This window comes from Kitasatospora sp. CB01950 (assembly GCF_001905465.1).
Classification (GTDB): domain Bacteria; phylum Actinomycetota; class Actinomycetes; order Streptomycetales; family Streptomycetaceae; genus Kitasatospora.
Window position 1 is genome coordinate 10,334 of the sequence record NZ_LISX01000018.1, and the last position, 105,270, is coordinate 115,603.

At 73.3% G+C, this 105,270-nt stretch carries 97 protein-coding genes and 5 pseudogenes; 54 read left to right on the top strand and 48 right to left on the bottom strand.

Annotated elements, in window-relative coordinates:
• Positions 1-207: alpha/beta fold hydrolase (locus tag AMK19_RS36230; protein WP_198953501.1), on the top strand; the 207-nt coding region annotated here is incomplete at its 5' end.
• A 1,238-nt stretch (positions 208-1,445) separates the two neighbouring features.
• On the opposite strand, the gene AMK19_RS30720 is transcribed toward AMK19_RS36230, so the two are convergent.
• Complete coding sequence (locus AMK19_RS30720) at positions 1,446-2,147, bottom strand: DUF899 domain-containing protein (RefSeq protein WP_073818105.1); 702 nt, start codon at positions 2,145-2,147, stop codon at positions 1,446-1,448.
• Positions 2,148-2,431: 284 nt separating this feature from the next.
• Here AMK19_RS30720 and AMK19_RS30725 point away from each other — a divergent pair, with 284 nt between their 5' ends.
• Positions 2,432-3,613, top strand: coding sequence for an acyl-CoA dehydrogenase family protein (locus tag AMK19_RS30725; RefSeq protein WP_073818109.1), 1,182 nt, complete (start codon positions 2,432-2,434; stop codon positions 3,611-3,613).
• A gap of 1,115 nt (positions 3,614-4,728) precedes the next feature.
• Here AMK19_RS30725 and AMK19_RS30730 read toward each other — a convergent pair.
• The 3 genes from AMK19_RS30730 to AMK19_RS30740 form a co-directional block, all read right to left on the bottom strand.
• Positions 4,729-5,529, bottom strand: a complete 801-nt coding sequence (locus AMK19_RS30730; RefSeq protein WP_073818111.1) for an SDR family NAD(P)-dependent oxidoreductase — start codon at positions 5,527-5,529, stop codon at positions 4,729-4,731.
• A gap of 545 nt (positions 5,530-6,074) precedes the next feature.
• Entirely contained in the window at positions 6,075-6,983 is a 909-nt protein-coding gene (locus AMK19_RS30735; protein WP_073818114.1) for a hypothetical protein, read from the bottom strand.
• Between the two features lie 310 nt (positions 6,984-7,293).
• Complete coding sequence (locus tag AMK19_RS30740; protein WP_073818117.1) at positions 7,294-8,805, bottom strand: alpha/beta hydrolase family protein; 1,512 nt, start codon at positions 8,803-8,805, stop codon at positions 7,294-7,296.
• A 245-nt stretch (positions 8,806-9,050) separates the two neighbouring features.
• Between AMK19_RS30740 and AMK19_RS30745 the strand changes: the two genes are divergently transcribed.
• Together AMK19_RS30745 and AMK19_RS30750 are read left to right on the top strand one after the other, a co-directional pair.
• Positions 9,051-10,481, top strand: a complete 1,431-nt coding sequence (locus AMK19_RS30745; RefSeq protein WP_443135057.1) for a sensor histidine kinase — start codon at positions 9,051-9,053, stop codon at positions 10,479-10,481.
• Positions 10,478-11,149, top strand: a complete 672-nt coding sequence (locus tag AMK19_RS30750; RefSeq protein WP_073818120.1) for a response regulator transcription factor — start codon at positions 10,478-10,480, stop codon at positions 11,147-11,149. Before AMK19_RS30745 ends, AMK19_RS30750 begins: the two co-directional genes overlap by 4 nt.
• 987 nt (positions 11,150-12,136) lie before the next feature.
• On the opposite strand, the pseudogene AMK19_RS30755 reads toward AMK19_RS30750, so the two are convergent.
• Together AMK19_RS30755 and AMK19_RS30760 are read right to left on the bottom strand one after the other, a co-directional pair.
• Positions 12,137-12,447: pseudogene (locus AMK19_RS30755) on the bottom strand (hypothetical protein); the annotation flags it as partial.
• A gap of 128 nt (positions 12,448-12,575) precedes the next feature.
• Positions 12,576-13,172 (bottom strand): TetR/AcrR family transcriptional regulator, encoded by a 597-nt coding sequence (locus AMK19_RS30760; protein ID WP_073818122.1) that lies wholly within the window; start codon positions 13,170-13,172, stop codon positions 12,576-12,578.
• Positions 13,173-13,236: 64 nt separating this feature from the next.
• On the opposite strand from AMK19_RS30760, the gene AMK19_RS30765 reads away from it, so the two are divergent.
• The gene (locus AMK19_RS30765) at positions 13,237-14,121 is read left to right on the top strand and encodes an NAD(P)H-binding protein (protein ID WP_073818125.1); all 885 of its coding nucleotides are present in this window, start codon (positions 13,237-13,239) and stop codon (positions 14,119-14,121) included.
• 333 nt (positions 14,122-14,454) lie between these two features.
• Here AMK19_RS30765 and AMK19_RS30770 read toward each other — a convergent pair whose 3' ends face one another.
• A complete protein-coding gene (locus tag AMK19_RS30770; protein ID WP_073818127.1) occupies positions 14,455-15,183 on the bottom strand; it encodes a class I SAM-dependent methyltransferase in 729 nt (242 codons plus the stop codon).
• A gap of 202 nt (positions 15,184-15,385) precedes the next feature.
• On the opposite strand from AMK19_RS30770, the gene AMK19_RS30775 reads away from it, so the two are divergent.
• Positions 15,386-15,880 carry a cupin domain-containing protein gene (locus AMK19_RS30775; protein ID WP_241844661.1) on the top strand — a complete coding sequence of 165 codons (495 nt, stop codon included), beginning with the start codon at positions 15,386-15,388 and terminating at the stop codon, positions 15,878-15,880.
• A gap of 434 nt (positions 15,881-16,314) precedes the next feature.
• Here the strand turns inward: AMK19_RS30775 and AMK19_RS30780 are convergent, their stop codons facing one another.
• A complete protein-coding gene (locus tag AMK19_RS30780; protein ID WP_073818132.1) occupies positions 16,315-16,839 on the bottom strand; it encodes a hypothetical protein in 525 nt (174 codons plus the stop codon).
• Positions 16,840-17,309: 470 nt separating this feature from the next.
• The gene (locus tag AMK19_RS30785; RefSeq protein ID WP_073818135.1) at positions 17,310-17,708 is read right to left on the bottom strand and encodes a VOC family protein; all 399 of its coding nucleotides are present in this window, start codon (positions 17,706-17,708) and stop codon (positions 17,310-17,312) included.
• A 94-nt stretch (positions 17,709-17,802) separates the two neighbouring features.
• Between AMK19_RS30785 and AMK19_RS30790 the strand changes: the two genes are divergently transcribed.
• Positions 17,803-18,792, top strand: coding sequence for a helix-turn-helix transcriptional regulator (locus AMK19_RS30790; protein WP_073818138.1), 990 nt, complete (start codon positions 17,803-17,805; stop codon positions 18,790-18,792).
• A gap of 104 nt (positions 18,793-18,896) precedes the next feature.
• Here AMK19_RS30790 and AMK19_RS30795 read toward each other — a convergent pair whose 3' ends face one another.
• Positions 18,897-19,586: a TetR/AcrR family transcriptional regulator gene (locus tag AMK19_RS30795; RefSeq protein WP_083647503.1), complete on the bottom strand. Its 690-nt coding sequence runs from the start codon at positions 19,584-19,586 to the stop codon at positions 18,897-18,899.
• A gap of 129 nt (positions 19,587-19,715) precedes the next feature.
• Here AMK19_RS30795 and AMK19_RS30800 point away from each other — a divergent pair, with 129 nt between their 5' ends.
• A complete protein-coding gene (locus AMK19_RS30800; RefSeq protein WP_073818140.1) occupies positions 19,716-20,543 on the top strand; it encodes an SDR family oxidoreductase in 828 nt (275 codons plus the stop codon).
• A 170-nt stretch (positions 20,544-20,713) separates the two neighbouring features.
• Here the strand turns inward: AMK19_RS30800 and AMK19_RS30805 are convergent, their stop codons facing one another.
• On the bottom strand, positions 20,714-21,352 hold the full coding sequence (locus AMK19_RS30805) for a helix-turn-helix domain-containing protein (RefSeq protein ID WP_073818143.1): 639 nt from the start codon (positions 21,350-21,352) through the stop codon (positions 20,714-20,716).
• Positions 21,353-21,494: 142 nt separating this feature from the next.
• On the opposite strand from AMK19_RS30805, the gene AMK19_RS30810 reads away from it, so the two are divergent.
• Positions 21,495-22,484 (top strand): alpha/beta fold hydrolase, encoded by a 990-nt coding sequence (locus AMK19_RS30810; protein ID WP_073818146.1) that lies wholly within the window; start codon positions 21,495-21,497, stop codon positions 22,482-22,484.
• A gap of 640 nt (positions 22,485-23,124) precedes the next feature.
• Positions 23,125-24,162 (top strand): C45 family autoproteolytic acyltransferase/hydolase, encoded by a 1,038-nt coding sequence (locus tag AMK19_RS30815; RefSeq protein WP_083647513.1) that lies wholly within the window; start codon positions 23,125-23,127, stop codon positions 24,160-24,162.
• Positions 24,163-24,224: 62 nt separating this feature from the next.
• Here AMK19_RS30815 and AMK19_RS38730 read toward each other — a convergent pair.
• Positions 24,225-24,404, bottom strand: a pseudogene (locus AMK19_RS38730) (YegP family protein); the annotation flags it as partial.
• 317 nt (positions 24,405-24,721) lie between these two features.
• Between AMK19_RS38730 and AMK19_RS30825 the strand changes: the two are divergent.
• The 3 genes and pseudogenes from AMK19_RS30825 to AMK19_RS38735 form a co-directional block, all read left to right on the top strand.
• Complete coding sequence (locus tag AMK19_RS30825; RefSeq protein WP_073818148.1) at positions 24,722-25,228, top strand: MarR family winged helix-turn-helix transcriptional regulator; 507 nt, start codon at positions 24,722-24,724, stop codon at positions 25,226-25,228.
• Positions 25,229-25,852: 624 nt separating this feature from the next.
• A complete protein-coding gene (locus AMK19_RS30830) occupies positions 25,853-26,410 on the top strand; it encodes a hypothetical protein (RefSeq protein ID WP_073818151.1) in 558 nt (185 codons plus the stop codon).
• Positions 26,411-26,616: 206 nt separating this feature from the next.
• A pseudogene (locus AMK19_RS38735) lies at positions 26,617-26,964 on the top strand (hypothetical protein); the annotation flags it as partial.
• Positions 26,965-27,066: 102 nt separating this feature from the next.
• On the opposite strand, the gene AMK19_RS30840 reads toward AMK19_RS38735, so the two are convergent.
• The gene (locus AMK19_RS30840) at positions 27,067-27,630 is read right to left on the bottom strand and encodes a TlpA family protein disulfide reductase (protein WP_241844662.1); all 564 of its coding nucleotides are present in this window, start codon (positions 27,628-27,630) and stop codon (positions 27,067-27,069) included.
• 413 nt (positions 27,631-28,043) lie between these two features.
• Positions 28,044-28,451: a hypothetical protein gene (locus AMK19_RS30845; RefSeq protein ID WP_073818154.1), complete on the bottom strand. Its 408-nt coding sequence runs from the start codon at positions 28,449-28,451 to the stop codon at positions 28,044-28,046.
• Positions 28,452-29,499: 1,048 nt separating this feature from the next.
• Between AMK19_RS30845 and AMK19_RS30850 the strand changes: the two genes are divergently transcribed.
• On the top strand, positions 29,500-29,691 hold the full coding sequence (locus AMK19_RS30850; protein WP_073818157.1) for a hypothetical protein: 192 nt from the start codon (positions 29,500-29,502) through the stop codon (positions 29,689-29,691).
• 473 nt (positions 29,692-30,164) lie between these two features.
• On the opposite strand, the gene AMK19_RS30855 is transcribed toward AMK19_RS30850, so the two are convergent.
• From AMK19_RS30855 to AMK19_RS30870, 4 genes are all read right to left on the bottom strand, one after another.
• Positions 30,165-30,446, bottom strand: coding sequence for a hypothetical protein (locus AMK19_RS30855; protein ID WP_073818160.1), 282 nt, complete (start codon positions 30,444-30,446; stop codon positions 30,165-30,167).
• A gap of 899 nt (positions 30,447-31,345) precedes the next feature.
• On the bottom strand, positions 31,346-31,930 hold the full coding sequence (locus AMK19_RS30860; protein ID WP_073818163.1) for an AMIN-like domain-containing (lipo)protein: 585 nt from the start codon (positions 31,928-31,930) through the stop codon (positions 31,346-31,348).
• 289 nt (positions 31,931-32,219) lie between these two features.
• Positions 32,220-32,453 carry a helix-turn-helix domain-containing protein gene (locus AMK19_RS30865; protein ID WP_073818166.1) on the bottom strand — a complete coding sequence of 78 codons (234 nt, stop codon included), beginning with the start codon at positions 32,451-32,453 and terminating at the stop codon, positions 32,220-32,222.
• Positions 32,453-33,034, bottom strand: coding sequence for a DUF2975 domain-containing protein (locus AMK19_RS30870; protein ID WP_073818169.1), 582 nt, complete (start codon positions 33,032-33,034; stop codon positions 32,453-32,455). The genes AMK19_RS30865 and AMK19_RS30870 overlap by 1 nt, the downstream gene beginning before the upstream one ends.
• A 300-nt stretch (positions 33,035-33,334) precedes the next feature.
• Here AMK19_RS30870 and AMK19_RS30875 point away from each other — a divergent pair, with 300 nt between their 5' ends.
• Complete coding sequence (locus AMK19_RS30875; RefSeq protein WP_073818172.1) at positions 33,335-33,682, top strand: hypothetical protein; 348 nt, start codon at positions 33,335-33,337, stop codon at positions 33,680-33,682.
• 720 nt (positions 33,683-34,402) lie between these two features.
• Positions 34,403-34,873, top strand: a complete 471-nt coding sequence (locus AMK19_RS30880) for a hypothetical protein (RefSeq protein ID WP_073818175.1) — start codon at positions 34,403-34,405, stop codon at positions 34,871-34,873.
• 204 nt (positions 34,874-35,077) lie between these two features.
• Here the strand turns inward: AMK19_RS30880 and AMK19_RS30885 are convergent, their stop codons facing one another.
• The 4 genes from AMK19_RS30885 to AMK19_RS30900 all read right to left on the bottom strand — a co-directional run bounded on the left by AMK19_RS30885 (position 35,078) and on the right by AMK19_RS30900 (position 39,364).
• The gene (locus AMK19_RS30885; RefSeq protein ID WP_073818178.1) at positions 35,078-35,872 is read right to left on the bottom strand and encodes a hypothetical protein; all 795 of its coding nucleotides are present in this window, start codon (positions 35,870-35,872) and stop codon (positions 35,078-35,080) included.
• Positions 35,873-36,137: 265 nt separating this feature from the next.
• A complete protein-coding gene (locus AMK19_RS30890; protein WP_073818180.1) occupies positions 36,138-37,334 on the bottom strand; it encodes a hypothetical protein in 1,197 nt (398 codons plus the stop codon).
• Positions 37,335-37,484: 150 nt separating this feature from the next.
• On the bottom strand, positions 37,485-38,132 hold the full coding sequence (locus AMK19_RS30895; protein ID WP_073818183.1) for a response regulator transcription factor: 648 nt from the start codon (positions 38,130-38,132) through the stop codon (positions 37,485-37,487).
• The gene (locus AMK19_RS30900) at positions 38,120-39,364 is read right to left on the bottom strand and encodes a sensor histidine kinase (RefSeq protein ID WP_073818186.1); all 1,245 of its coding nucleotides are present in this window, start codon (positions 39,362-39,364) and stop codon (positions 38,120-38,122) included. The genes AMK19_RS30895 and AMK19_RS30900 overlap by 13 nt, the downstream gene beginning before the upstream one ends.
• A 448-nt stretch (positions 39,365-39,812) precedes the next feature.
• Between AMK19_RS30900 and AMK19_RS30905 the strand changes: the two genes are divergently transcribed.
• The 4 genes from AMK19_RS30905 (at position 39,813) to AMK19_RS30915 (ending at position 44,565) form a co-directional block, all read left to right on the top strand.
• Complete coding sequence (locus AMK19_RS30905) at positions 39,813-40,301, top strand: hypothetical protein (protein ID WP_073818188.1); 489 nt, start codon at positions 39,813-39,815, stop codon at positions 40,299-40,301.
• Positions 40,262-42,409 (top strand): MXAN_6230/SCO0854 family RING domain-containing protein, encoded by a 2,148-nt coding sequence (locus tag AMK19_RS30910; protein ID WP_338015826.1) that lies wholly within the window; start codon positions 40,262-40,264, stop codon positions 42,407-42,409. The genes AMK19_RS30905 and AMK19_RS30910 overlap by 40 nt, the downstream gene beginning before the upstream one ends.
• Before the next feature lie 471 nt (positions 42,410-42,880).
• Positions 42,881-43,042 (top strand): hypothetical protein, encoded by a 162-nt coding sequence (locus tag AMK19_RS36235; protein WP_158071964.1) that lies wholly within the window; start codon positions 42,881-42,883, stop codon positions 43,040-43,042.
• A 257-nt stretch (positions 43,043-43,299) separates the two neighbouring features.
• Positions 43,300-44,565, top strand: a complete 1,266-nt coding sequence (locus tag AMK19_RS30915; RefSeq protein ID WP_073818194.1) for a S8 family peptidase — start codon at positions 43,300-43,302, stop codon at positions 44,563-44,565.
• Between the two features lie 686 nt (positions 44,566-45,251).
• Here AMK19_RS30915 and AMK19_RS30920 read toward each other — a convergent pair.
• From AMK19_RS30920 to AMK19_RS30930, 3 genes are all read right to left on the bottom strand, one after another.
• The gene (locus tag AMK19_RS30920; protein WP_073818197.1) at positions 45,252-45,695 is read right to left on the bottom strand and encodes a hypothetical protein; all 444 of its coding nucleotides are present in this window, start codon (positions 45,693-45,695) and stop codon (positions 45,252-45,254) included.
• 259 nt (positions 45,696-45,954) lie between these two features.
• The gene (locus AMK19_RS30925; RefSeq protein ID WP_073818199.1) at positions 45,955-46,380 is read right to left on the bottom strand and encodes a hypothetical protein; all 426 of its coding nucleotides are present in this window, start codon (positions 46,378-46,380) and stop codon (positions 45,955-45,957) included.
• A 359-nt stretch (positions 46,381-46,739) separates the two neighbouring features.
• Positions 46,740-48,023 carry a metal-dependent hydrolase family protein gene (locus tag AMK19_RS30930; protein ID WP_073818201.1) on the bottom strand — a complete coding sequence of 428 codons (1,284 nt, stop codon included), beginning with the start codon at positions 48,021-48,023 and terminating at the stop codon, positions 46,740-46,742.
• A 540-nt stretch (positions 48,024-48,563) separates the two neighbouring features.
• On the opposite strand from AMK19_RS30930, the gene AMK19_RS35605 reads away from it, so the two are divergent.
• A complete protein-coding gene (locus AMK19_RS35605; protein ID WP_073818204.1) occupies positions 48,564-49,019 on the top strand; it encodes a helix-turn-helix domain-containing protein in 456 nt (151 codons plus the stop codon).
• A gap of 46 nt (positions 49,020-49,065) precedes the next feature.
• Here AMK19_RS35605 and AMK19_RS30940 read toward each other — a convergent pair whose 3' ends face one another.
• Both AMK19_RS30940 and AMK19_RS30945 read right to left on the bottom strand, forming a co-directional pair.
• Positions 49,066-49,485, bottom strand: a complete 420-nt coding sequence (locus AMK19_RS30940) for a RidA family protein (RefSeq protein WP_073818207.1) — start codon at positions 49,483-49,485, stop codon at positions 49,066-49,068.
• A gap of 44 nt (positions 49,486-49,529) precedes the next feature.
• Entirely contained in the window at positions 49,530-50,036 is a 507-nt protein-coding gene (locus AMK19_RS30945; RefSeq protein ID WP_073818209.1) for a cupin domain-containing protein, read from the bottom strand.
• 83 nt (positions 50,037-50,119) lie between these two features.
• On the opposite strand from AMK19_RS30945, the gene AMK19_RS30950 reads away from it, so the two are divergent.
• Positions 50,120-50,623 carry a MarR family winged helix-turn-helix transcriptional regulator gene (locus AMK19_RS30950; RefSeq protein ID WP_073818212.1) on the top strand — a complete coding sequence of 168 codons (504 nt, stop codon included), beginning with the start codon at positions 50,120-50,122 and terminating at the stop codon, positions 50,621-50,623.
• A 290-nt stretch (positions 50,624-50,913) separates the two neighbouring features.
• On the opposite strand, the gene AMK19_RS30955 is transcribed toward AMK19_RS30950, so the two are convergent.
• On the bottom strand, positions 50,914-51,393 hold the full coding sequence (locus tag AMK19_RS30955) for a hypothetical protein (RefSeq protein WP_073818215.1): 480 nt from the start codon (positions 51,391-51,393) through the stop codon (positions 50,914-50,916).
• Entirely contained in the window at positions 51,390-51,680 is a 291-nt protein-coding gene (locus AMK19_RS30960; protein ID WP_073818218.1) for a hypothetical protein, read from the bottom strand. Before AMK19_RS30960 ends, AMK19_RS30955 begins: the two co-directional genes overlap by 4 nt.
• A gap of 1,453 nt (positions 51,681-53,133) precedes the next feature.
• Here AMK19_RS30960 and AMK19_RS34705 point away from each other — a divergent pair.
• From AMK19_RS34705 to AMK19_RS30980, 3 genes are all read left to right on the top strand, one after another.
• Positions 53,134-53,595 (top strand): hypothetical protein, encoded by a 462-nt coding sequence (locus AMK19_RS34705; RefSeq protein ID WP_083647506.1) that lies wholly within the window; start codon positions 53,134-53,136, stop codon positions 53,593-53,595.
• Positions 53,592-53,957 (top strand): hypothetical protein, encoded by a 366-nt coding sequence (locus tag AMK19_RS30975; protein WP_073818223.1) that lies wholly within the window; start codon positions 53,592-53,594, stop codon positions 53,955-53,957. The genes AMK19_RS34705 and AMK19_RS30975 overlap by 4 nt, the downstream gene beginning before the upstream one ends.
• Positions 53,958-54,502: 545 nt before the next feature.
• Complete coding sequence (locus tag AMK19_RS30980) at positions 54,503-54,949, top strand: hypothetical protein (RefSeq protein WP_073818225.1); 447 nt, start codon at positions 54,503-54,505, stop codon at positions 54,947-54,949.
• 324 nt (positions 54,950-55,273) lie between these two features.
• Here AMK19_RS30980 and AMK19_RS30985 read toward each other — a convergent pair whose 3' ends face one another.
• Together AMK19_RS30985 and istB are read right to left on the bottom strand one after the other, a co-directional pair.
• Positions 55,274-55,525: a hypothetical protein gene (locus AMK19_RS30985; protein ID WP_143200495.1), complete on the bottom strand. Its 252-nt coding sequence runs from the start codon at positions 55,523-55,525 to the stop codon at positions 55,274-55,276.
• 44 nt (positions 55,526-55,569) lie between these two features.
• Complete coding sequence (istB, locus tag AMK19_RS30990; protein WP_073818335.1) at positions 55,570-56,295, bottom strand: IS21-like element helper ATPase IstB; 726 nt, start codon at positions 56,293-56,295, stop codon at positions 55,570-55,572.
• Between the two features lie 106 nt (positions 56,296-56,401).
• On the opposite strand from istB, the gene AMK19_RS30995 reads away from it, so the two are divergent.
• Positions 56,402-56,683: a hypothetical protein gene (locus AMK19_RS30995; protein WP_241844673.1), complete on the top strand. Its 282-nt coding sequence runs from the start codon at positions 56,402-56,404 to the stop codon at positions 56,681-56,683.
• 6 nt (positions 56,684-56,689) lie between these two features.
• Here AMK19_RS30995 and istA read toward each other — a convergent pair whose 3' ends face one another.
• Positions 56,690-58,198 carry an IS21 family transposase gene (gene istA, locus AMK19_RS31000; protein WP_073818233.1) on the bottom strand — a complete coding sequence of 503 codons (1,509 nt, stop codon included), beginning with the start codon at positions 58,196-58,198 and terminating at the stop codon, positions 56,690-56,692.
• A gap of 875 nt (positions 58,199-59,073) precedes the next feature.
• Between istA and ltrA the strand changes: the two genes are divergently transcribed.
• Positions 59,074-60,339, top strand: coding sequence for a group II intron reverse transcriptase/maturase (gene ltrA / locus AMK19_RS31005; protein ID WP_073818236.1), 1,266 nt, complete (start codon positions 59,074-59,076; stop codon positions 60,337-60,339).
• A gap of 207 nt (positions 60,340-60,546) precedes the next feature.
• Here ltrA and AMK19_RS31010 read toward each other — a convergent pair whose 3' ends face one another.
• Complete coding sequence (locus AMK19_RS31010) at positions 60,547-60,747, bottom strand: hypothetical protein (protein WP_073818239.1); 201 nt, start codon at positions 60,745-60,747, stop codon at positions 60,547-60,549.
• 683 nt (positions 60,748-61,430) lie between these two features.
• On the opposite strand from AMK19_RS31010, the gene AMK19_RS36240 reads away from it, so the two are divergent.
• The gene (locus AMK19_RS36240; protein ID WP_158071965.1) at positions 61,431-61,580 is read left to right on the top strand and encodes a hypothetical protein; all 150 of its coding nucleotides are present in this window, start codon (positions 61,431-61,433) and stop codon (positions 61,578-61,580) included.
• 83 nt (positions 61,581-61,663) lie between these two features.
• Here the strand turns inward: AMK19_RS36240 and AMK19_RS31015 are convergent, their stop codons facing one another.
• Positions 61,664-61,954, bottom strand: a complete 291-nt coding sequence (locus AMK19_RS31015) for a hypothetical protein (protein ID WP_083647507.1) — start codon at positions 61,952-61,954, stop codon at positions 61,664-61,666.
• A gap of 62 nt (positions 61,955-62,016) precedes the next feature.
• Positions 62,017-62,562 (bottom strand): annotated as a pseudogene (locus AMK19_RS31020) (transposase); the annotation flags it as partial.
• Positions 62,563-62,866: 304 nt separating this feature from the next.
• On the opposite strand from AMK19_RS31020, the gene AMK19_RS31025 reads away from it, so the two are divergent.
• The 6 genes from AMK19_RS31025 to AMK19_RS31050 all read left to right on the top strand — a co-directional run bounded on the left by AMK19_RS31025 (position 62,867) and on the right by AMK19_RS31050 (position 69,516).
• A complete protein-coding gene (locus tag AMK19_RS31025; protein WP_241844663.1) occupies positions 62,867-63,454 on the top strand; it encodes a DNA-binding protein in 588 nt (195 codons plus the stop codon).
• On the top strand, positions 63,454-65,613 hold the full coding sequence (locus AMK19_RS31030; protein WP_073818245.1) for a hypothetical protein: 2,160 nt from the start codon (positions 63,454-63,456) through the stop codon (positions 65,611-65,613). Before AMK19_RS31025 ends, AMK19_RS31030 begins: the two co-directional genes overlap by 1 nt.
• Positions 65,610-66,308, top strand: a complete 699-nt coding sequence (locus tag AMK19_RS31035; protein ID WP_073818248.1) for a hypothetical protein — start codon at positions 65,610-65,612, stop codon at positions 66,306-66,308. Before AMK19_RS31030 ends, AMK19_RS31035 begins: the two co-directional genes overlap by 4 nt.
• Before the next feature lie 120 nt (positions 66,309-66,428).
• The gene (locus AMK19_RS31040; protein WP_073818250.1) at positions 66,429-68,789 is read left to right on the top strand and encodes a DEAD/DEAH box helicase; all 2,361 of its coding nucleotides are present in this window, start codon (positions 66,429-66,431) and stop codon (positions 68,787-68,789) included.
• Positions 68,790-68,855: 66 nt separating this feature from the next.
• The gene (locus AMK19_RS31045; RefSeq protein WP_073818253.1) at positions 68,856-69,107 is read left to right on the top strand and encodes a hypothetical protein; all 252 of its coding nucleotides are present in this window, start codon (positions 68,856-68,858) and stop codon (positions 69,105-69,107) included.
• Between the two features lie 46 nt (positions 69,108-69,153).
• Entirely contained in the window at positions 69,154-69,516 is a 363-nt protein-coding gene (locus AMK19_RS31050; RefSeq protein ID WP_073818255.1) for a hypothetical protein, read from the top strand.
• A 445-nt stretch (positions 69,517-69,961) separates the two neighbouring features.
• On the opposite strand, the gene AMK19_RS31055 is transcribed toward AMK19_RS31050, so the two are convergent.
• Positions 69,962-70,531, bottom strand: a complete 570-nt coding sequence (locus AMK19_RS31055) for a hypothetical protein (RefSeq protein WP_083647508.1) — start codon at positions 70,529-70,531, stop codon at positions 69,962-69,964.
• Between the two features lie 225 nt (positions 70,532-70,756).
• Here AMK19_RS31055 and AMK19_RS31060 point away from each other — a divergent pair, with 225 nt between their 5' ends.
• Entirely contained in the window at positions 70,757-72,349 is a 1,593-nt protein-coding gene (locus AMK19_RS31060; RefSeq protein WP_073818258.1) for an ISL3 family transposase, read from the top strand.
• 23 nt (positions 72,350-72,372) lie between these two features.
• A complete protein-coding gene (locus tag AMK19_RS31065) occupies positions 72,373-72,843 on the top strand; it encodes a DUF4259 domain-containing protein (protein ID WP_241844664.1) in 471 nt (156 codons plus the stop codon).
• 187 nt (positions 72,844-73,030) lie between these two features.
• Here the strand turns inward: AMK19_RS31065 and AMK19_RS35610 are convergent, their stop codons facing one another.
• From AMK19_RS35610 to AMK19_RS31080, 3 genes are all read right to left on the bottom strand, one after another.
• Positions 73,031-74,584: a CHAP domain-containing protein gene (locus AMK19_RS35610; RefSeq protein ID WP_073818263.1), complete on the bottom strand. Its 1,554-nt coding sequence runs from the start codon at positions 74,582-74,584 to the stop codon at positions 73,031-73,033.
• 119 nt (positions 74,585-74,703) lie between these two features.
• Complete coding sequence (locus tag AMK19_RS31075; RefSeq protein ID WP_073818266.1) at positions 74,704-75,030, bottom strand: hypothetical protein; 327 nt, start codon at positions 75,028-75,030, stop codon at positions 74,704-74,706.
• 6 nt (positions 75,031-75,036) lie between these two features.
• On the bottom strand, positions 75,037-75,225 hold the full coding sequence (locus tag AMK19_RS31080) for a hypothetical protein (RefSeq protein ID WP_073818268.1): 189 nt from the start codon (positions 75,223-75,225) through the stop codon (positions 75,037-75,039).
• A gap of 400 nt (positions 75,226-75,625) precedes the next feature.
• Here AMK19_RS31080 and AMK19_RS31085 point away from each other — a divergent pair, with 400 nt between their 5' ends.
• Positions 75,626-76,597: a LuxR C-terminal-related transcriptional regulator gene (locus AMK19_RS31085; RefSeq protein WP_073818270.1), complete on the top strand. Its 972-nt coding sequence runs from the start codon at positions 75,626-75,628 to the stop codon at positions 76,595-76,597.
• A 92-nt stretch (positions 76,598-76,689) separates the two neighbouring features.
• On the opposite strand, the gene AMK19_RS37695 is transcribed toward AMK19_RS31085, so the two are convergent.
• Positions 76,690-76,953, bottom strand: coding sequence for a hypothetical protein (locus AMK19_RS37695; protein WP_241844665.1), 264 nt, complete (start codon positions 76,951-76,953; stop codon positions 76,690-76,692).
• 29 nt (positions 76,954-76,982) lie between these two features.
• Between AMK19_RS37695 and AMK19_RS31095 the strand changes: the two genes are divergently transcribed.
• The 9 genes from AMK19_RS31095 to AMK19_RS31135 all read left to right on the top strand — a co-directional run bounded on the left by AMK19_RS31095 (position 76,983) and on the right by AMK19_RS31135 (position 86,759).
• Positions 76,983-78,428 carry a replication-relaxation family protein gene (locus AMK19_RS31095; protein ID WP_073818273.1) on the top strand — a complete coding sequence of 482 codons (1,446 nt, stop codon included), beginning with the start codon at positions 76,983-76,985 and terminating at the stop codon, positions 78,426-78,428.
• A gap of 480 nt (positions 78,429-78,908) precedes the next feature.
• Positions 78,909-80,492, top strand: coding sequence for a transposase (locus AMK19_RS31100; RefSeq protein ID WP_241844666.1), 1,584 nt, complete (start codon positions 78,909-78,911; stop codon positions 80,490-80,492).
• Complete coding sequence (locus AMK19_RS31105; RefSeq protein WP_073818276.1) at positions 80,489-81,256, top strand: ATP-binding protein; 768 nt, start codon at positions 80,489-80,491, stop codon at positions 81,254-81,256. The genes AMK19_RS31100 and AMK19_RS31105 overlap by 4 nt, the downstream gene beginning before the upstream one ends.
• The gene (locus AMK19_RS31110) at positions 81,250-82,077 is read left to right on the top strand and encodes an ATP-binding protein (protein WP_073818279.1); all 828 of its coding nucleotides are present in this window, start codon (positions 81,250-81,252) and stop codon (positions 82,075-82,077) included. Before AMK19_RS31105 ends, AMK19_RS31110 begins: the two co-directional genes overlap by 7 nt.
• Positions 82,078-82,151: 74 nt before the next feature.
• A complete protein-coding gene (locus AMK19_RS31115) occupies positions 82,152-83,531 on the top strand; it encodes a hypothetical protein (RefSeq protein WP_241844667.1) in 1,380 nt (459 codons plus the stop codon).
• Positions 83,528-84,397, top strand: a complete 870-nt coding sequence (locus AMK19_RS31120; protein ID WP_073818283.1) for a hypothetical protein — start codon at positions 83,528-83,530, stop codon at positions 84,395-84,397. Before AMK19_RS31115 ends, AMK19_RS31120 begins: the two co-directional genes overlap by 4 nt.
• A gap of 98 nt (positions 84,398-84,495) precedes the next feature.
• Positions 84,496-85,497, top strand: coding sequence for a hypothetical protein (locus AMK19_RS31125; protein ID WP_143200496.1), 1,002 nt, complete (start codon positions 84,496-84,498; stop codon positions 85,495-85,497).
• A 51-nt stretch (positions 85,498-85,548) separates the two neighbouring features.
• Positions 85,549-86,046 carry a hypothetical protein gene (locus tag AMK19_RS31130; RefSeq protein ID WP_073818289.1) on the top strand — a complete coding sequence of 166 codons (498 nt, stop codon included), beginning with the start codon at positions 85,549-85,551 and terminating at the stop codon, positions 86,044-86,046.
• Between the two features lie 185 nt (positions 86,047-86,231).
• Entirely contained in the window at positions 86,232-86,759 is a 528-nt protein-coding gene (locus AMK19_RS31135; RefSeq protein ID WP_073818291.1) for a hypothetical protein, read from the top strand.
• On the opposite strand, the gene AMK19_RS31140 is transcribed toward AMK19_RS31135, so the two are convergent.
• Positions 86,716-87,384: an IS5 family transposase gene (locus AMK19_RS31140; RefSeq protein WP_443135058.1), complete on the bottom strand. Its 669-nt coding sequence runs from the start codon at positions 87,382-87,384 to the stop codon at positions 86,716-86,718. The genes AMK19_RS31135 and AMK19_RS31140 overlap by 44 nt on opposite strands.
• A gap of 13 nt (positions 87,385-87,397) precedes the next feature.
• A pseudogene (locus AMK19_RS38740) lies at positions 87,398-87,508 on the bottom strand (IS5 family transposase); the annotation flags it as partial.
• 812 nt (positions 87,509-88,320) lie between these two features.
• On the opposite strand from AMK19_RS38740, the gene AMK19_RS31150 reads away from it, so the two are divergent.
• Together AMK19_RS31150 and AMK19_RS37700 are read left to right on the top strand one after the other, a co-directional pair.
• Positions 88,321-91,548, top strand: coding sequence for a DEAD/DEAH box helicase (locus tag AMK19_RS31150; protein ID WP_241844669.1), 3,228 nt, complete (start codon positions 88,321-88,323; stop codon positions 91,546-91,548).
• Positions 91,549-91,986: 438 nt separating this feature from the next.
• Positions 91,987-92,427, top strand: a complete 441-nt coding sequence (locus AMK19_RS37700; protein WP_241844670.1) for a hypothetical protein — start codon at positions 91,987-91,989, stop codon at positions 92,425-92,427.
• Here AMK19_RS37700 and AMK19_RS36245 read toward each other — a convergent pair.
• Positions 92,424-92,906, bottom strand: a complete 483-nt coding sequence (locus tag AMK19_RS36245; protein ID WP_073818294.1) for a hypothetical protein — start codon at positions 92,904-92,906, stop codon at positions 92,424-92,426. The two genes, AMK19_RS37700 and AMK19_RS36245, sit on opposite strands and share 4 nt — an antisense overlap.
• Positions 92,907-92,983: 77 nt before the next feature.
• Positions 92,984-94,030, bottom strand: a complete 1,047-nt coding sequence (locus AMK19_RS31165; RefSeq protein WP_073818296.1) for a hypothetical protein — start codon at positions 94,028-94,030, stop codon at positions 92,984-92,986.
• A 425-nt stretch (positions 94,031-94,455) separates the two neighbouring features.
• Between AMK19_RS31165 and AMK19_RS31170 the strand changes: the two genes are divergently transcribed.
• From AMK19_RS31170 to AMK19_RS31185, 4 genes are all read left to right on the top strand, one after another.
• A complete protein-coding gene (locus tag AMK19_RS31170; RefSeq protein WP_143200498.1) occupies positions 94,456-94,707 on the top strand; it encodes a hypothetical protein in 252 nt (83 codons plus the stop codon).
• Between the two features lie 213 nt (positions 94,708-94,920).
• A complete protein-coding gene (locus tag AMK19_RS31175) occupies positions 94,921-95,556 on the top strand; it encodes a hypothetical protein (protein WP_073818302.1) in 636 nt (211 codons plus the stop codon).
• Between the two features lie 14 nt (positions 95,557-95,570).
• Complete coding sequence (locus AMK19_RS35620; protein ID WP_073818304.1) at positions 95,571-98,099, top strand: helix-turn-helix domain-containing protein; 2,529 nt, start codon at positions 95,571-95,573, stop codon at positions 98,097-98,099.
• Positions 98,099-98,650, top strand: coding sequence for a hypothetical protein (locus tag AMK19_RS31185; RefSeq protein WP_073818307.1), 552 nt, complete (start codon positions 98,099-98,101; stop codon positions 98,648-98,650). The genes AMK19_RS35620 and AMK19_RS31185 overlap by 1 nt, the downstream gene beginning before the upstream one ends.
• Positions 98,651-98,834: 184 nt before the next feature.
• Here the strand turns inward: AMK19_RS31185 and AMK19_RS31190 are convergent, their stop codons facing one another.
• Positions 98,835-99,746 (bottom strand): hypothetical protein, encoded by a 912-nt coding sequence (locus AMK19_RS31190; RefSeq protein WP_143200499.1) that lies wholly within the window; start codon positions 99,744-99,746, stop codon positions 98,835-98,837.
• A gap of 426 nt (positions 99,747-100,172) precedes the next feature.
• Here AMK19_RS31190 and AMK19_RS31195 point away from each other — a divergent pair, with 426 nt between their 5' ends.
• Positions 100,173-100,352, top strand: a complete 180-nt coding sequence (locus tag AMK19_RS31195) for a hypothetical protein (RefSeq protein WP_073818312.1) — start codon at positions 100,173-100,175, stop codon at positions 100,350-100,352.
• Between the two features lie 96 nt (positions 100,353-100,448).
• Entirely contained in the window at positions 100,449-100,769 is a 321-nt protein-coding gene (locus AMK19_RS31200; protein WP_073818315.1) for a hypothetical protein, read from the top strand.
• Between the two features lie 102 nt (positions 100,770-100,871).
• On the opposite strand, the gene AMK19_RS31205 is transcribed toward AMK19_RS31200, so the two are convergent.
• From AMK19_RS31205 to AMK19_RS36250, 3 genes are all read right to left on the bottom strand, one after another.
• The gene (locus tag AMK19_RS31205) at positions 100,872-101,816 is read right to left on the bottom strand and encodes a PIN domain-containing protein (protein ID WP_073818318.1); all 945 of its coding nucleotides are present in this window, start codon (positions 101,814-101,816) and stop codon (positions 100,872-100,874) included.
• An 87-nt stretch (positions 101,817-101,903) separates the two neighbouring features.
• A complete protein-coding gene (locus AMK19_RS31210; protein ID WP_073818321.1) occupies positions 101,904-104,366 on the bottom strand; it encodes a DEAD/DEAH box helicase in 2,463 nt (820 codons plus the stop codon).
• Between the two features lie 220 nt (positions 104,367-104,586).
• On the bottom strand, positions 104,587-104,739 hold the full coding sequence (locus AMK19_RS36250) for a hypothetical protein (RefSeq protein WP_158071966.1): 153 nt from the start codon (positions 104,737-104,739) through the stop codon (positions 104,587-104,589).
• Positions 104,740-105,270: the final 531 nt, after the last annotated feature.

Below are 105,270 nucleotides of genomic sequence, written 5' to 3' on the forward strand. Positions count from 1 at the left end.
GCCCCGCCGGGCGCGCCGGTGCTCAACCTGTTCGGGTCCGAGGACCCCAGCTTCGTGATCACCGACGAGGCGCTGGCGGCCATCGTCGAGGCCCTGCCCGCGGGTTCGCACGCCGAGGTGGTGCAGGGGGCGGGCCACATCGGGCTCGTCGAGAAGCCCGACGAGGTCAACGGCCTCATCCTGCGCTTCCTGGCCGGAGAGCTCTGAGCACCGCAGCGGGCGGAGCGGCCCGCCCGGGGAGCTCCGCCCGCGTCGCCCGCCCGCGTCGCCCGCGCGGGGCGGGTGCCCGGCGGCGTGTGACGGGCGGCGTGTGACGGGCGGCCGCCGGGCGCCGGGCGGGAGTCCGCTCCCGCGTGGGCGGTGAGCGGTGGGCGGGGCGGTCGGCCGGCGGTGTGGGGGCGGCCGATTTCCCTTGCGGGAGGTCAACAGCCTTCGCGCGGACGGGTGTTCGTCATTGCGAGGCCGGTCGTCGGCGGTCGGTGTGCGGGCGGTCGTACGTCCACGCGTCGGCGGTCGGCGGCGGTCGTTGCGAGGCCGGTCGGTCGTGGCCGGCGTGGGCGGGTGTTCCGTTCCCGCGGGGGCGGTGGTCGGCCGGGGTGGTGTCGCGCACCCTCGCGCGGGCGGTCGATCTTCCGGGTGGGCGGTCGACGGTCTTTGCGTGGGCGGGTGTTCGCTCCCGCGTGGGCAGTGGGCAGTGGGCAGTGGCGGTGGGCGGTCGGTCGTGCATCCTCACACGGGGGGTCGATTTCCCTTGTGGGAGGTCAACGGCCTTCGCGTGGACGGGTGTTCGTCGTTGCGAGGTCGGAGGTCGGAGGTCGTTGCGAGGCCGACTGGCCGTGGTCGGCGTGGGCGGGTGTTCCGTTCCCGCGGGGGCGGCGGGTGGTCGGTCGGTCGGCGGTGGGCGGGCGGTCGCGTGTCCTCGCATGGGGGGTCGATTGCTTGCGTGGGCGGTCGACGGCCTTTGCTCGGGCGGGCGGTCTCCCGTGTGGGGCGGGTGTCCGGCGTCGCGTGTCCGGTCGGCGGTCGCTGTGCGGAGTCGTGGTCCTCGGCTGTGGTGCGGGTGGCCGATTCCCTTTGTGCGTGCGGGAGTTCGCCGTCGATCGGCGGTCGGCGGCGATTGTCCGTGCGGGCGTCCGGTTCGGTGCGGTGCGGCCGGTGGTTTCCGCGGGTGCGGTCGACGGCCATTGCCGTGGGCGGTTGTTCGTTGTTTCGTGAGCGGTCGACCGTGTTCGCGCGGACTGTCGTTCGCCGTCGAATGGAGGCAGGCGGCCTTTGCGCGGGCGGATGTTCGTTCTTGTACGGGAAAGCGGCCGGCCGGCCTTGCGCGGTCGGCCGTGCGTCGCCGTGCCGCCGGCGGTCGCGTGCCGCGCGGGTGCTCGACCGCCGGCGCGGGGACGGGGACGGGCCGTCCGCGCACCGGCGGGCGGCCCGGCGGACCCGCGGCGTCAGGAAGCGAACTTGTCCTGGCCGTTCCACCAGTTCTCGCCCGGGCCCTTGGCGGTGGTGTCGTCGTAGCGGTCGTGGTGGCGCCACCACGACCAGGGGTGGGCCAGGCCCTCCTCCTGCCGGCCCAGGAGCGTCATCTCCAGGTAGTTGTAGGTGTTGAGGGTGACCTCGCTGCCCCGGTCGAAGATCGAGTTGGTGTGGTACACCGCGTCGCCCTCGCGCAGGAAGCTGCTGACGCCGGGGAGTTCGCCCTTGTCGGTGGTGACGTGGAAGTCGCGGTTGAAGTCGCTGTCGTGGGAGGAGACGAACGGCAGGTCCCAGCCCATCCGGGCACGGAACGCCTCGATCTTCGCGATCGGCGCGCGGGCGACCATCACGAACGAGGTGTCGCGGTTGTGGAGGTGGGCGAGAGTGCCCACCGAGTCGGCCTGCATCGAGCAGCCCGGGCAGCCCTCCTCCCACGCCGGGTCGAACATGAAGTGCCGCACGACGAGCTGCCGCCGCCCCTGGAACAGCTCCAGCAGCGTCGGCGACGCGCCCGGCGCCCGGAACACGTACTCCTTCTCCACCCGGACCCGCGGCAGCGCCCGCCGCGACGCGGAGACCGCGTCGCGCATCCGGGTGAGCTCCTTCTCCTGCTCCAGCAGTTCCTTCCGGGCGGTGAGCCACTCGTCCCTGGTCACGATGGGCGACAGATCCACGCTGGCCTCCTGGCTGCGACGCCGCCGGGAAACGGCGGTCGGGAAACGGTCCGGGCCCCAGGCTGCCACGCGTGAAATCCCTTTTACTTCCTCGTGATTGCCCCGTGCCCGCCGCCCGCACCCCGCCCGCACCCCCGGACAAACCCCCGGCCCCGGACAAACACCGGACCGGGCAATTCTGAAGAGGCCCCGCCCGCACACCCGGTGGAATCGTTCCTCGGTGACCGCGTGAATGGCGGCCGCGGCCCGGCGGCCCATTCGACCGAACCGTCCAGGAGGAAAAGATGACGACCACGGGAATACCCACCCGGGAAGAAATCGTCGAACGCGTCGCCGCACTGGTGCCGGCCCTTCGGGAGCAGGCCGCCTGGTCGGAGGACAACCGCCGCCTCAGCGAGGAGACCGTCGCCGCCCTCGCCGACGCCGGCGTCTTCCGCCTCCGCACCCCGGTGCGCCACGGCGGCTACGAGTGCGACACCGCCACCCTGGTGGAGGTCGCCATGGAACTCGGCCGCGCCGACGGCGCGATCGCCTGGACGTCCTCGGTGTTCTGGATCCCGACCTGGATCGCCGGCCTGTTCCCCGACGCCGCCCAGGACGAGGTCTTCACCTCCCCCGCCCCCCGCGTCTGCGGGACCAACAGCCCCTCCGCCACCGCCGTGCCCGCCGACGGCGGCATCGTCGTCAACGGCGCCTGGAAGTTCGTCAGCGGCGCCTGGCACGCCGGCTGGCAGGAGATCGCCGCGATCCTGCTGCGCCCCGACGCCGAGCCCGAGCCCGTCATGGCGCTCGTCCCCATGGACGAGCTGAAGATCGTCGACGACTGGCACACCAGCTCCCTGCGCGGCACCGGCAGCGTCACCACCGTCGCCGAGGACCTCTTCGTCCCCGAGCACCGCATCATCCCGATGAGCGCCTCCATCCGCCCCCAGGGCCTGTCCCGGGCCAACGCCCACTCGCCGGTCTGGCGCACCCCCGCCGCCCTCGTCGCCGCCGCCTCCGGCGCCGGCGTGGCCGTCGGCCTCGCCAAGGCCGCCCGCGAGGCGTTCTTCGAACGGCTGCCCGGACGGAAGATCACCTACACCGACTACGAGGCCCAGAACGAGGCCCCGATCACCCACCTGCGCGTGGCCGCGGCCGTCAACAGCATCGACCAGGCCGAGTTCCACGCCCGCCGCGCCGCCGCCACCGTCGACGCCAAGGCCGCCAGTGGCGAGGAGTGGAAGAACGAGGAACGCGCCCGCGTCCGCAACGACCAGGGCGAGGCGACCCGCCTGGCCAAGCACGCCGTCGACACCCTGGTGAGCATCAGCGGCGGCACGTCGATCTTCCTCGACGTCCCCCTGCAGCGCATCGCCCGCGACATCCACGCCGTCGCCCTGCACGCCCTGATCAACCCCGACACCAACGCCGAGCTCTACGGCCGGACCCTGTGCGGGCTGGAGCCCAACACGCTGTACATCTGAGCGACCCCCCGCGGCAGCGGGCCGGACCGGACCGGGCAGGGCCGGGCCGGGCCGGGTCCGCTGCCGCGGCCGTTGCGACGGCTGCCGCCGCCGATCCCGGTGGTCCCGTGCCGAGCGCCGGTGCGGGACCGCCGGGGGCGGGGGCGGACCTGTGGAGGGGGCCGGCACGGCCTGCGCAGGGCCGGGCCGGGCCGTCGCCCCGGGACACTGTCCCGCGCCGCAGGCACGGGTCGGCCGTGGGCACCGCCTTCGACGCCCGCCGCCACCGGGCGGGGCCGTCCCGGGCCGGGGCGGATCGCAGGCGGGGCCTTCCGCCGCTTCCCGCCGGGGCACGGGCGGTTCGGCGTCCCCCGGCGGCCGGCGGCCGGCGCCCGCCCGGTGCGGGCCTGCCGAGGTGCTGGGTCTGCCAGGGCTGTCTTCTGCCGGTGGTCCCGACCGCAGCCGTGCCCGCCGGTCCGGGCCGGGCAGGGGCCGTCGTGTCGGGCCGGCTGCCGTCTCCACCTGCGGGCCGGCCCGCCGGCAGGTGCTGGGACCGCTCGCTCCCCGGCTGATGGGGGATCCCCGGATCTCCCCGCTCCGCGCCCGGGTGCTCCTCGGACCTGCTCACGCGATTCCCCGCCCTGCGGCGCGCCGACCCGCGGACGGACGCCGCCCGACAGCCGGACGGGTTCGGGGGCGGGACAGGCCGTTCGGGGCGGCCGCAGGCCGGCGCGCAGCGCCGCAGCAGGCGCCTTCGACCGGCCGGTGCGGCCCGCGGCACCGCATGAGCGGGCGGCGGCTCCGGCACGCGCACGACGCTCACGGTGCTCGCTAGATCTCTCCACGCACGTCCGCCTTCGACCGGCCGGTGCGGCCCGCGGCACCGCATGAGCGGGCGGCGGCTCCGGCACGCGCACGACGCTCACGGTGCTCGCCGGACCTCCCACCCACGTCCGCCCTCGACCGAGCGGGGAGCCGTGGGAAGGCCCGGCCGTTGTCCGGGATCCTCGTCACGGCCGGGGCCGGGGCTCGCTGCTCCGACCGCCGGACCGGGCCCGCCGAACCCCGTCGCGGGGCCGGGCCCGCCCGCTCCTTACGACGGGCGGGCGGGTGCCCGCGGAGGCGGGCGGGGCGGGTCAGCGGCAGGTCATGCCGCCGGTGAGGTCGGCCGTCGTGCCCGTGGACGCGGCGGCGAGGTCGGAGGCCATGAACGCCGCCATGTTGCCGACGTCCGCCAGCGAGGGCCCGCGGCCCAGCAGGTTGTGGACCGCGGAGCGCTCCTGCCAGATCTGCTGCCGGGCCGGCAGCTCGGGAAGGTCGGCTGCCATCGTGCTCTCGATGCTGTGCCGGGCGTCGGGGGAGCCGGCGGAGTGCAGGCACAGCACCCGCACGCCCCGGGGGCCGAGTTCGGCGGCGAGGGTGCGGGCGAAGGCCTCCACCGCGGCCCAGGCGGGGCCGAAGCCGGCGGTGTAGGGGAAGGGGACGCGCGCGGGCGCGGCGGTCATCATCATGATCACGCCCCGCCGGCGGGGCGTCATGCGCGCGGCGGCGGCGTTGGCGGTGGTGAACTGGGCGCGGGTGAAGTCGACGATCGGCAGGGAGAAGTCCTCGAAGGACAGCTCGCCCAGGGCCGCGCCCTGACGGCCTCCCGGCCGGCGGGTGGACGTCGCGCAGAACGACACGTCGAGGCGGCCGGTCTCCTCGACGACGGTGTCCAGGAAGCCCTCGACCGCGTCCCGGTCGAACGCGTCGATTCGGGCGGTGGACAGCGAGCCGCCGTCCTCCTCCACGTCGTGGGCCAGCTGCTTGAGCGCGCCCTCGCCGCGGCCGGCCACGAACACCCGGGCGCCCTCCCGCACGAAGGCCTTGGCCACCGCGCTCCCGACCGACCCGGCGCCGTAGACGACCGCCGTCCGCTCCGCCAGCAGACTCTCCATCGAAGAACTCCACCCTTCCCCGCGCGGACCGGACAGCCCGGGCCCGCCGGGACCTCGGCGCGCCGCCACGGCGGCGGGCGCATCCGCTCCACGCTAGGCAGACCCCCGCGGCCCCCCGCCCGCACCGCACCCCCGCAGGCCCCGGATCCGCACGACGCCGCAGGCCGCGGCGGCCCCGCGGCCCGCACGCCCCGGGGCGTGCCCGCCGGGCCGGAAGCTGACGAACGGGCGTTCGGACGGTTCGCACGAACGCTTCGCCGCCGACCGCCGACCGCCGACCGCCGACCGCCCCGGGTCGTGACGTGTCGCCCCGCTCCGGGCCCGCGCTGTGACGTGCCGACCCGCCCAGGGCCCGCGCCGTCCCGCCGTCCTGCCGTCCCGCCGTCCTGCCGTCCCGCCGTCCTGCCGTCCCGCCGACCGGCTGTCCCGCCCCGGGTCGTGACGTGTCGCCCCGCTCCGGGCCCGCGCCGTGACGTGTCGCCCCGCTCCGGGCCCGCGCCGTGACGTGCCGACCCCGCCCCGGGGCCCCGGGCCGTGGCGGTCCGTCAGTCCGTTTCGCGTCCGGCGCGCAGCAGGCCGCGGATCGAGGCCGCCAGCGCCGCGACGAACGCCTCCCGCCGCTCGGGCGGAGCGACGTCCAGCGACAGGTACGGGTTGAGGTCCTCCAGTTCCACCAGCAGCAGTTCCCCGCGCACGGTGCGGCAGGCGTCCACCCGCTGGATGCCGTAGGCGAGGGTGTTCCAGTCGACGAACCGCTGCGCGAACGCCAGGTCGGCGGCGGTGGCCGGGTAGGGCGTCAGTTCCCAGCGCCGGGACGGGTCGGGCGCGTACAGGGCGTACTGGAAGACGCCGTCGACGAAGTAGAACGACACCTCGTAGCGGAAGTCGACGAGCGGCTGGACGAGCACCTCCCCGGACCGGGCGCCGCCGGGCTCCGGGGCCGCCGTCCCGGCCGGCCCGGCCCCTTCTGCGGGTCCGGCCGCCCCGGCCGCTCCGGCGAGTTCCGCCCGGTCCACGACGGACAGGCCGATCGAATCCGCTCCCGCGCGCGGCTTGACCACGTACCGCTCGGAGCGCGGCAGCAGCGCGACGTCGGCCGGCCGGCCGACGGTCGGTATCACCGGGTACCCGGCCGCGGTCAGCTCCAGCAGGTAGCCCTTGCCGGCCATGTCGCCCCGTCCCGTCAGCGGGTTGTGGACGAGCGTGCCCCGCACGCGGGCCGCCCGGCGGAACGCGTCGAACTCCTCCCGGTAGTGCAGCACCGGCCCGCTGTTGCGGACGACGACCGCCTCGAAGCCGTCCATCAGCGCGACCGCGTCCCGCGGGTGGCACAGCGCCAGATCGAACTCCCCGCGCAGCCGCGAGGTCAGGAAGACGTCCTCGTCGCCGTACCGGCGGCCCTGCGCCGGATACGCGAGATCGGTGACGAACAGGACCCGGGAACGCTCGCGCACAGTGCCGTCCTCTCCCCGCGGGCGAGCGGCCACTCTACGCGCCGCCCCGCCCCGTCCCGCCCGGCCCCCGCCTCGTGACGACCCCGCCCAGCCCCTTCCCGCTGACGACCCGCCGGCCGCCGTCACGCCCGTCACGCCCGCCCGTCCGGCCGCCGCCCACCGCCCTGGCCCCCCGTCCGGCCGCCCACTGCCCCCGTCACGCCCGTCACGCCCGCCCGTCCGGCCGCCGCCCACCGCCCCGGCCGCCCGCCCGTCCGGCCGCCGCCCACCGCCCTGGCCCCCGCCCGGCCGGCCGTCGGCCGTGTCCGGCTCAGCCCCCGCCGCCCGCCCGGTCGACCTCCAGCTCGCCGTAGGCGGACAGCACCCCTTCCAGGTCCCCGGGCGCGCCCCGCAGCGCGGCGTCCAGGAACGCCAGCGTGGTCGCCGCGACCATCCGCACACTCCCCTCCCGCCCCAGCGAGCCGACGACCGACGGCACCGGCGGCAGGTACAACGGCCCGTCCATGAACGAGAGATGGGCGGCCCCGCGCACCGTGAGCCGGTAACTCGTCGCGCTGTCGCCCGCGAGCGCCTCCCGCAGGCGCGGCAGGTACCGCGGATCGGTGTTCGGCCCGACGGCCTGGGTGAGCGCCAGCACCGGCCGGCGCAGCGCGGGGGAGAGCGGCCCGTGGGGGTAGCCGTCCAGGTCGACGACCGCGCCGATGCGGCCGTCCTCCCGGGCGGCCTGCAGCGCGGCCGCGCCGCCCATCGAATGTCCCGCCGCCGCGACCCGCCCCGTGTCCAGGCGGCCCGTCAGCGGATCGGCCGTCTCGCCGCGCCCCACCCGCTCCAACTGCGTCAGCACGAAACGCAGATCGGCGGCCCGGATCGCCGTCCACTGCTCCGCGAGCCTCTCGTCGGCGTCCCGGTCGCCCGTGGACAGGGTCCGCGAACGCACCACCCGCCCGTCGTCGAGGACGACCGCCGCGCTGTCGTACGGATGGTCCAGCGCCGCCACCACGTAGCCGTGGCTGGCGAGCTCCTCCGCCCACGCGGTGTTCTGCGTCCGCACCCCGCCCGCCCCGGGGGAGAACAGCACCACCGGCCACCGTTCCCCGCCCGCGGCGACCTCGGCGCCGAACACCGCACTGCTGCGGGCCCGCGGAACGCCGTCGACCAGGAACCCGGGCAGGTGCACGCCGCCGGCCAGGGCGCCGGCGACGACGCGCGCCTCCTCCCGCGTCCGCCCCAGGTACTGCGCCCGCGCCGCGCCCGCCGCACCCGCCCGCGCGGGGTACCAGAGCTGGACGACGACGGTGCGCCGGTCGTCGGGATCGGCGGTGAACGTCTCCGGGCGCTGCGCATCCGTCCACTGCACCACCCGCGTGCCGACCGCGAACGGGCCCGACGGGCGGGGGAGGACGGGCACCGGGAACGCCCACGCGGCCACCGGCCCCGCGGCGACCAGAGCCGCGCACGCCGCGGAGCCGGGCAGCGCCAGCCACCACCGGGCCCGCCGCGGCGCACGCGCCGGACGGCCCCGCACCCGCCCCAGCCACCGCCCGACCACCGGGGCCGGCGCGAACGGCAGCGCCGCCGCCGCGCCCGCCAGCACCGGCAGCATCTGCCACCGCACCCCCCGCACGCCCATCACCGCCGCGCACAGCGCCACCGTCGCCGCGGCGCCCGCCGCCGCACGCGGCCGGACGGCGGGGGGAAGCCAGCGCGCCGCCACCAGCACGACGGCGCCCAGCACGGCAAGAAACTCCACAGGGGACAAGGACAGTCCCGCGATGATCTCGGTCACCCGGCCATCCTCGGCGCGCCGCGCCCGCCGCCGCATCGGCCGCCGGTCGCCCCCGCACCGCCACCGCGGTCGCAGGCCCCCGCCCCGCCCGCGGCCCGCACTGCGACCCCGGGAGGTACCCGCCCTCCTCCTCGGGTCGTACCCGGGCGCCGCGCCCTCCGACGGCGGACGCATGCGCCCGCCCGCACCCGCCGCCTAGCGTGAGCAGCGCCGCGGCCGACGAACAGGGGCCGCGCCCCCGGCCCGCCCGGGACCGCCACGACACCGCACCGGGAGACAGGGTGACCACCGCAGGGCCCACCCACCACCACGACCCCGCCCCTGACGCGGCGGCAGACCCCGGCCCTGCCTCAACAGCCGCCCGTGCTGCCGCACTTCACTCGGCCCCGGACACTGTCCCCGCACCCGCCCCGGGTGCTGTCCCCGCGCCCGCCCGTGACGCGACGCTCGTTCCCGGCCTCGCATCAACACCCGCCCCCGCAACGGCACTTGGCCCGCCCCCCGCGCCGGCCCCGGCCGCCCCCCGCCGCCGCTTCCCCCGCCTCCCGCCCGCCGTCCGCGACCTCCTGCCCTGCGCGCTGCTCCTGCTCCACGTCGCCGCCACCCGCGCCCCGCGCGAACTGCCGCTCGCCGCCGCCCTCACCGCCGCCCTCGCCCTGCCCCTGGCCTGGCGCCGCCGGGCCCCGCGCGCGGTGTTCGCCGTGATCGCCGCCGCCGCCCTCGTCCAGTGGCTCGCGAACGTCCAACTCCCCGCCGACGCCGCCCTGCTGATCGCCCTCTACACGCTGGCCGCACACGCCGGCCCGCGCGCCACCCTCCTCGCCGCCGCCGTCCTGGAGACGGGCGCCGTGCTGGCCGGCGGGCGCTGGACCACCGACGGCGCCCCCCTGACCCTCCTCGCCGCGCTGAGCGCCGCCGTCGTCGCCGCGGCCGCCCTCGGCGCCACCGCCCGCACCACCCGCGCCCACCTCGCCGCACTGCAGGACCGCGCCGCCCGCCTGGAACAGCAGCACGACCAGCAGGCCCGCCTCGCCGTCGCCGAGGAACGCGCCCGCATCGCCCGCGAGATGCACGACATCGTCACCCACAACCTGTCCGTCATGGTCGCCCTCACCGACGCCGCCGTGGCCGCCCAGCACCGCGCGCCCGACCGGGCCGCCATCGCCATGCTCAAGACCGCCGAGACCGGACGGCAGGCCCTGACGGACATGCGCCGCTCCCTGGGCCTGCTGCGCACCGACGAACCCGACGCCCGGCGCCACCCCCTGCCCGGCATCGCCGAAATCCGAGACCTCGCCGAGAGGATGCGCGCCGCGGGCCTGCCCACCCGCCTCGACCTCGAGGGCGACCACGCCGCCCTGCCCGCCACCGCCCAGCTCACCGCCCACCGCCTGGTCCAGGAGGCCCTCACCAACACCCTCAAGCACACCCCCGCCGGCACCCGCGCCCACGTCCGCGTCCACTGCACGCCCCGCACCGTCACCGTCTCCGTCACCGACAACGGCCCCGCCACCGCCACCGCCCCGCGCCCGCGCAACGCCACCGCCACCGCGACCGCCCGCCCCGGCCACGGCATCCCCGGCATGCGCGAACGCGCCGCCGCCTACGGGGCGACCCTGCACGCCGCGCCCCTGCCGGGCGGCGGCTGGCACGTCCACGCCCGACTCGACCTCGACCTGAACCTCGACACCCGCGAAACGACGCCCGCATGAGCATCCGCATCCTGATCGCCGACGACGAAGCCCTCCTGCGCCTGGCCTTCACCACCGTCCTGGAGGCCCAGGACGACATGACCCCCGTCGGCGAGGCCGCCGACGGCGCCGAGGCCGTCCGCCTCGCCCGCCGCCTGCGCCCGGACGTCGTCCTCATGGACGTCCGCATGCCCGGCGCCGACGGCATCGAGGCCACCCGGCAGATCACCCGGCACTGCCCGCACAGCAAGGTCCTGATCCTCACCACCTTCGACCTCGACGAGTACGCCTTCGCGGCCCTCGCCGCCGGCGCCTCCGGCTTCCTGCTGAAGAACACCAGGCCCGGCGAACTCCTCACCGCCGTCCGCGACATCGCCGCCGGCGACGCCGCCCTCTCCCCCCGCATCACCCGCCGCCTCCTCGACACCCTCCACCACGCCCCCGCCCCGCCCCCCGACCCCGAGAACGCCGAACGCCTCGGCCGCCTGGAGCGCCTCAGCCCCCGCGAACGCGAAGTCCTCCTCCACGTCGGCGCAGGCCGCTCCAACACCGAGATCGCCGCCGCGCTCCACCTCGCCGAAGCCACCGTCAAGTCCCACCTCGGCCGCGTCCTGCACAAACTCGACCTCCGCGACCGCATCCACGCCGTCGTCTTCGCCCACCGCACCCACCTCGTCCCCCCGCCCTGACCCCGCGCGGTCACCGGCCCCCAAGACCCCGAACCCGCACCCCGCCACGCCAATTCGGCGATGCGGGGGCGACACGGACACCCGCACCCCCGCGCATCCCCGCCGCCCGCCCCAACGGACCGGACGTCGACTCCCTGCGCCGGCCAACCCGTTGAGGCCCGCGACGGCCCGACCGCCGCCTCCCCGCGCTGCCCGACCGTTGTGTCCCCACTCCGTCGACCGCTGCGCCCGCCCGAGGCGTCCCCGCGCTGCTGCGCCCGGTCAGCGGTCCAGCGGCAGGAACGACGGAGGGACGACGTCCCCCACCGCGAACGGCTCGACGCCCCCGCCGGGGCGGACCACTTCGAGGACGAACTCCGGCACGCTCATGTCGAACCTGTGCCAGCCGGCCGAGTCCTCCTCCAGCGCGAGGATCGGCCACGACTCCGGGTCGCCGGAATCGGGCAGCCAGAAGAACGTGTCGGCCCGACACGTGCCGCCCCACGCCACCAGCCCGCCCTCCGCGGGACGCGGCGGGTACGGGCGCACGAGGTCGGCGACGGCGGGTTCGGACCACAGGGCCGCCTGGCGTGCGAGGGAGTCGCCCACGGACTCGTCCCCCGGGCCCGTGACGAACAGCCACTGGCTGAACTCGCCGGGGCCGAACACCTCCGCGAACTCCTTGAACGAGCCGGGAACCCGCAGGCCCAGGCACTCCTCGGCCGGCGCCCAGTCGACGCCCGGCCGCGCGACCCGCTCCCACCCCACCAGCCCCGCGATCTCCCGCACCGACGACGACCCCACACCCGGCTCCTTCCCCGCGCGCCGCCGCTCCCGGCCGCCACGCTGTCCGTCCCGACTCCCGTACGCCGCAGCGCCGTTCACGGGACACCGCCGCCGCCGTGGGACGGCCGAAGGCGCAGCGCCCCGGACGGCCGGTCGGCGCGCCGGCCGGGCCGCCGCCGTGGTGTCGCCCGCGAGGCTTGCGTCCTGTGCATCCTGCGCGCCGGCGGCGTCGCTGGGCCCGAGCCGCAGGTGCTCGGTGTGGTGGACGGCCTGGTCGAGGAGTTCGGCGACGTGGTTGTCGTGCAGGGGGTGGACCGCCGAGCGGCCCTTGCGGGTGCCGACGACCGGTCCGAGGTTGCGCAGCCGCAGCCGCAGCCGCCGGTGGGAGCAGGCGGACTGCTCCATGCCGACGGCGTGGGCGAGTCCGGGCCGCGCAGGGGCCTTCGTGCAGGCGGGCGAGGATCAGCAGGCGGGAGGGGGTGGCCAGGGGCTTGCGGCGTGGTCGCGGCCCGGGCGGCGTTGCCCGCGTCCACGCGCGCACGCCTGGACGCGGCGTCGTCGGCGTCCGGGCGTGCGCGCGGGACGGCGTCGTTCGCGGGGGAGTCGTCCGGCCGTGCGTTCTCCGCCTTCCGCGCGGCCGCCGGGCCGGGAGCGTCGGCTGTCACCGCAGGCGGTCGAAGGCCAGGTCGGCGTCGGCCACGGCCTCGGGGTGGACGTCGCGGGCGGTCCGGCCGTCGGCGATCTTCTGCCAGTTGGCCCGGGCGAGCACCCGCTGGACCGCGAGCACCTGGGCGGCCCGCAGGCGTGCCTGGATGCCCTCGCCGAGGGCGTCCGCCAGCGCCTGCTCGTCCTCGATCCGGTACTGCGCGAGTCGTCCCGCCAGGCTCGGCGTGGCGAACACCAGCCGGTGGAAGGCCACCACCTGTGGATGGTCGTTGAGGCCGGTGACGGGGTCGTGGCGGTCGAGGGCGGCCCTGAAGTGGCGGTGCAGCGCCGTCAGCGGCCCGGTGCCGGGCGGGCGCTCGCGCGCGACGCGGGCCGCCTCGCCCTGGTGGTCCGCGAAGCGGTGCAGGACCAGGTCCTCCTTGGTGGGGAAGTACCGGAAGAGGGTCGGCTTGGAGACCTCGGCGGCCGCGGCGATGTCGTTGACCGGGACGTCGTCGAAGCCGTGCTCCAGGAACAGCGACACGGCCGCGTCGGCGATGGCGTCGCGGGTCCGCTCCTTCTTGCGGGCCCGCAGGCCCGTCGACTCGCTCATGCGGCCACCGTAACACGAACGCAACCGGGTTGCTTTTTTAACCGAGTAACGTTTTTATGGCGGCATGAGCCAGAACCGGACAGACACCCCTCCCGTGCTCGTGACCGGGGCGACGGGCCGCGTCGGCCGCGCCGTCGTCGACCGACTCCTCGACGCGGGCGTACCGGTCCGCGCCCTCGTCCGCCGCCCGGAGGCGGCCGCGACGCTGCCCGCCGGGGCCGAGGTCTTCACCGGCGACCTCACCGTGCCCGACTCGCTCGACCCGGCGCTGAACGGCGCCGGCGCGGTCCTCCTCGTCTGGACCGCCCCGCCCCGGACCGCCGCCGACGTCGTGGCGCGGCTGGCGGCCCACGCACGGCGGGTCGTCCTCCTCTCCTCCCCGCACCGGACGCCCCACCCCCTCTTCCAGCAGCCCAACCCCGTGGCGGCGCTGCACGCCGGCATCGAGCGGCTCATCGCGGCGACCGGACTCGAGTCCACCGTCGTCCGGCCGGGGATGTTCGCATCGAACGCGCTGGCCTGGTGGGCCCCCGCGATCCGCGCGGGCGACGCCGTCCGGTGGCCCTACGCCGACGCCCCGACGGCGCCGGTCGACGACCGCGACGTCGCGGCCGTCGTGGCACGGACGCTCCACCAGGACGGACACGCCGGAGGGGACTACGTCCTGACGGGCCCCGAATCGCTGACCCAGGCCGCGCAGACGGACGTCATCGGCGACGTCCTGGGACGCCCGATCGCATACGAGGAGGTGACACCGGAGGAGTTTCGACGCCTCTCGCAGGGCACGGCGCCCAGCCAGGCCGTCGACATGCTGCTCGCCGCCTGGAGCGCGGCAGTCGGACAACCCGCCCACGTCACCACCGCGGTGCAGGACATCCTCGGCACGCCGCCGCGAACGTTCCGCCAGTGGGCCGCCGACCACGCCGACGCGTTCACGCATCACCCCTGACCCCGCCGGCGCGACCCGCGACCCGCGACCCCGGCCCCGCCTCCGCCTCCGCGATCGGCCGGGCACACGGACACGAAAGGGTCGTACCCGACAGGGCGCCGCTCGCACCGGGAGCCCCGGACGCGGCGCCACAGCCCGCGACAGGGCCTCCCGGCGCGCCGCCCGAACCGGCCGCCGACGGGCGACCGACCGCCGTCCGGTCGACCGGCCGCCCGGCCCGGAGACAACCCGCGCCGCGCCCGGAGGACCTGCGGCCGCGGGTGGGCCGTGCCCGGCGGCGGCCGTACGGCCACCGGCCACCGGGAGCTGCCGGGAGCTTCGGCCGGCCGGCGGTCAGGCCCGCCGCATCCGGTAGACGCAGGTCCGGTAGGGCATCTCCACGCTGTCGCGGCCGGCCAGCGCCGGGTCGGTGGCGGCCAGCTCGCCGATCTCCCGGTCCAGGCGGGCCCGCTCGGCGGCGTCGGCGGTCAGGTAGGAGGAGCGGGAGCGCACCAGGTCGACCAGCCGGCCGGTCGGGACGGTCACGGCGTGCTCGGTCAGGCCGCGCTCGGGCTCGGTGAACCACGGCGCCACCGGCCCGTACGGCCAGGCGTCCTCCAGGCCGTACCCCTCGTCGCCGACGATGCCGGAGAGCGCGGCCACCCACGGGGTCCGGTCGTCGCGGATGTTCCACAGCGCGGCCAGGACGCCGTCCTCGCGCAGCACCCGGTGGATCTGCGGCAGCGCCTCCCGCGGGGTGAACCAGTGGTAGGCCTGCCCGACCACGACGGCGTCGACGGACCCGTCCGGCAGCGGGATGTCCTCGGCGCTGCCGGCGAGCACCCGGACGTCCGGGTGGCGCTCGGCGGCCACGGCGCGCATCTGCCCGTCGGGCTCGACCGCGACCACCTCGTGGCCGGCGGCGCGCAGCACACCGGTCAGCAGCCCGGTGCCGGCCCCCAGGTCCAGAACCCGCACCGGCGCGGCCCCGAGGGCCAGGGCGACCGCCCGCGCCGGATAGGCGGGCCGGACCGCGTCGTACAGGCGGGCAGCGGAACCGAAGGACAGCGCAGAGGTCGACATGCCCGCACACCTACCCGCGTCCGCGCCGGCGATGCGGACGCGGACGCGGACGCGGCGACAGCCCGTACGCCGGCCCGCCGCACGCCCCCGCACCGCACGCCCCCGCACCGGGCCCGCCCTGCCGACCCCGCCGAATTGACCCATGATCCCCGGAGCGAATTGACCTGCCCGACGGGTCACTAGGCGTCCTAGGCTCATGATCATGACGAACGCGAACCTGCCCGCGACGCTGACCCGCCGCGCCGACGCCGAGACCTGCGCCGACCCCAGCAGCGTGATGACCCTGCTCGGCGAGTCCGACGCCGCGCCCGGCGGCTTCACCGCCTACCGCTCCCGCTTCGCCCCCGGCGCGCCCGGCGCGCCGGCCCACTTCCACACGAAGGCGACGGAGCTGTTCTTCGTCCTCGGCGGCTCGCTGCGGGTCCTGGTGGGCGACCAGGTCACCACCCTGCACGAGGGCGACTTCCTCGCGGTGCCGCCGCACACCCCGCACGCCTTCGCCGCCGCCCCCGGCACGGAGGCCGACGTCCTGTTCGTCTTCACCCCGGGCCTGGGACGGTTCGACTACCTGCGCCTGCTCGGCCGCGTGATGCGCGCGGAAGCCGACCCGAAGGAGATCGCCGACTCCGCGGAACGCTTCGACAACCACTACGTGGACAGCCCCGCCTGGCGCGCCGCCCTGGAAACCCCCGCCTGAGCGACCGCCGGACCGCACCGCCACCCGACCCCGACCCCGCGGCAACCGGCCGACAAGCCGCCCGGCGCAGGAGCACAAGCGGCCGGCCGCCCGCCGCGCCCGCCGCTCGGAACCGCGGCGCACCCCCGCCGCCGACGCCACCGCGCCCCTGCACCCCCGCCCGCGACGAGGACGCCCCCCGCCCCCGATCGCCGACTCCACCGGCTCCCCGCCGCCGTCGACACCGACCGCATCACCGCCCCGGCGCTGCTCCGCCCCGGCGCTGCTCCGCCCCGGCGCTGCTCCGCCCCGGCGCTGCTCCGCCCCGGCGCTGCTCCGCCCCGGCGCTGCTCCGCCCCGGCGCTGCTCCGCCCCGGCGCTGCTCCGCCCCGGCGCCGCTCCGGCCCGGCGCCGCTCCGGCCCGGCGGCCGGGCACGGCCCCGCGGCGGGCGGCGTCAGCGCAGCACCTTGCACCACAGGCCGTTGGCCTCCACGGCGTCCTCGTAGCCGTAGGAGCCGTGGAGGTTGCCTCCGGCGGGTTCGAGGGCCCGGATCGCGTTGCCCCGTCCGTCCTTCTTGCGGTAGGTCACCACGAAGGAGGCGATCATCGGGTAGTCCTTCAGGAACTGCCTGATGAGCGCCCGGCAGGAGTGGCAGGGGCCCTTGTCGGAGTAGAGCGCGACGCTGCCCCCGGTGACCTGCGCCAGGATCTCGGCCAGGTAGTGGTCGTCGTCGCAGCCGAGCCGTTCGAGGATCGCGTTGGCCAGGAGGTTGACGGTCTGCTTCTCCGGGTCGTTGGTGTGCCGGTACTGGCCCGCGAAGACGCTGCCCTTGGGCTCGGGCAGCCCGTGGTAGTAGGAACTGTCGGCCGTGTCGGAGCCCGACAGCCGGTCGAGCGTCCCGTCGAGGTCGGGTCCGACGGCGAAGGAGATCCGGTACGTCAGGATCGCCCGGTTGTCGGAAGGCACTGCCGTGGTCACGTGTACTCCGTCCGCAGGTGGGGCTCCGAGGCCGGGGACACCGTGACACGCGCCGATACATGTGCGATAAACGGAAGCCGACGGCCCGCGCACCACCGGGCAGCCGGCCGGACGCACCCGCGCGCCGCCGCCCACCGCGGGCGAGCGGGCCGCCGCACTCCGCAGGGCCGCCCCCACCGCCGCCACCCGACGCGGCAGCGCCGTCCCGCACACGCCCACCCCCCGGCGACGCGCTCCTCGCCGGCCGGGGGAGCCGCACCCGCCCGGCCCGGGCCGCACCCGCCCGGCCCGGCCCGCGGCACGCGGGGACCCGCCGCGCCGCCCGCCACCCGCGCCGGTCCGCCGCCCGCCGCCCGCGCCGCGGACCTCGCGCCCGCACCGCCTCTCCGGCGCCCGCTCCCGTACCGGCTCGCCACCGCACCCACGCGCGCGAGCCCCGCGGGCTCCCGCGCGAGCGGCTGCGCACGACGTCAGCGCGCGAACTTCTCGACGGCCTCCGGGGTGACGGGAGTGAAGAAGTTGACGAGGTTGCCGTCCGGGTCGCGCAGCAGCAGCGACCGGTTGCCCCAGGGCATCGTGGTGGGCCCGCCGACGAAATCGTCGACGAAACCCGCCAGGTCCCGGTGGACACGGTCCACGTCGTCGACGAGGAATTCGGCGATCACACTGCGGTTGTCCGCCGGCCGGGCGGAGCCCGGAGCGAACAGCGCAACGGTGCGGACACCGGCGATCGCGAGGGTCGCGCCCGCGGTCGCGAGTTCGGCGAAGTCCTCGGTGACCCGCACCGCCCGCACCCCCGTGGCCCGCTCGTAGAAGCCGACGAGCCGCGCGACGTCGCCGGTGATGATGCGGATCGAGACGAAGTTCATGAGAAACCTCCCTGGCCGTGCCGAGACTGTGCACGTCGCAGGCTTGGAGGAATAGCGGACAGAACCGGTCCGGTATCCGCACTAGGCTGCGGACGTGCCCAGACCCACCGCCCGCGTGCTGACACTCCTGGAACTGCTGCAGTCCGGCGGCACCCGCACAGCGGCCGAACTCGCCGACCGCCTCGGCGTCGAAGAACGCACCGTGAGGCGGTACGTGGACCGGCTGATCGACCTGGACGTGCCCGTGGAATCGGTGCGCGGCCGCTACGGCGGATACCGGCTGGCGCCCGGCCACCGCCTGCCTCCGCTCATGCTCGGCGACGACGAGGCGCTGGCCGTGCTGCTCGGCCTGGCCGCCGGCCGCCGGGCGGGACTCACCACGGCGCAGCGCACGGCGAGCGAGACGGCGTCCGCGAAGATCCGGCGGGTGCTGCCCAAGCACACCGCCCGCCGGCTCGACGCACTGCTGGAAGCCCTCGCCTTCACGGAACGGCCCGACGAGCCGGACCGCCCGGACGCCGGCGTCCTGCTCACCGTCGCCGACGCGGCGCGCCACCGCCGGCCCCTCCTCGTCCACTACACCGACCGCGACGGCCGGCACAGCGAACGCACCCTGCACGCGTACGGGATCGTCTCCCACTCCGGCCGCTGGTACGCGACGGGCCACGACCCCCGGATCGGCGAGGACCGCACCCTGCGCCTGGACCGCATCACGGCCGCCAGGACCCTGCCCGGCTCGTTCGAAGCACCGGCGGACCCGGATCCGGCACAGCGCCTGCTGTCGGGATTCGCCACGGCCGAGTACCGGCACGAGGTGACCCTGCGCATCCACGGGACGGCCGAGCAGATCCGCGCACACCTCCCCGCCGCCGTCGCGACCCTGACCGACCACGAACCCGCCACCGCCCAGGACCCGGCCGCCGAACGCTGGCAGCGCGTCGACATCCGCGCACAGCGACTCGACTGGCTGCCGCCGACACTCGCCTCGCTCGACCGGCCGTTCGTCATCGAGCGCCCCGACGAACTGCGCGACCTCGTCATCGCGTTCGCCGACCGCCTCGCCTCCCACGCCCGCCGAACCTGACGGCGGGACGCCGAACGCCGCCCGCCGGCGGCCCGCCCCGTCCGGGCCCGGCGCCGATCCGCGTCGAGGAGACCCGCGCCGCATCCGGTCCGGGCCGTCAGCCGTCAGCCGTCAGCCGTCAGCCGGCGTCCGGCGTCCGGCCGGGGGGCCGTCAGGCCGGCGGTCAGGAAGGCGACCACGGTGGACAGTTCGGGGAACGGCGGGGCGGGTACGGAGGCCGCGTCGGCGGTGAGCGGGCGTCCGTAGGCCTCCAGGAGGGTCGTGAAGGCGAGCCGCCAGCGGTCGGTGATCTCGTGAACGGTCAGCTCGGGCATGGCCCGGCCGAGGACGACCTCGAACGGGGCGGTGCCCGCCCAGGGGGAGCTGCTGAGCGGCCGGTCGGCGGCCAGCATGGTCTGGGCGAGCAGGCGGCAGAGCATGCGGCCGCGGTCGGTGCGCACCAGCTCGTCGAACGGTTCGGCGACGGCCGCCACCAGCGTCCGCACCTGCGCCGGGCCGGTGGCGGCAAGGCGGCGGGTGGCTGCCTCCAGCCGGTCGTGCCACAGCGGCAGCAGCTCGCGTCCGAGGAGCGCCGTGACCAGGCCGTCCCGGGAGCCGAAGTGGTAGTGCACCGCCCCGGGGTTGAGCCCGGCCTCCGCGTTGATCGCCCGCACCGAGACCTGGCCGACCCCGCGCCGGAGGAAAAGCCGCTCGGCGGCCGCGAGCAGCCGGTCCCGGGTCGTGGCGGGGTCCTGGTCCGGGTCCCGGGTCGGGGTCGGGGTCGGGGTCGGGTCCTGGGCTGGTTCGTCCGGCATGCCGCCATTGCATCACGGGAGCCCGGGTTACCATCCAATCAGTGATTGACACCCGATTGGCAGGCGTGCGCGAGAGCGCCCCGGCCAGCCCCGTGCGCCCCCGCGCACAGTGATCGAGAGGCTCGCACCATGGGTACCTACGCCGTCACCGGCTCCGCCTCGGGAATGGGCGCCGCCAGCACCGCCGTCCTCCGGGAGAACGGGCACACCGTCATCGGCGTCGACCTCCACGACGCCGACATCACCGCCGACCTCGGCACCGCACAGGGCCGCCGCTCCGCCGTACAGGAGATCCTGGACGCCTCCGGCGGCGTCCTGGACGGCGTGGCCGCGGTGGCCGGCGTCGGCCCCGCCATGAAGGACGCCGCCGCGGTCGCCTCCATCAACTATTTCGGCCCCGTCGCCCTGCTCGAAGGCCTGCGCCCGGCCCTCGCCCGCTCCGCGGCCGGCCGCGCCGTCGTGATCGGCTCCAACTCCGCGACCACCGTCCCGATGATCGACGAGGAACTCGTCGACCTGCTGCTCGCCGGCGACGAAGCCGCGGCCCGCGAACACGCCCGCACGGCCCGGGCGGCGCTCCCCGCCGAACTCGGTCGGACGGCACCGAGCATCTCCGCCTACGCGAGCTCCAAGTTCGCGCTGGCCCGCTGGGTGCGCCGGACGGCGGTCACACCGCCGTGGGCCCGCGAAGGCGTGCTGCTCAACGCGATCGCCCCGGGCGCGGTGATCACCCCGCTGATGCTCGGCTCCACCGACACGGGCGAGGAACCGGACGCCGACGACTTCCCCACCCCCATGCCGCTGGGCGTCTTCGGCCGACCCGATGACATCGCCTTCTGGGTGCACCAGTTCCTGCGCCCGGAGGCCCGCTTCATCACCGGAGCCACCCTGTTCGTCGACGGCGGCACCGACGCCGCGATGCGCCCCGACGCCCAGCCCACCGCACTGACCCTCTGAACGAACGCCCCGCCCCGCAGGCCCTCCTCGGGCCGGGCGCGTCCGGCCCGAGGAGCGCCTCCCGACGGGCGGCCCGCAGGCCCGTGACCGTCGCACTGCCGCCGCGCAGCCCCGGCCAGGACGTGAAGCCGCAAGGCCCCGTCGCCGGGGCCCGGGCGCCGCGCCGCGTACTACCGGGCCCGGCGGCCGGGGGCGGGGGTGCGCGTTCGCAGGCGCTCACCCTGCGGCCCGAACAGGATCAGGTACTCGACCGGTCCGCCGGGTCCGGCGTTGGCGACGCCGTGGGGGGTGCGGGTGTCGAACTCGGCCACGTCCCCGGCGCCCAGCACGAGGTCCTGCTCGCCGAGCGCCAGCCACAGCCGCCCGTACAGGACGCACAGCCACTCGTACCCGTCGTGGGAGGCCTGCCGCGGCCGCGCCGGCGGTGCGTCGACGGCGGGCAGGACATGCTTGTGGGCGTGCAGGCCGCCGACGTAGCGGGTCAGCGGCAGCACCGCCTTGCCGTCGCCGGAACGCTGCGGCGCCGGGGCACGCGGCCCGGCCGCCACGGGTCCGGCGGGCACCGGTGCGGGCGCGGCGGGTGCGGCGCCGGCCAGTTCGTCCAAGGAGGCGCCGTACGCCTTCGCGAGCCGCAGCAGCACCTCCAGCGTCGGTCTGCGCCGGCCGGTCTCGATCCGTGACAGCGTGCTCGGCGAGATGCCGGTCGCGCGGCCGACGCCGGTGAGCGTGGCGCCGCGCCGCTCGCGCGCGGCCCGCAGCCGGGGGCCCATGTCCGCCGGCACGCCGGCCGTTTCGTCGCCCGCCGCCATCGCCCCGCTCCCTCCGACCGACGCCGCCTCCACCACCCCTGTCCTGCCAGTTTGCCAGAATGGCAAGGGTGTTCGCGCCACGCGGGCACCGCGCCGCATGATCGGCGGGTACCGGCAGCCGCCCGTGAACCGAGGAGAAGCGATGCACCGGCCCGCGCCGCCCGCCGCCCCGCGCCACCGCACCGTCCAGGGCCCCGCCGGGCGCCTGCACCTGGTCGAGCAGGGCGCCGGACCGCTGGTCCTGCTCATCCACGGCTTCCCCGAGTCCTGGTACTCCTGGCGCCGCCAACTCCCGGCCCTCGCCGCGGCGGGATACCGGGCCGTGGCGCCCGACGTGCGCGGCTACGGCCGCTCCTCCAGGCCGGCCCCGGCGGACGCCTACCGGATGCTCGACCTGGTGGAGGACAACGTCGCCCTGGTGCACGCCCTGGGCGAGGAACAGGCGGTGGTCGTCGGCCACGACTGGGGCTCCGGCATCGCCGCGGCCTCCGCCCTGCTGCGCCCCGAGGTCTTCCGCGCCGTCGGACTGCTGAGCGTCCCCTACACGCCGCCCGGCGGACCCCGCCCCACCGACGTCTTCGCGCGGATGGGCGGCGACCAGGAGTTCTACGTCTCCTACTTCCAGGAGCCCGGCCGGGCCGAAGCGGAGATGGAACCCGACATCCGGGGCTGGCTCGCGGGCTTCTACGCGGCCATGTCCGCCGACACCATGCCCGCCCGCGACGAGCCCGACCCGCACTTCGTGGCCCGCACCGGCGGCCGGCTGCGCGACCGCTTCCCCGCCGGCAAGCTGCCCGCCTGGCTGACCGAGGACGACCTCGACGCGTACGCCGGGGAGTTCGAGCGCACCGGCATGACCGGCGCCCTCAACCGCTACCGCGCCATGGACCGCGACTGGGAGGACCTCGCCCCGTACGAGGGAGCGCCGATCGAGCAGCCGTCCCTGTTCATCGGCGGCGCCCTGGACGCCTCCACGGCCTGGATGGCCGACGCGATCGACGCCCACCCCGCCACCCTCCCCGGCCTGACCTCCGCCCACATCCTGGACGGCTGCGGACACTGGACCCAGCAGGAACGCCCCGAGGAGGTCAACCGCCTCCTGACCGCCTGGCTCGCCTCCCTCCACGACTGAACCGACAGGCGCGGACACCGGGCCGCGCGCGGGAGACGCCGGCGGGCGGGCATCACGGCGGGACGCCGGATCAACCGTGGGGCGACGTCAATGACTTCTCCGCTCCCGACCCGACGGGCGCCCCGATCGCGGACCGGCAGGCGGCGTTCGACCCGATCGGGTCGGGGGGACGGACGCGGGAGCGCCCGGCAGGCGGCGCCGCAGGGCCGCTGCCCTGCGCTGCGGAGGCGCTGTCGCGCCCTGCCGATGCGGAGACGGCCGATCCGCGGGTCCGGCCGGCCCCGGCGGCCCTCCGTCCGACGTCCGCCGACGAGATCGACGCCGACGACCTTCGCGCCGGGGCGAGCGCCGTCCTGGTCGTCGCCCAGACAGCCGTCAGGCCCGCAGGTGCAGGCGGGCGCCGTCCGCGTCCTCACGCCGAGCGGGCCCGGACAGCCCGCCCGTGACCAGGTCCTCCACCGACTCCTCAGTTGCGCCGCCGAGACCACCGCCGCCGAGACCACCGCCTTCGGGAGATCCGCCTTCGGGAGATCCGCGACGATGCCCGCGCAGCCTTCCCCGCCCCCGCACGTGCGCTCATCTGCCGGCGGTGCCTGTGGGCATTGAAAACAGGGTCGAAATGAGGGTTGAGTCCTACGTCATGAGCCGACACGTCAAGACGTTCCACGCCATCGAGATCGGTGACGGCGGCGACGGGCGCTGGGCCGAGCACGTCCGGCCGACCATGGCGGGTGCGAAGGACCGGCTGACCGAGGAGGGCCGGACGCCCGGGGGCGCGGCCCGTTCCCGGCGACTGTTCGAGGAGCACATGCCCGAGCTGGTCCCGACACTCGACCGCCTCGCCGGCCAACTGGCTTCACCCCGGGCCAGGACGCTTCTCACCATGGCATCGGTGCGGCCGTTCTTCTCCGGCTGCACCCAGATCGGCCGCCCGGGCACTCTGCTCAGAAACTACGACTTCGCTCCCGAGCACTGCGAAGGCGCCATCGTCTCCTCCCACTTCCTCCGCCCTGTGATCGGCATACAGGAAGCAGGGTGGGGACTGCTGGACGGCATGAACAACGCCGGCCTCGCGGTGTCGCTGACCTTCGGCGGGCGGTTCGTCCACGGGCCGGGCTTCGCCGTTCCCCTGGTGCTGCGCTACCTCCTGGAGACCTGCCGGACCGTCGACGAGGCGGTCGGCAGACTGCGGACCGTACCCGTCGCGATCCCGCAGAACGTCACCCTCGTCGACCCGAACCGGGCCGTGACGGTCTACGTGGGACCCGACATCCCGCTGACCGGGACGCCGGACTCCTGCGCCGCCAACCACCAGCACCTCCCGGTGCCGGACGAGCAGGAGCGATCCACCCGGACACAAGCCCGGCTGAACGCCGTGCGAGCGGCGGGAGTCGATGTCGCAGCGATGCTACGACCGCCGCTGTACCAGTACGCGTACGACGAATGGCTGGGGACGGTGTACACGGCCCAGTACCGTCCCGCGGAGGGGCGCGTGACGTACCACTGGCCCGGGGAGAGCTGGGAGCAGTCGTTCGTCGCCTTCTCACCGGGATCGCGCACCGTCGCCCTGGGACTTCCGGACGGGAGCGACGACCGCCGACACACGCCCGGGGGAGCAGGGGGCGCTGTGCGGCGTGTTCGACGAAGGCGACGGGCGCGGCCGCCGCGTTCGTCCTGACCGACGCGATGCCCTTCTCGCACGCGGCCTTGGCTGTTGTACGCCTCGCCGACCGCGATGATCTCCCCGTTGCCGGCTTTCAGCCGGAACCGGAACTTGCCCGCCTTGTCGGTGCAGATCTCGAACTTCCCGGACACCGCTGCCTCCTCGGTCTCGGTACGGCCGGGTCGGTGGTGGGGCGGCCCCGGGCAGGCGCCGGCCCCACCGGGAGGGCGCACGTCGCACACCGATCCCGCGAGCACTGCAGGCCCCGGCGGGGCGCAGCCGCCGACGGGATTGATGCCCGCCCGCGCGGGACAGCCGGGACCACGTCCCGACCCCGCCCCGCCCAGGCGGATGCCGGCGCGCCGGCGCCCTTGCCCCCTCGTCCACGGAGCGGGCCCCGGCCGACCGGCGCCCGGCGGCGGGTCGTCGGCGGGTCGGCGGCGGTCGACCGCGACGCGTCGGTGGGGGCGTCGCCGCTCGGAGCGGCCCGTCCCTCGGAGCGGCCCGTTCCTCGGAGCGGCCCGTTCCTCGGAGGGGGGTGTGCGAGCGGTGGGGGATGTGTAGCGTTGCGGTCATGGGACCGCCGACCGACATCGCCACCGACCAGGCGCCGGCCGATCCGGCCGCCACCGACGACATGCTGGCCACCCAGCCCATCGGCTACTGGAGCGGCCTCGCCCACGCGGCCGTCACCCGGCACCTGCGTGACGCCATGGCCAGGATCGACGTCACGCAGCCGCAGTACTGGGTGCTCAACGGGGTGAACGGCAGCCCCGAGGCGCCCAGTCGCGAGGAGGCCGTCGCCCGGCTGACGCCCCTCGCGGACGGGCCGCACGAGATCTCTCGCGTCATCGACCAGCTGGTCCACCGCGGCTGGCTCCGGATCGACGCCGGGCAGCGCCTGCAGCTCACCGATGCCGGCGAGGCCGCCAGGGTGCGGCTGCGCGAGCTGGCGACCGAACTGCGCGCCGTGGTCCACGAGGGCATCGCCGACGAAGAGTACGTGGCCGCGCTCAAGGTGCTGCGCAGGATGGTCGCCAACGTCGAGGAGTCCGGGGACATCGCCGCTCCTCCCCGGTGAGAGACCCGAGGGCACGACGTGGCAGGGACCGGCCGAGTTCCTCACCGCCCACGCCGCCCACGCCGCCCACGCCGCCTACGACACCGGCGGCGACCCGGTCCGCGCCGACGCCCTCACCCCGGCCGCCCTGTACAAGAACATCTACAAGGGCGGCATCGGCAAGTGGTCCGACTCCGCCCGCCACCTCGACGACGACACCTGGCTGGAGAAGGTCGCCACGTCCTGGACCTACCGCCCCGAGATCCGCTTCCACATCGTCGCCGCCGCCCGCACCGCCGCCCACCGCCGCCCGCGCAAGACCTACCTCCTGACCGGCCGCGCCGCCTTCGCCGTCAACGTCGACTCCTACCTCTACGCCACCGACAACCCCACCCCGCTCGAACTCCTGCCCGCCAAGGACGACGACACCCCGGTACCGGGCGCGCTGCGCCCGGGCATCGCGCCGGGAAGCCACAAGCACGAGGCCTCCGTCCCCCCGGACGCGGTGCTCGAGGCGATGGGCCGCCGCGAGCACCCCTCCAAGCTGACCCGCTCCTACGCCACCGACGGCACCTGCACCGGCCCCGAGCGGGCCGCCGAGGCCACCGGCGCCGAGAGCACCGACGAGCAGAAGGAAGGCGAGGCGTGACGGCCGGCGGACTCAGGGGCCTGTTCGGGAAGGTCCGCGAGGCGCTCTTCCCCTCCCGCAAGGCCCCCGCGCAGACCGCCACCCAGGCCGGGCACGTCCGGACGCGCAAGTACGGCGGCAGCACCAAGGCCCCGGCCGCCGCCTACGGCGTCTCCGCCCGCACCGTGCAGCGCCGGGTCGACGGCACCCGCCACCCGGCCGGCCGCCACCGCGAGAAGCTGCGCCTGGACGCCGTCGAGGTGCAGACCACCGAACGCGGCCGCGAGCGCAAGGCCAGGCAGCCGGCCGAACTCGGCCCGCACTCCGGGATCACCGCCCGGGTCGGGCGCACCCGCACCTTCGAGATCCAGGGCTCGGACGCCGTCCGGGCCCGCGACATCCACCTCGCCCTCACCGGCGGCCAGGCCGCCGCCCTCGCCCTCGCCCAGGACGAGGGCGAGATGCGCGAGATCATCGGGCAGGCCCTGGCCGACCACTTCAACGGCGGCGGCGGATACGGCGGCTTCAGCGCCGACGACTTCGACTGCGACGCCGACGACTTCGACCTGAGCTGAACCGGCCGACCACCCGCCCGGGGGCGCACCACCCGGGCCGCTCCTTTCGCCGCAGCAGGAGGAGGCCCGGCCGCCCCCCGCACCAGTTTGTCGAGGCAGGACCCGACGTCACGCTCAATCTTCGGCGGGTGGAGGATTCGGCCGCCGTCCGGGGCGGTCGCGCCCGGTTCACCGAGTCCGACGGGTTCGGCCAGGAAGCGCCCACCGTGGCCCTGGCCGACGGAGGGGCCGGCCGTGACGCCGTCGAGTCCCGGGCGGGGACACCGCTCACTGCCGCGCTGTTCGCCGCGGCCACCGATCCCGCGCCCGCCCGGCCGCTGCGGGTGGCCGGTCGGGCGGGTGCCGGGACGAACCACATCGACGTGGTCGCCGCCCGCCACGGCATCCGGGTCACCCACACCCCGGGCTCCAACGCCGCCGCCGACGCCGAGTCCACCCTCGGTCGGATCCTCGCCCTGACCCGCAACCCGGTCCCGCGCAACCCGGTCCCGCGCAACCCGGCCCGGCACATCGCCGCGCTGCTGGCGGGCCGTCCCGAGGGAGTGCCGGTCGTCTCGCCGAACTCCCGGTCCGGCCAAGGAACTCGGCGTCGGCGACGTCCTGGCCGGAACAGGGCACGTGCGGACGCTGGGTCGGCGAGGTCGTGTGACGAGCTCTCAGGATGTCCCGGATGCCTGCTCTGCGAGCACCGGCCGGATCATGGAGTCGATGTCGTCGGAGGTCCTGGCGCCGAAGACGCGGGCGGCCATCCTGCCGTCCCGGTCGATCACCATGGTGGTGGGGATCGTCTGCGGGTTGAGGTTGCCCTTGGGGAACCTGAGGATCTGGGTGCCGTCAGGGTCGTAGATGCTGGGGAAGGTCACGCCCTTGTTCTTCTCGAAGGCGACGGCGTTGGCCGGGTCGTTGTCCCTGGTGTTGATCCCGAGAAACTGCACGCCGTGGTCCTGGTACTTCTCCCACAGCTCCTGCAGGCCTGGTGCCTCGGTGCGGCAGGCGCTGCACCAGGAGCCCCAGAGGTTCAGGACGACTACCTTGCCCCGGTAGTCGGACAGCTTGACCTGCCCGCCCTCCAGCGTGGTACCGGAGATGTCCGGCGCCTCCTCCCGGTGGCCCGGGGCGGCGGTGGCGAGCCCGCCCTTGACGCTGACCAGGCCGGCGCCGTCGCCGGTCGAGGAGCCGGACGAACAGCCGGTCAGGGTCAGCACGAGGAGGGCGGCCATTGCCGCAAGCAGGGCGTGAGAACGCTTTGTGCCAGACATGGTAAGAGCATCGCATGGGGGTAGGGGACGGGTTTGAAGGAGGGCGCGGAACAGAGGATTCCGGTCGGTTGCTGAAGGCAGGTCGGCGGAACCGAAGCTCCTCGGCTCGACAGGCCGGTCGCCCGTAGGTCGTTTTTGGTCGGGAATGCGGTCGGGACGGTGCGCAGGCGCGGCCTTCCGCTGCGGCGGCCACGGGAATGTGCTTTCCATGATCGCTCGAAAGGCCGCGCCCGCCCCTGCCCGGACCCGGTCGGCAGAATAAGAATCCGCACCGACGGGCCGAGCCGGAGCCAAGGAATTCCGGAGGAAGATGCCGGCCTCGGCTGTCACTCATTCATCCGCGTCGGAGGTGTTCCGCTCTCCTTGCCGGCAGGCTAGTTGTACTCGTTGGGGCTGATGATCTCGGCGGTGTAGTTCCCGTTCACAACGGCGTAGATCCCGGTGAAGTAGGTGCCGCCTCCGGAGACGGGGCCGCCGTTGATGTGGCCGGAGGTGCAGCTGCCCGTGCGCGTGCTGACGACGCTGCCGTTCTTGATCAGGTCCACGTAGATGGTGCAGTTGCTCGCGCTTCCCGAGATGTAGCCGTCCGGGAAGACGGTGCCGCTGCTGGCGGAGATGCAGGAGTTGATCGACAGGCCGTACCCGACGGAGGTGTAGCCGGTGCAGCCGCCCCCGCTGGACATGACGCCGGCGGAGGCCGAGCTCATCCCGAAGCCGCCGGCCAGCGCGGCCGCCGCACCCACGATGGCCACGCGACGGGCAGTGCGCGATTTGATGATCATGAAGATTCCCTCCCGATTACCGATTCGTGGCGCCCGTAAAGAGCGCCGCCCTGGCTTCATGAGCATGTCATTGGTAATTGCCTTCATTTGACTGGAGTCCGCCAAAAGTGATGCATGCCACATGGCAAAGCGCAGGAAATCGTCCACCTTCCGTGAAGTGCCTTAAATAAAGCAAATGCCCCAAGGCGGCCCAAATTCGATAAACTCGCAAAGTGGAAATTTGCAGTCAAAGGGGCTGGGGATTTTTGGCCGGTTGGAACCGGTCCCTGGCCGTGTCTGTGCAACTGGCGAATGTCTGCCGGTCAATGCAAATGGTGCCGAAATGGGCGAGATGTGAACGAGATGCGGGGAGTGGTGGTCGTGAAACCACCGGCTCAAACGATCGAATATGAGCCACCGTCATCGACGGTCTGCACGCCGTCCGCACTCCGAACGAAATATTGCCTGCGCCACGTCGGTCGCACCCGCCCCGTCCACGCGGCCTGCGCCGGCAAGCCCTCTCCCGTCCCGGCCTCCGTCCGCAACCCCGTCACCTGCACCGCTCCGCCCACGACACCAAGAACTGCGCCTGCGCCTGCGGCTGCGGCGAGACCGCCACCGACGAGTGGTTCGTCCCCGACCGCGACCGGAAGTCCCTCCGCGAACGCGTCGCCCGGATCGGCGCGGTCTACGAGTTCGGCCAGTGGTTCGACCGCACCCGCCCCCGGCACTCCGGCCGGCCGCCCCGGCCGGACAGCCGCACCCCCGGGTGCGCGTCCATGGATTCGGCGGCCACCGACGAGGCGCGCCTCTACCGCCCGATCGGCTTCCGGACCTCCGCCCGACCGCCGAAGCCGAAGCCGCGGCCTGAAAGGGGGCGTCGGCCGGCCGAGGGCGGTGTCGCGCCGACCGGCGGGCCGTCGGATCGAGTCGTGGCCGCGAGCCATCCACGCGCCTGCGATGCTCCCGAGCTGCGCCAGGACCCGGCCCGCCGGGCGGACGAGAACGTGCTTCGTGACGATCGCGGCACAGGGGCCGTGCTGATGCGCGGGTTCACCGACCCCGCTCGGTGCAGCCGGCCGTCCGCGGCGCCGAGCTGTACTTCGTCAACGACGACATGACCCGGCCGGCCCGCACCGTGGGCGAGGGCCTGCCGGTCTGCGCCTTCGACGCGGACGACCTGCCGGACCCGATCGGCCTCCTGCTGTGGTCCGACGGCCCGAGCGCACACCGCCACCCTCGGCCGCCCCCGGGGCGGTGACGCGGTCCCGGATCGCGACGACCTTGCGAGTGCTGGTCCTGGACGACGCCGGCCCCTGCCGGCAGGCACCGGAGGAAGCGGGCCGGCAGGTCCACCCGGCCTGGGCCCGCCACGTGACCGGCACGCTCGCGGGGGACCTGGCCGTCCCCTTCGGCGCGATCATCCCGCTCGGCGTCGAGACCGACCGGGACCGGGACCGGGTCCGGGTCCGGCACGCCCGGTCCCCGGACGCCGACGGCGACCCGGCCCCGGACCGCTACGGCCCGGGCGACAAGGGGATCACCGCCATCACCGACGACCGGCTGCGCGTGCTGCGAACCCTGTTCGGCACCCTGCTGCTGATCCGCCGGCCCGCCGACGAGCGCCGCACCCTGCGGCAGGCCGAGGCCGTCCGGCCCGACCCGGCCGCCCGCAAGCGCCTGCGCCGAGCAGGCACCGAGCGCCCGGACACGGCGGTGCGGTACATCAGGCGCCTACCCCCGGTGTCCGCCCGCCGGGGCGGGCAGTCCGGCAGCCGCTGCCGCGGCGGACCGGCCGCTCCTGCGGCGCCCGGTCAGCGCGGCGTTGGCCCTCAGCAGCGCGGGCACCAGTCCGTAGACGGCGGCGGGAACCAGGATCCCGGTCAGGACCAGGGTCCGGAGATAGACGGGCAGCGGCGCGAGCACCGGCCCGAGCAGGACGGACAGCACGGTGATGCCGGGATAGATCGCCAACCAGGTGATCAAGGCCCGCCGGTGCACGGACGGGGGATTCATGGCCGCTCCTCGAAGACCGGGGAAGCCCGGGCGGGCTTTCGGACCCCTGTGCCAGCGACGATGCGGCAGACCGGCCCCGACAGGCAAAGTCCGTTGCTGCTTCGGCAAAACGGGAATCACGGACGGCGCCGCCGGCCGCCCCGGACTCCATGGCCCCCCCGGCCGCGGGAACCGCGCCGACGGCACAGTGCGACCCCCGCCGCCGTCGCCGAGGCCGCGGCAACTCACCCGGCACCCTCTCCCGCCCGGAGTCCGGCGAACGGCGTCCCACTCCGGGCATGCCGCCGTCGCCGGCGCACGGCCGGCCCCGTCGGGGGGAAACGGAAACCGCAGGCATCCCGGCGGGCCCGGGCCGGGCGGGGAAACCCCGCCCGCCTCATCGCCCTGGAGCGCGCCGGCCTCCCCACCCTCACCGACGACGACCACCGGGCCGCCCGCGACCTCACCCGCACTCTCGACCCGCCACGCTGCGCCGGGTCGCGGCCCGGCTGGAGCGCACCCGCACCGGCCGCCCTCGCCCTGCGCCCCGCCGGAGCCGGGCGGACCCGTCCGGCCGGTCGTGCGCCGCGGGTTCCGACTGCGGCGCCCCGGTGCCCCGGTGCCCCGGGGTGACGGTCGCCGTGATGGTGGCCGACGCCTTCTGCTTCCGTGGTCCGATGCTGTCCGGGCCGGCCGGGGTGTGGTCCTGCGCGCCTGTCCGGGGCACCGGCCGGCGTCCCGTCCGGGTCCGCCCCTGCGCCGGCCTGCGGCCCGCGGCCTGCTCCTGCGCCGGTCCTGGGCGTCGAAGCTCCGGTCGGACACGTCGCCTTGTTCTTCCGGGGCTTCGGGCTGCCGCCGGGTGCCCGTGCGGTCGGGCGGCGCGCTCGCACGGGTCACCGGATGCTGCGGCACCGCGGGGGTCAGCCGGCGGTGCTCCAGCTGTGGGCGACGTCGATGACGAGCCGGTCGTCGAGTTGGAAGACCTCGAACGGCAGGCGTGCCCGGACGCCGAGGCCGAACCGGGTCTCGCCCTCCATGCTGCCGGCGAAGCGGGCGTCCACGAAGGTGCGGTGGCCGGCGAGGTCGACGCCCGGGAGCGGGTCGCCCGAGCGGGCCGGGTAGACCACCTGCCAGGTGGCGGGGTCGTAGGAGCTCGCGCCGACGACGATCTCCAGGACGGCGCCGCCGCCCACCGGGATCGGCCTGCCGGAACCGGCCTGGTAGACGGTGTTGCCGCTCGTGTAGTGCACCCGGTAGGCGAGCGGGTTGGCCGGCGAGGTGCCCGGGACGTCGATCACCAGGCGGTCGAAGCACTCGTGGGCGCCGGTGCGGACGTTCGTCAGCGCCTGCGGCTGGTACGGGACGGTCCGGTCCTGCCGGTCGAGGCTGCCCCACACGGTCGAGCAGTCGGTGGTGGCGGTGACGGCCGAGGCCGTCGGGACCGCGGTCGCCGCCACCCCCGCGGCGAGCGTCACGGCAGCCAGCGCGGTGGTCCACCGTCGCATGTCGTTCCCCCTTCCGTGCCGGCCCCCATGGCCGGCCCGCAGTAACCCACGCGCCGGCGCGCGGAAAGGTCTCGGGCATGCGGGAACTGATCCTTTCCTCGCCGCCGGGCGGGCGCCCGGCGCCGAGCCGCGCGTGCGGGCCGCGCCGCCCGCCCGGCCGCCCCGGATCTTCCCCGGCGGCCGCGTCGGGCGGGGGTGCGGGGGCGGCCCGGCCCGCGGACCCGCATGCCGCCGGTGGGCGCAAGCGCCGGCTGCCGGTGTTCCCCCCGGCGCATCGAGGGGACGCGTGTCAGGAGGGCCCGGCGGGGTCGTGGCTGATCAGGTCTCCCGGCTGGCACTGGAGGGCGTCGCAGATCTTCGACAGGGTCGAGAAGCGGATGGCCTTGGCCCGTCCGTTCTTGAGCACGGACAGGTTGACGACGGTAATGCCCACCTGCGCCGCCAGCTCGGTGAGCGTCATGCCGCGCTCGGCGAGGAGCCGGTCGAGATGGATCCGGATCGCGTGGGGCTCCTCCTCGGGCATCAGATGGTCCCTTCGAGGTCCTCTCGCATGCGCACGCCCTCGCGCATGATGCTTCCCATGACCACGGCGGCGAGGCCGGCCAGGACCAGCCCCAGCGGCCCGGACACCGTCGGCCCGGAACCCGCGAGCGGCGCCATGCTCCCGACGAGCCAGGACTGCGACCAGCCGGCGACGAGACCGGTCAGCGGCGTGCCCAGGGCGACGAACCAGCCGAGGACGCGCAGCCGCCGCGCGGCCGCGTCGGTGAACGGCCCCAGCAGCAGGACGGCCTTGAGCAACCGGGAGAAGAGCAACAGCGCGAGGGAGCCGAACAGCAGCCAGGGGAGGCCGGCCCCGAGGTCGGCGGCACGCTGGCCCGCGGAGGGGGCGGCCTGGCACAGGCGCGCGGTACTGCTGGACGCCTCCACGCCCCCGCCGAGCGGCAGGCCGTCCAGTGAGGCGTTGGCCCAGAAGCCCGTCCTCACGCACACCGCGCCGTCGTCGAGCAGGTGTGTGACCGCCGTGCCGACGAAGGCGAGCCCGCCCAGCACCGCCAGCACGAAGGTCGCCGAGGCCAGGGTCCTCGTGAGTCGTGTGTCCACTGCATCCCCCTATCGTTTTTCGATATGCCTCAGGGTAGGGGGCATATCGATATTCGACAAGTCCGAGGGCGAGGCCGCCCGACGCCCCGCCGACACGGGAACCCGCCCGCCTGCCACGGCTCCGCCCGCCCCGCCGCCCCGGCCGGTCCACGTCCGACCCCGGCGGGCCCGCACTCGAAACGGGCCGCGAACCGCCGCCGGACGGCTGCGCTTCGCCTTCGTCGGCGCCGACCACCGCGAGGACCGCTTCCTCTGGGAGTGTTCATAGCTCGTGGACCTGTGGAAACGGGAGGAACCGGCGTGAGCATCGATGAATCCGCACGCCTGGAGGGCCTCCTCGGCGATCCCGGGCGAGTACCCGGCCGTATCCCCTGGGAGGAGTCGGCCGGGAGGATCGGCCTGGAGCTCCCGGCGGACTACCGACGCCTGGTCGACGTCTACGGGTCGATCCAGTTCGGGGGCGACCTCTCGATCTGGGTTCCCTCGGGCCGAACCGCCCACCCGGGCTACCCGAACGGGTTCGAGGGCTTCGTCCACGACACCGCGGAGGTCGCCGAGGAGCTGGAACTCGCCTACGAGGACGACCCGGACGAGATCCCCCACCCCGTCCACCCGAGTGATCGACGGCGAGTACGCGATGGCCGGTGAACTGCTCGCCGCCCCGGCGGCCCTGCCCTGGACCCCGCACCCGGATCGTCCCTGGGCGGAGTGACCCCGCGGGCCGCGGGCCGACGAACGCCGGAGGGCCGGTACGGCGTTCCGTACCGGCCCGCCGGGCTGTTCAGGGGCGGGTCAGGTCGGTCGAAGGGGATCCGCAGGACGCAGACGCTGCCCCGGGGCTGGGAGGCGCCGGCGGAGTCGGGCCGGATCCCACTCCTCCGCGCGGAGGTCATCGGGCCGTCCGCGACACCGTCCCGATACCTCCGCGCGGAGAATCGAGGGCCGTCGCGCCCGCCCCAGGTCCGGAGCCGGACCCGCTCGACCTGGTTCCGAGCGACCGTCGGGGCCCGGACCCACTGCCTACTCCGGCGCGCTGGCGGAGGTCGGCCCGGGCCGGGAGATCCGCGGCCGGTCCGCCCGGGACGGCCCGTGCCCGGTCGCCCGCGACGACCGGCTCGCCGGCCGGACCGAGGAGAACCGCGGCGGCGGCCGGCTCGCCTCCGTCGACCTCGGCGCACCGCCCGTCCGCCTGGTCGATGCCCAGGACCGCCCTCGCCGGCCGCGACACGGCGGGGCGGCAGCTGGCCTCTCCGTGTGGAGGGGCGTGCGTTTCGGAGCGTGTCCCGCGAGAGGCGAGCCGTTGCTCGCCAGGATCGGGACAACCGGGCGCCGGCACTCCGTCGGTGTCGAGATTGTCGAGGAGGTCACATGTCCTACCGCACGAAGGTGCGCGGCGCGGTGGTCGGAGCGTGCGCTGTGGCACTGCTGGCCGTCCCGGGCCTGCTGTCCGTTCCCGTGCAGGCCGAGGTCCGGGCAGTGCCCGGCGCCGTCGCCGAGACGCGGGTGGGGGCGGTGGAGAAGGTGACGGCGTTCTACGACCAGTACGTGGACGCGGTGAACGGCACGAATCCGAACATGGACCCGACCGAGGTCCGCAACGAGTTCCTCACCCCGGAACTCAACGCCCGGCTCGACGCGTGGGCGGAGGCGAACGACGCGGACCCGGTGTTCCGCGCGCAGAACGTCCCCCGGAGCCGGGACGTGCGCTACAAGGGCAGTGACGCGGAGAACGCCACGGTGATCGTGACCGAGCACTTCGGCGATTCGGCCATCGACGTCTGGTACCAGGCCCCGCTCGACGGCGGCCGGATCACCGACCTGACGGACGCACCGCAGTAGGCCCCGCATGTTCTCCGACGGGTCGTCCCCGACCGCTCCTCGGCGGGGACGACCCGCTTCATCGCGTGCCGGGCCCGGCCGGGTCGCCGTCGAGGGCGAGCCGCGCCGGGCGGTCGCGGCGTCCAGCGGGGCGCCCGGGTCGGCCCTCGCCGGTCGCCCGCTCCTGGCGGCGACGCGGGACGGTCCGGTCGGCGCGGCGGTGGGTCAGCGCCAGCTGTTGGCCGGCAGCTGCTCCAGGCGCCAGTCCGGGAAGAGCACGAACACCGAGATCAGGCGCGGCCTCAGCTCGGGGTTGAGCTCCTGCGCGATCTTCGCGGTGAGGCTCGCGCAGAGGTTGGCGCGGTTGAAGTTGACCACCGCGCCGTTGTAGAGACACGGGTTGTCGCAGGCGTCCAGGAACACGGAGACGTGCTTCGTCGGGTAGGCGCCCAGCTTGCCGGTGATGCCGGAGTAGAGGCTGTTCACCAGGTCGGCGGTGGTCTTCGTGCCACCGACCTTGAGGGTGTCGGCGACCTCGGTGCACAGGTCGTAGAACGCCCCGGCGTCCGCGCCCGGAACGGCCGGACACCTGCCCCGGATCGCGAAGTCCGGCTTGAGCGCGATCCCGTCGAACGGCCAGGGCAGGAACTCGGTGTGGCCGTTCTGCCAGAGGGCCTTGGCGGCGATGAACTCCAGGGCGGCGGTGTAGCTCGGCAGCGGGAAGGCGCTCGGCAGCCGGAAACCGCCGTTCTGCAGGGTCGGCGCCGGCACGCCGGCGATCTTCATCGGGTCGACCAGCGCGTTGTTCATCGCGATCAGGAGGGTCTTGGCGTCGTCGACCGCGTCGTTCGGGTCCAGCAGGCTGGTCACGAACGAGTCGGCCATCCCGACCAGCGGCGGGTGACTCGCGAGGGCGCCCTTGAACAGGGAGTTGGTCGGCCCCAGCGCGCTGTTGCCGTTGCGGATCGACGCGATCTCGTGCTGCCACTCACCGGGCCACTGCGGGACGGCGGTCGTCATGTGCACCAGCTCATCTCTGCTGTCGACGGGTACGGGCGCACCACGTCGGCACCCCCGCCGCGAGCCTCCCTCGCAAGCTGACGGTCCGTCAATCACTCGTTGTGCGTAGCTGTTCGGCGCTTCTCCCAGGTGTGGCGCGGCGGCAGCCCCGGGCGCGGTGGGCGGCTCGGGCGGCGGCGGCCTCCGGGCGGGAGCCGAGCACGATCCGTTCGCCTGCGGACCCCCGGATGCTCTCCCGCCCGGCGCCCCGCGGGAACCGGACGGCTCAGCCGGCGCGCGCGGTCCACCGCGGCGGCGTCCACAACCGGGCACGGGCGCCGCCGACCTCGATCAGCGTTCCGGTGTGCCGATCCTGACGCGCCGGGCGGAACCCGTCGATCGCGAACACCCGCCGTCCGCCGGTGACGTCGACGCCCCGCAGACCGGCCTCGTCGGCGATCAGCAGATGCTCACCGTCGGTGAAGAAGCCGAGATCGCCGACCGGCCAGGGGAACGTCGCGACCGCCTCGATCCACCGGACGCCCGGCGCGCGCAGTTCGACCGAGGCGGGGTCGAGGATGTGGACGGTACCGCGGCCGGCGCCGTCCCGGTCGTACACCGCGATCCGCCCGTCGTCGATCCACACCGCCGGCCCGTTCCACTCCGAGACCCCGGGATACACCGCACGGCTCGGCCCGTCCTCGGACTCGTGCGGGTTGCCGTCCAGCCAGGCCGCCACGCTCCACACCGCCGGCATCCCCCACGGCTGCCACACCCAGCCGCCGTCGTAGACCCGACTCCCGTCAGGACTCAGCGCCAGCCCGCCGTGGAAGTAGTCGACGTCGTACTCCGCACCTTCCCCGTCCCCGTCCGGGCCGCCCCGCGCCGTGAGCACCTCGCCGGACACGAGATCGGTGACATCCAACCGGTTCCAGTCGGCGCGATGGACGACGACCGGCCGGCCGCCGTGCTCGGCGAACGCCAACGCGAACGGGACGCTCTCACAGCAGTAGTCCCCGCCGTCCAACTCCAACGCCGGCGAACCGGTGGCGAGATCGACGACGGCGCCGTACCGGCCGCAGTCCTGAACCACCGCCGCCCAACGACCGCACCGCGACACATGAAGCCGCAGCCGAACGCCGCCACCGTCCTCGGACGCCGGCCTCTCCTCCCGATACCGGGCCACGTCCCGCACCTCGCCGGTCGCCGGCGTCCACCGCGCCAGCCGCCCGTCCCCGGACAGCACCAGCCACGCCGACCCCGCCCCACCGGGGGCCGCCGGCAACGCCGCCACATCCACGACCGGCCGCAGCGCGCCGGGAACCGCCACGTCCACCACGATCGCCGCCATGCTCATCCCCCCGGTGCGCCCGTGCGACCCCCCGCGGCAGCGTGAACGGCAGGCGGCACGGCGCCGTGTCGGCAACTCGGCGAGCGCCGCGACGCCGGTCACGGCGGTGAGGCCGGCACGGATCTGGTCCATGCCGGGCTCATTCTCGCGCAGGTCCGCCCCGGCGCCGTCCGGCGAGCAGCCCCGGGGGAGCCCGGCCCGTTCGGCGCCCGGCCCGTTCGGCGCCCGGCCCGTTCGGCGGCCGGGTGCTCCGGCCGTGGATCGTGATCGCGGACGGGAAGGTCAGGCCCTGGGCGCGCCCAGGAAGCGCAGCACGGCGAGCACCCGGCGGTGGTCCGCGTCGGCCACCGGCAGGTCGAGTTTGGCGAGGATGTTGTTGATGTGCTTGGCCACTGCGCTCTCACCGACCGTCAGCGCCTCGGCGATGCCGGCGTTGGACCGGCCCTCCGCCATCAGGGCCAGCACCTCCCGCTCGCGCGGGGTCAGGGCGGCCAGGGGGTCGCCGCGGCGGAGCAGGAGTTGGGCGACGACCTGGGGGTCCAGCGCCGTTCCCCCCTCGGCCACCCGCCGTACCGCTGCCGCGAAGTCCTGGACGTCGGCCACGCGTTGCTTGAGCAGGTAGCCCACTCCGCTCGTGTTGGTCGCCAACAGGTCGGCGGCGTACCGCTCCTCCACGTACTGCGAGAGCAGGACCACCGCCGTGCGCGGCCGGTCGCGGCGGATCGCCGCGGCCGCCCGCACGCCCTCGTCGGTGAAGGTGGGCGGCATCCGGACGTCCACCAGGGCGAGTTCGGGCCGGTGCTCCTCGACGGCGGCCAACAGCGCTTCCGCGTCGCCGACTTCCGCGACGACCTGGAAGCCGCTCATCTCCAGCACCTTGACCAGGCCGACCCGCAGCAGCACCGAGTCCTCGGCGATCACCGCGCGCACGGCAGCTCCACCGTCACGGTCGTCGGCCCCCCGACGGGGCTGCTGAGCCGGAAGGCGCCGTCGACGGAGCCCACCCGCTTGGCCAGCCCGCTCAACCCCGTGCCGTCGGCAGGGTCGGCGCCGCCCAGCCCGTCGTCGGTGACGTTCACCCGCAGGACCGTCCCGACCCGTCGGACCGTCACCTCGACCCGCGAGGCGTCGGCGTGCTTGGTCACGTTCGCCAGCGCCTCGGAGATCACGAAGTACGCGACCGACTCCACGGCGGGCGCCGCCCGGTCCGGCAGCTCGACCCGCAGGCGCACCGGCAGCGGAACCCGGGCGGCCAGTCCGGACAACGCCGCGTCCAGGCCCCGGTCCTCGAGCACTGCCGGGTGCAACCCGCGTACCAGATCGGCGAGTTCGGCGATCGCCGCCTTCGCTTCCAGGTGCGCTTCCGCCAGCACCTCACGGGCCTCGCCCGGCAGGTCGGGGCGGGTGGCCATGGCCAGTCCCAGGTTGACCGCCAGCGAGACCAGCCGCTGCTGGGTGCCGTCGTGCAGGTCGCGCTCGATCCGGCGGCGCTCGGCATCGACCGCCTCGATCAGGCCGGTGCGGCTGCCCGCCAGGTACGCGACCCGCTCCTGGAGCCGATCGGCCCGGCTGGGCCCGAGCAGCGCCGCGGCGGAGCGCGACTCCGCCCGGGCCGCCACCCCGGCGAGCCGGGGCAGGAGGGACAGCAGAACGAGGCCGAGCACGGTCCAGCACGGCATCAGCGTCGCCCAGCCGAACCAGTCGCGCCGCACCCCGGCCGGCAGCGCCCACATCCAGCCGTACCCGGTGGCGCCCGCCAGACCCGCCACCGCCGCCATCAGCACCAGCAGCTCCGACAGGGCCGCCGGCGGGCCCAGCACCAGGTGGTACCCGACCTGGCGCCAGGCGCGCGGCGAGAAGAGCCACCGCAGGGCCGTGGCCGGCGACCGGCGCTGCGGCACGGGCGCCGAGCGACGGATGTCCACCCCGAGCAGCGCCCGGTGCCGGTACCGCTGAACCGCCGTCAGCACCGGGACGCCGCCCAGGACCAGGGCGGCGGACACCGGGAGCGTGAGCGCCCAGTTCCCCGTCCTGGCCGTGGTCGTCGCGCCCCAGGCCCACACGGGCACCAGCGCCAGGTGCACCGGGACGCCCGTGGCCAGGAAGCCGGTGTCCCGCCGCGCTCGCCGTGCCAGGCGCCCCAACCGGGGTGGAATCGTCATGGCTCGACGTTAGAGCACCTCGACACGGGCCTGCCATGGACCTTGTATCCGCATCCATGGTGAACCCAGTGCCACCACGCCGGGGCCGGGCCCCGGAGGACGTCGGGTCCCGTTCCGACGGTCCGGTGCCGTTCGACCGCGGGGCCGGCTGCGGTCCCTGGGGGTCTGCCGGATTCCGGGCGGGGTGCCGCAGCCGCCGTGGGTGACACGCGTGTCCGAGCGACCCGACACGCCGTCCGGACCAGGGCCGTGCCCGGTTCCGCCGGAGCGGCGAACCGTTCGACGACCGAGCGCCGGAAAACCGGTTGGCCGCCGCGGACGGCCCGGATACGGTGAGCCCGCGGGCGGCTCCGCGACGTGCTTCCTTCTCTCTTTCCTCCGCAAACCTGCAGCGCGTCCCCTCTCCGCCCGTGTTCTTTTCTTCCGCCTCCGTGGGGGATCTCTCCGCATGCCCCGAGCCATCACGGCTCCTTTCGACGTCTCCGTCGATCTCGATCTCGGTTCCTTCCTCCTCCGCCGGCGCGGCGCCGTCTGTGCGGCCCCCGGCGAGCTGCTGCCCACCGCCGACCCGTGGAGCACGCGGGGCCTGGTGGCCCTGGACGCCGACCTGGCCCGACGCGGCTACCTGCTCACCACTCAACTGCGGGCCGCCCTGGCCAGGTCGGCTCCCGCCCGGCTGGCCGAACTGGGCGACGGACTGCTCACCCGGATCGACCACCTCCTCGGCGCGGACCGCGAACACCTGCCGCTGTTCCGCCGCTTCCCCGACGCCGTGCCCGACCACGCGCACGTCCTCTACACCCGTCAGATCCGGGCGTTCCTGCTCAACCAGCCCCGCCAGCCGTGCGCGCACTGCGGCCGCCGCGGCGCCGAGGCCGGCATCGGGGCGCTCGCGCCGTGCGCCCACCTGCTCTGCCCGGCTGCCACAGCGCACTGACGGCCGACGGCAGGGGCGGTCAATGCCCGTTGTGCGGCACACCGTTGAGCGCCGGCGCCTACCTCGGCGCGGACAGCCCGGTCGGACGCAGGGCCGCGGAGGACTTCGGCGGCGAGCAGGCCCTGCGCCCGCTGCGGCTGATCACCGCCGACCCGGTCACCGCCGCGATGACCGAGCTCCACCGCCTGCTGGCCCGCCGCACCCCGCTCTCCCCGCAGGACCGCGACGACCTCGCCGCCCTGCTCGCCCACGCGCCGGACGACCTCCCGCAGCGGATACCCGCGCAGATCCCGCTGCGGGAGTCCAAGGCGACCGTGCTCGCCGCCCTGCTGCGGCGCGACGGCGCGGCCGCGCTGCCCGTGCTGGCCGAACGCATCGACACCGCCACCGACGTCCTGCGACTGCTGTGGGCGTGGTCCGGGGCCGAGCCCGACCTGCTGCCCGCCACCGCCCGGCGGCTGCGACTGCGCAACCTCCCCAGGCCGCTCCGGCGCGGCCTGCTGGAGATCCTGGAGAGGCTGGCGCCGACCGCCCTCGCCGAGGACCTGCGCCGGCACCGCTCGGCCTGGCTCCGCGGCGGCGAACTGCTGCACCCGTACGAGCACCGGCGACGCTTCCCCCACGTCACGGCGGCGTTCGTGCTGCTCCGGGAGACGGACCTGCGCGCGCACGAGGTGGGCCGGGAGTTCGCGCAGCCGCCCGCCCCGATGCGCGCGGTGACCACCGGGGAGCGCACCCGGCTGGGCTTCACCGGGTTCGCCGGGCGGGTCGAGGGCCTGCTCGCCACGGGGGACACCGCCGGAGCGGCACGGGTGCTGGCGACCCGGCCCGGGGAACTGGTGCGCCGACTGCACCACGTCCTGCGGGTGCACGCCGCCACCGCGCCCGGCACGCCGCTGCCCGAGGGGCTGCTCGCCACGGTCGCCGGTGCGCTTCAGCGGGTCGCACCCGGGCCGCTGCTCGGCGCGTACGGGCGGCTGCGCGGAACGCGCACGGCGGGCGAGCGGCGGCTCTACTTCCCGCGCGGGACGGTCTCGCTGGCCCACGCCCGACAGGACCACGGCACCGTCGTGCCCGCCGAGCTCGGCGAACCCGTCTGCGCGGTGATCGAGGCCGAACTGCTGCGACGCGGCGGCGCCGCGCAGCGGCACGACGTCGCACTGCTCGACGAGGGCCTGGCCGACCTGGTCGCGCCGTTCGCCGAGCGGGCCGCCGCCCGGACCCTGGTGAGCGTGCCGCGCGGCAGCCGCCAGCGCCTCCCGGACGGCGAGCGGCTGCGGCTGTTCCTCCACTGGATGCAGCCGGAACACCTCCGGGTCGACCTCGACCTGTCGGTGGCGCTGTACGACGCGCAGTGGCGGTTCACCGGGATGTGCGACTACACCAGCCTGGTGCACGGCGACCGCGCCGCGGTCCACTCGGGCGACTACGTGTCGGCGCCGCCGCCCGACGGGGCGACGGAGTTCGTCGACCTGGACCTCGCCCGGCTGGCAGCGAGCGGATCGCGGTACGCCGTGATGATCGTCTTCAGCTACAACGACGTCGCGTTCGAGCAGCTGACCGATGCGTTCACCGGATTCATGGACCTCGGCGCGACGCCCCCGGGCGCCCGCCACTTCCACCCCCGGGCCGTCCGGCAACGGCTGGACCTGGCCGGCGACGCCAAGGTGTGCGTGCCGATGATCGTCGACCTGGCGCAACGGCGGTACACCTGGACCGACCTCAACACCGGCGCCGACGGCGGCTTCCACAGCGTCCACCGGCACCACGCCGAGGTCGGCGCGCTCAGCCGCGACGTACTCGCCCACTTCGCCCCCGAGAACCGGGCCACGCTCTGGGACGTCGCCTGCGCCCGCGCGGCAGCGGGAACGGACCAGGTCGTCGTACGCGGACGCGACGGCGGACGCGCGCGGAGGTGGCTGCGGCACGCGGACGAGAGCGTCGGAGCGTTCGCGGCCTGGCCGCCCTCACGCAACTGCTGGCCGGGCAATGCGCGTTCATCGCCCTGGTCGACGGCGACATACCCGCGCCCGAGCAGATCTCCGGAACGCTGTACCGGCTCTACCCGGGACCGATCGACGCCGCGCCGCCAGACCTGGAACGCCTGACAGCAGGCGACCTGGTCGCCGACCTGGCCCCTCGCCCTGCGCGCTGAGGCTCCCGAACGCGGGCCTGGCCGGCACCGGTGAGTCCGGCGCCGGCCGAACCCGCCGGCCGCGACACGGCGGGAGCTGCAACCCGCCTCCGATCGGCCTCCGGCCCGGACCTGCGGGCCGTCACGGCCGCACCGTCCGCGCGCGGTCGCGGGCCGCTTCCCCGGCGTCGTCGAGCCGGGCGCCGAACGGGCCGGGTCGGCCGGTTCCGCAGCCGCGTACTGGACTGCGGCCCCGTACCGTCCTGCCGTCGCCGGTGCGGCGCGTCACCGACGGCGACGGGCCGGCCGTTCGTCAGGGCCGTCCAGGTCTGCCGCCTGCACTCGTTCGGAGGACCCCGGTGGCGGCTTGCCCCCTCCTGTGCCCGCCCGACACGCAAGATCGTGCACTGACCACACGGAGCTCCACCGGATCAAGGAGGACGCCATGAGCCCCCTCGCCATCAACAGCGCGGGTGAGGACGACAACAGCGACGACGACAGTGCCGGCTCGACGGCGGAACTGCGGGACCTGGCCCGCGATGTCGCCCGGCGGGACGACGTTCCCCAGGACCTGAGGCAGCGCGCCCAGGCGCTCACCGAGAAGTAGCGGACCGGGCCGGGCCCGGCCCGGCGCCTCCGCCGGTGTCACGCGCGGTCCTGGCGCCCCACGGACCCAGGGCCGCCCCCCCTTTTTCAGGACATCCCGCTCCCCGGTGCTCGCGGCACGGGGCTCCGGCGCACGCCGCCCCGCGGGCCGCCGTGCCCGTGCCCGAGCGCACGCGCCCCGCAGCCCCGGCCCCGCTCGTTCGCCCTTCGGGCCCTTCGGCCCGCCGCCGGTTCCCCCTTTCCTGTGATGGAGCACGCATGCGTGTCACCGCCCTCCGGACAGCCGCCGTCCTCCTGCTGACCGTGCCGTTGACCGGCGGCGCCGGCCACGCGGGCGCCGCCACCGGGCCCGGCCGGCCCCCGGTCGCGGTGACGCGCTCCCCGGCGGCGGTGCCGGGGGAGTACATCGTCAGGGTGAAGCCCGCCTTCGCCCCCGAGACGGTCCTGCGGCAACTCGGCGTCCGGCCCCTGTTCACCTACGGCACCGCGCTGCGCGGCTTCGCCGCCCCGCTCACCCCGCTCCAGCTGCGGACGGCGCAGGGCCTGCCCGCCGTCGAGGCGATCGAGGAGAACGCCCGGATCAGCGTCGGCCCCCCTCCCGAACCGGACCGGCCCGCGCGGCCCGCCCGGACCTCGCAGCCCGCCCGGGATGGGCAGGCGCCGTCCACTACGGGAAGCGCCGCGCCCCGGGTGACCGTCGAGGCGGCGAGCTGGGGCCTGGACCGGATCGACCAGCGCTCGCTCCCGCTCGACGGGCTCTTCACGGTCGAGGGAACCGGCAAGGGCGTCACGGCGTACATCCTCGACACCGGCATCGAGACCGGGCACGAGGAGTTCGAAGGCCGCGCCACCGCAGAATTCGACGCCGTCGGCGACGGCCGCAACGGCCAGGACTGCCACTCGCACGGGACGCACGTGGCCGGGACCGTCGGCGGCCGGACCTACGGCGTGGCCCGCGCGGTGTCCCTGGCCGCCGTCCGGGTGCTCGACTGCCAGGGGGAGGGCTCCACGGCCGCCTCCCTCGCGGGCCTGGACTGGGTCGCCGCCCACGCCCGGCGGCCGGCGGTGCTGAACGCCTCCCTCGGCGGACCGCCCTCCGAGGCGCTCGACGCGGCCGTGGACGCGCTGGCGGACCGGGGCGTGCTGCCCGTGGTCTCGGCCGGCAACGACGCCCAGGACGCCTGCGGCTTCTCTCCCGCCCGCACGCCCAAGGCCCTCGCCGTCGGCGCGGTCAACAGACAGGACCGGCAGGCGAGTTTCAGCAACTACGGCCCCTGCCTGGCGCTGTACGCGCCGGGCGTCGCCATCGTCTCCGCCGGGCTCGGCGGCGGATCCAGCACCCTCAACGGCACGTCCATGGCCGCACCCCACGTCACCGGAGCCGTCGCCCTCGTCGAGCAGCAGACCCCGCAGGCCACCCCCCAGGACATCCGCGCCCGACTCCTCACCGACTCCACCACCGACGTCCTCACCCGACTCGGCCCCGACTCACCCAACCGCCTCCTCTACACAGGCGGCCTGTGAACCGCCCCGACGCCGTCCGGACCCGGCGCCCCGACGCCCCGGCGAGGAGCGAACGAAGCGCTTCCACGCCGCCACGGGCGGCCCGCCCCCCCGGGCCACGGGGATGCGGCCCGCACTCAACGGGCTCGCACCACCCCATGACGCGGGAGTCCCGGGCCGGTGCGAGCGGCGACGCGGCGCGGTTCGGCAAAGGGCGTGGCGACATGGCAGACGCCACGGGCACGACAGTCCCGCCCGGATCCTGCGCGCCGCCCGCCTCGCCGCCGGCTGCACCACCGACCCGGCCGAAGACCTCGCCGCCACCGTCTGCCGCTACGGCGACGGCGCGCAGATCCTCAGCACGCCCACCGGCCACGAGTTCGTCGACCTGACGCACCGTCCGGCAAGCGGTCTCAAGGACCCGGCCGGCGCAATCGGGACGGGTCCGGCGGCCCGGCGGCGTCGCGATTCCTCGGCTACGACTGGACCGGCGACCGGGCCGTGTGTTGCTCGGCCGTCCGGTCGGGATCCGGCGGGTCGGGGCGCTGTTGCGGCGGCCGGCTCCTGTGCTCGGGCTGCGCGGCATCGGCCGGTTCGTGCTGGTGGGATGCGGGTGCCGGTGGACCTGCTGCCGCTGGAAGGTTGCTGCGGAGGGGTGGTGGCGGGGTGTGCCCCGGGGGCCGGGGCACACCTGCGGGAGTCCGGCGTCAGCAGGCCACCACGGTGGAGACGGTGGCGGTCGAGGTGGGCCAGCCGGGCTGGGCCACCGAGAAGGTGGTGCTGACGGTGGCGCCGCACGGGGCGCTGGAGAAGACGCTGCCGACCTGGTTCGAGCCGGCCTGGACGATGACGGCCGGGTGGACGGGGGCGAGGGGGGCGCTGCCGACGACCGTGCCGGAGACGGTGAAGCCGAGGGGCCGGGGCTCCCAGGACGGGTCGCCGGGCGTGGCCACCCCGTAGAAGCGGACCTGGTTGCCGGTCACCTCGACGCAGGCCCGGGTCAGCAGCGGACCGGGCGCGCCAGGGGTGCCGCAGGTCACGACGGCGCCGACCGGTCCGGCCGGGCCGACCGGCGCGGCGGCGGCCCCCTGGACGGTGGCCAGGGTGGTTATGGCCGCGGCGGTGGCGACGGCGATGACGGTGGTCTTCATGGGTGTCTCTCCTCGGGGTGCAGGGATGGGACGATGGGCGGAATGTGAAATGTCACATTCCGCTGGCGTCAGCATGGCAGTCCCCCGCACCCCGGGGTGCGGCATCCGGGAAGAAAGCGGTCCTTCGCGGGTATCGGCCACCGAATGACCGGAATGGCCTGTCGGTGATCGCACAAACCCCTGGCCCGGCCCGCCCGGGCGGCCGAACTCCCCACCGGGAAAGCAGGGTTCGGCGCCGACGGGTGCGGGGTGCGTCCGCCTACAGGCTGGGCCGTGAGAGGACAGCGCTGTACAGGTCGGTGCCCCACTGCAGCAAGCCGTCGAGTTGGCGAACGGTCGTCCCGGCCAGGCACGTCGGCCTGAGGAAGAACGTCTGATTGTTGGGGAGGCCGACCCTCACGGCCCCCGAACCCCCTTCGGCCAGGGTGCTCGAGACAACTGTGAATGTGCCACTTGCGAGGTCGGTCACGACCGACCCGTCGCCGTTGAAGGTGACTTCCGCCGGAATCGACTGGGTGTCACTCGAAGATGTGGCAACCGTGAATTTGGCGCCGGTGTAGTCGGCGCCGTTGTTACCGCAGCCGGCTGTTGCGGCCTGTGCAGGTGCAGCGGTTGCAAGCAGTCCGGCGGTAGCCGCGGCGGCCACGAGAAGGCCGACCGGGCGGGCCTTGGGGCGAAGGGACATCTGATACTTCCTTGCCTCTTGTCAGCAACTCCTTGTTGCCTTCTGCGGCCATGAGAGCAGTCGGGTTCCCGGGTCTCATGTCGAGCGGCGCGGACGGAGGACAGGGGGCATTCCGGAGGGCGTCGGAGAGAGGGGCCGTTCCGCGAGCGCGCCGCCCAGCAGGGCAGGAACGCCGACGAGGTCATCGCCCACCTGACGCGAAACCGCCCGGGGACCTGGGGCGATGGACGGTCGCAGCGAGCGGAGCTGCCCGGCCACGGCCCTCTCCCCTTTGCGGCGGTCGCCCGGGGCGGGTCCGGATGTGGAGGGGGTGCGGTTCGAGTGATCCGCGGCCCTGGTGGACGGCGGTGCTGTTCGGGTCAGGCGAGGGTGTTCTTGTAGATGCGGCCGTCCTTGATGATCACGACGAGGTTCTTGTCCGGGTTGGCGAGCACGGTGAGGTTCTGGACGGGGTCGCCTTCGACGAGGAGGACGTCGGCCCAGGCGCCCTCGGTGATCCGGCCGAGAGGGGCCGCCTTGTAGGGGTCGCGCTCGCCGGCGAGCCGGAAGAGTTCGGCGTTTCCGGATGTGGCGATCCTCAGCGCCTCGACGGGCTTGAAGCCGAAGTGGGTGGACAGCCGGGTGAGCATCTCGTTCTGCAGTCCGGACTTCTCCGGTTCGAGCAGCAGGTCGGTGCCGAAGGCGATGTTCGCGCCCTGCTCCCGCGCCCACGCGAAGGAGTTCGCGACGCCCTCGCAGACCTGCTTGTTCTTCTCGGTGTTCTCCGGGTTGGGGTACTCGTGGTCGTTTTCGAGGAAGGGCTGGGTGCTCAGCCACACCCCGCTGTCGGCCATCAGCTTGACGGTCTCGGGACCGGCGATCAGGTGGCCGTGCTCGATCGACTTGATCCCGGCGGCGATCGCGCGGCGGACGCCCTCGTCGTTGTAGACGTGCGCGGCCACGTAGGTGCCCCAGTCCGTGGCGGCCTCGACCGCGGCCCTGAGTTCGTCCGGCGTGTACTGCAGCACGTCCAGCGGGTCGTAGGCGGAGGCGACCCCGCCGCCCGCCATGACCTTGATCTGGGAGGCCCCCTTCTTCAGCTGCTCGCGCACGGCCGCGAGCACCTGGTCGCGGCCGTCGGCGACGCGCAGGAAGCCGATCTGCTCGGCGCGGGCGTGCGCGCCGCAGGAGAAGGTGTTCGCGTTCTCGTAGACGTCGGAGAAGTCGCCGTGCCCGGAGGTCTGGGAGATCGCGGCCTGGCTGGGGTAGATGCGCGGGCCGGGGAACGTTCCCGCGTCCAGGACCTGCCGCAGCGGGGCGACGTCGCCGGCCATGTCCCGGACGGTGGTGAAGCCGCGCATGAGCATCTGTTCGGCCGCGGCGAGCGCGGTGTAGTAGCCCGTGCCGGTGGCGCCGGTGGTCAGGCCCGCGAGGGAGGTCCCGGTCGCGAAGAGGTGGACGTGCGCGTCGGTCAGGCCGGGGATGAGCATCCGCTCGCCGCCCTCGATGACGACGGTCCCCTCCGGCGGGTTCCGGGTGCCGATCGCGGCGATCCTTCGGTCCTGGATGAGTACCGACGTCGGCGGGGTCGGCCCGGAGCGTACGGCGTCGAAGACACGTACGTTGTTGATCAGGATCGGCGCAGGGGGCTGCTGGAGGGTCACGGTCTTCCTCTCGTGGCGGGACGGTACGAGCCGACGGGACTCACCGGGGGGACCCCTGCCCTGCCCTCCCGAGAGCGGGCAGGGGGTCCGGAGCCGGCACGTACCGCTCCTCTCGGCCCGGTTGCGCGGGGAAGCGCCGGCGAGGTCCGGCGTAGAACACCCAAGGCCTGATCAGCGGCCATGACGTCCTCCCGCAGGACCGGTCGCCGACACCGTGGCCCGCTCGACTGCACACGCTAGCTTCGAAGTCGTCGGCACCTGAGGCAGGCGAGGTGGATCCCCGGCACAGGATCACCCGATGTTGTGAACCTTGCCTAGCCGCCCCGCCACTGCGGGAGCGGCTGCGCGCCCGTGCGCAGGCCGCGGCAGTCGCGTCACCGTCATCGTCCGGCGCGGTAGAGGGGCCGCCCGTTCCGGTGTCGCGCCGAGGCCGGCCGCCCGCACCGTCCGCCGGGCGGAGCGGGCCGACCCGACCGGCCGCCCGGTCCGGCGCGGCGGCGGTGCTCGGGGCAGGAGCTGAGGCGCCAGCCCACCCGTGGCATGTCCGCCGTCGCCGCCCTGGTGCCGCACGTCGGCGAACGCGGCATCACCCTCTCGCCGTCCCGGGTCCACCGGCCGGTCTCCGGCGCCCCCGAACGCCTCTGCCTTCCTGTGCCGGCCGCCCTGTGCGACGTCCGGGACTGCACGCCGTCCGGCCTGATCGCCACGGCCGCCGAGAACCTCTCCGCCCGCCGAGCCGTCGGCGCGGACGCCCCGCCCGATCCGAGTGCCCGCCGCCCCGAGCGGGTCCGGCTCACCGGGAACCGACCGGGGGGCGCCGTCCGGCCCGGTATCCGCTGCCGGCAGGCCGAGCCCGCCGGCCGCCGCTTCGAGGGCCCGATCTGCCGCAGCTGTGCCGGCAAGGACGTGCGAACCCGCGGCCGGTGCCCAGGCAGGGTGCGGGACCGGGCGCCTGCTGCCCGGGAGCGACGAGCACGGGGTGGCCGTCCGCCGTGACCGCGCCGGCCTTGAACGGGACTTCTCCCGTGCCCGGTGGGGTGGGTCAGCCCGCTGCCCCCGCCGCCGGCCGGACGGCGACCGCGTCGATCTCGAAGAGCATCCCCGGCAGGGCGAGCGAGGCGACCCCGATGAGCGTCTGTGCGGGCAGCCGGTCGCCCCAGGCCCCGGCCAGGGCCTTGCCGAGGACGGCCAGCTTCTCCGGGTCGTGGTCGACGATGTACGAGCCGAGCCGGACCACGTGCTCGAAGCCGAGGCCGACCCCGGCGAGCGCGGTGCGCAGGTTGGCGAGGGCGAGCTCCGCCTGGGCGGCGAAGTCGCCGGGCACGACCCGACCGCCGGCGTCGGAGGCGTACTGGCCGCCGATGAACACCGGTTCGCCGGGCGCGGAGGCGGCGTGGCTGTAGCCGAACGGCGTCGGGTCGTGCAGGCCGGGCGGGTTGGTGATGGTGCGGGTGTCGGTCACGGGGTTCCTTCCCTGGTGTCGGGCCGGGTTCGGTGCCGGGCGGTCTACGGCTCGGACCGGGCGGCTTCCTCCCGGGCGTCGCGCCAACTCGGCGACTCCAGGAAGTGGTTGTCGAAGAGGTCCTGCTTGGCGAGCAGTTCCTCGACCGTCGCCTCGCCCGCGCGGATCCGCTCCAGCAGGCGGAAGTAGTCGAAGCGCTCCACCCCGGGGGTGATCACGATCAGCAGGTCCGCCCCGGAGTCCGGCGCCGCCGCGAAGGCGTGCGGCAGATGGGGCGGCACCACCACGAGGTCGCCGCTCCGGGCGGTGACCACCTCGTTCCCGACCAGCACCTGGGCCGAGCCGTCGACGACGAAGAACAGCTCCGAGGAGCCCCCGTGGTAGTGCGGAGTGGCGCCGTCCTTGCCGCGCCCCAGCGTGACGCGCAGGGTGCTCAGGGCGCCGCCGGTGGCGCTGGAGTCCGCGAGCAGCCGCCCCTTGCCGCCGAGCATTCCGACGGTCTCGGCTTCGTCGCCCCGCACCACCACGGCTTCCGGTCCGATCGACGTCATTGGCCTCTCCCCACAGCGAGCTCCGATAGTTCCATGGCTGATAGTACTACGTCTAACTATCTCCCATCGAATAATATGTCCCCATGGATCACGTGGACGTCATGCTCGACCAGTGGAGCCGGGAGCGCCCGGACCTCGACCTGGCGGCGGTCGGCACCGTCGGCCGCCTCGGCCGCTTCGCGCTGCTCGCGGGCCGGGCCGTCGAAGAGGTGTTCAAGCAACACGGCCTCCGGCGCGGCGAGTTCGACGTTCTCGCCACCCTGCGCCGCTCCGGCGCGCCGTACGAACTGATGCCCTCCGAACTCGCCGCGCTGCTGCTGATGTCGCGGGCCGGCATGACCAGCCGGACCGACCGGCTGGAATCGGCGGGCCTGGTGGAACGCCGCACCGACCCGGCGGACCGGCGCAGCGTCCGCATCGCCCTCACCGCGGCCGGACGCGCCCTCGTGGACGCCGCCTTCACCGACCACGCGGCCAACGAGACCGCGCTGCTCTCCGCCCTCTCGGGCGAGGAACGGGCCACCCTGGACGGGCTCCTGCGCAAACTGCTCGCCGACGTCGAGGGCGCGCAGAGCCCAGCGCCCTGACGGCCCCGCCCGACGCCCCCGCCCGAGGTCCAGCCACCCGCGACCGCTCCGGAACGCCGTCGGCCGCCGTACGCGGGGAACGCGGGGAACGCGGGGAACGCGTACGGCGGCCGACACCCGGTGCAGTGCGCCGTCCGCGACGACTGCCGCACCTCGACGCACTCCGCCTCCGCCGCAGCCCGACGCGGCGCCTCCGCCGGTTCCGCCGCGACCACGACCACGGCCGCGGCCGCAGCCGTCGCCCGGGCGGCGATCGGGCTGCCCGGCCGGCGCCCCCGTCCGGGACGCTCTCACCGCGCCGGCCGGGCAGTTCGCCGGCCGGGGTCGAGACGGTCGGTGACGCCCCGGCCGCCCGGGTGCCGCGGTTGGAGTGGTGTCCACTGCTCCAGGCGGGGGTCGTCGATGTCGACGGCGGTGACCCCGGGCGGGTAGAGATCGGGGCGGGCCGTGAGGATCAGGTGCTGCTGCGGGCGTACCGGGGTGGGCAGGCTCGCGGCGATCGCGTGCGCGAGGTCCTGGCCCCCGTATCCGTCGCGGACCATCGTCGCCACGACGACGGCGGTGCTCGCGTCGAGCGGCTCGAATTCCAGGGCGGGCAGCGCCAGGAGGGCGTGCGCGGCGCCCCCGTCCTTGATCTCGGCCTCGGCCAGGCACAGGACCGGCACCAGCAGGTGCTGGAAGGGGCTGTGCAGGGCGGCGTCGACGATCCGGTGCAGGCGCGGGTGGCCGGCGGCGAGCGCGGTCAGGGCGCTGGAGTCCAGGACGATCACGCGCTGTGCCTGGGGGCGACCTTGGCGCGGGCGTCGTCCGCGGCGATGCCGTAGATCCGCTGCAGCAGGTCCGGTCCCTGGTCGAGGTCGGTGTCGGTGAGGGTCATCCCGAAGTGTTCCCGCAGCATCCGGCGGCCCTCGGCGACGCGTTCGGCGATCTGTTCCGCGGTGGGCTGCTGGTCCACCAGCAGCGCCACCTGGGCGCCGATCGTGGTGCCGCGGGCCGCCGCGAGAGCGGCCAGCCGGTCACGCGTGTCGGGGGAGACCTTGATCGTCGCGTCAGCCATGCCGCGAGCGCACACCGGCGGTGTATCAGCGGTGTACCGTCTCGCGCGGCTGCGGCGGAAGCGGTCGGGGAAAAGCCGTCGGGCCGACCGGAACGCAGGGTCCGTGTGGTGTGGTCGCTGTCCTCCCGGAGGGGCAGGGGACGGGCCCGGTCGTTGCCGGGGCTGTCGGACGGGCCGGGAGGGCGCGGACGGCGGACGGCGGTGGCGGGAGCGACGCGGCGGGGCCCGGCGGTCCGGCGTGGGTGGTGCGTGGGTGGTGCGTGAGCAGGTGGTGTTCCGGCTCCTGGCCCTGGAGGAGCGCAATGCTCTGACGCCCGGTCATGTGCGCCTGGCGGCGGTGTCGGCGGGCCGGTCGGTGCAGCGCCGGCTGCAGGCTGCCCGCCAGCAGGGCCGGACGGCGCGCAAGGCCCGGCCGCGGTTCACGGCCACGGACGAGGTCCACGCGCGGTTGGCGTTGTGGCACGGGAACGCGGCGGCGGTCCACCGGGAGCTTGCTGCGCAGGCCCGTGTGCCGGCGGACGGCTCCGCGGTCGGGGGAGCGCGGCGGGGAGTCGGTCTCGGGTGTCGGGGATGACGGGGGAGCGGGTGTGCCGTCGTTGGCGACGCCCCAGCGGGCGGTGCGCCGGGACCTGAACGCGGGTCGGCGTGCCGCGCTCAAGGACGGGGAGGGGGCCAGACGCGCGCACGATGCGCATCCGGCCCGTCAGGCGAAGTGGCGCAACGCCTGCTGGGAAGGCGACCACAAGCACCTGCCCGTCGAGGTCGAGTCGGACGGGCGCGCGGCGCGCCCGCGGGTGACGTGGTTCATCGACTGCGCGAGGAACGCGATCACGGGTGCGGCCGTCACCCCGCACCAGCCGTCCCGGGACGCGGTGCCGGCGGCGTTGCGGATCGCCTTGTCACGGGACGAGAGGGACGGCCCGTACGGGCCGATCGGAGGGCTGCCGGAACTGGCGCGGGTCGACCGCGGCAAGGAGTTCCTGTGCGCCGCGGTGACCCGGGCGCCGGGCGCGCTCGCGGTCCCGGCACAGGATCTGCCGCCACGCAGACCGGAGTCGAAGGGCACGGTGGAGAACCTCGACCACTGCGTCGTCGACACGTTCCTGGCCGCGCAGCCCGGCTGCCTCCACGCCCCCGCCGCCACGACCGGGCCGCGGGCGCGGCGCGGCGACCTGGACGGGTTGCTGCCGTTCGCCGAGTTCACCGCACGGCTTCTGGACCGGGCGCGGTGGTGGAACACCGAGCACCGCCCGCAGCCGCTCGGCGGCCGCACACCGCTCCAGGCGTGGCAGGACGACCCCACCCCGATCGAGGACGTCCCGCCCGCCCTGCTGCGCTCCTTCACCCTCGAGGACGTGGGAGGCGACAAGGTCCTGCCCACGAAGGGCGCGTACTGGCGGGGGCGTTACTACGTCGCACCGTGGAGGCACGGCATGGACGGCACCCGGTACGAGTGCGGTCCGTCCCCCACCACGACCACGAGATCGAGGTGTTCGACGCCGCCACCGGCGCCCACCTCGGGCCGGCGCACCTCGCGAACGCCGCCACCGCAGACCGGCGGGCCGCGCTGCGCCGGTCCAAGGACGCCCAGCGGCGCACGATGGAACGGGCGCCGGCCTCAGCGGACCGCCGGCGCCGCCGGCTGGGCCGCTACGGCGCGGTCACCGGCCCGGCCCGGCCCGAGCCGCTGGCGGCGCCGACCGCAGCCGAGGCCGAGGAGCAACTCGCCGCGGCCGCCGGGTCCGGGAGCACTCCGGCGAAGCGGGCGCTGCCGGACCTCATCCCGCCGCGCGAGGCGCCCTCCTCGTGGGCCCGCCCGATCCGCCGCCCCGGCCCGGCCGCACCCGGTAGCGACGCCGGCCCGCCTGCGCCCGGGGCCGACGAAGAAGCAGAACGAGAGGGAGGACACCTGTGACGACAGCGGACCGACCGGGCCGGCTGCCCGCCGAACGCGAAGACCACTGCATGCGCCTGCGCGGCACCCAAGTCGTCGCCACCAAGGCCCTGTTGGCGGCACGGGAGAACACCCGCGCAGCGATCGAAGCCAGGACGATGATCTGCATCCACGGCAGAGCCGGGCACGGCAAGTCGTTCGCGGTCAACGCCTCGCCGCGCGATCTGGCCCCGCAGATCACCCACCGCATCCAGTTCCGCGCCCGCCCCTCGACCCGGGACCCGCGCCACGAACTGTTCTACGCCCTGGCGGACCTGGCGGCCGCCGGCCGCGGGTGCGCGAGGAGCTGCGCCCGCCGGACAACCGCAAGCTGCGGACCCTGACCGCGGCCGGCCGCCGCGAAGCCGCCCGGCTGCTCCCGGCCGAGCGCCCCGCGAGCGGGGGGGCGCTCGGCCGCTGGGGGAGGGCGGCCTCTCCTGCAGCGCCGGCGGCAGCTGACGCCCCGCGAGCCCGGCCGGGCGCCGACTTGAGCGCCACCGGAGAGCCCGGCGGCGAAGCCGGCCACCATGAACTGCTGGAGCTCGCCGCCGCCGTGCAACGCAGCGCCGCCCGCTTCCTGGAGAACCTGGAACGGTCCCGCCGCGGTGAGGGCGACGACCCGCGCTGCAACCAGGCCCTCGCACTGCTGGGGACCAGCCTCACCGGCGCCACCGGACGAATCGTGCGCAAGGCACACGTGCTGCGCTACGAGGTGACCGCGGCCCGGCTCCGCACCGAGCCGCCACGCCACGTCACGTTACGCCGCGTCACGCCTCGCCGATCCCGTTCGTCGGGCGGGTGGCGAACCGGCGGGCCTGTGCAGGCGTCCTCCTCGACTGACGGGGGGTCAATTCCTGGACCGTCCGGCCGAGACGAAGGACGTGCCCAGATGCAGATGGACGCTCGTTCCCGCCGGGCCCCGCGTGGGGCGCTCGCCTTGGCGGCGGTGGCAGTGCTGGCCGCCGGGCTGGCCGGCTGTTCCGAGGACAAGGAGACACTGGCCGGCTGGTCCGCCAAGGGCGGCAAGGAACAGACCAAGGTGATCGGCGACGACATCCGTACCCTGCTCCGACTTGTCGGCAACGGCGACCCGGCGCAGTGCCGGCAGGTGCTCGACCACGTCAAGACGGCCAGGGCGTTCCGGCGGCTGCCCGACGGGGACGCGCAGAGCAGTTGGGAGGAGACGCTCAACCGGATGGAGACCGCCGCCACCACCTGCGTGCAGAACCCGACCGGCATCACCGGCGGCCCCAAACTCACCGAGGCCGCCGAAGCCCAGCAGGCGTACGGCCATTTCGCCATCCGGATCACGGCCCTCACCGGCTCCAAGTCCTGATCCCTTCCGGACGGGGGATTCCCGGGTGCCTCAGGGGTTGACGGCTGATCCGCCTCCATGGCGGCAGCTCCCGACGAGGTGGTGGGCGGGCAGGTACCGACCGCTCGAGGTGATCGGCCAGGGCGGTACAGGACGGGCCTGGCGGGTCTGGTGGGGGAGCGACGAACTGCTGCCCCACGAGGTCGCGGCCAAGGAGGCCCTGGTCTCCCGGCACCGAGCCCGGCGACCAGGGCCGGACCCGGCTACCTGCCTTCGGGTCACCGCTGGCTGGCGCTCTCCGAAGCGGGGCCGAATCCATGAGCAGACCGCCCCCGGGACCCGCGTTCACGTCGACCGGACCGCCCGCTCGCAGCGCGGGCGGACATGCCCGGCGTACCGCGACGGGTACCGGCGCGAGCCCGGTCCGGACGGCCGCCACGGGTCGACGACCATGCCCGCGGTGTCGATCCCGCAGGCCGTCACCGGCAGCGGGTCGCCGGGCACGTCCGGGTCGGAACCAGCGGCGCGCCCGAGCAGTGTCAACGGCCATTGAGATGCCCAGGTGGGCGGTCGTGGGGTGTCCGGGCTGGTGGCCATCAGTAATCCATGCCTGTGGCCAGTGGTGTTCCTGGGGGTGGTGGTCAGGTCAAGGGGACCACGCCCTTGCCGGCGAGGGCTTCGGCGAGGCGGTGTGAGTCGCCGGTGGTGGTCACCAGGTGAGCGTGGTGCATGAGGCGGTCGGTGCTGGCCCCGGCGAGGGTTTTGGGCATGATCGTGTCGAAGCCTGAGGGGTGGATGTTGCTGGTCACCGCGATCGAGCGGCGTTCGTAGGCGGCGTCGATGATTCGGTAGAACGCCTCGGCGGCGTCCTCGCCGACCGGCAGCAGGCCGATGTCGTCGATCACGATGAGATCGGCCCGGCAGATCCGGGCGACCGTGCGGGCGGTCGAGCCGTCGACCTTCGACTTGCCGATCGCGGCGGCGAGGGTCTCCAGGGTGAACCAGGACACCCGCAGGTCCTTCTCGATCGCGGCCTGGGCCAAGCCCTCGGTGAAGTGCGACTTCCCGGTCCCGGACGGGCCGGCGATCACCAGGTTCTCCGCGCGGCCGATCCACTCCAGGGTGATCAGGGAGTTCTGGGTGGGTTCGGGGATGGTGGAGTCCTCGGCCCGCCAGGACGCGAGGGTCTTGCCGGTGGGGAAGTTCGCCGAGTGGCGCCGAAGGCGCCGCGTTGCCGCGTCGCGGCCGGTGACCTCCTCGGAGATCAGCAACCGCAGGACCTCGGCGGGATCCCACCGTTGGGCCCGGGCGGTGGCCAGGACGTCGGGTGCGGCCTTGCGCATGTAGGGCAGGCGCATCCGGCGCATCAGCTTGTCGAGCTCCTCGGGCAGGGCCGGGGCCTGGGGAAACGTCACGGTCGGTAATTCCTTCGTGGGTCGCGGTGGGCGCCGATAGGCTCGGCGGGTGATCAACATGGCGGTGCGTGGAGACAGCAGGAAGGTCGTGGCTCGCGCCGAGGCCGGTGTGGAGTGGACGGCCGGCTTCGCGGATCTGGACCCGGCGCAGTTCCCGATGCTCTGGGCCCTGACGCCGTATGGGGATGCGGTCTTCAACCAGCGGCAGGTGCCGCTGCTGCTGGCGGAACTCGACCGACTTCCTGCCGACTTGGGCGGTGAATGGGTCGGTCAGGCCCGCGACTTGTGCCGGGTCGTGGAGCGGGGAACGCACTTGTATCTGTGGTTCATCGGCGACTGACTGCGGTCAGTCGGCCCTCGACTCCCCGGCCGCCGTCTGCTGCCGGCCCAGGGCTTGCCAGGCGATGGTGCCGTTCTGGACGGAGTGGGCCTCGTCCGCGCGGACGACCTGGCCGACGGGCCTGTTCGCGGCGATGTGCTCCAGGATGGAGACCAGGTCGTCCTCGGCGAAGCGCCCGGCCGCGGCCGCGAGCCCGAGAGCCTGGTCGACCCGGTCGCTGCCCAGGACGGTCGCGAGTTCGACGGCGTGGGCCATCTTGGCGCGGATGCGGGACGCCCCGGCGGGTCCGGCCTCCTTCAGCCAGCGCCCGGCTCCCGGGCCGATGCCCACGAACGCGACCTCCGCCTCCGAGCGCGGCTGGAGCCTCGGCTGATGGACCGAGCGGCCGTCGGGGTGGTCGGGGTAGTGCGCATCGATGATCTGCGGGACGCCGGGCGTGGACAGCTGGTGACGCCAGATCTCCGACAGATCACCGGACTTGGTGCGGGCCGTGATCGACAGCTCGTCGCCGACGACCCGGCACCAGACCCTGGCACCGGTGTAGCCGGGCGGGGTCGAGTAGCGCACGGAGTTGAAGCTGACGGTGCGGTCCGAGCCGACCACCCGCTCCTCGCCCAGCGCGAGCGCCAGCGGCTCGATCGGCAGGACGTGCAGCGTGGTGCGTTCGATATCGAGCCGGTCGGCCGGGATCTGTCCGGTCGCCCGGTGCCGACGCGTGTTCACCGCGTCGCACCAGGCCCGGCAGGCGTCGGCGAGCTCGGCGAAGGTGTCGTAGGCGGGCAGCAGGTTCGCCTCCGTGGGGACCAGGTCGGCCTTCGCGATGCGGACCGTGGCCTCCGCCCCGCCTTTCGACTCGGGGTCGTAGGGGACGCAACTGACGACCTGGCAGCCGTAGTGCCGGCCCGCGGCGACCATCTGCGGGTGCCGGACCGGGATCCCGGCGATGTGCTCGACGGTGACCGTCTTCGCGTTGTCGGTCAGCACGTAGGTCGGCGCCCCGCCGATCCGCCGCAGCGTGGTGTCCAGGCAGGCGACAAGGGTTCCCAGGGTGCAGTCCCAGGCCGGGATCACCACCCGGAAGCGGGACCAGGACAGCCACGCGCAGAACAGCCAGGTCCGCCGCCCGCCGATCTTCGGGCCCTCGCCCCAGTCGAATTGCAGCCAGCGTCCCGGCTCAGGGATCCACGGACGGTAGGTCCGCCGCTTGCCGACCCTCCACGCGGTCTTCGCCGCGTTCACCGCCCGCCTCGTCGAGCGCGCGCTCCCCGGATAGCCCATCTTCACGAGCTTGTCGTGGACCACATCGGCGCGGATCGTCGCCTTCGACTGCTCGACCCACTCCTCGATCTTCTCCAGGAACGCGTCGATCATCTTCGGCCGCGGCTCGCGCTCGAACGGGTTGCGCCCGCCGGCGCGGGCCTCGACATACCGCTTGACCGTCTTCGGGTCGTGTCCCGTGAGGGCGGCCGCCGACCAGACCGTCTCGGTCAGGTCGTACGCCTCGAATATCTCCATGATCTCTCTGTCAGACTTCGTCACAGGACCTCTTCGACCGGTTTCGCTGATGCTTCGCAAACACCAGCAAACCGGACGAAGGGGTCTCCTTCAGATAAGGAAGCGATCAGGAACACCGCAGGCCCGACGGCCATCCACCTGGAATTCTGGTGGCCATCAGCCGGGACTCAACTGGCCGCACACCTGGACTCTGCCACGGCCGCCGACAAGCAGGAGACCCGGCCGCTGCGACTGCCCCGGTATGCCCGATTCTGCTGGACGGTCCTGGGACCGTCCCACCCCGTTTCCCCAGGTATTGCGTCCTGAACGCGAGAAGGAGTTGGTAGTAGGACAGCTTCCAATTGCGGTGCTGTACGGAAGATGAAGGTTTGGCCCTTCGGAGTCGCCCTGCGGGGGGAGGCTTCAAACCGCCTCATGCTGCGTTGGCTGAAGACCGTCGTGGTGAGCGATGAGGAAAAGGCGGCGTAAGAGGCGTCAGGTGGGGTCCGGGAAGACGAACGCAAGTGAATCGCTGCTGACGTGTCGAAAGGAAAACAGACGACATCAAAACCGGGGTGTTACCTGAACCCCGGGATGAGCCTGGCGGGTGCCCGTTTATTGGCCAGGTGGTGTCCGGCATACAGGCGACGTGAGTCCGGACTGCGGCTTCCGTACGGAACAGGAGAAGGCGGGGCCCGATAGTCCCCACCGTGTTGTGGGGGAGAGGGAGTGCTCCGAGCAGACGCAACTGTGAGGAGTCGAGTACCGATGCGGGTCCTGCTGGCGGACCGGCCTGTAGTAGCGGTGAGGCCCCTGTAATGGGGGCGGAGCGAAGGGGCCGGGTCGTTCGTGGCTGTGTTGATCACATCAACCGGAAGTGCTCCGGGAGGAGTGGGATGAGCCAGTTGAAGTCTCAGATCAAGCCGTTCGATATTTCGAAGCGGGAAGTCATGGAGGCGTGGGAGGAAGTCAGGGCGAACAAGGGCGCGCCGGGTGTGGACAGGCAGAGCATCGAGGAATTCGAGAAGGATCTCCAGGGTAACCTGTACAAGATCTGGAACCGCATGTCATCGGGCTCCTACTTCCCGCCTCCGGTGCGTGCTGTGAAGATCCCGAAGCCTCACGGCGGCGGCGCGAGAATGCTCGGCATTCCCGCTGTCTCCGACCGTGTGGCGCAGACCGTGGTGGCGCGGTATCTCGTGCGGAGGGTGGAGCCGATTTTCCATCCGGACAGCTATGGATATCGGCCCGGTCGGTCCGCTTTGGATGCGGTGGGAAAGTGCCGGGAGCGGTGCTGGCGGAAGAACTGGGTGGTCGAGTTCGACATCCGGAAGTTCTTCGACAGCGTGCCCTGGGACCTGCTGGTCAAGGTGGTGGATGCTCACGCCGATGCCGTTTGGGTGAAGTTGTACGTGCGCAGGTGGCTCGCCGCCCCGCTTGTCATGCCCGACGGCTCCCTGGTGGAGCGGGAGCTCGGGACGCCGCAGGGCGCCCCGGTCTCTCCCGTGCTGGCGAACCTGTTCCTGCACTACGCGTTCGACATGTGGATGGCTCGGAGCTTCCCGGCCGTCCAGTTCGAGCGCTACGCGGACGACGCGGTGCTGCACTGCGTCTCCGAGAGCCAGGCCCGTGCGGTCCTGGCGGCACTGCGGGAGCGGATGGTCGAGGTCGGGCTGGAACTCCATCCCGACAAGACGCGGATCGTCTACTGCAAGGACCAACTTCGCCGTGGCTCGTACGAGCACACGGCGTTCACGTTCCTCGGGTACACGTTCCGTGCCAGGAAGGGGCGGAGCCGACACGGGAACCTGTTCCTCGGCTTCGCCCCGGCGATCAGCAGGGACGCCCTGAACAAGATCAGCCGCGAGGTGCGGAGCTGGCATCTGCATCTTCGGACCGATCTGACCTTCAACGAGCTGGTGCGGAGGGTGAACCCCAAGGTGGCCGGCTGGATCAACTACTACGGCCGGTTCCGGCCGTGGGAGCTGTTCGCCTTCCTGACGCGCATCAACGCCTACCTGGTGCGGTGGATTCGCAAGAAGTACGGGCGGTTCGCGGGCAAGCGGAAGGCGCTGGCGAAGCTTCAGGAGATCGCTCGGCGCTATCCCCGCATGTTCGCGCACTGGCGGCTCACACCGTCCGTGAGCGCAGTGCTGGTCTGATGATCAGAGCGACAAGAGCCGTGTAACGGGAGACTGTTACGCACGGTTCTGTGAGGGCCGGGGGGTGAGATTCCCCCCGGCTACTCGGCGGAGGGTTGCGCGTCCGGCCTGGGACAGGTCCTGTCCCAGGCCGTGGCGGCCGGGCTGTCCTCTGACAGGTGATCTTGACCGATTGCCAAGTGAGCTTGACCGGCTGGAGGCGGCGGGTCAGGTGACGTTGCGGCCGTCTTCTTCGCGGTTCCGCCGGAAGTCATCTGGCCGATCACGGCGAAGCTCTGCTGCGCGCTCATCAACGACATCGATCGCTTCATGGAGCGTGCAGCCGGACGCGTCCCGGAACGCCTTGATCGCGTGGATGATCCGGCCGCCCAGGATTTCGCGGTCGACGCTCTCTGGCAGGTTTTCCATCAGCAGACCGTACCGATAGGTGTTCGACCGTGTCGGCCAATATCGCTTGGCAATCGGTCAAGGTCACCTGTCAGAGGTCACCGTCGGGCATCCGGGCCAGTTGCTGCTGGCGGTTACGCCGCCCGGCCCGGCCCGGCCGGGCCGTTTCCGATGACGGTTCCGGTGGCACTTCCGATGCTGGTTCCGATGGCGCTTTCCCTCCCCGGCGGCCGCCGCCGCGTCCGGCCAGGTCGGAGGGTTGGTGGAGGCACCCCAGAATTCCGGCATCCCTGTCCTGGTCCCTCTTCTCCGCTGTAGTGGTGGGTGGTGGGTGGTGGTGCCGGTCGGGATCGGCGGCGCTGCGCTACGCGCCTGATCGGCCCGGCCGGGCCGGAGCACGACGACCACCGGGCCGCCGACCACCGGGCCGCCGAGCACCCGGGCCCCACCCCGGCCCGGCGACCCCAGGTCCGTGACAGCTCTTGCATCTCCGACCCGCCCGCCCGGCGTCTCGTTCAGCTGCTCGTCTACCTGCTCGTTCGGGTGCTCGTTCAGGGGTCCGCACCCGCGCCCGGCGCCCGGCCGTTCCCGCAGGCCAGACCCCGAATCGGGGTGTTCTCGTCGGCCCCCGCGCCGACCGTAGCCTGCACCGTCAGGTCCGCTGCGCCCTTGGGCGTTTGGCCGTCGATCCGCGCCATCCGGGCTTGCGTACCCACCGCCACCACGCGCTGCCCGGCCACCTCGGCGTCCGCGTCTACGGCTCGCGCGTCGGCGCCGGCTGCGGCTGGCGCATCCACTGGACGTGGACGAGTGACGGCGGCATCGAGGTGGTACGGATCGGCCCGCACCCGTAGCCCGGCCGGGCCGGCGCGGAGTCGGCTGCCGGTGCGCCGGGTGCAGGGAAGCGCAGACATCGCACGGGGTTAGCGCGTCAAGTTCATGGGGCGAGTCCGCTGTTGACGATGCGTGCCCAGAGCCTGTGGTGCCACTCGTTGGCGTCGGAGGCGGGCGCAGTGGTCAGGACTGGATTCGGGCCTGTCTCGATGAGGTGCAGCAGAGCCCAGGCGACGCCGTAGCAGTCGTCCGGGCCGAAGCAGGTGATCAACGCCCGGGCCTCGTCGCCGGTGACGGGCTTGGCGATGGCTTCGATCTGGTCGCACCGCCGGTCGATCTCCTCCCCGTCAGCGTCCCAGCCGGGGAGAGGGCCGTCGGCTACGAATGCCTGCACTTCTGGTCTCATCCGCAAATGATCAACCGGGGCGGGCGGCTGGGGCAAGGCGCTCTGACTGGTCACGCTGCAGTCGCCTCTGCCTGCGAGGCGGCTGTGGGGAAGGCGGTGTGCTCGTCGAACCGTTCGTGGTGCTGGAGACAATGGTGAAGCTGTCCGAGCAGGCGATTGAAGAGGTGGCGTTGGGCGGCGGCGTGCCAGTCTCCGTGTTCGCGGCGGGCGCGGTAGTGAGCGTCGGCGCCGGGCGAGGCGGTGAGGGCGGAGAACGCTCAGAGGTGGCCGGCGTGGTTGAGGCGGTCGTTCTTCACGATGCGCCGGCCGATGTGGCTCTTCTTGCCGGAGGCGCGGGTGACCGGCGCGGCTCCGGCGTAGGCCTTGAGGCCGCGGGCGTCGGCGAAGCGGGTGTGGTCGTCGCCGATCTCGGCCAGGACGCGGGCGGCCGGCTGGGTGCCCAGGCCCGGGAAGGACAGCAGGATCTCCGCGTCGGGGTGCTGGGGGAAGAGTTCCTCGACGGCCTGGCAGGTGGCGTCGAGCTGGTGCAGGAGGGCGAGCATCTGCTTGCCGAGGGCGTCCTCGACGAGCTGGGGCTGGTGGGCGTAGTCGGAGCGACGAGGCCGTCATCGCCCGGGTCCTCGCCGATCCGCGGTTGGCCGCCAGGACCGCCAAGGCGCTGCGTCGGCAGAGGCAGGCGCCCGTGGGCGACTTGGCGACCTAGCTGTGCCCGACCGCGTCGGCGGGGCCGTACAGCCAACCGGGCATGCTTGTACGACTTACTAAAAAGGCGTGGACGGTGTCGGTGGGGAGGCGTAGGGTCTTCCTAGCGTTTTGAGTGAGATGAATAGGCGTGGAGGCCTGGGTGTGTTTGTGACGACGGGGCAGGCCGGGACGGCCCTGGGGTGTTCGATCCCGACGGTGAAGAAGTTGATGGCCACCGACGTGGTGCCCGGCGTGCGCGAGCAGGGTCGGCAGGTGTTCCCGCTGGCCGCACTGCAGGCGCTCCAGGCCCGTCCTGCTGCGGACCTGTCCGTGCTCGGCGCCCCGGAGGTGGCGGTGCTGCGCGCGGACGCCCCCGCGCGGGTCGAGGAGCCGGACCGCGACTGGATCGGGTTCGGCGCCGGCCTGGACGAGGCGCAGTTGCTGGCCGCGCTGTCGGGCTGGTGGCGGTGCGATCCGGTCCGGGTCGCGGCCGGCGGGGTGCTGCCGGTGACGGTCGCCGGGTTCGTCGTGGCGGTGCTGACCGGCCTGACCGAGTGGGAGTCGGACGGCGCCGTCGGCACCGCGGGGCGCTACCGGTTCCCGAAGGCGCGGCTGGCCGGCTACCTGACCGACCTCACCGCCCCCGCCAACGCCGCCGACCCGGCTCAGCCGGAGGACGCCCGCCTGGCCGGCCTGCTGCTCGGCACCCGCCTGCCGTCGGTCTCCGGCGGCCCGGTCGCCTACGTCCCCACCCGCCCGACCACCGCCGACCGGCCCGACACCGAAGGGGGAGTGATTCGCTGATGGACCGCAAGTCGTACACCGCCCATCTCGCCGGCCTGCGCGAGCTGCGCACCGACATCACGGCCGCGGAGAAGACCGTCGCCGCCGCGCAGAAGGAGCTGGACAGGCTCACCGCCCAGCGTGCCCGCCGCGTCGCCGGGCTCGCGGGGTACGAGGGCGCCCAGGCCGCGGCGGTCGCGAAGGCGTCCGGGCTGACGCTGGCCGACGTGGTGCGGATCGCGCCGCTGCTCGACCCGACTCCGGCCGCAGTTCGCGAGGCCCGCCCCGCGGCCGAGACCTCCGCCGCCTCGGCCGCGCCGGTGCCGGTGGCCGAGCCCGCCGTGCGGCCGGTTGCCGCCATCCCCCCGGCCCCGGCCCCGGCCCCGGCCGGGGCCGCTCCCGTGGCCGTGCCCGCCGACCAGCCCGCCGCTCCGGCTGCGCCGGTTGCCGCGCCCGCCACGGTGGCCGCCGCACAGCCCGCCGCAGTGGCAGGGGGCGGTCAGCGGGAGCTACCGCAGATCCCGCAGGGCCCGGCCGGTGACCGGTTCGCCGCCGTCACCTCCGGCCTGGTCTCGACCCGGCCGAACTTCACCCAGCAGACGCGGGTGACCGTGTTCCTGGACGCCGTGACGGGCGAGCTGGTGGCCCGTGAGCACACGCTGCGCCTGAACCTCGGGGCGAAGTCGCCGGGGGAGATCCTGGACGCGGTCCTCGCCGCCGCGCCCGGCACCGAGCGGATCTACATTACCGCGGGCGCCCCGTGGCACGACGGCGCCGAGCGCTACTCCACGCTCAAGGACGCCGTCGCCGCGTGGCTGAACACCCCGAGCGAGCGGTGGACCACCGCCACCGGAGCCGGCAAGGACAAACTGGCCGGGCACTTCGTCCACCATCGCCAGCCCGTCGGCCGCTACGCCCCCGCCGCCGACCCCAAGAACGTGGTCGAGGTCCGCAGCATCGGCGAGTGGTTCGATCCGGACGGCACCGACCCGGCCACCTGCCGGGACGCGTTCCGGCTGCTGTGGCAGGCGCTGCGCCGGCACTGGGACGACGCGGTGCTGATGGGCTCCCCGTCGCAGACCGGCCGGGACCTGTGGACCCGCACCATCCCGACCAAGGGCAAGTGGGCGGGCGGCTACCCGGTCATGTCGGAAGAACTGCGCGGCCTGCTGCACGCCACCGGCGGGCAGGGCCGCACCGAGCTGCTCCCGCCGCCCCGGGTGCCGCAGCAGCTGCCGGGCCTGGTCGAGTTCGACGCGACCTTCGCCTACGGCAAGCAGACCTGGAAGAGCGGGGTCGGCGCGCCCCGGCGCGTCACCGCCGCGGCGTTCGCCGCGATGGACCAGGCCGCGCAGGCCAAGGCGCTGATGGCGTGCTCGCACTGGCACATCCGCGTGACGGTCCCCCAGGGCTGGAGCCACGTCGGGCTGCTGCCCGCCCCGGTGCCCGGTGACCGGGCCTGGGAGTACCCGGCCACCCCGGGCGCCACGTTCACCACCTGGGCCGGTGGCGCAGAGGTCCACCTCGCCCTCACGAACCACCTGATGCCGTGGAAGGTCGAGGTGTTGGACGGCCTGATCTGGGAGGACGGCAAGCCGATCGACGACTGGGGCAAGAAGCTCAAGGCGGCGTGGGCGGACCTGACCAACCTCTCCCGCATGCATGGCGACGAGCGCCAGCGGCAGGCGGCCTACCTCGCCAGCCGCGCGGTCCGCTCGATCCTGCTGTTCGGGATCGGCGGCTTCGCACAGCGCCCGCGCACGGTCACCGGCACCACGCCGATCGGCGAGGCGCTGCCGGCCGGGGTGGAGATCCTCGGCCAGGACGAGACGGTGGTGACCTGGCAGCGCTCCACCGGGTTCTCCCGCGACCCGAACGCGCACCCCGAGTGGGCCGCCCGCGTCTGGTCGGGTGCCCGCACCGCGCTGCTGTCCATGAAGATGCGCGAGGACGACGTGATGGTCGGCGCGCTCCACCTGCCCCCGCACAGCGTCGTGGCGTTCCGCACCGACGCCATCTACACCACCGCCGACGTCACCTGGCCCTACCACGGCCAGCCCGGTGAGTTCCTGAAAAAGGGTCACCTGCCCGGCCCGGTCGCCGCCCCGACCACGCCGGAAGAGCTGCTGGCCCTGCGCGATCTCGGCCGCGCCCACTACGCCCAGGGAGGTAGCCGGTGAGCCCCGGCACGCCGCAGGACCCGAACGAGGCCGCGCGGCTGACGCAGGAGCTGATCGACCAGGGCTACACCAAACGCCAGGTCGCCAGGATGCTCGGCCGCGACGCCTCCCTCGTCTCCCAGTTCTTCACCAAGGGCAAGGGCGCGAGCATGGTCGACGCACTGCGCCAGGTCGTCCGCGCGGTGCGCGGCGGCGAACGCGACGAGGAGACCCTGTCCGGCATCGCCGAGGCGAACACCAGCCGCCGCCGCACGAAGACGGGGCAGAAGGCGCGGGTGCGGGGCAAGGACACGGTTGGCGAGGCGGGCGGGTCGATGGCCGGCCGTGCCGGACGACAGGCCATCAAGTCGGGTGCCTCCCACCTGGCCCCGGTGGTCCATGAGACCGGGCAGGCCGGCGGACGACTCGCCTTCACCGTGCGGATGAAGGCCGACCAGTACGTGTACTCCGCCGGGTCGGAGAAGGACTCCGGCGGCATCCGGCGCGGGTTCGTCCCCCGCTCGGACGGCACCGAGGAACGCACCTACGGCTCCAGCTCAACCGGCGGGTTCGACGCCGCTGAGTGGTCCCAGCGGGTGGCGGACCACCACGGCGACGTCACCGAGGCGATGCGGGAGTGGCTGGTGGAGACCGGCCGCGCGGTCGAGGACGCCGACATCGCCTACCTCGAAGTCCGCGGCTGGATCCCCGAGTAGGACCCGGTACGGCCTCTCCCCGTCCATGGCCTGGCCCCGGGGAGAGGCCCACGGCCCGGCCCTTCCACAGCACCGCCCGCACCGCCGAGCCGTCTCAGCATCCGAAGGAGAAGCACCGCCGTGGAGACCACCACCGCCACCGCCGAGCAGAACGTGCCGGCCGCGTTCCGCGCCACCGCCAGGAAGCCGGTCCCGGCGCAGCCGACCGGCGCGGCCGCCGTGGCGAATCCGTTGCCGCTGCACTGGTTCCAGAAGGACGCGGTGGCGGCCGCGGTGCGCGAGGTGAAGGACGGCGGCCGCGCCACGGTCGTCGCGGCCACCGGCTCCGGCAAGACGCTGATCGCGGCCGGCTGCGCGCGGCGCCTGGCTGCGAAGGGCCGGGTGCTGGTGTTGGTGCCGACGATCGAGTTGCTGGAGCAGACCGCGGAGGCCTGGTCGCTGCGGGGCGGTCGCCGGGGCCTGGCGGTGGCGGCGTGCTCGCGGGAGGAGGCGTTGGAGAGCGCGGAGGCCGGCGGACGTGTCCACGCTCAGGTGACCACGCAGGCGGCCAAGCTCACCGACTTGGTCAACGGCGCCCCCGAAGGCCAGCCGGTCACCGTGTACGCCACCTACGCCTCCCTGGAGCGCATTGTCCAGGCGCACCAGCAGTTCGGCCTGCCTGCCTGGGACCTAGTGGTCATCGACGAGGCCCACCGAACCGCAGGTGCCGAGGGGAAGGCGTGGGCGGCTGTCCACGCTGACGACCAGGTCCCCGCTGCGCGCCGGCTGTACTTCACTGCCACCCCCAGGATCGCGGACGACCGGCGGGCGAAGGACGGCCTGGCCGACCTCACCGACACCGACGGCGTTGAGAAGCTGCCCGTGCTCTGCTCCATGGACTCGGAGGAGATCTACGGCAAGACCTGCTTCACCTGGACGCTCGGACAGGGCATCGAGCACGGCTACCTCGCCGACTACCGCGTCCTCGTGCCGGTGGTCACCGACGAGGACTTGCGCGAGCTGCTGAACCTCCCGGCCGTCGCCGACCTGCGCTCCCAGCGCTCCAACGAGGAACTGCTGCGCCTCGCGTTGCAGATCGCCGTGCTCCGCGCGGTCGCCGATCTCGAACTGCGCCGCGTGATCACCTTCCACTCCCGGGTCACGGGTGCCCGCGAGTTCGCGGGCACCCTGCTGGAGGCCTCGGAGCTGTTGGAGGACAAGGACCGGCCGGAGCGGATCTGGGCGAAGGCCGTGGCGGGCACCGACCGGCTGCGCGACCGCCGGGCGGCGTTCGCGGAGTTCAAGGCCCACACCGGCGAGGACGGCGAGGAGTGCGGGATCCTCTGCAACAGCCGGCTCCTGACGGAGGGAATCGACGTCGCCGCCGTGGACGCGATCGTCTTCGCGGACCCGAAGTCGTCGGTCATCGACATCGTCCAGGCCGTCGGGCGGGCGCTGCGCCAGTCCTACCGGCAGGGCAAGGTGTCCTGGGTCGTCATCCCGGTCTACCTGCCCACTCCCGTGGTCGGCGACGACACCGCCACCGCGGACCCGGCCGAGGTCCACGACGCCGGCGAGGCGGTGAAGGCGGAGGCCGACGCCGAGATCGAGGCGTCCTCGTTCCGCACCATCTGGCGGGTCCTGCGCGCTTTGGCGGCGCACGACGCCCGGGTGGTGGGCCGGATCACCGAGCTGCGCGCCCACCGCTCGCAGGGCGCCGCGCACACCACCACGACCACGGCCGCCGAGGGCGAGGCGGCGGAGGCCGGGGAGGACGAGCAGCCGGCGGTGCCGGTGGAGTCGCCGATCGAGTGGCTGCGGATCAACGCCCGGCACCACGCGGCGAAGATCCTGCAGACCGTCAAGCTGCGGGCGTTCAACCCCAGGGCGGTCGAGTGGCAGCGGATGCACGCCGTCGCCACCGCGTTCCACATCGAGCACGGCCACCTCGACCCCACCGACAAGACGCGCCACGCGGAGTTGATCTCCTGGCTCGCCCGCCAGCGCCACCTGAACGGCCAGCACCTGCTGGATGCCGCCCGGGTCAGCGAGTTGGACGCGCTCGGCATGATCTGGTCGAAGAACGCGAACGCCTGGGAACGCGGCTTCGCGTACGCCGCCGCGTTCCACCGCCGGCACGGTCACCTCGCGATCCCGGCGACCGCGAAGCTGGACGACTACGCGGTGGGCGCGTGGATGCGCCGCCAGCGCAAGGCCGAGAACCTCACCGCGGACCAGGTCGCGAAGCTCGACGCGCTGGACGAGCTGTGGCGTCTGGAGCCGGACTGGAACAGGTCGTACCGCCGCCTGCTCGCCTACCTCGCCGCCGGCGGAACCCTCGACGGTCCCGCCAACCGCACCGGACTCGGCGACGATCCGACGTTCCGGCCCGGCGCCTGGCTGCGGAAGCAGGCGGGGGCCCGCACCGACGGGAAGCTGACCGACCACCAGGCCGCGCTCCTGGACGCGCTCACCCGGCACGCCGAGACCGTCACCGGCTGACCCGCCCCGCACGACCCCCGCCGTCCCGGCTTGGCCGGGACGGTCCACCTCCCGGAGGAGAGACGAGTGACCATCCCCACCATCCAGCAGCCGAAGGTGTCCTGGTACGCCCAGTGGGAGTGCGGCGCCTGCGGCGACGGCGGCGACGCGCTGTTCGACGACGGCACCCTGGTCGACGCCGACCATGGCTGCGACGACGGGCCCGAGATCGGCTGGGACGGCCGCGCCGAGTGCAGCGCCTGCGGCTGGGCCCTGGAGACCCAGTTCGCCGACGGCGACTGGGTCGAGGCCGGCCACGACTGCACCACCGACCGGTAGCACCACTGTCCCGAGGGCGGCCCGCACACACCGGGCCGCCCACCCCGTGTTCGATCTCCTGGAGGCCGCGTTGCACGGCTACGGCCGCGCCCTGCTGACCCAGCTCCTCACTGCCGCCGGCCACACGCCCGAGCAGGCGTCGGCCGCCATCGCTCGGCTGGAGTACGACGTCCTCGACCGGGCCGTGGCCGTCGTCGAAAGCACCACCTGGTGCGGCCCCGACGGGCGCGGCGACGATTTCGACAGCGGATGGATGGCCGGCTGCGACGCCGTGCAGGCCCGCCTCGCCGAGTACGCCGAGCGGGCCCGCGTCGAGGCCCGCGACGGCGGCCTCGCCGTCCCGCCCGGGCCGCCGCCGCGGCCGGCGAGCTGTTCCTCGCACCCGGCACCGGAAGGCACCGCGCGATGACCGGCACCACCCCCGAGTCCGTCGTGTCCGAGCGGCCGGGCGTACCCGCGCTGCGGCCCTTGCGCTGCGCGGCGCCGGGCAGGCCTCGGCCGTCCGTCCCGGGGCGGGCCGCGGCCGGCTCTGATCGGCCGCCCGTGTTTCCGGGGCCCCGCTCCGTCCGGTGGCGGTCCCGGGACGCGCCCCGTTCCCCGGGCTGTCGCACTCCTCGCACTGCTCGCACCGGTCCGTCCGGGTCGCGTGCCGGCTGCGCCGTGTTCCGGGCGGGTGGAGTCGGTGACAGCTCTTGCATCTTCGAGCGCCCGTCGTGGTTCCGGTCGGCAGCGAGCCGGCGGCGACGGTGGCTGCATAGGTGGGACCCGGCAGCGTATGTCGGCGGGTATCGGTTTCAGTCGGAGCCCGGGGCCGGTGCAATGTCGGTGAGAAGTAGCAGCAGCGCGCGTCGGTCTCAGGTGCGAACGGCACGGACGTGGTCGGCTGACAGGTGGAGTTCGTACGGCAGACAGCAGTCGGAACAGAGGGTCGCCACGAGGGTTCCGCAGGCGCACAGCTGGTTCATGCCGCCGTCCGGGGTCGCTCCGCAGCAGGCGGCGGACACGTGCCGCAGCTCCAGGTCGCGGGCGTCGTCCGGGTTGATGACGATGTTGCCTCTCGGGCCCTGCGACAGAAGCGGCTTGCCGTCCGCGTTGTAGTGGACGCCGTGGCGCGGCATCACCGGCCCGGGCACCTCAGCGACGACCAGGGGTGCGCCGTACGGCTCGGTCTCGATCGCATAGCGGCCTGACGGCACGGTCGCCGGCGATGGACCGGGTTCTTCGGCGTCCCACCACGCGTAGTACGGCGTCTTGGGAACCGCAGGCAGCCGCGTGAGCGGCCCCGTCAGCGGGACACCACACGTTGCGCAGACGAACACCACCGCTTCGGCTTCGGTGCCCGCGTCGGTGACATCGGGCGGCGCGGTGGCGTGCCTGCGGTCCACCTCGCCGTGCACCTGCGCCTGGTCTGGCTGTTCGTGCATGTGCTGACCGTACTCGGCACACACTCGGATGTGGTGTCCACCCTTGCGCAGGCAGTACCCGACAGCTGTCCGGAGTCAAGCACCCAGGTGCTGCTGAAACTCGGGTTCTGGTCCAGCTTCTGTGGTGTGCCTACTCCCTGTGACTATCGGTCTTGCTGGTAAGTGTCGCGAGATCGTCCGGAAACAAGACGGTGCCGACCTAGCTCGGGCTGATGGTTCTGGGCTGTGCGCGAGGTACTGCTCCGACTGGAAGAGCTGCTCTTCCTGGCGGATCCGGGGATCAGGGTGGAGTCGGTCCAGGACGATGGCGAGGTGATTCGAGTCGGTGTCAGATGCCGGACGGCTGGGGCTCGTTGCCCGGACTGCGGGAGCTGGTCCGGGCGGGTGCACGGCTCTTACCAGCGGTTTCCCGCTGACCTCCCCATAGCCGGACGGCGGGTGGTCCTGCGGCTTCATGTCCGACGCTTCACCTGCGAAGACGCCTGCTGCGGGCGGCGGACGTTCGTCGAGCAGGTCGGGGGCCTGACCCGGCGGCACAGCCAACGAACCGAACGACTCCGATCGGTGCTGGCCGAGGTCGGCCTCGCCCTGGCCGGTCGCGCCGGTGCCCGGCTGGCCGACGTCTTTGGCGCGAAGGCCAGCCGGAACACGGTCCTGCGGCTGGTCGACGCCCTACCGGAACCCCCGCCACATGTCCCACGGGTGGTAGGCGTCGACGAGTACGCGATGCGCAAGGGCCGTGTCTACGGGACCGTGCTGGTCGACGTCGAGACCGGCCGGCCGGTGGACCTCCTGCCGGATCGCGAGGCAGGAAAGGTCGCGGCCTGGCTGGCCGAGCGCCCGGGGATCGAAGTGGTCTGTCGTGACCGTGCCCCGTTCTTCGCCGAGGGCGCCAGGACCGGCGCACCCACCGCGGTCCAGGTCGCAGACCGGTTCCACCTCTGGCGCAACCTCGGCGAAGCCGCCGAGCGGTGCGTCTCCCGCCACCGTCAGTGCCTCCGTGCGACCTTCACCGCATCGGAACCGACGAAGGCTCCGGCTCCAGCCGAGAGCGGGTCGCCGTGGCCCACCGGGCATCGGTTCGCCGACCGCACCCGCGCCAAGCACGCCACCGTCCACGCGCTGCTGGCAGCTGGCCACAGCCGACGCTCGATCCAGCGCCAGCTCGGCATGACCTACGGCACCGTCCAAAGGCTGGCCAACGCCGCGCGGCCGGAAGAACTGTTCCAGGGGCAGTGGCAGAACCGCAGGACCAAGCTCGACGACTTCAAGGCCCACCTGCACGAGCGGTGGGCCGAAGGCTGCACGAACGCTTGGACCCTCTGGGAAGAGATCAAGCAACACGGCTACACCGGCGGCTACGGAGCCGTCCGCGCCTACCTCCAGCCGTTCCGCACGTCCCCGACCGCACCGGCTGCCCGTCCGCCGTCCCCGCGCACGGTCACCGGCTGGATCCTGACCCACCCCGACACCCTGCCGGAGAGCGAGCGCCTGAAGTTCAAATCCGTCCTCGCCGGCTGCCCCGAACTGGATGCCCTCACCGGGCACGTCCGCACCTTCGGGCAGATGCTCACCCAGCTCCAGGGCGACCAGCTCCCGCAGTGGATCAAGGCGGTCCGCGCCGACGACCTGCCCAGCCTCCACGCCTTCGTCAACGGCCTCGAACGCGATCTCGCCGCCGTCACCGCCGGCCTGACGCTGCCATGGAGCTCCGGCGTCGTCGAAGGCCACGTCAACCGGATCAAAATGATCAAGCGTCAGATGTACGGCCGAGCCGGCTTCAACCTGCTGCGGAAACGTGTCCTGCTCGCTTCATAACGCCGCTGTCAGTAACCGGTGCCATGATCACCGCACAGCGATGTGAGGAGAACGCCATGGGTACTTGGGGAACCGGCCCATTCGACAACGACACGGCCGCGGATTTCGCCGACGCCCTCGACAACGCCGGGGCCGAGGGGTGCGAGGCCCTGATCCGTGGCGTCCTCGTCCGCACTGTCAACGCGGCTGACGAGCTCGGCGAAGCGGAGGAGGCGGTCGGGGCAGCGGCCGTACTGGCCTCGCAGTGCCCGGGTGGCCCACCAGTCGATCCAGTCTGCGGCCCGGAGACGCCCATGCCGGAGTTCTCCACCGATCTTCGGGTACTTGCTGCTGAAGCCCTCACACGCATCGCCGCCGACGACGACGGATTGGTGTCGAACTGGGTGGAACCTGGCGACGCGCACCGCTGGCTCGACATGGTTGCCGCGCTTCGCGCGGTACTTGACCCGCAGCCGCCTTCCATGGACATCCCGCTATTCGACCTCGAAGCCTGACGCAGCGTCACCGATCACAGAAGTTGGACCAGAACCACTACTCACCTATAAAGCCAGGCTGCCCCGCTTCGCGGTCTCCGACCACCGGCCGCTGGCGGTCGACCTGACGCCGTGACAGCGCCCGTGCGCGCCGCGGCGGCGCCACGGGGAACCGCCCCGTGGCGCCGCCGCATCCCGGCCGTCCGGTTCAGCTGTGGGTGGCGAGGACCTGCGAGGAGCCGTCCCCGACCCCGGTGATGGCGACGTTGACCGCGCCGAAGCCGAGCGAGCCCCAGCCCTGCCAGGACCCGCTCGCAAAGCGGGCGTTGTGGTAGGCGATGCCGTCGTTGCCGACCGCGACCAGCTGGGCGTCACCGTTCGGGGTGCTGGTGATGCCGATGCTGGAGGCGGCGAAGTTCGCCGCGCTGCCCACGCCGGCCACCGGGCCCCAGCCCTGCCAGGAGCCGTTGGCCAGCCGGATCGAGTGGTAGACGTTGCCGTCGTTGCCGACCGCGACCAGCTGGGCGTCACCGTTCGGCATGCCGGCCAGCGAGATGCTGTTGGCCGCGAACGAGGCCGCGCCGCCGAAGCCCGCCACGCCGTTCCAGCCCTGCCAGGTGCCGTTGGCGAAGTGGATGTTGTGGTAGATCAGCCCGTCGTTGCCGATGATCAGGATCTGGGCGTCGCCGTTGGGCATCGCGGTGATCGAGACCTTTCGGGCGCTCCAGTCGCCGACCTTGCTCCAGCCCTGCCAGCTGCCGCTCACCAGGCGGGTGGTGAAGTAGATGCCGCCGTCGTTGCCGACCGCCAGGACCTGCGCGTCGCCGTTCGGCATGCCCGCGATCGAGAAGGACTTCGCGGAGAAGTTCGGCGCGCCGTCGTAGCCGTCGAGCGGGGCCCAGCCGGTCCACGAGCCGTTCGCGTAGCGGGCCGTGTGGTACAGGTTGCCGTCGTTGCCGGCCGCCAGGGTCTGGGTCGACTTGTCGGGCGTCGAGGTGATGGCCTCCTGGCTGGCGTTGAAGGACGGCGCGCCGGCGTAGCCGTTCACCGCCGCGAAGCCGGACCAGGAGCCCCACGGGTCGCGGGATTCGTGGAACAGGTCGCCGCGCTGGACCGCGGCCTGGCCGCCGACCGGCCGGATGTAGCCCGCCAGGTGCACGTTGACGCCGTTGACCGACCACTCCTTGGAGCCGACGGCTCCGGGCATCCGGGTGTTGCGGGTGACGTAGCCGGGCGAGCTGCCCTGGTTGCCGCCGATCCAGTCGATGGTGCCGTCGGAGTTGACCGCGGAGACGATCGCCACGTGGTCGTAGGTGGTGTAGCCGGTGCTGTAGCCGCTCGGGTGGAAGAAGACGGCGTCGCCGACGTGCGGCGTGCTGCCCAGGGTGCCGTTGTTGTTGCCGTACGTCTGCAGGGAGTTGGCGAGGTCGTTCAGGACGCCGAGGTTCTGCACGCCGTTGCGGGCCCAGACCCAGCCGACGAAGTCGGCGCACCAGGCGTGCGCCTCCTGGCCGCCCGAGCAGCTGTTGGTCTGCCCGGTGCCGGACGCGTAGTAGCCGCGGCCGCCGTTGCCGCAGGCGGCGTTGCCGAGCTGCCCGGCGGCGGTGTTGACGATCGAGTCGCCGGTGGTGGCGGCCTGTGCGGTTCCGGCCGAGAACACCGAGCCGGCGATCACGCCGGAGGCGGCAATCGCGGTGGCGAGGGCGGTCCGGGCGAGCTTGGCGAGCTTGGCGGAGGACGAGGAGGAGGACACAGCGGGCATGGCGAAGCTTCCTGTCTGACGAGTGGTCGGGTGGACGCCCGGTCGGCCGGCTTCGGGCACGGCGGAGCGGCGGGAGGTCCGGGAGAGGGGTACTGCGGGGCGCGGCGGGCGGCGCGGGCTCAGCGCGGGCCAGCCGCGTGGTCCGCGGGCGGGACCGGCGGGAGGTGGCTCCGGCGGAGCAGGGGCGAGGCCCGGTGGGTGCGGGCGATCAACCGGTGGGCCCGCTGCACGGCCGGTTGGCCGTCGGGGGCGGGATCCGGGTCGGGGAGGGTGCGGAGGTAGATCAGGAGGTCGGTGCGGTCGTTCTCGCCGCGGGCGGTGATGTGCTGCAGCCCGTCGGCGGGCAGTGCGTGAGCCCAGAGGGCCGCGAGGATCTCCGCCGTCTCACCGTCCGGCACGGGCTCCGCAGGGTGTCTGCGGTGCAGGCTGGCGTGGACGACGTCCATCGGGGATCAGTCGCCCCAGCCGTAGTTGCCGGCGGGCTGCACGGTCCCGGGGGCGGGGGCCCCGGTCGGCTGGGCGGTGGCGGTCGGCGTCGGCGCCGGGGTCTCGTCGGCCTGGGCGGCGACGGGGAGGGCGGCGAGGGCGGTCAGGGCGAGGGCGGCGACCGCGGCGGCCTGGGCGATGCGGGTGCGAAGCACGGGGTGGACCTCTTCCGGTGTCGGTGGGGCGGGCTGGCTGTGGTCCGGCTCCACGTCCCGCGGTAGACGCTTCGGCCGGCTGCCGCCCGGTCCGTTTTCCTGGCGGCGAGGTAAAGCTTTCCGTGCCGCCGGACCCGGGGGAAGGCATGCCGACTGTCCCCAACCAGACAGTCTGGTTCCGGACACCGGACCCGCTGTCCGCTCCCCGACAGGACCGCCGCCAGGCTGCTCCCCGGAGGGGCCTGGGGGCGCTAAAAAATCGAACAGATTTCGCGCGCATATGCCCCGACCAGTCCCGATGGCCCCATTGATCTTTCTTGAAGGAGGAGTGGGGGCCCTGAAAGGATTCGCACGCCATCCACTCACGGGGACGGCTGCGCCGGGCGCGGAGGGGGACGGAATGCTGGAGGCACTGGGGGTGTCGGTCGAGGCCGGCACGTTGTACCGGGCGATGCTCGACCACCCGTTGGACGGGGTGGCGGAGCTGGCCGCTCGCAGCGGGCTGAGCGAGTCGCAGGTCCACGACTGCCTCGACGAACTCGGCGCGCTGATGCTGGTCCGGGTGTCCGCCGACCGTCCGGGGCAGCTGCGCGCGGTGGACCCGGAGATCGGCCTGGCCGACGTACTGGCCCGGCACGAGGCCGAACTCGCCGCCCGGCAGGCCCAGTTGGCGGCGTCCCGGGCCGCCGTGACCAGGATGGTCGCGGAGCGAGCCGAGCACCGGCCCGCGCACGGGGAGCGCCTGCTCGGGATGGACGCCATCCGGGCCCGGCTGGAGCTGATGGCCCGGCAGACCGAGCGCGAGGTGCTGACCACCCATCCGCGCGCCCAGCGCCCCGACGACCTGGACGCCAGCCGTCCCTCCGACAGCGCGGCACTGGCCCGCGGTATCACCATGCGGACGCTCTACCAGGACACCACCCGCCGCCAGCCGCACGTCACGGCGTACGCCAACTGGCTGCTCGGGCAGGGCGGCGAGGTCCGCACCGCGCCCGCCGTGCCGCAGCGGGTGATCATCGTGGACCGGGTCCAGGCGCTCGTCCCGATCGACCCGGCGCACAGCCGCAAGGGCGCGCTGCACGTCACCGAGCCAGGCATCATCGGCGCCCTGCTCGATCTGTTCGAGCAGGCCTGGAGCACCGCCGTCCCGCTCGGCGCGGCCCGGCCGGAGGACCCGGCGACCGGGCTCACCCCGACCGAGCGCGAGCTGCTGCGCCTGCTCGGCGGCGGCCTCACCGACGAGGCGGCCGGGCAGCGGCTGGGCATCTCCTCGCGCACCATCGGCCGCCACATGGCCTCGATCATGGAACGGCTGGACGCCAGCAGCCGTTTCGAGGCGGGCATCAAGGCCGCCCACCGGGGCTGGCTCTGACGGGGTGTCACGGAAGAACGCCCGGCCAACGGGGAGGGTGGCCGGGCGTTCTCGTCCGGGTGGCCGGACGTCCGGCGTCCGGGCGTCCGGGGTCAGCGCAGCGGTGCGGGCGCGGTTGTGGCGCGGATCACCAGTTCGGAGTCGAAGAGGAGTTCGCCGGTGGAGGTGTCGCGGTTGCCGACCAGGGCGAGGACGCTGCGGCCGACCTCCAGGGCGAGGCGGTCGGTGGGCTGGCGGACGGTGGTCAGCGGCGGCGGCAGGGGCCGGATCAGGGGCGGTGACGGGAGAGGGCGCGGCGCGCCGGTCGGGAACGGGCTTGGCGGCTGTCGGGAGCGCCGGATATCCCTCGAAGGCAACGCCCGACCACGACCCTCGGGAGAGGCCCGTGAGCACCCGTCAGAGCCTTGCTCAGCCCGCCGACCACGACGACCAGGCCGACACCGCCGAACCTGCCGAGCCGTCCCGGCCAGGCCGCACCGCGTACCGCCGTGGCGCGGCCAACCCGAACGGCTCGACCAACGCCCTGCGCGCCGACGTCCTCGGCGCGCTCGGCGTCCTCAAGGTCGCCACCGCCGACCAACTTCAGCGCCTGCTGCGCCCGGGGGCGGCGTCGAACACGGTGATCCGGCAGGCGCTGCGCGATCTCGCCGGGCATGGCCTGGTCGCCTCGGACGGCAACACGAAGGCCCGGCACAAGACGTGGCGGCTGGAGGGCACGGCCGGGCTGGAGGCGGCCGGGCACGTCCTCGGCTTGCCCCGCTCGGACATGGGCTCCACCGCCCGCGGCGCCGGCCGCTCCGGCGCACAGCACGCGATGGCGGTCAACGAGACGATCGCCGCGTTCGTCCTCGGCGGGGCCGCGCCGGACGCGGCGGGCGGCGTCGGCACCATCACCGACTGGGCGACCGAGGTGGAGTTCGTCCTGCCGGGCGGGAAGCGCAAGGTGCGTCCGGACGCGGTGTGGCAGGCCCCGGAGATCGGCGTGCCGGTGCTGATGGTGGAGGTCGACCGCTCGACCATGGCACCGGAGCGGGTGGCCGCGAAGTTCACCGCCTACCGCGAGCTGTTCCGCGTCAAGGTCCGCGACAACGACCCGGCCCGCTCCGACGAAGCAGCCGCTGACCGGACGGTGCACTGGTGGCGCCGCGCCTACCCCGGCCACACCCGGCCCGGGTACCCGCCCGTCGCCCTGGTCGTCACCGACGCCGGACCCGTGGCGCTGGCCAACCGCCAGCAGGCGGTGGCGGACCTGGCGCGCGACGCTTGGGGCGGCTTCTGGTGGACCATGCGCTCCGACAACACGGGCGGGGACGGCTGGCGCGAGTACGACGACGCGGTCCCGGTCATCGCCACCACTCTGGAGCTGCTGGCCGAGCACGGCCCGATGGGGCCGGTCTGGTGGCGCTACGGCCGCGACGAAGCCCGCTACTCCCTACTGGAGGCGCTGGAGAGCCCGGACACCCGCGCCGCGTACGACGAGCGCCAGAAGGCCCGGGAGAAGAAGGCCGACGAGGAGCACCAGGAACTGATGAAGACCCTTGCCTGTCCCGACTGCGGGAACGTCCCCTACTGGGAGAGCACCCAGGAGTACGGCCCCAAGGGACGACAGACCTGGACCCGTCGCCCGGGTGGCCTCTGCTGGTCCTGCCACGAGAAGGAGGAAGAGCGGCGCGAGCAGGAGCGGGAAGTCGAGGCCCAGGCGCGGCTGGAGGCGGCCCGCTCGGCCAACGCGCAGCTGCGTCCGTGCTGGTCGTGCCGGGGTGTGATCGGCGGGGCGGAGGGCTCGTTCCTGGAGTTGCGGGACAAGGCCCGGCCGGACCGGCTGGTGTGAAGTTCGGCCGTGATGTCACTGGGATGTTCGGATCGGATGTCACTGATGGGCGGCGGTATCAGCGCTGCTCAAAGCCATCTGACTGGTCGATCATGGTGATATCTCTCCGGATGTCTCGGTGACATGAAGCCGTATCGGCCGATGTCGTGCTCGCCGCATCTCCTTCGTTTTATTGATCTTGGTGCTCGGGGGCCCTGGTGCGCCGGGTCTTGCGGAGGTCCCGGCCGCCCGGGACCTGTGGTGGCCGTGGGGCAGATAGCACGTGCGCGCGTCGGGGTGACGGGAACGGCAAGGCGTCACCTGTTCGAGTGAGTGGCTGGGTCGGGGGTTGGCTTTCGGCTCGTAGTCTCGCGTTCGGATTCGCCTGTCGGTGAGCTCACTGGGATGAACTTGCTTGAATGCCAGCACTGTTGGGGTTGGGGGCTGCGCTGTGATCGCCGTTTCGTTATCCGTCTGCCTGCCCCGCCGGTGCTGCTTCCGGTGACCGCGCTGGAGGACGCCCCGGCGGGGGGCCTGGGTCGGCATCGGGATGAGCTCCGGCCTGCCGCGGTGGCCCAGTTGCTCGGGCTGCGCGGGGCGGGGGAGTTGACAACCGCTCACGTGAGGCTGGTGGCCGGGGCGGTGGGCGTGAGCATCCGTACGGTGTGGCGTTGGCTCAAGGAGGCCGAGGAGAGCGGTACGTCGGAGAAGCCCGCCAGGAAGCGTCTGCGGATCACCGACGAGATCGTCGATGTGCTCGCCGACTACCAGGGCAACGTGAGGCGTGCCCACGAGCAGCTGGTACGCGAGGCCCTGGCGGCGGGGGAGGAGCCGGTGGGGCTGACCACGCTGCACGACGCGATCGCCCGTGACCTCGATCCGGGTTTCATGGCGGGTCTGCGCCAGGGCATCCCGGCCGCCCGTGGTTTCGACCCGGCTTTCAAGCGGCCCCCGGTGGCCCGTAACCAGGTGTGGGAGGGCGACCACAAGCAGGCCCCGCTGGTGGTGATGATGCCGGACCAGACCACCTCGAAGGTGTGGGTGACGTGGTTCGAGGACCGCGGCACCAGCCACGTGATGGGCTGGGCGGTCACCGCGGGCTCCGCACACCGGGGATCGGTCCTGGCGGCTTTGCGGTCGGCGGTGCTGCGCGAGGACCCGTACGGGCCGGCCGGCGGGCTGCCGCGCCTGGTGCGCATCGACGGCGGCGCCGATTTCCTGTCCAAGACCGTCCAGCGGGCCTTCGGGCTGCTCGGCGTGCCGGTCCACCGGGTGCGCAGTGCCCGCCACAAGGGCGGGGTGGAGCGGCTGAACCGTACCGGCGTGACCAGGTTCTTCGCCGACCTGCCCCGCTACAGCAAGGCGCCCCTGCTCGATCACCGTCGGCGGGTGGGTGACCAGGACCCGCCGCTGACGTTCGAGGCGTTCGTCGACCTGCTACGCACGTGGGTCCACGAGCACAACACGAAGCACGTGGTGGAACGTACCCAGATGACACCGCTGCAGGCGTGGCTGTCCGATCCTACCGAGATCCGGCCGGAGCCCAGCGCGGTAGAGCTGCGCGCCTTCATGCTGGAGAGCGACAACCGGGTTCATAAGATCACCAGTCACGGGGTGGAGTTTGCGGGCCGCTGCTACATGCCCGAGATGGGCGTCGGCCGTATCGGCGTTCAGGTGCGGGTCCGGTGGATGCCGCACCACAGCCACGAGATCGACCTGTACACCTTCCGTGGCAACCGCTACCTCGGCCGGGCCTTTCTCAGCGACGAAGCCACCGAGGAACTGCGCGCCAAGGTCCTGGCCGACCGTGATGAGCACAGCGCTGCGCTGCGCCGGGCTCTGAAACGCTCCGGCGAGCGAAAACGGGAGCGTTACCTCCCCTCCACCCAGGCCGAACTTCCGGTACGGGCAAAGCGCATGACTGAGCGTGAGGTACGGGATGAACTCGCCGGCTCCAGCGGAAGAGCACCTGCCATGCCGCGCCGGCGCGCGGAGCCCTACTCGCCCCTGACCCCCATCCCGGCTGGCTGGGCCCGCCCCGGCCAAGCCGCCACCACCTCGGATCCGTCTTCGGAGGACGCATGACCACCACCGCGCCGCAGCGCCGCCCCGACCTGCGACCGCAGTTCTTCCTCGGCCTTGAGGAGTCGTCGCTGGTCGCCACCGACACGCTGCTGCAGATCAAGGACACCGTCGTCGATACCGTCGAATCGAGGGCGATGTCGGTGATCTACGGGGATGCCGGGCTCGGCAAGAGCTTCGGCACCCGCGCCACGATCCAGGAGATGAACCCCGATCTGATCCTCCCGCTGGACTTCGCCCGCTCCCGCCCCGGCCCGAAGGACCTGCGCGAGGAGCTGTTCCACCAGATGAACCTGAGCTGCAAGATGCCCGGCACCCCGACCGCGTTCGACAAGCTGCTGCGTGAGTCCCTGCCCCGGCGTCCGTACGTGATCGTGTGCGACGAGGCCCAGCAGTACCGGCGGGAGAACTTCGAGTTCCTGCGCAAGCTGTGGGACAACTGCGACCCCAAGCCCGCCATCCTCTTCGTCGGCGGCCGGGAGGCGTACGAGACGCTGCAGAGCGATCCGGCGCTGGCCTCGCGGATCTACATCCGCCTGGAGATCCTGGCGATGACCGAGGACGAGATCCTCAAGACCGTGCCCGACTCCCACCCCGTGTGGAAGGGCGTGGACGAGGCACTGCTGCAGCGGATCGACACCCAGTACGCGCTCGGATCGTTCCGTGAGTGGGTGAAGGTCACCAAACACGTGCTGAAGGGCATGGCGCACTTCAAGGCCGACAAGATCGACGACCGCATCGTGGACTGGGCCCTGGCCCGGTGCTGACCACCCCGCCCCCGCCGCCGGCCGGCCCGGGGCCGGCCGCCGCCCCGGAACTCTTCGCCGTCCTGGAAGACGCCGCCCCGCCCGGCCTGCACTTCCTCGCCACCCCGGGTGTGCGGACGCTGCTCACCCCGGGGATGTCCGCCGTGGGCGATGCGCTCGCCGACGCGTACGCCCAGGGGCGTTTTGTGTGCGTGCTGGGCGACGCCGGGGTCGGCAAGACCTTTGCCGTCCACACCGCCGCCCGCCGTCTCGGTGAGCTGCTGCCGCTGGACTTCCGGGCTCAGCCGGCGCCGACGGACCTGCGCGCCTGCCTGCACAAGACGTTGAAGCTCCGCGGCGAGGCGCCTGCCGACCCTGGGGCCGCCGACGCCTGGATCCGCCGCGCTCTGGCCCTCAAGCCGCGGATCGTCGTGGTCGAGGATGCCGACCGGATGTCGGCGTCGTGCTTCGAGTACCTGCGTTTCCTGCACGACGACCTTCCCCAAGGGCTGTGCGTGGTCCTGATCGCCCAGTCACGGGGCGAACGGCACCTGCGTGCCCAGCGGATGCTCGCCACCCGCACCGCCGGCTGGCCTTTCATCTGGCCGCTCACCCGCGACCAGGTCCCCCGGGCAGTGCCTGCTCTGCATCCGCTGTGGCGCAGTGTCGCGCCCGGCGACCTGCAGGCGCTGGACGCCCGTGTCGCCGACGGCTGCCTGCGCCGCTGGGTCGTGCTCACGCACCACGCTCAGCGGGCTCTGGCCACAACCGGAGCTGCCGCGCCCGACCAGCGCCTGCTACAGGCCGTGGCCGACAAGGTCGACGGCGGGCGGCGCCCATGACCGCCCCCACACTCCCTGCTGTCCCCGGCCCACAGGCCGTCACCACACCGCCGACGGGGGCGGCGCCGTGGCCGGTGAGGCTGCTTCTGGACGGCGACGACGACCACGCGGTGCACCGGGCCGCCTACCAGCGGGCCGATCCCGCCCGCGGCCGGATCACCGTCGATCCCACCCCGCACGCCACAAGTCCGGCCTACCTCGCGCTGGATGTGCTGCGCGCCATGGGCCGCGACGGCTTCTCCCGTCCCGAGGCCGAGCGGATGTCCACCGACCCGGCCTGGCGGGCGGTGACCTGCTGGACCCTGGCCACCGACGTGCACGAGGCCATCGTGCTGCGCGCCCACCGCCTGACCCTCGAGCGCCTGCGCCGCCTCGCCGTCTGGCGCGCGGACACCGGCATCCGCCTGACCCTGATCGCCCACGCTCCGGAGCCGGCCGACGAGCAGCACCTGCAGACGCGCCTTCACGACGCCGGCCTCACCGACGCGCAGGGGGTACGGGGCGCGGACGACGTCCTCGAGGCGATCGGGCCACCAGCAACCGGCCGCCGCCACGGCCCTCCGCCGGGCGATCATGCCCACCCGCTGCCCACCCTGCCCCGCAGCGGCATGGCTGCGTTCCGCGCGGACTGCTGGCGCCGCCAGAACGACGTCCACTTCACCCACACCGACGGCCAGTACCGCGCCGGCTACGCCGCCGCCCGCACCTGGCTGGCCCGCACCCTGCCCTCCCCGCCACCCACCGCCGGACCCGCAGACGGACGCACCGCCGAGCCCACCGCCTTCACCCTCCAGGAGACCGAGGCCGTACGCCTGTTCCTGGCCCGCCTGACCGTCTCCAGCCCCAGCCCCCAGCACACCGTGGCCCGCGTGCGCGGCGCCCAGGCCGGCTTCCTCAGCCGCTCGGTGCTGCTCGACGTACCCGACGACCTCACCGACTGCGCGGGGCCCGGCCTGACCACCGTGCCGCTGACCCCGCGCGTCCTGCACACGATCACCTGGCGCTTGCCCAACCCGCTGCGCGCCGCCGCGCTGGCCTCCATGCTGTTCACCGGCACCAGCCGTGACCTGCTGTCGATGACCCAGATCGAGAGCGTCGACCACCATCACGCCACGGTGGCCATCGACCGCGACTCACGGATCAACATCGGCCAGGCACCGGGTCCCCGGCACATGTACGCCGTCCCGCCCCGCGCCCGACCCCTGCTGCGCGCCGCCGTGGAATTCCGTCGCCGCTCCCCGCGCACCGCCGACCACCACGGCCTGTTCGCGAACTGCTTCGGTACCACGCCACGCCTCGAGGCCCTCGTCGCCGACGCGGGGCTCGCCATCCCCACCCTGGTCCATCCCCACCCCGGGGACGACTGGCACACCACCGCCCGCTGCTGGCGCCTGCACACCCCAGCCCCGCCCACCCCGGATGTCCTGCCGCGCCTTGTGGAGTTACGCCCGTGACCGCCCCAGCCCCGCCAACCGGCACCAGTCTGTTCGCCTTCGACCTTACGTTCCTGCGCGAGCGCGCCACGGACTGCCGGCTGGGCGATGACGAACTCACCGCACTGACCGGCATCCCCACCGCGGACTGGGACACCCATCTCACCCCGCAGACCCTCCCCGCCGCAGCCCTGATCCACCTGGCCCACGCCCTCTCCACCTCCCCGGAATCCCTCCTGCGCACCCACGCCCAGGACTCACGCCCCGGCCCGCAGACGGCCACCCACGCCATCGTGCTGCACGCGGCCCTCATGGAAGCCGGCCGTATCCACCCCGACGACCTGGCCAGCGCCCTGGAATGGCCCGCCCACCGTCTGGGACGCGCCGCCACCGCCCTGGCCGCACACCTTGAACAGCACGACAGCCCCCACCGGCTTGTCCACACCGACACCAGCATCCACCTGACCACCATGCCCGGCCTGCTCACCGGCCAGCAGCGGCAGAACCTCCACAGCACCGGCCACACTGTCGCCTCCCTCAGCCCGCTGGAGGCCGCCGCCGTCACCCGCCTGCTACGCCGCACCGCCGAGGGCCTTCCCCTGGAGCTGTCGCCCGAGCAGATTCCGCGCCTGGCCAACCGCCGCCTGCTCGCCCCCACGGGCGGGCATCCGGCCGTCCACCCCGACGTGCTGTTCGCCCTCGGTCTGGCCCGCCATCCCCTCACGGACACCCCCGCTCCAGCCGACAGCCAAGTCCTCGGCCACCGCGCCGCCGTGGCCGATCCGCAACAGCTCCGGCATGTCGACTACCCGGCTGCGGTTCTCGCCGATCCCGTGGCCAGGCCCGTGCCCGCCGGAGCCATACCGCAACCACCAGGATCGCGATGACGACGCGTCCGGCCGCCGCACCCGCCGCCACTTCCGGGCAGTGGCGGCCCACCTGGTCACCGGGACCAGGTAATCCGGATCTGCCCGCGCTCACCGTGGTGCACGATGCACACGACGACCACGCCTTCATGTCGGCGGCCCTGACCGCCCACACCCCGGCGCTGGGCCGCATCACCGTCCACCCCACCCCCGTGGCCACCGCCCCCGCATCCCTGGCCCACGACCTCCTGCGCAGTCTGAACAAGCACCTGCTCCCGGGAAACGAGGAGGCCGCCCACTGGGCCGGTGGAACCGACACCGCCTGGCGCGTTGTCGCCGCCTGGACCACTGCCCTGCACATCGGGCACGTCATCGTCACCCGCGCCCACCGCATCAGCTCCCGCCACTTCGAGCACCTCTTCGCCCTGCGGGAACTCACCGGGATCCACCTGACCCTGCTGTGCCATGGACCCCTCCCGCCCGCGCTCGCCTCCGCCCTGGCCTTCCTGCCGCACCACGACGTGCACACCCTGGATGGCGCCCGCCGTGCCGTCAGCGCACCGCTCCCGCCACCGCCGGCCGACCGGTACGCCTGGTGGGAGGCCGCCACGCACATCCCACCCCACGCGGATGAGCCGGGCTTCATCCAGCCCACGCACCACCCGCTCGACCACAGCCGCTTGGCCGCCGCAGGCCGCCGCTTGGGCCGCACGCTGCTCGCACTGCCCGCCGGCGGGCGACTTCCACCCGAGCCCGACCATGCGACGGTCCTGCTCGTCCACCGGCTTCACACACGCGTCGCCCACCCTCTGCACGCCGCCGCGCTGGCACAGCGGGTTGTCACCGGACGCTCCGACGCGCCGCTCCGGCTGTCCGTCGCCCGCACCGGCGGCGGCGATCTTCCCGTACCGCCCTGGGCAGCCGACCTGATCTCCGCAGCCGGCCGCTTCGCGGAGCTGGACGGGAGGCCGCCCGGCCGCCAAAGCATGCAACTCGCCCCGTGGGACAGGAGAGCCGTGGACGAAGCAGCCCACATCTGCGGCCTGTTCGAGCGTCAGGTTCTCAACAGGAGCCAAGCGCGTTCCAACCCGCCGCGTACACGGGCTCACCCGAAAGAATGAACCAACCGGATAGAGCCCAACACACCACCCCGCCTACCCGATGCTGGGGGCATGGCAGAACGTCCCCGGGACTTGTGGGCTCAGCTCAACATGGCGGTCACGCACATCGGCCTGTCAGCGCCTGGCAAGGTGAGCGCCCGACCCCAAGGCAAGACAACCGTCATCACGGCAAATCAGGTGCGCACCGTCACCCTGGTGCTGTCCGGCCACACATCCGCAACGACCACCGCTGTGCAGGACTACTTCGGCTGGCCCGTGTGGGACGCGCCCGCCGTGCCCGCCCAGGACCACGGCTGGAAGGCCGTCTTCAACTCGGCCAACCGTACCTTCGAAGGCTTCTACGACGAGTCAAAGCACAGCACCGACCCGGAGATCGTCCGCATCGCAGTACCTGTTCGCCTCACCGACGACATGTGGCACATGCTCGAGAAGACCGGAGCCGTCGTCATGGGTATCGGCCTGACAGGGGATCCGGCACCGCAGGCCATCGCCACTGGAGTCAGGCAGCGTCAGTTCCGCGCAGCCCTGGTCGAAGCACTGTTCCACTGAGCAACCCCAGCCCTGACGTACCCCAGCGGCACTTGTCCAGCACCACGTTGAGCGGGCCGCGTCCCCGAGCCTAAGTGGCTGTTGTCTTTCCGGGCTTGAGAGCTGTGTTTCCGCTGGTCGGGCATAGGGCCGGCGGGCCCGTGGCAGTGGTGACGTGTCGTGTCGTCGCTCGGGTGGAGGTCGGGATGCCGTCGGTCGTGGGGCTGTTGGAACAGCGCGAGCTCACTGCTCGCCGCCGCGTGGACGAGCTGCGCGAGGAGGCCGACCGCATCCACGCGGAGCTGGAGGTGGCCGAGCGGGAGTGGAACGAGTGGGTTGTCGCCCGCTCGCGCGTCGGCGAGGTGCTGGCCTCGGCCGAGGCCGCCGGCGAGGACCTGCCGGCTCCCGCTGGACAGCGGGTTCTGTCCGAGCAGGCTGACGCGGCGAAGTCGAAGTCCGTGGTGCCGGTCTGGCGCGCGGGGCTGGCCTGGTCTGTGCTGTCGGTGGACTACCAGCGCATCCTGCGAGCCCTCGTGGACCGGAACCGGCTTGGTCAAGGTCCGCTGTCGTGTCAGGAGATGGCCGTTTGCTTCGGCCTGGACCCGGTGCCGGGGAAGGTAGAAGCCTTGCGGTCGAAGGCGAAGCGGCTGGTGGCCAGGGGCTGGCTGGTCGAGTCGGCGCCGGGCCGGTTCACGCTCGCGAAGGACGTGGCCGGGCAAGGCGGCGCGTCATGAGCTGCGTCATCGACCAGTAGACCATCGCCTCCGCGCTGCTGGTGGAGCGCTCGAAGTCGCGCACCAGGCGGCGGCTTCGCATCAGGTGGGCGAAAAACCTCTCCACGATCCACCGCTTGGGAAGCACGACGAAGCCGCGCATGTCGTCGCTGCGCTTGACGATGGCCAGCACCACGGCGAGAACGGCGAGGCTGTACTCGACGAGGCTGCCGGTGTAGCCGCCGTCAGCCCAGACCAGCGCCAGCCGGTGGTGGGCGGCGGCGACCCGGCCGAGCAGCACCTGGGCGGCTGCACGGTCGCCGACGTCCGCGGCCGTGACCATCACCGCGAGCAGCAGTCCGAGCGTGTCGACCACGACGTGCCGCTTGCGGCCGTTGATCAGCTTGCCGCCGTCGAAGCCGCGGCTTTCGGAGTCGACGACGGCGTCGGCTTTGACCGACTGCGAGTCGATCACGCCCGCGCTCGGCTCCGGATCCCGCCCGGCCTGTTCGCGGACCTGGCGGCAGAGCCGGTCGTGGAACTCCTCGACCAGGCCGTGGTCGCGCCAGCGTCGGAAGAACGCGTAGACGCGGTCCCACGGCGGGAAATCGACCGGGATGGCCCCGCCACTTCGTGCCGTTGTCAACGAGGTAGCGGATCGCGTCCAGTATCGCGCGCTGGCAGTACGCCTCCGGCTGGCCGCCCCGGCCGCGAAGCCAGCCCGGCACCGGCAACAGCGGCCGGACCACCGCCCACTCGGCGTCCGACATGTCGGTCGGGTAGCGACACTCGCGGACGCCGTGGTCGCCGGCGTTCCCGAACCGGTGAGCCAGGCAGTCACACGCGAGAGTGGCCGAGGTGGACCCAGCCTCCGCGATGCCGTAGAAATACGACAACAGGGCCTCCTGGAACGGTCGATGGCGTAGACACCCTTCGAGCTACCGAGAGGCCCTGCTTTCATGCCTGGTAGCCGCCCCAGTCATCCGATCGAGATCTCCGTCGGCCAACACCGCACGTGGAGCGAACCGGCGACCGTCACTGAGTTCGAAAGAGCTGCGGGTAGGGACAGGCGTCCAGGGGCTCTGTAGGTCGATCCGCCCAGTGCCACCAGAAGTGACCCGCCGAGCACTTCCAGGCATGGCGACACACACGCTTGTTGTCCTCGTCGCGGAGAGACAGGACAAGACCCAGGCTCCTCAGGGGTCGCCCGCAGTCGGGGCAGCTTGGCAGCTCAGAAGGGTTGTCCACGGCCGACAGGGTAGCCCACCCGATCAAGACGCCCGTTCGACTGACGCTCCTCAAGATCGGAACGACAACAGCCACTAACCCCAGCGCGGTTCCAACTCTCGCACCGGCGAACAACAAGGGCTCCCTGGCCCTCTGCGGTACACCGGAACACCAGCGGGATAGCATCACCACCTTGAACCGCGCCGACCGCATCCCGCCCGGCAGCGAAGGCGGCCAAATCGGCGCTGAGCACGAAGGTTCGGCCCCTGCCGCTGACGGCGCTACCGGCACGGGGCCGCGACACTGTCCGAGTGCCTCTGGTACGGGCGGCTACCCGGCTGCCACAGTGAGCACCGTGCACGAAACAGACACCGAGGCCAGCGATCTGACGGTCCAACAGCTCGTCCGTGACAAATGGGGGAGCGACCTGCCGGCCACAGGGCTGCAGCAGCGGTTCACCGAGCCGGGCTGGACCTACCAGGAGCAGGTGCCCCGCCCCTGCCCGCAGTGCGACGGCGTACTGCACTCGCTTCGCCGCCCGTACGAGTCCGCAGGGCGCAAGTACCGGTACGTCGCCATCGTCTGCCCCGCCTGCCCAACTGCGTTCACGCTCGCCGACCTCGGCGTGAAGACCTACGACAAACTCCTGCGCCCCACCACCCCGGCCACACCCGCGGCGGCCGCCGCCCCCGGACCTCGGCGTACAAAAACCCCTCCTGCGGTGACCGCCCGCGCCGCGGCACGGCTGGCGGCGGGACTCGCTACGGGCCCGTGCCCGAGCGGGCCCGGCGTGACCGTCACGGCGATCCGCCTGCCCCACCCCTCCCGCGAACCCGCCCCCGTGGGCCCGGCGCGGCCCGAAGACCTGCCCCTGCCCGCCCAGAAGGAGACGCGGGCCCTGTGGTGGGGAAAGATCACCAACCCCGCCCGGAACGTGCCCGAGCCCGCGCTGCGCGCCGCCACCGACGTGAGGGCCATCATCCCGGCGGGGGAGCGATTCGACACCCTGCGCGACACCCTCACCGGCCTCGGCGCCCAGGTGCGCACCGCCGCGCACTGGGTTGAGGACGAGGTGGTCACCACGGTGTCCGACCTCGGTGCGCCCGTCGAGCTGGCCGCCTGGCCCGGCGGCGCGGCGACACCGGCCGCGGGGCCCGCCGCATACGCGGCCCGGGACGCGTTCGCCGCCCAGTGGGACGCACTGGACGAGATCCCCGCCGGCGACACCGAGGCGTTCGTGCCCGTCGAGGACCTCGTCCCCGAGGTGTGGAAGACGCTGCTGCCCCACCCGGCGTTCAACCCGGTCCAGGCCGCCGCCGTCCCCACCATCACCGACGGCGACGAGCACGCCATGGTCGTCGCCCCGACCGGAGCCGGGAAGACCGCGATCGGCATGGTCGCCGCCCTCACCGCCCACCAGCGCGGCCGCAAAGCCGCCTGGCTCGTCCCCCAGCGCTCCCTCACCGACGAGCTCGACCGCGACCTCGCCGCCTGGCGCCGCGCCGGGCTGCGCGTGGTCCGCCTGACCGGCGAAGCCGCCGTCGACACCGACCTCATCCGCGAGGCCGATCTGTGGGTCGCCACCACCGAGAAGTTCGAGGCGATCTGCCGCGCAGGCTCCCTGCGCGCCGCGCTGGCCGAGGTCGGCTGCCTGGTCGTGGACGAGATCCACCTGCTCGGCGACCCCGTCCGAGGCCCGGTCCTGGAGGCACTCCTGGCCCGGGTCCGCGAGGACGCCACCCGGGTACGGATCGTGGGCCTGTCCGCGACCATCGCCAACACCGACCAGCTCGCCGAATGGCTCGGCGCCCGCCTCATCCGCTCGCCCTGGCGCCCGACCCGCCTGACTTGGCAGCTCCCGGCCATGCCACCGGACGCCGACGCAACCGACTGGGCGACCCGTAGCAACACCCGCACCCGCCGCACCGTCGACCTCGCGCGCCACCACACCGCCGACGGCGGCAGCGTCCTGGTGTTCTGCGGCAGCAAACGCTCTGTCCGCACCACCGCCCTCGCCCTCGCCCACGACCGCGGCGTCCACACCACCGGCGCCGACGCGGACGACAGCGACCTCGTGGAGCGCCTGTGCACCAAGGCCGGCGTGCGCCTGCACTACCGCGACTGGCCCCACAAACGCGAAGCCGAACAGGCCTTCCGCACCCGCCAGGCCGACATCCTCGTCGCCACCTCCACCGTCGCCGCCGGCGTCAACCTCCCCGCCCGCGCCGTCATCGTCCGCGACACCCAGATCGGCATGAGCCGCATCGAAGTGTCCATGGTCCAGCAGATGTTCGGCCGTGCAGGCCGCATCGGCGCCGGCGAACGCGAAGGCCACGCCTACCTGCTCACCGCCCCCAGCGAACGCCACCACTGGCAGGCACGCCTCGCCGCCGGATACACCGTCACCTCCCGCATCCGCGACCGGCTCCCCGACCACCTGCTCGCCGAGGCCGTCCAGAACCGCCTCGCCACCACCACCCAGGCCGAGAACTGGTGGAAGAGCACTCTCGCCTTCCATCAAGGCCACCACCCCCTCGACCCCCTCCACGACGCCACTGACTTCCTCACCGACACCGCCTACCTCACCCGTACCCCCGACCCCGCAGGCGGCGACGACCGCATCGAAGCCACCGAACTCGGCCGCCTCACCAGCCGCTTCATGGTCGACGCCGACCTCGCCTCCACCCTCGCCGACGCCACCACCCACCTCCCTGTCCCCACCGACCCGGACACCGCGGAAGACGCCCTCATCACCGCCCTCGCCACCCGCCTGCCCGCGCTCGAACAAGCGCCCTTCACCGACCGCGCCAAAGCCGAGCTCTACAACGTCCTGCGCACTCTCGGCCAACCCGACGGGACCGATCCCGCTGACGATGGCCAGGAAGAGGACGAGGACTGGCAGCCGGTCGCGGGCGACCTGGCCCGCGCCGTCCTGCTCCTCGTCGCCCGCGCACCCCGCGCCTTTCGCGGCCGGCCCGCCTACATCCGCGGCATCCCCGCCGACTCCATGGCCCCTGTCCTCGACGACGCCCAGCGCTACCTCGCCTGGCTGGGCGCTCAGGGCCCCCTTGCCACCGTCCACCCCTGGATCGCCATCACCACCGCCGACCTCGCCCAGCGCATCCGCTGGCGCACCCTCGGTCCTTCCCGTGGGGCTGGCCGGCTGCTGTGGATGTGCGAACAGATGGCCACCCCCGCCCACACCCACGCCCTGGTCCCCACCATGTGGCAGGCCGCCCGCGCCCGCGGCATCGACTCACCGGACTGGCCCGGCACCACCCCGCCCAGCAACTGCCGCCTCACCCTCACCGAATACCAGACCCTCCTCGCGTCCCGGAGCACCGGCACCGAGATCACCCTTCACACCGACAGCGCGAACATCCGCGCACCACGCGGAGCCACCGTGATCATGTGGAACGGAGCCGCGACCGGTCGCTATCCCGGCACCGGCGCTGCCCTCGAGGTCCGGTTCCCGGACCCGCACCAGGACGACTCGTCAGCGGGACACACCGGTGCCGCGGTCTTCACCCGGAGCGACCGGGCTGCGGCCGGCTGGGCGATCGCCTACAACGCGGCACGCTGAGGCGGATAGACCTGCACCCGCTTGTGTACGTGAGGCCCGAAGGGCCAGGGCGGGTGTGGCGCAGCGCGACGACGGACTTTACCTTGAGGCTGCCATGGGACTGGGCGAGGGCGCCGGCTGTGCTGGCCGCAGAGACCGCCTCCTGCGGGCGCTTCTGCGCGACCGTGGGTCGCCGACCAGGCGGGCGCGGGCAGGACCGAGGCGCCGAGCACGGCGCCGACGTCGACCACGAACCGGCTGCGTTCCACACGGTCAGTGTTCCCGCCCACGGCCGAGGCATGGCGGCGCTCGGCGGGCACCGTGAAGCCCATCTCCTCCAGCGGGACGCCGAGCAGGGCCTCCAGCACGGCCTGCTGCCCAGGGTGGGGCAGCGGCGGGTCGGGGGACTCCCAGCGGCGCAGCTGACGCACACTCACCGCGGCCGCTACGTCCAGCTGCTTGGCCATCGCGGCGAACGCCACGACGAAGGTCCTCGACACCGACAAGGGCCCGCTCCTGACCGAGGGCCTGCGCGCCATCGCGCTCAAGGCCGCTGTCTTTGCCCTCACGGGCGACGAGCGGGCCGCCGAGGTCGCGCTGCCCGTGCTGGTGGACGAGATGACCCACGCGATGATCGCCCAGCCGCAGCTGCTCGCCCGCATCGCCGAGCGCACCGGCTTCACCCTGATCCACCAGACCGACCAGGAGCACACCGACTACACCAGCGGCGGCTACACCCACGCCGCCTACCTCGCCGCCTGGGGCGCCGAGCCGCCCACCCGGTACTGGCTCGACAAGAAGGAGGTCGACCGGCGCCTGGCGATCCTCACCAAGAAGTACGACTCGATCGGGATGGGCCGCTCCGGCCGCGAGCACTCGATCTCGTTCGCGGCGGCCTAACCGCCCGACAGCACGCGGCGCAGCACCGCGAGCACCTCGGCCTCGGGAAACCTGCTCAGCGCCGCAGCCTCGGCGCCGGCCAGCACCTCGGCCAGATCCTCCGGCGCCGCGCCGCGCGCCAGTTCACCCACCCACGCCGCCAGGTCGGCCACGTCCTCCGGCAGGCCCGGCGGCAGGACTCCCGCGTACGGCGCGGGAGCCCTGCGCTCCCGGCTCTCCCCGCTCGGCGCCCCGCTTCCCCCGGCGGGCACCGGTTCCCCGTCGGAGGCGTACCGGCCCGGCGGCAGGCCCACCTTGTAGGGGTGCACGCACACTGGCACCCGGGCGGCGGTGTAGCGGAACCCGTCGGCCGGGTCGAACGGGCACTCCCGGGTCGGCCGCTCGAAGACGTCGAACCCGCCGGCCGGGAACCTCACCGACGGGCAGATCCAGCACACATCGTGGTCGTTGTCCTCATCCACGAACGGCTCGGTGTCCACGCCCCGAACCCTACCGACGGCCGACCCGCAATCTCGCGGGATCGGCCAGCGGCGCTCGGCAGCAACCTGCGGCCGGCTCACGGCCACACGACCTCGGTGACGCGGCCGCCGATGGGACGGCCCCAGTAGTTCGCGGCATCGCGCCTCTTGAGTACGGGTTCCACTACCCGGATCGCGTCGCGGGCGAAGGCGTCGGGGACGAGGGCGACCCGGTGGCACAAGAGGTCGCTGGGGTCGATGTTGAAGCCCTGCCACTTTCCGTCGTAGTGGCGCTTCTCGGGGCGTACGACGTCGATGAGCTCGAAGGCTTCGAGCGGCTGATGGGTTTCGTACGCCTCGCGGCCCAGGCCGTACCAGCCCTGCCGGGCCTGGCCCGTCACGGCGGCCACCTTGTGTCCGCTGCTGCTCTGCCCGCCGGAGAAGGTGAGGAGGTCGAACCACATCAGGAGGGCAGCGATCTCGCTCGTGGTGAGGGCGTGGATCCAGCCGCGGGTGAAGAACTCCGGCGGGAGCTCGATGCACGGCTCGGTCGGCAACGGCACGGTGTACGCGATGGCCGCCGCCTCGGTGCTGGCCGCGCTCTCGTGGAGCAGCTGGACGCTCGTGATCGGGTGGCGGGGGCTGGGTCGCGGGACGCTGACGAGGTGCAGGGACTCCAGCTTCTTCACGGCTTCCTTGAGCTGCCGGACCTTGTTGGTGGAGTCCGCCGCGTTCAGGATCCCCGAGTTCGCCGAGGCGTTGGCGGCGACGAGCGCCGCCCAGGACAGGCCGCTCGGGGTGGGCTCGATGGGGATGTCGTTGCGCCAGCGGTGGCCGGCGGTCGCCTGGCACTGGGCGGCGAAGAGCATGGTCAGGTGCAGCCGCAGTGCCACCCCTCTGGGAAGGATCATGCGGGCCGCCACCGGCCTGTCTTCGACGGGAAGCGGGTTCCGCTCGTCCACGACCGGGGCCATCCGCTCCAGTCGGTAGTACTGCCGACGTAGGCGGATCGCCGGAGGGCGTGTGCCGGTCTCCCACAGCTTCTTCGAGTCGCGGATCACCGCACCGTGCTCCCCGGTCTGGCGCAGCCGCACCAGGGCGTCCAACCGGACCTTGACCTTGCTGGCGGAGCTTGAGGCGGGCACGGACTCTCCGGATTGAACGCGCGGCAGGACGGTGGAAACGGCTTCCCGTAGCGCGCTCGGCCGCTGGTGCGCGGGCGATCGTGGGGCATGTACCTGGCAGGGGTTCCGTGACCTGTGGGAACGCTGCCAGCGGCCGCACCAGCCAAAACGGACGCGAACGGAATGAACGCTACGGATTGATCCTCATGGATGCCCAGCTAGCTAAGTTGTAAGTTAATAGGCCATCGAGGTAGCAGCGCTCATGAGGATCAATCCGTAGCACGATCATACCTGGGCCGCTCTCCCACGGGTGCATGGTTGGAGTCGCACAGAAAAGCGGGGCCGCAGCTCTAAGCCGCAGCCCCGCTCGACACACACGACCCAGGCGGCACACGCCGGCAAGCTCTGCCGCCACGGGTTGCAACCGGCTCCTAGGAGGACCCAACTTGCCAGACCAGGCTAACCCGAACCAGCCCCGCGAGAGCGCGGCGATCAACATCAACATGAGCGGAAACGCCCAGCTCAGCTTCAACGGGCCGCTCAACTATGCGGACCACGGCTCCACCAGCACGGTCACCACCACCGTGCCGGTGACCAGTGACACCACGGCGAAGAAGCCGTTCTGGCGGAGCGGCGTCTTCTGGGCCGCGGTCGCGGCGCTCGCCGCGGTAGCCAGCGCCATCGCGGCCTTCAAGTAGCCCAGCGGGGTCGGGGAGGCGCGCCTCCCCGACCCCGCCGCCGCTGGCTCCGCCCTCTCGGGCCTCGCCAACGCCGTCGGTGCCGTCCGCAAGCTGCGCCACCGTTTGGCCGCGGAGCAGCCGACGGTCCGGTGCTGCGCGCCCTTGCCTCTTTGACTCCAAGAGTGGACGGGCGTAGCATTTGGTTAAGTCCTACTGTTTGGGAGTTGTCTCGTGAGAATCAGCATCGGCGGCGAGCGGGTGGAGGTGCACGACGACCTCGCCCGGGCGCTGCTCGCGGCCCTGCGCGGGGAGCGGTTGGTGGAGCCGCCGCAGGCCTCCGCTTTCGACGACCTGACCGCCCTGGTTGCCTGCATCAGCCGCGTCACCCAGCACCTGAACGTGGTCAAGGAGCTGGCCATGTCCCGAGCGGACGCCAGCGACAGCTACTCCAACCGGCGCGCCCTGGGCATCGCGGCCGCCATGGCCCCCTCCCAGCTCGGCCGGGTCCTGGAGGGCCACGGGCTCCCGCGCGACCGCCGCGCCGGCGGCGTGGACCTGGCCGTGGCGTTCCGCACCACCGATGACGGCGTGCTGTACCTGGCCGCCGAGCAGGACGTGGCCGGTCTGCCCTCGTTCACCCTGCCGTTCAACCCCGCGCAGGGTGTGGTGAAGCCGACGGAGTTCGCCGGCCGGGAGCTCGAGTTCTACTACCGGCCCCAGGTCCCGATCGCGGTGGCCGACCTCGGACGGACCGCCGGCTACACCCTGCGCCCCGACCAGGGCCCGATCGCCTGCCTCACCGAGCGTGTCTTCGACGCCCTGTTCGGGGACCCACGGATCGACCCGACCCGACCCAACGGACGCTGAGGAGACCGGCCCTGATGTCGGATGACCTGTTCGACTCCGTGGATGCCCTGCTGGCGGCCGTGAACACCGGCCTGCCGCTCCCGGCTGAGCGGGCGCGGCTGCGTCTGGCGGCCGGGCTGACGCCCGCGCAGATCGCGGCGGCTCTGCGGGTGAACTCGACCCAGGTGAAGGGCTGGGAGGACGGGTCCGCCGTCCCGGGCCCGGACATCGCTCCGGCCTACGGGAGGCTCCTCGCGGGCCTGGCGGAGCGCTTCCCCGCGCCCGAGCAGCCCGCCGCCGCATCGTCCCCGGCCGTGCCGCAGGCGTTCACGGCGCCGGCGCCGCCCCAGGAGGCCGCTGACGGCCTGGTGGTCCCGCTGCTCGACCAGAACCCGGACGGCTCGCTGGTGATGGGCCCAGCCGCGCCGTGCGTGCAGTGCGGCCAGCCCTCCGTCTACCGCGCCCAGGGCCGCCCGATGCACCTGGGTGGGTTCTGCCGCCCCGCTGCTCCGGCGCCCGAGGCCGCTGCGGTGGTCACCCAGCAGCCGGCCCCGGCGGACCAGGCTCCGGCCGCCCCGGCGGACCAGGCTCCGGCCGCCCCGGTGGCCCCGGCGCCGGTTGCCGTCCCGGCCGCGCCCACAGCTGCTCCTGTTCCGACGCCGGTGCGGCCCGCGCCTCCCGCGTCCCCGGCCTTGCCGGCCAGGCCGAGCCCGGCGGCCGCGCGTCCCCACGCTCGCCCGGCCCGTACGACTCCGGCGCGCCTGCCCAGTCCGGCCGCCTCGGCTGCTGCTGCGCGGTGGTGGCCGGCGGTCGCGCTGGACGTCGCCCAGGATGGCGGCTGGGTGCTGGACGTCCCTCAGGTCCCGGCTCCGGCCGGTACCAAGCTGCCCGACTGGTTCGCGTGGCTGGGTACCGGGCTGCCGCTGCGAGTCGAGCGGGCCCACCCGGCCGGACGCGGCGGTGATGGCATGGTCTGCCTGACTGCTGGTGCGCTCAAGCAGCTCGGCCTGCCCGCGACCCTGCCTGGCACCGATAAGGCCCTGACCGCGCTGCACACCAAGCTCGCGAAGGCCGCCGCCGCGGTGGGCATGGAGCTCTCCGAGCAGCTCGGCCCGTCCTTCCACGTCTTCCGCCGGGCCGGGTCTGCCGGCGGACCGAAGACCTCGGTGCGGATCACCGTCGCGCCGTGGCTGGGCCAGGGCGACGGTCGCCAGCAGGCCGTCAGCGCCCTCGCGGGCCCGCTGGCCACCGCCCCCGACGGCACCCGGGACGGGCTCACCCTGGCCCGCCGCTACCGCGCGTTCACCGCCGACCTCGGTGTCGCCCCCGGCGCGACGACCGCCTCGACCGCGATGCTGCTCCTGGACGCGGTGCGCCCGCGCGTGGAGTGGACCAAGGACCAGGCGACGGGGGAGTGGTCCTCGCACCTGCGCGAGGGCGCCCTGCCCAGCGGCGACCTGTGCGTGCCGCCGGCCGCCGGGGCCCGCCACCCGCTCACCCGCGAACTCCTGGCCAAGGGCGAGGCGGTGTGCGAGGAGGAGGACTACAAGTGGTGGGCCCGCGAGCTCACCGAGCAGGAGGCCCGGCGTCCGTGGGCGGTCGCGGTCGACGTCTGCGCCAGCTACCTGTCCGTCACCGACTCCCTGCGCCTGCCCATCGGCCCGTACCGGTACGTGGAGAACCCGGCCTGGGACGGCAAGACCGCCGGCCTGTGGTGGGCGGATTTCACCACCACCGAGACCGACCCCCTGCTGCCGCACCCGGCCACCTTCCACGGCCAGCCCCCGACCGGACCCGGCTGGTATGCCACCGTGACGGTCGCCTACATGGCCACCACCTACGGCTTCGACCCGGCCACCATCACCGCCGCCTACCTGTCCACCCACACCGCCCCGCTCCTCAAGGAATGGACCGGCCGCATCCGTGCCGGATACAAGCGCACCTACGCCGACCTCGGCCTGACCGACGGCCAGACCCCCGCCGAGTTCCTGGCCGCCTACGCCGTCCACAAGGACACCGGCACCGACCCGGTCCGCGCGGACGCCCTGGTCCTCGCCGGCACCTACAAGAACGTCTACAAGGGCGGGATCGGCAAATGGGCCGACTCCGCACGCCACCTGGACGACCAGGTGTGGCTGGAGAAGGTCGCCGCCTCCTGGTCCTACGACCCCGCGCTGCGCTTCCACGTCATCGCCGCCGCCCGCATCGCCGCCCACCGCCGCCTGCGCAAAACCTGGCTGCTCACCGGCCGTGCCCCCTTCGCCGTCAACGTGGACAGCTACCTGTACGCCGCCGACGCCCCCTCCCCGCTGGAGCTGCTCCCGGTCAAGGACGACGGCACCCCGGTCCCCGGCGCGCTGCGCCTGGGCATCGCGCCGGGCAGCCACAAGCACGAGTCCTCGATCCCGCTGGCGGCCGTGGTCGAGGCGATGGAGCGCCGGGAGCACCCCTCCAAGCTGGTCCACCACTACGCCACCGACGGCACCGCGATCGGCCCGGAGCAGACCGGTGCCGACGGCGGGATTGCTGGCACCGACAACGACGATGAGGAAGGCGGGAACTGATGGCGGGCAAGGGGTTGTTCGGCCGGGTGCGCGAGGCCATGTTCCCCTCCCGGAAGGCGCCGGTGCAGCCCACGACGCAGGCCGGGCAGGTGCGGGAGCGCAAGTACGGCGGGAACACCAAGGCCATGGCCGCCGCCTACGGCGTCGCGCCGCGCACCGTGCTGCGCTGGATCGACGGCACCCGCCACCCAACCAAGCAGCAGCACGTCGACCAGCTCCAGCGCGAAGCCGTCGACGTGCAGACCACCGAGCGCGGCCGGGAGCGCAAGGCCAAGCAGCTGGCCCAGCGCGGCACCGTCTCCGGGATCGGGGCCCGGGTCGGCCGCGCCGTCAGCTTCGAGATCCGCGGCTCGGACGCCGTCCGGGCCCGCGACATCCACCTGAACCTGTCGGGCGAGCAGGCCGCCGCCCTGGCTCTCGCCGAGGACGAGGGCGAGGTACGGCAGATCGTCGGCCAGGCCCTCGCGGACTACTTCAACGGCGGCGCCGGCTACGGCGGCTTCACCGCCGACGACTTCGACTTCGACCCCAACGACTTCGACCTGAACTGACGGCTGGCAGCACCGGAGCGTCGCCCTTCATGGGGCACTTTCCGCTTCCTTGTACCAGAAACCTGTTATCAGTCTAAGAGCACCTGGACGGCGCGAGGGCGGTAGCACGGGGAAGACCTTCAGGCGACCGGCAGAGGCGCATCCAGCAGCCAGATTAGGCGAGAATTTGGGAAGCCAATCGCACCTATTTGAGCGCCTTAACTCGCAGAGTCGTCTCCATCATGACTTTATCCAATGCGTTTTTCCCGTACCCCACGAGCAACTGATACCTGTTAGGGTCGTAAACAGCTGGTGGCTCCGGCTGTGAAAAGTCGAAAACCGTGAAGTCCTCCTCGAGGAGCTTGGCGAGGGCAGCCTCATGCTCTGCCGCGCTCTGCTCGCTGACGGCCGTCGGCGCCTCCTTCTTCTGCTGCTCCGGCTTCACCGCGTCGCGGACGAGACCGAAGTCCCGCAGTCGGGCGCAGCCGTCCTCCCAGGAGTCGCGGCGCAGGCCCATCCGGCCGCGGCGGGCGGCGTACAGGTACACACCTTCGTCACGGTGCCTGTCCGGGTACTGATAGAAGAGCGACATCAGGATCAGCCACACCGAGATCTCCGCATCGCTCAGCACGTGGATCCAGCCGTTCAGGAAGAAACCGACCGGGACCGCGAACGTCGTGCCGTACTGCGCGTACGGCACGGAGTACGGCTCCAGCGTCTCCAGCCGACCCTTGCCCAGTTCGTTCAGCAACATGAACTGCTTGTAGTCCCAGGCGTTGCCCTTTCTCGGCATCGACACCAATGCCTGCGAGCTCTCCGAGCCCGACATCAACTCGTCCTGCGCACCGATGCCCTCCAGCGTCCGCAGGGCTGACTTCACCTGAATCAGGCGCTGGTTTGCCAGCGTCCGCCCCTGCTTGGTGTCCGGCAGGTACTTCTTGGCCTGGGTGCTGTAGGGCCCGTCGATCGCAACCAGATCCGCCCAGGAGTCTGGCCCGGACAACGGCCGGCCGCTGATCCACTTCTGGCCGGCTTCCAAGCGACACTGCGCCTCGAAGATCGCCAAGAGGTAGAACCGGAGCGCGAGTCCACGCGGCCGGATCAGCTGGGTCAGCACCGGCTGCCTCTTGTCCTGGCCTGGCAGCTCCAGGAGACCAATGCGGAATCGGATGTGCTTCGGCTGCCTTCCGGTACTCCACACCTCGTGCAGAGCCGCGTTTGCACGCCTGACCGTCTTGGACGCCTGTAGTTCTCCTAGTCGACGGGCACGCCGTTCGGTCCTCTTGAGCTCGCTGCTCATGCCACCCTCAACGTTCTGTCCCCAACGTTCTGACCCTCACATAAGTCTAATTAGGAATCTAAAGACTCTACTGTGCGGGTCAAAGCGTTGCTGGCGGGTCGTCAGGTGGCCTGTGCCTCGGCCGCAGACTGGATCCACGACCTGGTCCGAAGGGTCGGGTGGCCAGCCGTTCGCGGGAACGCGAACGGCCCCGGGGGCAACCGGGGCCGCTCTCAGGTACAACCGTTAGGAGCCTAACCCGCGATGAGCAACAAGCAGACCGAGCAGGGAACGCCCGAGCCCGAGCGGCTCTCGCAGCGCTGGGCGCTGATCCTGTCGGCGGCGGGGGGCGTCGGCGTCATCGGCTTCATCGCCGGGGGCCCGATCGTGGGCCTCGGCGCGGTCGCGGCGACCATCACCTTGCTGCACACCGTGATGGCCTAGAACTGGGGCTGGGGAGGCCGGATCCGGCCCGTTGCGCAGCACGGAGGTGGTGCGCAACGGTACGCTCCGGCCACCCTCTCGGTGAAGGAGTTGCCGATGCTGAAGAAGCCTGGCCTCACCCACGACGAGCACGTCCAGCTCGGGCAGGTCCTCGCGGGAATCCGCAACCAGCTCGGCCACGAGCGCACCGCCCTGCTGAACGCCTACCCACAGACCGGCACGAAGTCGGCCCCGGCTCATCAGCTCCGGGTCGCGATCGACGCGCTCGACAAGGCCCGGTACGCGCTGGAGAACGCCGCCTTCGCCGAGCACCCGGAGGAGGCATCGAAGGCGGACTACTTCCCGCCGACAGAGTGTCGCGCGGTGGTCGTGCTGCCGGAGCAGTCCGCCGGAGCCCAGCCGGTGCTGCCGACCTAATCCGCTGGCGGCCGGTCAACGAGACGAAGGCGGGCTGGCTCGGTTCGACATCACAGCTACCGAACCGAGCCGACCGCGCATCCTCCCACCTGCGGAAAGCGGTCAAGAGCCCTCAGCGGGCATCTCGGCCGGTCCGGCCCCCTCACGCTCCTCACGCTTCTGGCGCCGCTGTGCCCGTCGGCTCGTGCCCGCGGCTTCTTCGGTCGGCTCGTCCTCCAGAGGCCTGGTCAGCTTGCGGACAATCAGCATGGCCTGCCGGCCGCGCATGGACATCCCGGTGTCGTACGTGAACAGCGTGGTGTCGCCTGCCAGCGGTTCGAACGCGGCGGTCCGATCGACGATCTCGTCGTCCGCGTCCGGCAGCCGGACGTGGCCCCGCGGATCGTAGAGGATCTCCATACTCACCCTTCCGCCGAAGTCGCCCCCCTTCTGCAGCAGCCCGTACTGGCGGCGGGGGGACGGGAAGAGCCGGTCGATCACGGCCAGCGAGTAGCCGGCGCGCCAGCGGGTGTCCCTGTTGCTGGACTCCTTCAAGCGGTCCAGCTCGTCCAGGACGACCATCGGCACCACCAGGTTCAGCTGGGCGTCGTGGTCGTCCACCAGCTTCCCGAAGTCGATCTCTTCGAGCTTCTCCGGGTGCTTGATGTAGACGGTCGTGTCAAAGACGAGGTTCGACACTCCGATGAGCCGGTCCGCGATGGCCATCTGGAGCGTGGCCACCGCGGTCTCGAAGGCCTTCGCGCGCTGCCGCAGCTCCAGATGGATCAGCCCGTTGGAGAACCGGGCCGTGTCCGGCGCCGCCAGGACGGCGATGTTGGACATGATCTGCTCGTGACGGCGGGTCAGCACCAGACGGTCGATGTCCTGGGGGCTTATCTGGCCGTCCAGCAGCTCGACGGCGTCGTTCGCCCACTCCAGGTACTTCAGCGCGAGCTCCAGCGTCTCCCTGGGGCCGCTGGTCCATAGGTTCCCGACCGTGGTTGCGAGTGATCGCAGGGATTCGAGCAGGTTCTCCCTGTTGGTGCCTGGGAGTGGCGAGATCAGCATCCCAGGATCATCCCAACCGCGGTACTGTCCGGCATCCGGTTCTCCCGAACCAGGTGGTGCGCCCTATGGCCTTGCGGCCCGTGCCGTCTATTCCCAGCGCATGCCGAGTTGGGTGAGGCGTTGGGCGCGGTCGGTGGGGATGTCGGCGCGGCGGCTGCGGCTGTTGGTGATGAACAGGCCGAGGCTGATCTGCACGGTGCTCCCGTCGGACAGGGCCAGCGGCTCCTTGTGCTTGCGCGGCACGTTCAGGTGTCCCTCCTGCTCCCGGAACTGCGCGGCGGCCGCCAGGTTCCGGGCCTCCTTCTCCGCGTGCGTCACCTTCGCGGCCGGCTTCTGCTCCGGTGCCAGGGGTTCGAGTCCGAGGACGTGCTCCAGTGCCCACTGCTGGGCCGGGACGAGCTTGTCCCAGGCGACCTGCTGGGCGCGGCCCCACCCGGCGAGGTCCTCGCCCTGGACGACGATGCTGCCCGGCGCGGCCCCGGCCAGTGTCCCGCCGTCCTTCACGTGGCGCCAGGCCAGGATGAAGCACCGCCGCCATTCCACCGGCGACGGGCACCACCCCGCGTCGATCTCGTCCAGGGCGGCCTTGCGGTCGGCGGTCAGCGCGCCGGTCCAGTCCAGGCCGGTTTCGCCGGCCTCGGCCCGGCGCTCCAACGCCTCGGTGCGCCGCTGGGCGGTGCGCAGGTTCTTCATGATGGTCCCGACCGGCCGCCCGCCCCAGACCGCTTCGTTGGGCGGGCAGGCGTGTCCGTGCTCGGCCGCGTACCCGGCGACCGCGGTGAGGTTGTCGGTGAAGGCGGTGTCGAACGCGGACCAGATCATGCCCAGCTCGTCCAGCTCCTGGACGCGCTCGGCATCGAGGACGTCGGCGGCCTTGTAGCGGCGCTGGTCGGCCACCCACACCCCGAGCCGGTGCCCGGACGGCGCCCGGTAGGCGTAGGGCACCTTCACGTCGCCGAACTTCTCCCGGTAGGCGAGCAGCTCCTCCAGGCCCCGCCGGAACTCGGCCCGCTCCGGCTCCAGCACCCGGGTGCGCACGAAGGCGGCGATGACGGCCGGGTCGCGCTGGGTGGAGAACTGGAGCAGCTGCGCCTCCCCGGCAGCCGAGCGGCGCTCCTCCGGCTCCCCGGCGTGCCTGGGCTCTCTCGGCGGGCGGGTCTCGGACTGCGGCATGGCCAGGCGCTCCACGGCGGCCGCGTCGTGCGCCCGCAGCGCCATGAGCAGCTTGGACAGCCCGTCGTACGCCCGGGAGGTGAGCAGCTGGTCGCCGTTCTCCCCAGCGCCCAGCAGCACCGGTACCACGATCGTGGCCACCTTCCCGCTGCCCGGGTGCATCCGCAGCGCCCGCCCGACGGCCTGGACCAGGTCGACTATGGAGCCGCGCACGTCGGCGAAGAACACCGCGTCGCAGTCGAAGGTGTCCACGCCCTCGGACAGCACCTTGACCGAGGCCAGGATGTACCGCAGCAGCCGCCAGCCGTCCTCGCGGACCAGCGAGGCGAAGGTGCCCAGCACGGCCTGGCGTTCGGCCGGCGTGTGCTCGGCCTCCAGCCACGTCGTGCCGACCAGTGCCGGCTGCGGGTGCAGCGCCGGGTCCTGCTCCCACAGCACCCGCGCCACATCCCGCAGGCCGGTGCTCAGCGCCCGCGCCTCGGCCACCATGTGATGGAAGGACAGCACCCGCGACAGGTCCCACTCCGCGCACGCGGTCAGCAGAGCGGTCTGCAGGGCCGCCAGCCGGGCTCCCCGGTACTCCACCGACCGATCGTCCGCCCCGCGCTGCTCCAGGCCCTGGATGACCGGGTCGGAGACGTCCACGCACAGGATCCGGTACGGGGCGATCACCCCGTCCGAGATCGCGGTCCCGAGGGGGTAGTCGTGGGCGACCGGGCCGAACAGCGCCTCGTCGTCCATGCTCGCGATCAGCTCGGCCGCCTCGATCCCGGCCGCCGCCGCCCGCAGCCGATCCGTCTCCTTCACCGCCCACAACCGCGGCGTGGCCGTCATGAACAACCGTCGGTCACAGGGAATCCGGGCGTTGTCCAGGATCGCCGCCCACGGCCGACCTGCCTGACCGGAAGTCCGGTGCGCCTCATCCACCACCGCCAGCGAGAAGGCCGGCAGTCCGGCCTGGTGCGCCTTCTCCAGGTGCCCCAGGCCCAGCGAGGCGTAGGTGGCGAACACCGTCACCCGCCCCGGCCTGGCAGTCCACTTCACCAGCTCCGCCGGATCAGTGGTGCACCGCAGGCCCGGCGGCTGCTCGTTGCCCACCAGCGAGCACAGCCCCACCATCAGCCCGCCGTACCCCTCCCGCTGCCAGACCCCGACCGTCTGCTCCAGCAGCGGCAGCGAGGGCACGATCACCAGCGTCCGCTCCGCGTGCAGCCGCGAGGCGACGTGAACGGCTGTCAGCGACTTGCCCGCCCCCGTCGCGGCCCGGATCTGGCACCGCAGCCCCTCCGGCGGCACCAACCCCGACGCCGGAGGCGTCAGAAGTCGTACTGCCACGTCGCACGCCTCTTCCTGGTTCAGGCGCAATTTCTTCGCCATAACAACTGTCTCCCTTTTCCGGAATTCATGCGACGCGACATAAAAGCCGCAACGGCCTTTTCGAGGGCTTCCCGCATTCGACGGGAAGCCCGTTTTCCGCTGCGCCAGCTCAGCCCTCGGCCAGCCAGCCCCGGCCGCTGTCCAGGTCATCGGCCCGCTCGTCGTGCAGTGCGTGGGCGCACTTCGTGATCCACTCGCCGAACTCGGCGACCCGCTCGAACTACGAGATCAGCAGGGGTCCGGCGACGGCGAAGCTGTGCGGCTCCTGTGACATGTCGTCGGCGATGCCCGGGAACATCCGGAGCACCCGCCACAGATCGGCCGGTGCCGCCTTCTCCGGCTCCGGCAGCGCATTACCGTCAGCGTCTCGCACGATCACAGCAATCACCATCCATCAACGAGGATTCGTGTCCGGGCCCTTTGAAGAGGCGCCGAACCCGGGCGACCCTGCCGATTCCAGAGGCGCCCAGGGCCTGTCCAGCAATCCAGAGTCTAGCGGGCTGCTGTCTTTGATGCACGAGAACGGGCGAAGCCCGTCCCTGTATCACCCCAACGATTGACCCCGCCACCTGACCACCCCTCACCATCCCACCCGTCAAGGCGCGAAGCCCCCCACCCACCACCCCAGTCAGCCCGGGCGAAGCCCGAACCCGCCCCCATCCACCCAGGGCCGAAGGCCCCACCCTGACACCCACCCAACTCCGCAGCAAAGCGCGGAGTTGACCCACCACCACCCACGCGCGCGCAGCACCCGCCACCCCACCCGATCGGGCGCAGCCCGATCCGGCCGGCGCAGCCGGCCCCTGCCCGCGCGCAGCGCGGGCCAGCCACGGGCGAAGCCCGAGGCCCCCGGCCGAAGGCCGGGGCAGTACCGGCGGCGAAGCCGCCGCGCAGCGCCGAAGGC

Excerpts from the sequence above, each read along its gene's own strand:
- AMK19_RS30725 (WP_073818109.1), top strand. The coding sequence starts at position 2,432 with ATGACGACCACGGGAATACCCACCCGGGAAGAAATCGTCGAACGCGTC.
- AMK19_RS30730 (WP_073818111.1), bottom strand. The coding sequence starts at position 5,529 with ATGGAGAGTCTGCTGGCGGAGCGGACGGCGGTCGTCTACGGCGCCGGG.
- AMK19_RS30740 (WP_073818117.1), bottom strand. The coding sequence starts at position 8,805 with ATGCGGCGGCGGGCGCGGCGCGCCGAGGATGGCCGGGTGACCGAGATC.
- AMK19_RS30750 (WP_073818120.1), top strand. The coding sequence starts at position 10,478 with ATGAGCATCCGCATCCTGATCGCCGACGACGAAGCCCTCCTGCGCCTG.
- AMK19_RS30760 (WP_073818122.1), bottom strand. The coding sequence starts at position 13,172 with ATGAGCGAGTCGACGGGCCTGCGGGCCCGCAAGAAGGAGCGGACCCGC.
- AMK19_RS30765 (WP_073818125.1), top strand. The coding sequence starts at position 13,237 with ATGAGCCAGAACCGGACAGACACCCCTCCCGTGCTCGTGACCGGGGCG.
- AMK19_RS30770 (WP_073818127.1), bottom strand. The coding sequence starts at position 15,183 with ATGTCGACCTCTGCGCTGTCCTTCGGTTCCGCTGCCCGCCTGTACGAC.
- AMK19_RS30775 (WP_241844661.1), top strand. The coding sequence starts at position 15,386 with ATGACGAACGCGAACCTGCCCGCGACGCTGACCCGCCGCGCCGACGCC.
- AMK19_RS30785 (WP_073818135.1), bottom strand. The coding sequence starts at position 17,708 with ATGAACTTCGTCTCGATCCGCATCATCACCGGCGACGTCGCGCGGCTC.
- AMK19_RS30795 (WP_083647503.1), bottom strand. The coding sequence starts at position 19,586 with ATGCCGGACGAACCAGCCCAGGACCCGACCCCGACCCCGACCCCGACC.
- AMK19_RS30800 (WP_073818140.1), top strand. The coding sequence starts at position 19,716 with ATGGGTACCTACGCCGTCACCGGCTCCGCCTCGGGAATGGGCGCCGCC.
- AMK19_RS30805 (WP_073818143.1), bottom strand. The coding sequence starts at position 21,352 with ATGGCGGCGGGCGACGAAACGGCCGGCGTGCCGGCGGACATGGGCCCC.
- AMK19_RS30810 (WP_073818146.1), top strand. The coding sequence starts at position 21,495 with ATGCACCGGCCCGCGCCGCCCGCCGCCCCGCGCCACCGCACCGTCCAG.
- AMK19_RS30815 (WP_083647513.1), top strand. The coding sequence starts at position 23,125 with ATGAGCCGACACGTCAAGACGTTCCACGCCATCGAGATCGGTGACGGC.
- AMK19_RS30825 (WP_073818148.1), top strand. The coding sequence starts at position 24,722 with ATGGGACCGCCGACCGACATCGCCACCGACCAGGCGCCGGCCGATCCG.
- AMK19_RS30840 (WP_241844662.1), bottom strand. The coding sequence starts at position 27,630 with ATGGCCGCCCTCCTCGTGCTGACCCTGACCGGCTGTTCGTCCGGCTCC.
- AMK19_RS30845 (WP_073818154.1), bottom strand. The coding sequence starts at position 28,451 with ATGATCATCAAATCGCGCACTGCCCGTCGCGTGGCCATCGTGGGTGCG.
- AMK19_RS30855 (WP_073818160.1), bottom strand. The coding sequence starts at position 30,446 with ATGAATCCCCCGTCCGTGCACCGGCGGGCCTTGATCACCTGGTTGGCG.
- AMK19_RS30860 (WP_073818163.1), bottom strand. The coding sequence starts at position 31,930 with ATGCGACGGTGGACCACCGCGCTGGCTGCCGTGACGCTCGCCGCGGGG.
- AMK19_RS30865 (WP_073818166.1), bottom strand. The coding sequence starts at position 32,453 with ATGCCCGAGGAGGAGCCCCACGCGATCCGGATCCATCTCGACCGGCTC.
- AMK19_RS30880 (WP_073818175.1), top strand. The coding sequence starts at position 34,403 with ATGTCCTACCGCACGAAGGTGCGCGGCGCGGTGGTCGGAGCGTGCGCT.
- AMK19_RS30885 (WP_073818178.1), bottom strand. The coding sequence starts at position 35,872 with ATGACGACCGCCGTCCCGCAGTGGCCCGGTGAGTGGCAGCACGAGATC.
- AMK19_RS30890 (WP_073818180.1), bottom strand. The coding sequence starts at position 37,334 with ATGGACCAGATCCGTGCCGGCCTCACCGCCGTGACCGGCGTCGCGGCG.
- AMK19_RS30900 (WP_073818186.1), bottom strand. The coding sequence starts at position 39,364 with ATGACGATTCCACCCCGGTTGGGGCGCCTGGCACGGCGAGCGCGGCGG.
- AMK19_RS30905 (WP_073818188.1), top strand. The coding sequence starts at position 39,813 with ATGCCCCGAGCCATCACGGCTCCTTTCGACGTCTCCGTCGATCTCGAT.
- AMK19_RS36235 (WP_158071964.1), top strand. The coding sequence starts at position 42,881 with ATGAGCCCCCTCGCCATCAACAGCGCGGGTGAGGACGACAACAGCGAC.
- AMK19_RS30915 (WP_073818194.1), top strand. The coding sequence starts at position 43,300 with ATGCGTGTCACCGCCCTCCGGACAGCCGCCGTCCTCCTGCTGACCGTG.
- AMK19_RS30920 (WP_073818197.1), bottom strand. The coding sequence starts at position 45,695 with ATGAAGACCACCGTCATCGCCGTCGCCACCGCCGCGGCCATAACCACC.
- AMK19_RS30925 (WP_073818199.1), bottom strand. The coding sequence starts at position 46,380 with ATGTCCCTTCGCCCCAAGGCCCGCCCGGTCGGCCTTCTCGTGGCCGCC.
- AMK19_RS35605 (WP_073818204.1), top strand. The coding sequence starts at position 48,564 with ATGTCCGCCGTCGCCGCCCTGGTGCCGCACGTCGGCGAACGCGGCATC.
- AMK19_RS30945 (WP_073818209.1), bottom strand. The coding sequence starts at position 50,036 with ATGACGTCGATCGGACCGGAAGCCGTGGTGGTGCGGGGCGACGAAGCC.
- AMK19_RS30950 (WP_073818212.1), top strand. The coding sequence starts at position 50,120 with ATGGATCACGTGGACGTCATGCTCGACCAGTGGAGCCGGGAGCGCCCG.
- AMK19_RS30960 (WP_073818218.1), bottom strand. The coding sequence starts at position 51,680 with ATGGCTGACGCGACGATCAAGGTCTCCCCCGACACGCGTGACCGGCTG.
- AMK19_RS30980 (WP_073818225.1), top strand. The coding sequence starts at position 54,503 with ATGCAGATGGACGCTCGTTCCCGCCGGGCCCCGCGTGGGGCGCTCGCC.
- AMK19_RS30985 (WP_143200495.1), bottom strand. The coding sequence starts at position 55,525 with ATGGCCACCAGCCCGGACACCCCACGACCGCCCACCTGGGCATCTCAA.
- istB (WP_073818335.1), bottom strand. The coding sequence starts at position 56,295 with ATGCGCCGGATGCGCCTGCCCTACATGCGCAAGGCCGCACCCGACGTC.
- AMK19_RS30995 (WP_241844673.1), top strand. The coding sequence starts at position 56,402 with ATGGCGGTGCGTGGAGACAGCAGGAAGGTCGTGGCTCGCGCCGAGGCC.
- istA (WP_073818233.1), bottom strand. The coding sequence starts at position 58,198 with ATGGAGATATTCGAGGCGTACGACCTGACCGAGACGGTCTGGTCGGCG.
- ltrA (WP_073818236.1), top strand. The coding sequence starts at position 59,074 with ATGAGCCAGTTGAAGTCTCAGATCAAGCCGTTCGATATTTCGAAGCGG.
- AMK19_RS31010 (WP_073818239.1), bottom strand. The coding sequence starts at position 60,747 with ATGGAAAACCTGCCAGAGAGCGTCGACCGCGAAATCCTGGGCGGCCGG.
- AMK19_RS31030 (WP_073818245.1), top strand. The coding sequence starts at position 63,454 with ATGGACCGCAAGTCGTACACCGCCCATCTCGCCGGCCTGCGCGAGCTG.
- AMK19_RS31055 (WP_083647508.1), bottom strand. The coding sequence starts at position 70,531 with ATGCACGAACAGCCAGACCAGGCGCAGGTGCACGGCGAGGTGGACCGC.
- AMK19_RS31065 (WP_241844664.1), top strand. The coding sequence starts at position 72,373 with ATGATCACCGCACAGCGATGTGAGGAGAACGCCATGGGTACTTGGGGA.
- AMK19_RS35610 (WP_073818263.1), bottom strand. The coding sequence starts at position 74,584 with ATGCCCGCTGTGTCCTCCTCCTCGTCCTCCGCCAAGCTCGCCAAGCTC.
- AMK19_RS31075 (WP_073818266.1), bottom strand. The coding sequence starts at position 75,030 with ATGGACGTCGTCCACGCCAGCCTGCACCGCAGACACCCTGCGGAGCCC.
- AMK19_RS31085 (WP_073818270.1), top strand. The coding sequence starts at position 75,626 with ATGCTGGAGGCACTGGGGGTGTCGGTCGAGGCCGGCACGTTGTACCGG.
- AMK19_RS31105 (WP_073818276.1), top strand. The coding sequence starts at position 80,489 with ATGACCACCACCGCGCCGCAGCGCCGCCCCGACCTGCGACCGCAGTTC.
- AMK19_RS31130 (WP_073818289.1), top strand. The coding sequence starts at position 85,549 with ATGGCAGAACGTCCCCGGGACTTGTGGGCTCAGCTCAACATGGCGGTC.
- AMK19_RS31135 (WP_073818291.1), top strand. The coding sequence starts at position 86,232 with ATGCCGTCGGTCGTGGGGCTGTTGGAACAGCGCGAGCTCACTGCTCGC.
- AMK19_RS35620 (WP_073818304.1), top strand. The coding sequence starts at position 95,571 with ATGTCGGATGACCTGTTCGACTCCGTGGATGCCCTGCTGGCGGCCGTG.
- AMK19_RS31185 (WP_073818307.1), top strand. The coding sequence starts at position 98,099 with ATGGCGGGCAAGGGGTTGTTCGGCCGGGTGCGCGAGGCCATGTTCCCC.
- AMK19_RS31195 (WP_073818312.1), top strand. The coding sequence starts at position 100,173 with ATGAGCAACAAGCAGACCGAGCAGGGAACGCCCGAGCCCGAGCGGCTC.
- AMK19_RS31200 (WP_073818315.1), top strand. The coding sequence starts at position 100,449 with ATGCTGAAGAAGCCTGGCCTCACCCACGACGAGCACGTCCAGCTCGGG.
- AMK19_RS31205 (WP_073818318.1), bottom strand. The coding sequence starts at position 101,816 with ATGCTGATCTCGCCACTCCCAGGCACCAACAGGGAGAACCTGCTCGAA.
- AMK19_RS31210 (WP_073818321.1), bottom strand. The coding sequence starts at position 104,366 with ATGGCGAAGAAATTGCGCCTGAACCAGGAAGAGGCGTGCGACGTGGCA.